Below are 114,462 nucleotides of genomic sequence, written 5' to 3' on the forward strand. Positions count from 1 at the left end.
GGGTGGCGCGGTCGATCGCCTGCTTGAGCGCGGCCGAATCGTGCACGCAGTAGTCGTCGGCGGCGGCGAACGGCGCGGCGGCGAGGCCGCACAAGGCGAGCAGGGATCGTGCACGGAACAGGTTCATGGCGGCCTCGCGGTGACGTGGGTCGCCGATGTCAACGCGGCCGCGCGGACGAAACGCACCGTGCGCTCAGTCGAAGCCGTCCTGGAAGATGCGGTCAGGATCGGCTTCGTAGGCGCCGATGTCCGGCGCGGCGCCTTCGATGCGGCGGTACGGTGCGCCGCGCTGGTCGGTGGCGAGCGCGAACGGATTGGCGCCGGCATCGATGGCCGGGCTGTCGGCGTCGGCGAACGGCAGCAGGAAGGCCAGTCCGTGGTGCGTGCGTACCGGAGAGAGCATGGGAACGAGCCTGGGGTCGCCGCGCAAGGTGTCCGGCGGCAGCGGCACGCTGGAGGTGCCGATCAGGTTGTGGCTGCCGACGACCGTCGTCTGGGTTCCGCCGAGGTCGGACAGGACCGGCGCCTGCGCGGCGGGCGTGACGGCGTTGCGCGAGACGATCGAGCTGTCGATCCGCGCCTGGCCGGCGAGGCTCAGGCCGGCGGCGGCACCGGGAATCGGCGCGGGATCGACGGCGAGGAAGTTGCCGGCGATCGTGCTGTTGGACAATGCCAGTTCGGCGCCGGCGAGCAGCCCGGCCGTGGCGGACAGCCTGCCCGACTGGTTGAGGAAGATCGTGGTGTTGCGCACGACCAGCGGCGTGGTCGCGCCGCTGCCGAGCAGGGCCAGTCCGCCGACATCGTCGGCGGTGTTGAGGACGATGCCGGAACCGGCGACGAAGGCGTCGCCGCGCACCACCGCCGCGCCGAACGAGCCGCGGCCGCCGCCGTCCGATCCGCTCGCCTCATTGCCGGCGAAGACGCTGTACTTCGAGCGCAGCGCGCCGCCGACCGAGGCGCCGCCGCCGAACGCGACGGACTGGTCGGCGATGGCCGTGTTGCCGGAGATCACGCTGTCGACCAGCACGAGATCGCCGGCGACGAACAGGCCGCCGCCTTCGGCCGCATCGCTGCCGGCGCTGCGCGCCGTGCAGTCGCTGACCGTGGCGCGTTCGAGCACGACGCTGCCCTGCGAGTAGAGGCAGCCGCCGGGAGCGCGGTCGGTCGCCGAATACTTGTAACCCTCGGTCACGCCGACGCCGCTGAGGCGCAGCGTGCCGGCGCCGACGTGGGCGAACACCGGAAACGCGCCACCGCCGCTGATCGACAGCGTGCGCCCGGCGCTCTGCGCGTAGGCCGCGAACAGCGGGCTGCCGGGGCCGACGATGTCGAGGTCGTCGAGGCCGGTGGCGATCGCGCCGCTGGTCAGGGTGATCGTGCTGCAGGAGAGGAAGCGCAGGTCGATGGTGTCGCCGCTGACGGCCAGGTCGCGCACCGCTTCGCGCAGGCTGCCGGTACCGTCGTCGTCGCAGTTCTGCACGACGACGATGCCGCCGGCCGGTGGCGCGCCCGTCGCGGCGACGGCGCCCGAGGCGGCCACCCAGCCGAAGGCCAGGGCGACAGCGTGCGCGAGCGCGCGCGGAGCGATGCGCAGCGGAGGCCGGGGAAGGATCGAACGGATGCGCATGGATGGGCTCGCGGCGGTGTCGTCCAGCAACAACGCGGCGAGCCGCACCGATCGCACGCGGCGCTCAGCCGTCGACGTCGAAGCCGTCGGCGAAGATCGTGTCGTGATCGAGCTCGACGGCCCCGATGTCGGCTGCTGGTCCGGACACGCGTACGTTCGGTGCGCCGCGCTGGTCGTAGACGAGGCCGAGCGGATTGCTGCCGGCGTCGATCGCCGGGCTGTCCTCGCGCGGCGCGCGCACGTAGGCGGTCGGGCGTCCGCCGGGGAAGACCGCGACCGCGCGCAGGCGCGGATCGGCGTCCAGCGTGTCCGGCGGAAGGGGCAGGGTCGAGGCGCGGATCAGGTTGTGGCTGCCGGCGACGCTCGCTCCCGGCCCGCCGGCGAGGTCGGCCGGCTGCGCGCCGCTGTCGGAGGCGTTGCCGGCGACGATCGAGCTTTCGATGCTGGCGCCGGTGCGCGCGTAGAGGCCGACGCCGTCGCCGGCGGCGGCCTGCAGATTGTGCGCGATGGTGCTGTTGGAGACGGTCAGCGCGCCGCGCGCGTCGAGGCCGGTGCCGCCGGTCGACGGCGCCGTTCCGCGCGAGAGGTTGTCGGCGATGGTGCTGTTGCTCACGCGCAGCGGCGCGCTCGCGTTGGCGTCTTCAGCGCACAAGCCGCCGAAGTAGGCGGCGCTGTTGCCGACGATGCTCGAGCCGACCAGGGTCGCGTTGGCCGCCGCCGCCGCGCCGCAGGTGGAGACGCCGGATGCCTCCGTCGCGCCGGTGCTGTTGTAGGTGAAGGCGCTGTACTTGGCGGTCAGATGGCCGCCGACGCGGGCGCCGCCGCCGCTCGCGCCGCCGCTGCCGGTGATCGCCTGCGCGCCGGTGACGACGCTGTTCAACAGGACCAGGTCGCCGGCGACGAACAGGCCGCCGCCGGCGGCAGCCTGCGGGCTCCCGGCCACGCAGTCGCTCAGGGTGACGTCGTCGAGCAGCACGTCGCCCTGCGAGTAGAGGCAGCCGCCGCGGGCGGGAGCGTCTTCGACGTACCGGCGTCCGGCGGTGATCGCCACGTCGTGGAAGGCGAGCGTGCCGTGGCCGAGATGGACGACCACCGGCGACTGCCGGTGGCCGCTGACCGCGATGCGCCTGGGCGGTCCGAGCACGGTGAGATCGTCGAGATCGACGGCGATCGCGCCGCTGGTCAGCGTGATCGTGCTGCAGGAGAGCGAGCGCAGGTCGATGGTGTCGCCGCTGACGGCGAGGTCGCGCACCGCTTCGCGCAGGCTGCCGCTGCCGTCGTCGTCGCAGTTCTGCACGACGATGTTCGCGCCGCCGTGCGGCTCGGGCGTCGCGGCGAGCGCGTTTGCCGTGCAGGCCAGGCCGCAGGCGAGCGCGAGGCTTCGGGCAAGAGGCGTCGTTCGGGGATGGACCGGGTTGACTCTTCGCGCAAGCATGGAAAACCTCATTGCCGGCATTCGACACGACGGCTTCTGCGTTTCGCGCGACACGGCCCGCGCGCGGCCCGATACAAGCCCGCCGTCTATTCGAAGTCGTCGAAGAAGATGCGGTCCGGATCGAATTCGTACGCGCCGATGTCGGGGCCGGCGCCGACGACGCGCCGGAACGGATCGCCGCGCTGGTCGAACGGCAGGAAGCGGGGATTGCTGCCGGCGTCGATCGCCGGACTGCCGGGCAGCAGCGGGTACGTCATCGCCGTGCCGCGCCGGATCGGCGCGCCGAGCCTGGGGTCCGCGGCGGAAGTATCCGGCGGCACGGCCAGTCGCGACACGCCGATCAGATTGCGGCTTCCGCCGATCGTCGCCGTGTCGGCGCCGCCGAGATCGCGTGCGGCGCCGTTGTTGCTGGACACGTTGCCCGCGACGATCGAGCTTTCGATCGTCGCCGTCGTGCCGACGAACACGCCGGCGCCGCCGAGGTCGGCTGCGCCGAAGAAATAGGTCCGGTTGCCGGTGACCGTGCTGTTGGAAAGCGTGAACGCTGCGCCGACGGCGAGTCCCGCGCCCCTGCGCGACTGGTTGGCGGAGATCGTGCTGTTGGAAATGGTCACTTCCGCGCCATTGCCGCCGCGGATGGCCAGGCCGCCGGAACTCATGGCGCTGTTGCCGTGAAAGCTCGAGCCGACCACGAGTGCGCCACCTTCGACGCCGACGCCGCCGGCGCTGTCGTAGCCGGCATCGGCATGGGTCGCGTTGTCGAGGAAGCCGCTGTACTTGGCCACGAAATTGCCGCGAACGAAGGCGCCGCCACCGAACATCGCGCCGGTGCCGTGGCCGGACGCGGCCAGGTTGCCGGAAATCGTGCTGCGTACGACGACCAGGCCCGCTTCCGCGAACACGCCGCCGCCCTGGGCGACGTCGACGGTGTCGCCGCCCGCGCGTGTCGTGCAGTTCGCGACGGTGCTGTCGGTGAGGTCGAGGTTTCCGCGCGAGTAGATGCCGCCACCGCGCGCGCCGCTGCCGCTCGCCAGGCAGTCGTGAACGGAGACCTCGTACAGCGCGACGTCGCCGCGCGAGTAGATGCAGCCGCCGCGCACGACCGCCTGCGCCGCGTATTTCCCGTTGGCGATCTCCAGGCCGCGCAGATCGAGCGTGCCGCTGCCGTCGTGCGCGAAGGCGCGGCCGAGATGGGCGGCGTCGATCGTGATGCGGTCGCGACCGGCGCCGAGCACGGTGAGATCGTCGAGATCGACGGCGATCGCGCCGCTGGTGAGGGTGATCGTACTGCAGGAGAGGAAGCGCAGGTCGACGGTGTCGCCGCTGACGGCGGAGTCGCGCACGATCTGGCGCAGGCTGCCGACACCGTCGTCATCGCAATGGGTGACGACCCAGGTGACGCCGCCGGCCGGAATGGACGGTGCCGCCGCCGCGGCCGGCGCACAGATGGCCGCCGCCGGCCCGGCCAGCACGCCGGCGAGCACGGCGCGCGCCAGCGCACGGAGGCGGGGCGCGCGCGCCACGGTGGCGGAAGACGGCAATCGCTCGGACATCGGACGTCTCGTGATCGGCAGTGCTGCAGTCAACGCGATACGGCACGTGAAGCGCACGCGGGACCGGCAAGGCCGCCGGAGGCAGGCAACCGGGGCGAACGACAGGGGCCGCGGGGCCGTGATCCCGGCCGCGCCTGGACGTCAGTCGAAATCGTCCTCGAAGAGCACGTCGAAGGCCGGCGAGAACTCGCTCGAGTAGCCGTTCGCGTCGGTCGCGACGGCGACCAGCGGAATCGCCTTCGCGCCGGTCGGCAGGGTCAGCGTGACGGTGCGTGGCTGCTGCGCCGACGCGGCCGGGTAGCTGTCCTGGCCGAGCAGGGCGCCGCTGCCGCCCTGCACGTTCTCGTAGAAGTCGATGCGCAGCGGATACGCCGAGGCGCTGGGGCTCGAATCGACGCGATAGCCGAGGCTGAGCTGGTCGCCGGAGACGCTGGCGGAGAGGAGTTCGGGCCAGTTCTGCAACGGGTTTTCGCCGGGTTCGCCGTCGGCATCGCCGGCATCGTTCGGCGTGGGGCCTGCCGGTGCGATGTCGACATTCGCGCGGGCCTTGCCGTGGTTGTGGTGGATCACGTTGCCGCGGTTGTCGAAGCTCTCGCCGCTGCGGCCGTCGCGGCTGAGGATGCCGGGGCCGTGGTTGAAGGCGATCAGGTTCGCCTGGCCGGGGCCGAAGCCGCCGATCGGCGCCGGTGCGTTGTCGGCGCTGACGCGGGACAGCACGATGCCGCCGCCGAATTGCGCAAAGCCCTCGATCCCGTTCGGGATCGCGCGCGTGCCGCTCCAGTCGGTGCCGATGAAGTTGCCCTGGATCTCGAAGCTGAGGTAGGCATCGAAACCGGTGTTGCCGCCGAGCGCGATGCCGGCGTTGCGATGGCCGGAGATCACGTTGCGCGATGCCGGGGTGGGGCCGCCGATGCGCAGGCGCGGTGTCGAACCGCCTCCGCCGGAGATCACGATGCCGGCATTGCCGCTGGCCATGCCCGGCAAGGCGCGTTCGCCGCTGGCGTCGGTGCCGATCAGGTTGCCCTCGATGACCGTGTTGCCGTTGCCGACCGCGATGGCGCTGTTGCCGCAGTTGGCGATCAGGTTGCGCCGCTCCGGCAGCGTGCCGCCGACGCGCAGGGTGCCGCCGATCGCGAAACAGGTCTGCGAGCCGCTCGCCACCGCAGCAGAGCCGTCCAGCGTCGTGCCGATGTAGCAGCCCTCGATCGCCAGCCGGCTCTGGTTGTTGGAGGCGCCCAGATGCGGCGAGTAGTGGTGGATCGCCAGGCCGCGCAGGGTGACGTCGGCGACCGGCGTACCGCTGTCGAGCACCAGGCCGTAGCCGCTGCCGGGGCCTTCGAGCTCGATCATCAGCTGCGTATCGAGGCCGCCTTCATCCGGGGCTCGCGTGTTCGGCCGGCTGCCGGGCTGGGTGTAGCCGTCGATCGTCAGCTTGCCGCGCAGATTGGGCAGGCGCGGCTGCGACGGGGTCCGGATCGTGAACGGCCCGGTGCCGGGAATCGCGAAGGCGATCGTGTTGGCTTCCGCCGGAACCGCGACGGCATGCGCGTTGGCGTCGAGGATCGCCTGGCGCAGCGATCCTGCGCCGCTGTCGGCGGTGTTGACGACCTCGAAGGTGGCGCCGGCGGCGATGCCCGGCAGCACGGCGGCGAGCAGCGCGGCGGCGAAGCGGAAACGGCAGGTGGTCACGGCCGCCTCACTCGAAGCCGTCGCGGAAGATCACGTCGGTCTCGAACGCGCCGATGTCGACGTGTGCGCCGACGCGGCGCGGTCCGCGGCCGCCGTCGAGTTCGCCGATGCCTCCCGCGGGTTCGTCGAAACCGGCGTTGACGAGCGGCGACTCCGGGCGCAGGTGCATGCCGTCGGCGGCGAACATCGGATCGACGCTGAGATCGCCGCTGCTGCCGCTGCCGAGCGGATTGCCGCCGACGCCGATCCGCCCGATGTCGTTGTTGCGATGGATCGGATCGGTCGCGTTGACGAACACGTCGTCGCCGGCGTTGCCCCAGACGAGGTTGTTGGCCAGCGTGTAGGCGGAGCTGCCGCCGTAGTTCAGCGCGCTGCACGGACAGGCGGCGTCGTTGGTGTTGGCCGTGATGGTGTTGCCGACGACGTGGGCCTCGCCCTGGTTCGCCTGCAGGTACACGCCGATCTCGTGGCTGCCGAGGTTGTCGAAGACCAGGTTGTTGCGCACCTGCAGGCGGCTGCCCGCACCGGCGGACTGCACGCTCAGCGCCGGCTCGCCGTTGGCCATCGCGTTGTCGTAGAACTGGCTGCGCTCGATCGTGACGTCGCGCCCGCCGGCGATGTCGACCACGCCGCCGGAGCGGTTGAAGGCGGCGAAGCCGGAGACGAAGGCGAGGTCGGTGATCGCCACGTCGGTGCCGCCGCCGAGCGACAGCGCCAGGATCTGCCGCTCGTCCTGGCCGCTCAGCGTGCTGGCGCCGCCGGCCGATGGCTGCGAGCAGTCGGCGTTCCAGCGTCCGGAGAAGGCCAGCGCGAACGCCTCGGTCTCGCTGTTGCCCAGGCGCAGCACGTCGTCGAGCGGATAGAAGCCGGCGACGATGCGGATCTCGTCGTCCTCGCCGTTGGCCTTGGCGACGGCCATCGCGTCGGCGATCTGCCCCGGCGTGTCGGCGCAGAAGACGGCTGCGCGGCTCGGCGACGCCGCGCACAGCGCGCCGAGACCGCAATGGAGGGCGGCGCGGAGGATCGGTGACATGGCTTGGCTCCCGGGCGATGAGTGTCGTGACTTCCGACCTCAACGCGGAACGGGAGCGAATCCGCACGTAACGCGATGGGTGATCCGGGACGTCGCCGGCGGCGACGTGCGGGCACCGTGGTGTCTGGCGGCAGCGCCGCGCCGCGATCAGCGCGGCGTGCGCGGTCCGCGGCGACGGTTGCCGCCGCCGGGGCGGCGCTCGTTGGACGAGTTGCCGTCGTAGATCGAATTGCCGGGAGAGGGGTTGCCCTGCTGCGGGCGGCGCGGCCCGTTCGGTCGCGGCGGACGCGCCGAATAGGGGCTGCCCGGCTGGGCGTTGCCGTCGCGCAGCGAATTGCCCGGCGAGCCTCCGCGCGGCTGCAGCGAATTGCCCGGCGAGCCTCCGCGCGGCTTGCGCGGTCCGCGCGGTGCGTTCGGGTTGGCCGGGCGCGGCTGGAACTGGCCGGCCTGGAACGAGACTTCGGCGCCGGGGCGCGCGCCGCGGCGCTTGCGGCCGGGCTGGCCGGCGCTGTCGGGGAACCAGCTGCGCAGCACGGCCGGGCTGAGGCCCGGTTCGCTGTAGGCATTCTGGCGCTGTCCCTGTCCCTGGCCCTGCTGCGACTGTCCCTGGCGGCGGTTCTTGCCGCCGCCCGGCGCGCCGCCGGGGCCGCGCGCGGGACGCGCCTGTCCGCCGCCGGGCTTGCGCGGACCGCTGCGCTGCTTGCGGCCGGGCTTGCCGGCGCCGGGGCGCCAGCCGTCGTCGCGCACGCGATCGAACGCGGCGAATTCGCGTGCTTCCTCGCTGCGCGTGCCGGTCCAGGCCTGCTGCGTCTTCGGGTTCGGCCGGAACTCGGTCGGCGCGGCGCGGCGCTGGCCGATCACCGGCGCCAGGGTCAGGCGCGGCTCCGGATCCGGCGAGCCGCTGCGCTGGCGCAGTTCGGCGACCTGCGGCGCGTCGAGTTCCTGGTAGCGGCCGCGCAGCAGGCCGCGCGGCAGCTCGATGCTGCCGTAGCGGATGCGCTTGAGGCGGCTGACCATCAGGCCCTGCGATTCCCACATGCGGCGCACTTCGCGGTTGCGGCCTTCGCGCAGCGTGACGCGGAACCACGAATGGCTGGCGCCGCGGCTGATCACGACGAGCTCGTCGAAACGCGCGGGGCCGTCTTCCAGCTCGATGCCGCTGCGCAGGCGCTCGATCGTCTCGTCCGGCACCTCGCCGTGCACGCGGCAGATGTATTCGCGCTCGATCTCCGAGCGCGGGTGCATCAGGGTGTTGGCGAGGTCGCCGTCGGTGGTCAGCAGCAGCAGGCCGGTGGTGTTGATGTCCAGGCGGCCGACCGCGATCCAGCGCGCGCCCTTCAGCGGCGGCAGCTGCTCGAACACGGTCGGGCGACCCTCGGGATCGTCGCGCGTTGCGACCACGCCTTCGGGCTTGTTGTAGATCAGCACCTGGGCGTGTTCGGCGTTGTCGGCGATCACGACGAAGCGCTTGGCGTCCATTTCGACGCGGTCGCCGCTGCGCACGCTCTGGCCGAGCGTGGCGACGCTGCCGTTGAGCTGCACTTCGCCCGATTCGATGCGCTGTTCGAGCAGGCGGCGCGAGCCGAGGCCGGCGTTGGCCAGCACCTTGTGCAGGCGTTCCTCGACGACGACCGCACCTTCGGCGGCGGTCGAGCGCTTGAGTTTCAGGATGGAGCGGGAAGAGGTGGTCATGCGACGGGTTCCGTGGTGTTGCCGGAGGTGGCGCCGGGGGAGGATTCGGCGCGCGCGGTCTGGGTGTCGGCGTCTTCTTCGACGGCGGGGGTTGGGGCATCGGCGCCGTCGGCGCCGGATTCCTCGGCGGAGAGGTCGTCTCCGCGGGAGGGGCTTTCGGTATCGGCTTCGGTTTCGATGCCGGATTCGGATTCGGATTCGGATTCGGCGCCTGCTTCGTCCTGCACCGTCTCGTCGCCGGGCTCGGCATCGGCATCGGCGGCTTCGGCAGCTTCGGACGCGGTTTCCGCTTCGCTGCCGTCTTCGCCGTCTTCGCCGTCTTCGGCGCCAGGCTGCGCCTCGTCCGTGTCGTCGACCTCGACATTGGCGGGGATCGCCTCGCCGTTGTCGCCGAGGGCGAGCTGCGACTCGGGCTCCTCGAGGTCGCGGATCTCGCTCAGCGCCGGCAGCTGGTCCAGCGATTTCAGGCTGAAGTAGTCGAGGAACTGCTTGGTGGTGCCGAACAGCGCCGGCTTGCCGGGCAGGTCGCGGTAGCCGACGACGCGTACCCAGTCGCGCTCCTCGAGCGTGCGGATGATGTTGGTCGAGACGGCGACGCCGCGGATCTGTTCGATCTCGGCGCGCGTGATCGGCTGGCGGTAGGCGATCAGCGCCAGCGTCTCCAGCAGGGCGCGCGAGTAGCGCGTCTGGCGTTCGGTCCACAGCTTGGAGACGAACGCGTGCACGTCCTGGCGGATCTGGTAGCGGAAGCCGGAGGCCACTTCGACCAGTTCGACGCCGCGCCCGTCCGCGTCGGCCTGGAGCTCGGCGACGGCCTGGGCCAGGTCTTCCTGGGACGGCATCGCGAACTCGTCGAACAGGCCGGAGATCTGCGGCAGCGTCAGCGGCTGCGCGGAAGCGAGCAGGGCCGCTTCGATGATGCGTTTGAGTTGATGCAATTCCATCAGTTTTCTGTCAGTTGAGAAGTGCGGCCGCGGAGGGCCGCTTCTTGATCCCGGCGATCGGGGACGATCGCGAAAATTGCCGAGCAGCGCGGCCGCGGATGGCCGCCTTTGGATCTCCGCGATCGTGGGCGATCGCAACGGCCGGCATCACTGCGTGGCCAGCGATTTCACGTAGATCGGAGCCAGGGCTTCTTCCTGCACGATCTCCACCAGCTGCTCCTTGGCCAGCTCGAGCATGGCGAGGAAGGTGACCACCACCCCGTGACGGCCCTCGGAGACGTCGAACAGGTTCTCGAAACGGTGGAACTCGCCGTCGCCGAGCGTGCGCAGCACATCGCTCATGCGGCTGCGCACGTTCAGCGCGTCGCGCTGGATCGCGTGGTGGCCGTACAGCTCGGCCCGCTTCATCACGTCCTTGAGCGCCAGCAGCAGCTCGCGCAGCTCGACCGGCGGCGGCAGGCGGATGACGTTGCGGTCGTCCACCTGCACGTGCGCCGGCGCGAAGTCGCGCTCCTGCCGCGGCATCGCGTCGATGTCCTCGGCCGCCTTGCGGAAGCGCTCGTACTCCTGCAGGCGGCGCACCAGTTCGGCGCGCGGGTCGGCCTCGACGCCGTCCTCGCTCGGCGGTCGCGGCAGCAGCAGGCGCGACTTGATCTCGGCCAGGATCGCGGCCATGACCAGGTATTCGGCCGCGAGTTCGAGCTTCATCTCGTGCATCATCTCGATGTAGTCGACGTATTGCCGGGTGATTTCGGCAATGGGGATGTCGAGGATGTCGAGGTTCTGCCGGCGGATCAGGTACAGCAGCAGGTCGAGCGGCCCCTCGAACGCGTCGAGGATGACTTCCAGCGCGTCCGGCGGGATGTACAGGTCCTGCGGGATCTCCAGCAGCGGCTGGCCGTGCACGACCGCGAGCGGGATTTCCTGCTGCTGCGGTACCTGCGCGAAGGCGCTGCTCGGCGGATCTGCTGGCGTTGGCTGCTCTAGCGTCTGATTCATGCTCGATCCCATGAGCACCGGCCCTGGACGGGCTCCCCACGGCGCGGGTCATGCGAAGATCTGTCGACAGTCGCGGGACGTCGTACGCGGCCGGGCGACAGCCGGCCGGATCGCGGCGTCTGCAACGAGGAATGCCCGGATCCTGCAATCCGGAGCGGCACACATCGTTCCAAAGGTTCGAAAGGCTGCGGCAGGGCGGGCACGTCGCCGCGGCGTCTCGCGCGGGAACTGCGGCCTCTCGATTCGCCCCTAGCGTACGGGCAAACGCGTTCGCGCGCAATCGGGTGGCGGCGGACGCAGCGCGCGACGCATCGGCTACCATTGCGGTTTCGAGCGGCGCGACGAGACCGCTCCGGCACGGCGACGTGCCGCCGCGTGCGGGCGCGGGCCGCCCTGGCGCGAAGACGGGGCGCGAGCGGCCGTCTTCGCGAGCCGCGGCCGCATGCGGATCGCGCAAACGGAATTCTTCAAGGCTTGGCCGAGGGAGCTGTCAACCATGTGGTATGCGATCACCGGCATCGACGAGGCCGATTCGCTGGCGCGACGGATGTCCGCGCGGCCGGCGCACCTGGAGCGCCTGCAGGCGCTGAACCGGGAAGGCCGGCTGCTGCTGGCCGGCCCGTTCCCGGCGATCGACGCCGAGGATCCGGGCCCGGCCGGCTTCAGCGGCAGCCTGATCGTCGCCGAGTTCGACGATCTGGCGGCGGCGCAGGCCTGGGCCGACGCCGATCCTTACCGCGCCGCCGGCGTCTATCGCGAGGTCGTCGTGCGGCCGTTCCGCAGGGTGCTGCCGTGAGCACGCGCGTCGAGCAGATCCGCGCGCGGCTCGGCGCCGCGCTGGCGCCGTCGGTGCTCGACGTGGAAGACGAGAGCCATCGCCACGCCAAGCACCCCGGTGCGCGCGACGGCCGCGGGCATTTCCGCGTGCACGTCGTCAGCGAGACGTTCCGCGGCCAGCCTGCACTGGCCCGGCACCGCGCGGTGTACGCCGCGCTGGGCGAACTGATGCAGACCGACATCCACGCGCTGGCGATCGACGCCCGCGCTCCCGAGGAGGAATGATGAAATCACCCGATGCAGCGACCTCGATCCGTCTTTCGCTGACCGCACTCGCGCTCGCCGTGCTCGCCGGCTGCTCCGGCGGCCAGGGCGGCGGCGCCACGTCGTCGGCCGCGCCGGCCGGCCCGGTCGTCGTCACGGTCAACGGCGAGGCCGTTCCGCAGAAGCTGCTCGACGCGTTCGCGATCGCGCGCGGCCTGGACCTGTCCAATCCGCAGCAGCGCGAGCGCGCGCTCAAGCAGCTGACCGACTTCGTGCTGCTCGAGCAGCTGGCGAAGAAGGAAGGCTATGCCAACGATGCCGACTTCGCCGCGCTGGTCGAGCTCGGCCGCCTGCAGGCGGCCTCGTCGGCGACGATGCGCCAGCTGCAGAAGTCGATCGCCGTCGACGACGCGGCCATCCGCACCGAGTACGACCAGCAGGTCGCCAAGGGCGCCGGCATGGCCTACGACTTCAGCCAGATGATCTACGCCGACCAGGCGGCCGCGCAGAAGGCGGCGGCCGCGATCGCGGCCAAGCCGTTCGACGCGACGCTGGACGGCTACCGCAAGGACGCGCGTTCGGCGCGCAACTTCAACCGCGCCCGTTCCACGCAGATGGCGCCGCCGCTGGCGACCGCGCTGGCCGCACTCAAGCCCGGCGAGACCACCAAGACGCCGGTGCAGCTGCCGCAGGGCTGGGCCGTGCTGCATCTCACCGCCGCCAGCGAGGCGCCGCAGCCGGCGTTCGAGCAGGTCAAGGAAGGCATCCGGCGCACGCTGACCAAGCGCGCCGGCGACGAGCGCATCGCCCAGCTGCGCGAAGGCGCGAAGATCGTGCTGGCCGACCCGCCGCCGCCGGCGGACCCGGCCGCGACCAAGCCGGCCGGAGCGCGGCCGATGCCGATGCGACCGGCGCAGCCGGCTGCGCAGGGCGCCGCGACGCCGCCGGCGCCGCCGCCGGGCGCCAAGGACTGACGGCGCCGCCGTTGCACTTGTTTGGTCCGCCAGCGTTGCGCCGTCGGCGCCGGCTTGCGGACAATCCGCGCGGGAGCCCGTCGGCTCCCGCGCGCCCGATCCGCCGCCCCGATCCGGACCGCCCGCGCGCCGTCGGCGCGCGGCCCGCATTCCGCGCCGCCGCTCCGGCCGCGCCTTTCGAAAACGTCCTCGCATGCGTCTGACTACGATCAAACTGGCGGGCTTCAAGTCCTTCGTCGACCCGACCACCCTGCACCTGCCGACCAACATGACCGGCGTCGTCGGTCCGAACGGATGCGGCAAGTCGAACATCATCGACGCGATCCGCTGGGTCATGGGCGAGAGCGCCGCCAGCCGCCTGCGCGGCGACGCGCTCACCGACGTGATCTTCTCCGGCTCGAGCGGGCGCAAGCCGGTCGGAAGCGCGCAGGTCGAGCTGCTGTTCGACAACTCCGATGGCCTGGTCGGCGGCGAGTACGCCGGCTACAACGAGATCTCGGTCAAGCGCATCGTCACGCGCGACGGCCAGTCGCAGTACTTCCTCAACGGCGTGCGCTGCCGCCGCCGCGACATCACCGACCTGTTCCTGGGCACCGGCCTCGGCCCGCGCAGCTACTCGATCATCGAGCAGGGCATGATCAGCGAGATCGTCGAGGCCGATCCGGAGCAGCTGCGCGGCCACCTCGAGGAGGCGGCCGGCATCTCCAAGTACAAGGAGCGCCGCAAGGAGACCGAAAGCCGCATCAAGACCACGCGCGAGAACCTCGACCGCGTGCGCGACGTGCGCGACGAGGTCGACAAGCAGCTCGAGCACCTCAAGCGGCAGGCGCGCACGGCCGAACGCTGGCAGGCGCTGAAGGAAGAACAGAAGAAGAAGGAAGCCGAGGTCAAGGCGCTGAACCTGCGCGCGGCGCAGGCCGAGCTGGACGGCCATTCGAGCGGGTTGCGCAAGGCGGAGCTGGCGATCGAGCAGCAGCTGGCCGAGCAGCGCCACACCGAGGCCGCGCTGGAGACCGGGCGCGAGAAGCACACCGCCGCGGTCGAGCACATGAACACGGTGCAGGCCGAGGTCTACCGCGTCGGCGCCGAGATCGCGCGCGTCGAACAGCAGATCCAGCACAGCCGCGAACTGGCCGAGCAGCTCGAGCGCGCGCAGCGCGAGACCGAGCGCGCGCACGGCGAACTGGCCGAGCACATCGAGAACGACCGCCTGCGCTTCGAGGAGATCAAGGGTCAGCTGGCCGAATCCGAGCCGCAGCTGGAAACCCTGCGCGAGGCCGACGAGGCCGCGATCGAGGCGCTGCGCACCGCCGAGGCCAGGCTCGGCGAATGGCAGGAGCAGTGGGAGCGCTACACGCAGGATGCCTCGCAGGCCGGCCAGGCGGCCGAGGTCGAGCGCACGCGCCTGGACTACCTGGACAAGCAGGCGCTGCAGTCCGACCAGCGCCGCAGCGCGCTGGAAGGCGAGCGCGCCGCGGCGAACCTCGACGAGCTGGCGCTCGCGCTGGAGACGCTGGACAACGAGCACGGCGTGCTGCGCGAGCAGGTCGAGACGCACACCGAAGCCCTGGACGAGCGCCGGCAGGCGGCCGAGGCGGCGCTGGAGTCCGAGCGCGCAACGCAGGCGGCGCTCAGCCGCAGCCGCGGCGACCTGGAAAACCTGCGCGGCCGGCTCGGCTCGCTCGAAGCGCTGCAGCACGCCGCGCTCGGCGACGCCGGCGGCGCCGTGCAGGAATGGCTGGAACGCCTGGGTTTCGGCGGCGCGCGCCGGCTCGGCGAGGCGCTGCAGGTCGAGGCCGGCTGGGAGCGCGCGGTCGAGACCGTGCTCGACGGCTGGCTCGAGGCGGTGCTGATCGACGACCCGGCCGCACAGGCCGGCGAACTCGGCTCGCTCGGCGAGAACGATCTGGTGCTGATGGGCTCGGCGCAGGGCGCCATCGACGTGCCCGCGCATTCGCTGGCCGCGCGCGTTTCCGGCCCGGCGGCCGCGCGCGCGCTGCTCGCCCGCGTGCACGCCGTCGACTCGCTGCCGGCGGCGCGCGAACGCCTGCCTGCGCTCGGCGCCGGCGAATCGCTGGTCACGGCGCAGGGCGAATGGCTGGGCGCGGGTTTCCTGCGTGTGCAGCGCGGCGCCGGCGCCCAGGTCGGCGTGCTCGCGCGCGAGCGCGAGATCCGCGAGCTGGCCGAGCGCATCGCGCAGTTGGAGGAGGAGATCGCCCAGCACGCCGACTCGCTCGAGCGCGGCAAGCACGAACGCATCGACGCCGAGCGCGTGCGCGACGACGCGCAGCGCGAGCTGTACACGGCGCACCGCCGCTTGGCCGAAGTCGCCGGCCAGCTGCAGAGCCAGCGCGGCCGCATCGACAGCGCGCAGGAGCGCCTGGGCCGCGTCGCGCGCGAGCTGGAGGAAGTCATCACCAAGCTCGACGCCGACCGCACGCTGGCGCACGAGGCGCGCGGACGGCTCGAGGTCGCGGTCGCCGCGATGGGCGATCACGAACAGCGCCGCCAGTTGCTGGAGAGCGAGCGCCGCCAGCTGCTGGAGGCACGCGAGGAGGCGCGCATGAACTCGCGCGAGGCGCGCGAGACGGCGCACCAGCTGGCGCTGTCGATCGAGTCGCGCCGCGCCGCGGTGGTCGCGCTGGAGCAGTCGCTGCAGCGCATGCACGTGCAGCTCGCGCAGTTCGACACCCGCCGCGGCGAGATCGCCGCGCAGCTGGCGACCGGCAACGACCCGCTGGCCGGGCTGGAAGGCGAGCGCCAGACCTATCTCAGCCAGCGCCTGCTGGTCGACAGGCAGATGGTGGAGGCGCGCCAGGCGCAGCAGGAGCAGGACGCCGAGCTGCGCCGCCTCGAGCAGGAGCGCCACCGCTTCGAGCAGAGCCTCAACGAGCACCGCGAACAGGTCGCCGAGCTGCGCCTGCGCGAACAGGAACACCGCCTGCGCGCGCAGTCGCTGACCGCGGCGATCGCCGAGGCCGGCTTCGAGCTGCCGGCGCTGCTGGAATCGCTGCCGGCCGAGGCCGACGCCGTGCAATGGCAGGGCGAGCTCGGCGAGCTCGAACAGAAGATCCGCCGCCTGGAGCCGGTCAATCTCGCCGCGATCCAGGAGTACGAGGAACAGTCGCAGCGCAAGACCTACCTCGACGCGCAGCTGACCGACCTGGGCACCGCGCTGGAAACGCTGGAAGGGGCGATCCGCAAGATCGACAAGGAGACGCGCGCGCGCTTCAAGGAAACCTTCGATCGCGTGAACGTCGGCTTCCAGGAGCTGTTCCCGCGCCTGTTCGGCGGCGGCCACGCGCATCTGGAGCTGACCGGCGACGACCTGCTGTCGACCGGCGTGTCGATCCTGGCGCGTCCGCCGGGCAAGCGGGTCAGCTCGATCTCGCTGCTGTCCGGCGGCGAGAAGGCGATGACCGCGGTGGCGATGGTGTTCGCGATCTTCCGCCTCAATCCGGCGCCGTTCTGCCTGCTCGACGAGGTCGACGCGCCGCTGGACGAGGCCAACGTCGGCCGCTTCTCGTCGATGGTGTCGGAGATGAGCGAGCACGTGCAGTTCATTTTCGTCACGCACAACAAGGCGACGATGGAAGCCGCGCGCCAGCTCTGTGGCGTTACCATGCGCGAGCCGGGCGTGTCGCGACTGGTCCAGGTCGACCTGGCCGAAGCGGCCAAGCTCGCCGGCGCCGCGTAGCACGCATCGTCCGAACCAGCGCGAGGCAAGCAAGATGGATTGGAACCCCTCAGTCGGCATTCCGCTCGTCGTCCTCGGCGCGCTCGCGCTGCTGCTGATCTACCTGTTCGGCCGCCCCAAGCGCCCGGAGCAGGGCGAGCGCCGCGCCGCGAAGGCCCCCGCCGGCAACGGCGGCGAGCGCATCGAGCCGACCTTCGGCGATGCCGATGCCGAGGGCGAGCCGGAGCAGGGCGAACTGGACGTCTCGATGCGCGCCGAACTCGACCGCCTGGGTTCGAGCGCGGCCGCGGACGGCGCCGAGCGGGCACCGCCGGCGCGCTCCCACGTCGGCGCGCGGCCGGCCGACCGCCAGATCGAACGCATCGTCACCCTGTTCGTCGCCGCACGCGCCGGCGAGACGCTGGCCGGTTCCGACGTCGTCGTGGCGGCCGAGAAGGCCGGGCTGGAGTTCGGCGACATGGGCATCTTCCACCGTCTGGTGCTGGGCAAGAACGTCGAAGGCCCGGTGTTCAGCATGGCCAACATGGTCAAGCCGGGCAGCTTCGACATGACCCAGCTCGACGCCGTGCGCACGCCGGGCGTGACGCTGTTCATGACCCTGCCGGGCCCGCTGCCGGCGCTGGACGCCTGGGAAATGCTGCTGCCGACCGCGCAGCGGCTGGCCGAGCTGCTCGATGCGCAGGTGCTGGACGAGGGCCGCAACGCGCTCGGCCGCCAGCGCATCGCGCACCTGCGTGACGAGCTGCGCGCCTGGGACCGCCAGCAGGAACGCAACCAGATCCGCCCCGGTCGCTGATCCGCACCGGCGGCGTCCGGGCAATGACGGACCAATCCGCCGCAGACGAAATCCGGACGCGACGCTGATGCCGTTCTGACGAAATGTGAATGCGCCGCCGCCGGGCGCGGCGCAGGCTCGCCGTCGTTCCATCCGACGGGGAGTGGTTCGATGAATTTCAGATTTCTCGCAATCGCGGCGTCGTGTGCCGCGCTCGCCTGCACGTCCGCCCATGCGCTCGACGGACAGCCCGACCCGGGCTTCGGCGAGGCCGGTGTCGCCTACGTCGTTCCCGACCAGGTCGAGGCGATCTCGTTCACGCCCGGCGCGGTGATCGAACGGCCCGACGGCAAGCTGCTGGTCGGCGGCTCGCGCTACAAGCGCGGCGAACGGCCGTACGAACCGGAGGTCCGCGGCATGCTCGTGCAGCTCAATGCCGACGGCAGCGTGGATGCCGGCTTCGGCAACAGCGTCATTCCCGGCCTGTTCGTGCTGCCGAGCGTGGTCGCCGACCAGCGCATGCAGGAGGTGCAGGCGATCCGGCGTCTGGACGACGGCTCGGTGCTGATGGTCGGCAATGCCTTCGGCAACTACACCCCGCGCGGCTTCGTCGCCAAGGTCGGGGCCGACGGGGAACTGGACGCCGGCTTCGGCATGGGCGGCGTTGCCGCGATGCCGGACCTGCTGCGCCTGCATTCGATCGGCGTCGACAGCAGGGGCCGCATCCTTGCCGCCGGCGAGCAGGTCGAGGGCACGATGGTGACCGGCACGGTCGTGCGCCTGGATCCGGACGGCGCTTTCGACACCGGCTTCGGCGACGGCGGCGTGACCGGCATTCCTTGGTCCGGCGGCGACGGCCTGTGGGGCGAACTCAACGCGCTGGCGGTGACGCCCGACGACGGCGTCGTCGTCGCCGGCTACTACGAGATTCCCGGCGAGTGGGAGCACTACGGCTTCGACTACGCCGTCGCACGCCTCGACGCCGACGGCCAGTTCGATCCGAGCTTCGCGGGTACCGGCTGGCGCGTGTTCCGCGATCCGACCGATGCGTCGGACGTCAACGCGATCCATCGCATCGCCCTGTTGCCGGACGGGCGCATCGCGTTCGCCGGCTACCACACCGCAGACTGGAACCAGACCGGCCTCGTGCTCGGCATGCTCGCCGCCGACGGCAGCACCGACGAGAGCTTCGGCGATCCCGCCACGCCCGGCTACTTCAAGCCGCAGCGCGCGCCGGACGCGCAGACGATGACGCCGACCTCGCTGGTCGTGCAGGGCGACGGCAAGCTGCTCGTCGGCGCGACGTACTACGTGGAGGCCGACCACAAGCAGCTGTACTACGCGCTGCGCGCCACTCCGGACGGGCGCCTGGACGCCGGCTTCGCCGACGGCGGCGTGCTGCTGGCCGACGTCGCGCCCGGCGGCGTGAACAGCGATCTGGGCGCGATCGGACTGCAGGCGGACGGACGCATCCTGCTCGCCGGCCGCAGCCTGCGCACGCCGGACTGGAGCATCGGCGATCTCGCCGTCATGCGCCTGCTCAACGAGGTTCCGCCGGCGGACCGCGTCTTCGCCGACGGATTCGAACTTCAATAGGCCCGCGCGGTGTCAGGCCGAATAGGCCTGCGCCAGCGCGTTGAGGTGCGCGCGCTCGGCCTCGCGCAGGAACGGCGCGATCAGCATCATGACCTGATGGATGCCGCGGTTGAGGTCGGCGTCGCCGGCCTCGGCGCGGCCGCCGCGCACCGCGACGAAGCTCATCCAGAACGTCGCGGTCAGCAGCACGTTCTCCGACAGCGCGCGGATCTCGGCCGGGCTGGCGCGCACGACGCCGGTCTCGACCAGACCGCGCAGCAGCGCGGTCGTGCTCGCGCCGGCGCGGTCCATGATGCGGGCGAAGCGCAGCTTCAGCTTGCGGTTGCGCGCCAGGATGTCGACGAGGTCGCGGTAGACGAAACGGTACTGGCGCAGCGACTCGAACACGAGATGCAGCTGCAGCCAGATGTCTTCCAGATCGGGAGCGCGGCCCTCGGGCAGCAGCAGTGCCTCGTCCAGGCGCGCCTCATAGCGCGCGAACAGGTGCTCGACGATGTCGTCCTTGTTGCGGAAGTGGTAGTACAGGTTGCCGGGGCTGATGCCCAGTTCGTCGGCGATGTGGTTGGTGCTGACGTTCGGCTCGCCCTGCGCGTTGAACATCGCCAGGCTGGTGTCGAGAATGCGATCGCGCGTCTGCCGGGCCATGCGCGGCGGAGGGAGCGAGGCGGTCGGCGGAGGCGTCGGGGCGAACGGGCACCGGAGCGCCCGGTCAGCCTCCGAGCTTGCTCACGAGGTCGACGTATTTCTGCTGCGCGTCCTCGGTCTTCGTGCCCTTGAGCTTGGCCCAGGCCTCGTACTTGGCCGTGCCGACGAAATCGAAGAAGCCGGGCTTCGGACCCGAGACGTCGCCTTCCGATCCCTGCTTGTAGAGCGCGTACAGCTTGAGCAGGGTGTCGTTGTCGGGGCGCTCGGAAAGCTTCTTGACGTCTTCAGCGGCTTTTTCGAAACGGGCATTGAGATCGGACATGGACGCTCACCGGCGCTGCACGCGTTGTGGACCCCGAGCTTACAACACGTCGCGGCGCCGTGCTCAGGCGTGCGCCGTGCCTTCGCACGCGAGTGGACGACGGCGCACCGCCGGCCCGGCGTAGCCAGCATCGGCGATCCGGGTCTATGCTTGTTCGGACGACAACAGCGACACGGGAGGGTGCGGCTCATGACCTACTTCGTCACCGGGGCGACCGGTTTCATCGGACGGCATCTGCTCGAGCGGCTGGTCGAGCGCAAGGGCACGATCCACTGCCTCGTACGGAAGGAGTCTTTGGCGAAGCTCGACGAATTGCGCGAACGGCTCGGCGTCGACGACAAGCGCCTGGTGGCGGTGGTCGGCGACCTGTCCAAGCCGAAGCTCGGCGTGACGCCGGCGATGCAGCGTGCGCTCGCGGGCAAGGTCAAGCACTTCTTCCATCTCGCCGCGCTGTACGACCTGGCCGCCGACGAGGAGAGCCAGGTCGTCGCCAACGTCGAGGGCACGCGCCACGCGCTCGAACTGGCCGATGCGCTGAAGGCCGGATGCTTCCACCACGTCAGCTCGATCGCCGCGGCGGGCCTGTATTCGGGCGTGTTCCGCGAGGACATGTTCGACGAGGCGGAGGAACTGGACCACCCGTACTTCCGCACCAAGCACGATTCCGAAGGCCTGGTGCGCAAGCAGTACGCGCGCGCCTACCGCGTCTACCGGCCGGGCATCGTCATCGGCGACTCGCGCACCGGCGTGATCGACAAGATCGACGGGCCGTACTACTTCTTCCGCCTGATCAAGAAAATGCGCGAGACGCTGCCGCCGTGGATGCCGACGATCGGCCTGGAGGGCGGGCGCATCAACCTGGTGCCGGTCGACTGGGTCGCCGCCGCGCTCGACCACATCGCGCACAAGCCGTCGCTGGACGGGCACACCTTCCACCTGACCGATCCGGCGCCACGCCGCATCGGCGAGGTGCTGAACCTGTTCGCGCGCGCCGGCCACGCGCCGCAGATGACGATGCGCCTGGACGCGCGCATGTTCGGCTTCATCCCCGGCAGCGTGCGCGCGGCGATCGGCAGTCTGCCGCCGGTCCGGCGAGTGGTCAACGTCCTGCTGCGCGACCTCGGCATTCCCGCGTCGGTGATGAAGTTCATCAACTATCCCACGCGCTTCGACGCGCGCGAGACCGAGCGCGCCCTGAAGGGCTCGAAGATCCGCCTGCCCAAGCTCGACGACTACGCCTGGCGGCTGTGGGACTACTGGGAGCGCCACCTCGATCCGGACCTGTTCGTCGACCACTCGCTCGGCGGCAAGGTGAAGAACAAGGTCGTGGTGATCACCGGCGGTTCGTCGGGCATCGGCAAGGCGGTCGCCGCGAAGGTCGCCGCGGCCGGCGCCAAGCTGGTGATCTGCGCGCGCGGCGCCGAAGAACTGGCCGAGACGAAGAAGGAGATCGAGGCCGCCGGCGGCGTCTGCCACACCTACCAGGTCGACCTGTCCGAACTCGCCTCGTGCGACAAGTTCGTCGCCGACGTGCTCGCCGATCACGGCCACGTCGACGTGCTGGTCAACAACGCCGGGCGCTCGATCCGCCGCGCGATCAGCGCGAGCTACGACCGCTTCCACGACTTCGAGCGCACGATGCAGCTGAACTACTTCGGCGCGCTGCGACTGATCATGGGCTTCCTGCCGAAGATGACCGAGCGCCACCGCGGCCACATCGTCAACATCTCCTCGATCGGCGTGCTGACCAATTCGCCGCGCTTCTCCGCCTACGTCGCCTCGAAGGCCGCGCTCGACGCGTTCTCGCGCTGCGCGCAGGCGGAGTATTCCGACAACGGCGTCAACTTCACCACGATCAACATGCCGCTGGTGAAGACGCCGATGATCGCGCCGACCAAGATGTACGAATCGGTGCCGACGCTGTCGCCCGACGAGGCCGCGGACATCGTCGTCGAGGCGATCATCGAGAAGCCGGTGCGCATCGCCACGCGCCTGGGCATCTTCGCCCAGGTGTTCTACGCGCTGGCGCCGCGCGTATACGAGATCGTCATGAACACCGCCTTCCGCCTGTTCCCCGATTCCTCCGCGTCGAAGGGAATGAAGGGCAGGGGAGAGATCGAACAACCGACCAGCGAACAGATCGCCTTCGCCGCCCTAATGCGAGGAGTCCATTGGTAGAAAAAGCGCGCTCATGCGATGCCCTCAGGCATCGCATGCGCTTTTTCTGGCGAGGCAGGGATGCCGAGCGGGAGAGCGCCAAGGACGGCTTGTCACGCGCCCTCGAACGAAGCCAGCATTTCTGACAAGCCATGGATGCCGAGCGGTCGAGGCCGCCCTCCGGCGGCCGAGGGTGAGGCAGGATGCCGAACGGGAGAGCGCCAGGGACGGCTTGTCACGCGCCCTCGAACGAAGTGGGCGCTCATGCGCTTTTTCCGACGCCACGCACCCGCCCCCGGCCCGCCGACGAGAAGACCTTCGCCGACGGCTTCGATCCTTCCTAGGCCGCAGCCTTCGCGCCCACCGCCCCGCCGGCGAGCACGGCGTCGTCCCAGCCCGGCCGTGGCTTGAAGCGCTCGCCGTACTTCTGCGCCAGCGCTTCGAGCTTCGCCTTCAGCACGTCGGGGCCGGTGTCGCGCACGTGCTGGATCGGGCCGCCGCGGAACGGGGCGAAGCCGGTGCCGAAGATGACGCCGGCGTCGAGCAGGTCGGCGTCGTCGACGACGCGGTCGTGCAGGCAGGCGACGGCCTCGTTCAACATCGGCAGCAGCAGGCGGTCCTCGAGGTCGTCCGGGGCGACGTAGTTCGGATCGACCTCGGGCTTCTGCGGCTTGCCGTCCTTCCAGACGTAGAGTCCTTCGCCGTCCTTCTTGCCGCGCTTGCCGTTTTCGACGCGCTCGGCGAGGGTCGGCGGGATGTCCAGGCCGAGGAACGGCCCGAGTTCCTTGCCGACTGAGGCGGCGACGTCGAGGCCGACCGTGTCGATCAGTTCGATCGGCCCCATCGGCATGCCGAACTTCTTCGCCGCCTTGTCGATGACCGGGCCGGGAATGCCTTCGCCGTAGGCGCGCGCGGCTTCCAGCATGTACGGCATCAGGATGCGGTTGACGAGGAAGCCCGGCGTGCCCTTGACCGGCACCGGCAGCTTGTCCAGCGCCTTGCAGAAGGCGAGTGCGCGCTTCTCGTTGGCCGCATCGAGGTCGTCGTGGCGCACGATCTCGATCAGCGGCATCAGCGCCACCGGATTGAAGTAGTGCAGGCCGAGGAAACGGCCGGGCGCGGCGACCGCCCGGCGCAGCTCGTCGAGCGGAATGCTCGAGGTGTTGGTCGCCAGCAGGGCGTCGGCCTTCAGCTTCGGCTCGTCGGCGCGGTACAGCGCCTCCTTCGCCTCGGCGTTCTCGAAGATCGCCTCGATCAGGAGGTCGGCGGAGGCGATGCCGCCGCCTTCGACGTCGGCCTTCAGCCGCGCCAGCGCCGGGTCGATGCGCTCGGGCGTCTTCAGCTTCTTCGCGAACAGCTCCTTGGCGCGATCCAGCGCCGGCTGCACGTATTTCATCTCGCGATCCTGCAAGGTCACGTCGAAGCCGCGCAGCGCGCACCAGGCGGCGATGTCGCCGCCCATCACGCCGGCGCCGACGACATGCACGTGCTTGACGCCGTGCTCGGCGCCGCCGGCGAGGCTCTTCAAGCGCTCCTGCAGGAAGAACACGCGGATCAGGTTGCGTGCGGTCGGCGTCGTGGCGAGCTTGGCCACGCCGCGCGCCTCCAGCTTCAGCCGCTGCGTCACGCTCGAACCGCCGCGGCGCCAGGTCTCGATCAGCGCAAACGGGGCCGGGTAGTGTTCCTTGCGCACCTTCGCCGCGGTCTGCTTGACCAGCATCGGCGCCAGGATCTGCTGTGCCGGCCAGGTGTTGGTCGCCCAGGCAGTCGCGCGCTGCGCGAACGGGCGCGTGCGCGGATGGCGGATCAGTTCCTTCGCCGTCTCCACCAGCAGTTCCGGCGAGCTGAGTGCGTCGACCAGGCCGATCGCCTTGGCGTTTTCGGCCGAGGCGGCGCGGCCGGTCAGCATCAGTTCCAGCGCGGCCGGCGCGCCGATCAGGCGCGGCAGGCGCGCGCTGCCGCCCCAGCCGGGGAAGATGCCGAGCTTGACCTCGGGCAGGCCGATGCGCGTGGACGGATCGCGCGAAGCGACGCGATAGCGGCAGGCCAGCGCCATTTCGGTGCCGCCGCCCATGCAGGCGCCGTGGATCGCGGCCACCGTCGGGCACGGCAGGCGTGCCAGTCTCTGCAACACGCGCTGGCCGTTCTCGATCGCGTCGAGCACGCCGCCGCTGGCCTCGTAGCCGGCGAACTCCTTCAGGTCGGCGCCGACGACGAAGCCAGCCGACTTGCTCGAGCGGATGACGACGCCCTTGGGCGGCTCGAACGTCAGGCGCTCGACGATCTCGGAGAGCTCGTCGAGTACGGCGCGCGACAGGGCGTTGACCGAACTGCCGGCGCGGTTCAGTGCGAGCACCACGATGCCGTCGTCGTCGCGTGCGGGGTGCCAGTGCTGGAAACGCAGGCCTTCGAACATGACCGGCTCCGGGAAGCGGCGAGGGGATGGCTATAATCCCGGCTAGCCGTGCGCCGGGTCAATGCGTGCGCCGGCGGCGGTCGGGAAGCCGCTGCCGGCGCAATACGGCACGAAATCATTCACCGGGCGGCGGCGCGAGCCGCCGTGCCGGCGACGGTGGGCGCGTCGCGGGCTCGCCGGGCCGCAGGAAGGTGGGAAGGCCTTTCCGCGGGGAACGCTGCCAGGGGAACGCAGGTGCTCGACAAGCAGGCCGAATCGCCGGTGGCCCAGAAGCTGCTCGACCGCATCGTGCGGTCGCCGCAGCATCTGATCGCGCTGGACACTCCCAACGTCGCCGAGATGCTGGCGCAGATGCGCGTGCTGGCGATGCGCGGCGGCACCTCGATCTACGTCTGGGACCCGGACGGCGGCATCGATTCGCTGCGCGAGAGCGGCCTGCACGTGCCCGGCTCCAAGCGCATCGCCGACGCTCTGCGCTACGTGCTGCAGAGCATGCATTTCGGCGTCTACCTGTTCGTCGACTTCGCCGAGCACCTGCGTCCGGCCGATACCGTGCTGCTGCGACGCATTTCGCGCATGCAGACCGTCAACGAGCGCAAACTGGTCTTCGTCGGCAGCGACTTCGAGCTGCCCGAGGAACTGGACGGGATGTTCGAGCGGATCACGGCCGCGAACCGCGAGCAGCCCCGGCTCAAGCTGCGCGACGGACGCTGGGTCGAGTGACGGTCGCCGACGACAGCGGCGCCGTGCTGGTGGTCGCGAGCGACCGCGAGGACCGCCGCCTCCTGTTCGACGCGCTCGACGCGCAGGGCTTCGACGCGATCTACTCGGCGCGCGACCTCGCCCAGGCGCGCGGCTTCCTCGAGCAGGACCCGCAGATCGACCTGGTCCTGCTCGAATTCCGCGGCGAGGCGATCGACTCGCTCGCGTTCTGCGGCGAACTGCGCCAGTACCGGCCGGGCGCGCCGGTGCCGGTCATCGGCCTGATCGGCGGACCGCCCGGAACCCTGCGCTGGCGCCGCGGCGGCGAACCCCCGGGCGTGGTGGACTGGATCGCCCTGCCGGCGGTGGCCGACGACGCGCGCCACCGCATCCGCGTGGCGATGACCGGACGCGGCAAGCGCGCGCCGGCCGGCACGCCCGGTACGGTCGACCGCTACCAGTTCGCCTTCGACGGCAGTCTGGACGAACTCGCCGTCGTCGATCCGGCCAGCGGCCGCATCCTCGACGTCAATACCGTCTTCGTGCAGCGCTCGGGTTATCCGCGTGCGCAACTGCTCGCCGGCGGCATCGACAGCTTCGACGTCGCGCTGTCGACGGAGCGCCGTGCCGAAACCAGCGCCGCGCTGGCGCGCGAGGGCGTCTTGCAGCTGCGCGGCCGCAAGCCGCGCGCGGACGGCACCACCTATGCGGTCGAGCTGCACGCGCGCCTGGCGGTGCAGGACGGCCGCCTCGTGCACTTCTACCTGTTCCGCGAACTCGGCGAACTGGGCCGCTACCAGCAGGCGCTGCACGCGCTCGGCCGGCTCGCGTCCAGCGAAGATGCCGATCCGGACGCCGCGGCGCAGGCGATCATCGACTGGCTGGCGCTGGACTTCCTGGTCCTGGTCGAGGCCCTGCCCGAGCACGTCGGCGAGATCCAGCCGCTGATGACCTTCCACCGCTTCGGCCTCGCCGAGGGCACGCCCGATCCGCTGCTGCAGCCGAGTCTGCGGCGCGTGCTCGCCGGCCGCGAGCTGGTCCAGATCGCCGACGCGTGGCGCGGCGCCGCCGACGACGCCTTTGTGCACGAGCGGCGCTTCGAGTGCCTGATCGGGCTGCCCCTGATCGGCGAACGCCGCACCGTGCTCGGCGCACTGGTGGTCGCGCGGCGCGAGGCGCTGGAAGCGGACGACGCGGCGGTCGAGGGTCTGCGCGTGTTCGCGCACGCGCTGGCGGTCGGGCTGGAGCTGCGCCGCGCGCGCGAGCAGGGCCGCGTAACCGGCCTGATGGATCCACTGACCGGGCTGCCGAACCGGCTGCTGTTCAACGACCGCCTGAGTTCGGCGATCAACGAGGCGCACCGCAGCAGCGAGATGTTCGCGGTGGTCTTCGTCGACCTGGACCGCTTCAAGACGATCAACGACTCGCTCGGCCATCCGGTCGGCGACCAGGTGCTGGTCGCGGTGGCCAAGCGCCTGCGCGCGAGCGTGCGCGCGTCGGACACCGTCGCGCGCTATGCCGGCGACGAGTTCACCCTGATCCTGCGTCACATCGTGCAGCGCGAGGACGTCGAGCGCATCGCCGAGAAGATCGTGCGCGCGATGGAGGCGCCGCTCTCGCTGGCCGGCGGTCTGGAGCTGAGCATCACGGCCTCGCTCGGCCTCAGTTTCTATCCGGACGATGCCACCGACGTGGAGCGGCTGCTGAAGTACGCCGACATCGCGATGTATTCGGCCAAGGGAATGGGGCGCAACAACTTCCAGGCCTACGTGGCGGTGCCGGAGGAGTCGCACCAGCAGCGCCTCGCCCTCGAGGCGAAGCTGCGCCAGGCCGAGAAGAACGGCGAGCTGCGCGTGTTCTACCAGCCGCAGATCGACGGGCACACGGAGGACATCGTCGGCATGGAGGCGCTGATCCGCTGGGAGCATCCCGAGCTGGGCATGATCAGCCCGGGCTTCTTCGTGCCGCTGGCGGAGGAATCGGGCCTGATCATCACGATCGGCGAATGGGTGCTGCGCGCGGCCTGCCGCGACGCGCGCCGCTGGCAGCAGCGCTTCGACCTTCCGCTGCGCGTCAGCGTGAACCTGTCCGCGCTGCAGCTGCGCCAGCCGAATCTGGTGAGCCTGGTCGAGGCGGTGCTCGAGGAAACCGGCCTGGATCCGCGCCTGCTCGATCTCGAGGTGACCGAGAGCATCAGCATGAAGACGATCCCGCGCCTGCTGGAGACCCTGCACGCGCTGCGCGAGCTCGGCTGCGCGATCTCGATCGACGATTTCGGCACCGGGCAATCCTCGCTCGACTATATCCGGCGCTTTCCCGCCGACCGCATCAAGATCGACCAGGCCTTCGTGCGCAACATCGGCATCGACCCGGACGACGAGGCGATCGTGCAGGCGACGATCGTGATGGCGCACAATCTCAACCGCGAGGTCGTTGCGGAAGGCGTCGAGATCGAGCAGCATCTGGATTTCCTGCGCGAGCAGGGCTGCGAGGTGGTGCAGGGGTTCCTGTTCTGCCGGCCGATTCCGGCGGTCAGCTTCGAGAACCTCCTGCAGGAACGCGAGCGGCTGCTCGGGGGACGGGCCCGGGCGCCCTCGGCGCCCGGTTGAGCCGGGCCGGCCGCGACCTCATCTCGGGGCGGTCGAAGAAACTATTTGCTCCGGCCGCGGTCAAGCAGGCATGCCTGACCGAGTCGGCACCGAAGGAGAACGGCCCGGATGGGCGAAAGCGACGTGGATCAGGCGCTGGTCGAGCGCGTTCAGAACGGCGACAAGCGCGCGTTCGACCTCTTGGTCAGGAAGTACCAGCACAAATTGGTCAGCGTCATCTCCCGCTACGTCAACGACTGGAGCGAGTGCCAGGACGTCGCCCAGGAGGCGTTCGTGCGCGCGTATCGCGCGATCGGCTCGTTCCGCGGAGACGCCCAGTTCTACACCTGGATGTACAAGATCGCGATCAACACGGCCAAGAACTACCTGGTCTCGCAGGGCCGTCGCCCGCCGACCGAGGACGTGGCGATCGAGGACGCGGTCCTGTTCGACGGCGCCACGCGCCTGCACGAGTCCGCCACCCCCGAGCGCGAACTCATGCGTCAGGAAATTGAACGAACCGTGTTCGCCACGGTCGAAGCCCTGCCGGAAGAGCTGAAAACCGCCATCACCCTGCGCGAAGTGGACGGATTGAGCTACGAAGAAATCGCGGAAACGATGAACTGCCCGATCGGAACGGTCAGGTCTCGCATCTTCCGCGCCCGCGAGGCGATCGACGAGCAGTTGCGCCCGCTGTTGTCGGAAGGAAAGAAGACGCCATGAACCAGACGATCAACGAACAACTGTCGGCTCTGATGGACGGCGAGCTGGAGCGCGACCAGACGCGCTTCCTGCTCAAGCGCGTGCTGACCGACGCAGACCTCCCGCAGCGCTGGTCGCGCTACCACGTTGCGCGCCAGACCCTGCGCCGCCAGGAGGTCTTCGTGCTTCCGGCCGACTTCGCCGACCGCGTGATGAGCCGGATCGAGGTCGAACCCGCCGCGCAGGCGCGCTCGCAGCCGGTCTGGCTGCGCTGGGGTGCCGGCGGTGCGATCGCGGCGTCGGTCGCGGTCGCCGCACTGATGGTGACGCAGCCGCAGACCGCGGGGCCCGACCGGCCGGCTGTGGCTTCGCGCGGCACGGCGCCTGCCGTATCGCAGCCGGGCGGTGCGGCACCGATCGCCGTCGCGCCCGTCGCGGCGAACGCGGTGCAGCCTTCCGCCGGCTTCCGGCCGCCGCTGCTGGCACCGAACGCGCCGATCGAGACCGCACCGGTCAGCTTCGGCAGCGACCTGACGCAGCCGATCGCGGTCGACCCGCGCATGCAGTCCTACCTGATCCGCCACTACCAGACCGCCGGAGCGTCCGGACAGACGGCCCTGGTGCCGTACGTCCTGCTCGCCGCGCCGCAGCGCGAGGCGGCGCAGCCCGCGACGACCGAACCGGTTCCGCAGAATCGCTGATTCGATGCGCCAGACCTTCGGCGGCAACGCGCAATCTCGTCTCGAAGATCCGGCGGCCGGGCAGCGCTCGCAGCGCGCCTCCGCACCCGCATCGCCCCGCGCCCGATTCGCGCGGGCCGTCCGCCGGCTCGCGCTGATCGTCGCCGCCGGCACGGCGGCCGCGTCGGCGCAGGCGCAGGACGACGTCGCCGGAAACCTGCTGCGCTCGATGTCGACGTCCTTGCGCACGCTCGACTACCAGGGATCCTTCGTCTACGAGCACAACGGTGAAATCGACGCGCTGCGCCTGTTCCACGAAGGCGGCGCGCGCGAACGCGAGCGGCTGGTCAGCCTGAGCGGCCCGCGCAGCGAAGTGGTGCGCGACGGCAACCTGATCACCTGCGTGCAGGCCGACCGGCCGGCCGTGCTGTTCCCGAACCGGATCGGCTCGCGCCTGCTGCCGCTGGTCCCGGATACCGGTGGCAGCGGTTTCTCCAAGCTCTACGCCGTCCAGTTCGCCGGCGAGGAACGCGTGGCCGGCTATCGCGCGCGCGTCGTCGACATCCTTCCGCGCGACGGCTACCGCTACGGCTACCGTCTGTGGCTGGAAGCCGATTCCAGCCTGCCGCTGCGTTCGGCGGTGATCGACTCGAGTCGACGCATGCTCGAGCAGTTCATGTTCGTCTCGCTGGACATCAACGCCAAGCCCAAGTCCAGCGATCTCGCGCCGAGCGCGAACGTCGGCGTCGGCAGCGCGCCCGACGAGGTGCCGTTGTCCGCGCCGCCGCGCTGGCGCGTCGCCGATGCGCCACCGGGGTTCGCCTATCTGCGCGGTCAGCGGCCGACGCTGGCGCCGACCCAGGCCGAGCATCACGTCTACAGTGACGGCGTCGCCAACGTGTCGGTCTACGTCGAGCCGCGCGATCCGCGCCAGCCGGACGGGCCGGACGGCGTCCTGACCCGCGGCGTGCTCAACATCTATTCGCGCATCGACGGCGACTGGAAGATCACCGTGCTCGGCGACGTGCCGCGCGCGACGGTGCAGCGCATCGCCCGCTCGGTGCAGCCGGCGGCGTCGTAATCCGCCTGAAGCCTGCCTGAAATGACGCAGAATGCGCCCGGGCATTGCCGGAACTTTGCGCGACGGGCATTCATCAAAGCGCGCAATCGGATCGCCGCCTTCGTGCGGCGGCCGCTTCATCCAACCAGGGAAACAAGAGGTAGTGTCATGACGTATGTGAGGAGCGGGGCGCTCTCCCGCTGGTTCTGTGCGGCGCTGGCGGTGTGTGTGATCGCCGCGCCGGCCACCGCCGCGGATCTGCCGGACTTCACCGGCCTGGTCGAGAAGTACGGTCCGGCGGTCGTCAACGTCCAGGCGAGCGGCAATCCGGACGCCCAGTCCGACCAGGACCAGGGCCCCGATGCGCAGGAGGTGCCGGAAATCTTCCGCCGTTTCTTCGGCCCGATGCCGCGGCCGCGCGGCGGCGAACGCCTGTCGATGGGTTCGGGATTCATCATCTCGCCCGACGGCTACGTGCTGACCAACAACCACGTCGTCGACGGCGCCGACAACGTGACGGTGCGCCTGTCGGACCGTCGCGAGCTGGACGCCAAGGTCGTCGGCGCCGACGCGCAGTACGACATCGCCCTGCTGAAGATCGAGGCCAGCGGCCTGCCGGCGGTCAGCATCGGTGACTCGAAGGCGGTGAAGGCGGGCCAGTGGATGGTCGCGATCGGTTCGCCGTTCGGCTTCGATCATTCGGTCACTGCCGGCATCGTCAGCGCGGTCGGACGCAATTTCGGCGGCGCGGATCAGCAGTACGTGCCCTTCATCCAGACCGACGTGCCGATCAACCGCGGCAATTCCGGCGGTCCGCTGTTCAACCTGGCCGGTCAAGTCGTCGGCGTCAATTCGCAGATCTTCTCCAACACCGGCGGCTTCATGGGCGTGTCGTTCGCCATTCCGATCGACATCGCGATGACCGCGGTCGAGCAGATCAAGACGCATGGCCGCGTCACGCGCGGCATGATCGGCGTGCAGATCCAGAACGTCGACCGCGACCAGGCCAAGGCGCTCGGCTTGCCGCGCAGCGGCGGCGCGCTGGTCAATCAGGTCACGCCGGGAAGTGCTGCGGACAAGGGCGGCGTGCAGCTGGGCGACGTGATCCTCTCCTTCGCCGGTCACGACATCGTGACCTCGGCCGACCTGCCGCCGCTGGTCGGGTCGACCAAGCCGGGCACGAAGGCCGATCTGAGCATCTGGCGCGACGGCAAGACGCTGGCGATTCCGGTCACGGTCGGCGAGCAGCCGGCTGACGGCAAGGCGCTGGCGAGCGCGCGCGGCGAAGGTGCCGCCGCCAGCAATCCGCTCGGCATCGTCGTCGAGGAGCTCAGCGCCGAGCAGCGCAAGCAGCTGGGCATGAGCAGCGACGAGGGCGTCGTCGTCACGCGCATCACCGGCGCCGGCGCGCGCCGCTCCGGCCTCGCGCCGGGGGACGTGGTCCTGATGGTCGGCCGCAAGGCGGTGAAGTCCGTCGCCGATTTCAATGCGGCGACGAAGGATGCCAAGCCCGGCGATTCGGTCATGCTGCTGGCCCGGCGCGGCGAGCAGACGCAGTTCCTGGCGGTGACGGTGCCCAAGCCGAAGGCCGAGTGATCCGGCATCCGCAACGGTAGGCGAGAACGGGGCCGCAAGGCCCCGTTTTCCTTGGGCGGGCACAGACGCCGGCATCGGGTCGGGCAGGGAATGGGCGTGTGCGGCGTGCCGGAGAGCGGTCGTGAGCGGCCTTCCGCGGCCGCGCCTCCCGTGCTCTCCCGGTCCGGACGCCTATCGGGCGCCGATTCTGCGATAATCCTCCGATTGTGCCGACCGCTCGTCCCTGGGCCCCGCAGACCCGATGCTTCACATCCGCAATTTCTCGATCATCGCCCACGTCGATCACGGCAAATCCACGCTTGCCGACCGCATCATCCAGCTCTGCGGAGGCTTGACCGCGCGCGAAATGGAAGCGCAGGTGCTCGACAACAATCCGATCGAGCGCGAACGCGGCATCACGATCAAGGCGCAGTCGGTGTCGTTGCCGTACACCGCGCGCGACGGTCAGACCTACCAGCTCAACTTCATCGACACGCCCGGTCACGTCGACTTTTCCTACGAGGTCAGCCGTTCGCTCGCCGCCTGCGAGGGAGCGCTGCTGGTCGTCGATGCGGCGCAGGGCGTCGAGGCGCAGTCGGTGGCGAACTGCTACACGGCCGTCGAGATGGGCCTGGAAGTGGTTCCGGTGCTGAACAAGATCGACCTGCCGACCGCGGACGTGGACAAGGTCAAGGAAGAGATCGAGGCGGTCATCGGCATCGACGCCACCGACGCCGTCGCGATCAGCGCCAAGACCGGCCTCAACGTGGTCGAGGTGCTCGAGGCGATCGTCGCGCGCATTCCGCCGCCCAAGCCGCGCGACACCGACCGCCTGCAGGCGCTGATCATCGATTCGTGGTTCGACAACTACCTCGGCGTGGTGTCGCTGGTGCGCGTGATGCAGGGCGAGATCAAGCCGCGCGACAAGCTGCTGGTGATGTCGACCGGCCGCACGCACGAGGTCGATTCGGTCGGCGTGTTCACGCCCAAGCGCCTGGTCAAGGACGCGCTGCGCGCCGGCGAGGTCGGCTGGGTCACCGCGTCGATCAAGGACGTTCACGGCGCCCCGGTCGGCGACACGCTGACCCAGGCCGGCAAGCCGGCCGACAAGCCGCTGCCGGGTTTCCAGCAGATGCAGCCGCGCGTGTTCGCCGGCCTGTTCCCGGTCGAGGCCGACGACTATCCGAACCTGCGCGAGGCGCTGGAGAAGCTGCGCCTGAACGACGCCGCGCTCGCCTTCGAGCCGGAATCGTCCGAAGCGATGGGCTTCGGCTTTCGCTGCGGCTTCCTCGGCCTGCTGCACATGGAGATCATCCAGGAGCGGCTCGAGCGCGAGTACGACCTGGACCTCGTCACCACCGCGCCGACGGTGATCTACGAGGTCCTGAAGACCGACGGCACGGTCATGCCGCTGGACAACCCGGCCAAGCTGCCGGCGAGCCCGATGGTGGAAGAGATCCGCGAGCCGATCATCGTCGCCAACATCCTGACGCCGCCGGACCACATCGGCGCGGTGATCAAGCTGTGCGAGGAAAAACGCGGCGTGCAGCGCTCGATCCACTACCTGGCCAGCCAGGTGCAGATCAGCTACGAGCTGCCGCTGGCCGAGGTCGTGCTCGACTTCTTCGACAAGCTGAAGTCGGTGTCGCGCGGCTACGCCTCGATGGACTACCACTTCGAGCGCTTCCAGGCCGCGCCGCTGGTGCGCGTGGACGTGCTCGTCAACGGTGACCGCGTCGACGCCCTGAGCCTGATCCTGCATCGCTCCAGCGCCGACCGGCGTGGCCGCGAGCTGGTCGAGAAGATGAAGGAACTGATTCCGCGCCAGCAGTTCGACGTCGCGATCCAGGCGGCGATCGGCGCGCAGGTCATCGCGCGCTCGACGGTCAAGGCGCTGCGCAAGAACGTGCTGGCGAAATGCTACGGCGGCGACATCACGCGCAAGCGCAAGCTGCTGGAGAAGCAGAAGGAAGGCAAGAAGCGCATGAAGCAGGTCGGCAGCGTGGAGATTCCGCAGGAAGCGTTCCTGGCCGTGTTGCAGATGGACAAATAGAAAAGCCGGGATTCGGGATTCGGGATTGGGGATTGGACAGGGAGCGAGCCCGCTCTGCCCAATCCCCAATCCCGAATCTCCAATTCCGGCTCCGAAGGAGCCCCGATGGATTTTGATTTTGCATTGCTGCTGGTGGTGCTGACCGCCGTTTCCGGCGTGATCTGGCTGCTCGACCGCCTGTTCCTGGCGAAGGCGCGCGCGCAGCGCGCGCAGGCGTTCGAGACGATGACGGCGCTGTCGCAGGAGGAGCGCGAGGCGCGTTCGCGCAACGCGCTGCGCGAGCCGGTCGCGGTCGAGTACGCGCGCTCGTTCTTTCCCGTGCTGTTCGTGATCCTGCTGTTCCGCTCGTTCATCGCCGAGCCGTTCAAGATCCCGTCCGGTTCGATGATGCCGACCCTGCTGGTCGGCGATTTCATCCTCGTCAACAAGTTCTCCTATGGCCTGCGCCTGCCGGTGCTGAACAAGAAGGTCCTCGACGTCGGCGAGCCGAAGCGCGGCGACGTGTTCGTCTTCCGCTATCCGGAAAATCCGAAGGAGGACTACATCAAGCGCGTCATCGGCCTGCCCGGCGACGAGATCACCTACCGCAACAAGGTGCTGTACGTGAACGGCGAGGAGATCGCCGAGACCGGGCTCGGTCCCTACGTCGGCCCGGGTGAGTCCGGCCGCAGCATGGCCGGCGCGCAGGTCAAGCTGGAGAAGCTCGGCGCGGTGGAGCACCGCATCATGGAGCTCCCGCAGGCCTTCATCGGGCACGAGGGAACCTGGAAGGTGCCGCCGGGGCATTACTTCGCCATGGGCGACAATCGCGACAACAGCCAGGACAGCCGCTTCTGGGGCTTCGTGCCGGAGCAGAACCTGGTCGGCCGCGCCTTCGTGATCTGGATGAATTTCGATAACGGCATCGACTTCAGCCGCATCGGGACGCTGATAAAGTAGCGCCCGGTCAACTCAGCTGGGGGAACGGCGCATGGTCGGTCGGCAAAGGGTCAAGGGCATCACGCTCATCGGATTCGTCATCATGCTCGGCGTGCTGGGCTTCTTCGCCTATCTCGCGATGCGGCTGATACCCATGTACGTGGAGTACTACGGCGTGGTCAAGGCGATGGAGCAGGTGCGCGGCGAACCGGGTTCGGCGCAGAAGTCGGTGGAGGAGATCCGCCGCAACCTGAGCCTGAAGTTCGACACGCAGTACGTCGACACCGCCAGCGTGCCGCCGTCCGCGATCCAGCTCGTGCGCGAGAGCGGCGGTGCGACGCTGCGCATCGCCTACGAGAAGCGCGTGGAGTTCCTCTACAACATCGATCTGGTCGGCAAGTTCGACAAGTCGGTCAATCTGCGCGGTGCCGGTGACGACTAAGCGAGTCCTGGGTCATGCGTTCGCGGACGCGGCGCTGCTCGATCGCGCACTGACGCATCGCAGCGTCGGCCACGCGAACAACGAGCGCCTGGAGTTCCTCGGCGACGCGCTGCTCAACCTGTTCGTCGCCGAACTCGTCTACGAACGCTATCCGCGTGCCGACGAGGGCGAGATGACGCGCCTGCGCGCCGCGCTGGTCAATGGCGGGGCGCTGGCCGAGCTGGCGCGCGCGGAGGAGATCGGCGAGCGCCTGCGCCTGGGCCCGGGCGAACTCAAGAGCGGCGGTTTTCGCCGCGAATCGATCCTCGCCGACGCGTTCGAGGCGCTGGTCGCCGCGATCTACGTCGACGCCGGCTGGGCGGTCTGCCGCGACACCGTGCGACGGCTGTTCGCCGAGCGCGTCGCCGCCGGGGCGAACACGCCCAAGGACGCCAAGACGCGCCTGCAGGAGCTGCTGCAGTCACGCAACCTGCCGCTGCCGGTCTACGAGCTGGCCGGCAGCACGGGCGAAGAACACGCGCGCACTTTCGAGGCGGTCTGCCGCATCGAGAGTGCGAACATCCTCACGCGCGGCAGCGGATCGAGCCGCCGCGCCGCCGAACAACTCGCGGCCGAGCAGGCGCTGGTCGAACTGGAGCGGAACCTTGCCGATGAATGACGCCGTCAATCCGCACCGTTTCGGCCGCGTGGCCCTGATCGGCCGCCCCAACGTGGGCAAGTCGACCCTGCTGAACGCGCTGCTCGGCACGCGCCTGAGCATCGTCACGCCCAAGCCGCAGACGACGCGGCACCGCATCCTCGGCGTGGTCACGCGCGCGGACGCGCAGGTGGCGTTCCTCGATACGCCCGGTCTGCATCAGGGCGGCAAGCGCGGGCTGAATCGCCAGCTCAACCGCGTCGCGCGCCAGGTGCCCGAGGAAGCCGACCTGCTCGTCCACGTCGTCGACGGCGTGAAATGGCGCGAGGAGGATGAGGACGTCTGGCAGCTGGTGGCGCCGCGCGCGGCGTCGAGCCTGCTCGTGATCAACAAGGTCGACAAGCTCGCCGACAAGACCTCGCTGCTGCCGTTTGCCGCCGAGGTCACGCGCGAGCGCGCCTATGCCGGCGTGCATTTCGTCGCGGCGCGTCGCGGCGACGGTGTGGCGGCGCTGCTCGACGATCTCGTCGCGCGCCTGCCGGAAGGCGAGGCGGAATACGCCGAGGACGAATACACCGACCGCAGCGAACGCTTCCTCGTCGGCGAGCTGATCCGCGAACAGCTGATGCTCCAGCTCGCCGCCGAGTTGCCGTATGCGACCACGGTGGAGATCGAGCGCTTCGAGGACGGCGCCGACCTGACCCGCATCGGCGCGGTGATCTGGGTCGAGCGCGACGGCCAGAAGGGCATCGTGATCGGCGCCGGCGGCGCGCAGCTGAAGAAGATCGGCAGTGCCGCGCGCCGCGCGATCGAACAGGTGCTCGACCGTCGCGTGTTCCTCGAACTGTGGGTGCGCGTGCGCGAATCGTGGAGCGACGACGCGGCCGCGCTGAAGCAGTTCGGCTACTCGGAATGACGCAGGCCCGAGGCTGAAAGACGGCGCGCGCGAGCGCGTACGCTTCCAGCCCTCAGCCCTCAGCCCTCAGCCCTCCAAGTGCAGATCGACCAGCAGCCGGCCTACCTCCTGCACGCGCGGCCGTATCGCGAGACGTCGCTGATGATCGAGGCCTACACGCGCGACCACGGCCGCGTCGGCCTGGTCGCGCGCGGCGTGCGGCGCGAGCGCAGCCGCCTGCCGCGCGGCCTGCTGCAGCCGCTGCAGCCTCTGTTGCTGAGCTGGTTCGCGCGCGGCGAACTGGGCACGTTGACCGCCGCCGAAGCGGCCGGCGCGCCGATCGCTCTGGGTGGTGACGCCCTGTTCGCGGCGATCTACGTCAATGAACTGGTGCTGCGCCTGAGCGGGCGCAACGATGCGCATGCGGAAGGGTTTGCCAGCTACGCGCTGTGCCTGGCACGGCTCGCCGAGGAACCCGCTGCCGCCTGGACGCTGCGCCGCTTCGAGCGCGACTTTCTCGCCGACCTCGGTTACGCCTTGGCGCTGACGCAGGCGGCCGACGGGCGGCCGGTCGAAGCCGGTGCCGACTACGCCTACGATCCGGATTCCGGCGCCCTGGCCTGGCGCGAGGGCACTCGCTGGCCGGCGGTGAGGGGCGCCGCGCTGCTCGCGCTGGCGCGCGACGAAATCCCGGCCGCCGAGCAGCTGGCGCAGCTGCGCCGCGTCGTGCGCGCCACGGTGCGGCATCTGCTCGGCGGCGAACTGAACGCCTGGTCGATGGCGATGCGGCCGGCTTCGAACGAGCCGCGCGGCTGAATCAGGCCAGCAGGGCGCGCACTTCGCCGCAGCGGCGCAGGAACCGGGCGATTTCCGAATGCGGCCATTCCCCGGCCGCGAGCGCGGTGCGCAGCCGCGAACCGGTGTCGCGCAGGGCCGGCACACCGCAGAAACCCGCCGACGCGTCCAGGCGATGCAGGCGCTCGCGCAGCGCGGCGGCGTCGCGCGCGGCGTCGATCGCCGCGATTTCCGACGGCAGTGCGTCGAGCTCGGCGGCGAGCAGGCCGCGCAGCGCGGCCACGATCGCCGCATCGCCGCCGGCCGCGGCCAGCGCCTGAGCGTCGTCGAGCGCAGGCGCGACGTGGTCCGCCGCCGGGAGAGGCAGATGGCGCGTCAGTGCCTGCTGCAACCCGGCCAGATCGACCGGCTTGTGCAGGATCTGCGCGAAACCGGCGGCGAGCAGGCCGGCGGGCGGTTCCGTTGCGGCCGTGGTCGCGATCGCGACTGCTGCCTGCGAAGGACCGGGCTCCGCGCGCAGGAGCGCCAGCGCCTCGGCACCGCCGAGGTCGGGCATGCGCACGTCGAGCAGCAGCAGATCGAACGCCGCTGCGCGCGCGAGCGCAAGCGCCTGGGCGCCGTCCGCCGCGGATTCGCAGGTGCAACCCAGCGTCTGCAGCGCTTGCGCGAAGAAGGTCAGGCTGAGCGGATTGTCGTCGGCGACGAGAATGCGCGGTCGGGACATGGCGAGCAGGGAAGGCGCGATGGCTGGCAGAATGGCCGTCGATGCGAGCCTCGTCAACGCGCCAATCCGTGATGTTCGCCGCGCTCGGCACGCTCGTGCTGGCCACGACGACGGCGGGTGCGCGCACCCTGACGCTCGCCGCGACGCAGGTCAGCAACCCGGAAGCGACGCTGCGCGAACTGCGCGTGGATGTCGAGGAGCGCGGCGCTTCCGCATCGCTGCGGCTCGCCGCCGCCGAGTTCGCCGCGCCGCGGCTGGCGCTGGCCGGCCGCCTGAACTGGACCTGCGAGATTCGTCGCGACGCGCAGGCGCGCCGCTGCGCGGGACCGGTCGTGCTCGCCGGCAAGGATGGCGAGCAGACCGCGGACCTCGAGCTGCGGCTGGGCGACGACGACCTCGTGCTCGGCCTGCGGCGCGACGGTGCGCAGGTCGAGGTCACGGTGCCGTTCGCCGGCGGGCAACCGTATTCGGCTTCCCTCCGACAGGTGCCGGCCGCCTGGCTGAAGGCGCCACTGGCGCGCAGCTGGCGCAACGGCGATCTGCGCGAGGGCCTGTTCGATGCGGTCGCGAACGTGCAAGCAGACGGCCGCATCGAGGCGACATACGAGGTCTCGCACCTGTCGTTCAACAGCGGCGACGGCACCGTGGCCGGCAGCGGTCTTGCCGCCGCCGGACGCCTGCAGGCTACGCCGGGCGGAGCGGACCTGCACTGGCTCGGCAACGCCGATCTGCGCGGCGGCAGCCTGAGTCTGGGTGCGCTGCGCCTCGTCCTGCCCGAAACCCCGGTCGCGGCGAGCCTGGATGCGGTGATGCGCGAGAGCGGTCGCTGGGACGTGGCGAAGTTCGGCTGGAGCGATGCGGAGGCTTTGGTCTTCGAGGCCGAGGGCGTGCTCGAGCCGGCCGAACTGGCGCCGTTGCAGTCGCTGCAGGTGCATCTGCAGCAGGCGAGGTTTCCGCTCGCGCTGCAGCGCTATGCGCGCGGGCCGCTGGCGGCGCAGGGATATCCGAAGCTCGCATTGAAGGGCGAGCTGGCCGGCGAGTTCGCGCTCGACCGTGACGGTCTGCAGCACGTCGCCCTGACCACGCCCGGCCTCGACGTCGACGACGGTACCGGCCGTGCCGCGCGCGGCATTCGCGGCGGCATCGACTGGGCTCGCGCCGGCGAGCGTGCGCCGGCCGCCCTGGCCTGGAAGTCGCTGCGTTTGGGCGACTGGTCCGTTGCGGCGACGAATTCACGCTGGCAGTCGCGCGACGGCGTCCTGCGGCTGGTCGGCGAGCTGCGCACCCAGCTGCTGGGCGGCGAGCTGACGCTGGCGCAGACGGTGCTGCATCCGCTGGCGAGCGACGGCGAGCGCGTCGCGTCGCGGTTTTCGCTGCGCGGGCTGGGTTACGACAGCGCCGACGGTTCGCTCGGCGCGGCGCACGTCGGTGTCGACGGAAACCTGCGCGTTTCCGGCACCAACGACGCGCCGCGCGCGCAGCTCGAGGCGAAGCTGCTCGGCGGCGAGGCGCTGGCCGGCGCGGTCTACGTCAAGCTGCCGCAGACGCCGGTCGAGGTGCGCGCGGACGCGAGCTGGGACGGCGGGGTGTTGAACCTGCAGGCGTTCGACTGGAACGATGCCGGCACGCTCGAGTTCAGCGCTCGCGGCCGCATCGCGCCGGCCGATGCCAAGCCGCTGCGCGCTCTGCAGGTCGACCTGCGCGAAGCGCGGCTCGACCGCGCGCTGGACCGCTACGCGCGCAGCTGGCTCGCCTCGAAGGGGTACGCCGAACTCGCCGCCAGCGGCCGCCTTTCCGGCGCGCTGCACTTCGACGACGACGGCCTGCAGCGGTTCGGCTTCGACGCGCAGGGCGTGTCCGTGCGCGACGGCGGCGGCCGCTTCGCCTTCGAGCGGATCGACGGCGGCGTCGACTGGGAATACCGCGGAGACGCGCCGGCGTCCACCCTGGCCTGGCAGTCCGCCGAGCTGTTCAAGATTCCGTTCGGGCCGGCGAGTGCGCGCCTGGATTCGCAGCGCGGTGCGATCGTGCTGGCGCAGCCGCTGGAGGTGGAGGTGCTCGGCGGCAAGCTGCGCCTGGAGAAGCTCAGCCTGCTGCCGCGCTCGCCGCGCGGCGAGCGCTACGCCGGCTCGTTCGCGATCGCCGGCCTGGACATGCCGCAGATTTCGGCCGCGTTCGGATGGCCGAAATTCCCGGGCAACCTGTCGGGCGGTATTCCGGAAATCGTGTTCGCCGGCGACACGATCGAATTCCGCGGCGGCCTGGACCTGTACGTGTTCGACGGCCACCTCGGCGTCAGCGGCCTCACGCTGGAGCGACCGTTCGGGGTCGCGCCGTCGCTCGGCGCCAACATCCATTTCGAGAACTTCGACCTGGAGCAGTTCACCAGCGCGTTCTCGCTCGGCGGCATGAGCGGCCGGCTGTTCGGCACGATCGACGGCTTGCGCCTGGTCGACTGGAGCCCGGTGGCGCTCGACGCCTGGCTGCGCACGAACGGCGGCGGGCGCCTGAGCTACAAGGCCGTCAACGACATCACCGCGCTCGGCGGGGGCGGCGGCCTGTCGAGCAACCTGCAGACCATGGCGCTGAAAGTCTTCGACACGTTCGGCTACAGCCGCTTCGGCCTGCGCTGCCGGCTGACCAAGGAAGTCTGCCTGCTGGGCGGCATCGATCCGTTGCCGGTGCAAGCGGTGGCGCCGGAATCGGCGGCCGATCGCTACACTATGATCGAAGGCTCGGGCGTGCCGCGCCTCGACGTCGTCGGCCACCGCCGCCGCGTCGACTGGCCGACCCTGGTGCGCCGCGTGCGCGAGTCGATGCAGGGCGACGGACCCATAGTGAAGTAAGCCGGCAAAGAAGGCAGGCCGTTAGTTGAAAAGTGCGGCCATGGATGGCCGCTTCTTGACTCTCGCGTTCAGGGACGAACGCACAGGAACAACCCAAGTGCGGTCACGGATGGCCGCTTCTTGATCCTCGCGTTCAAGGACGAACGCACAAGCCCAGGAGCGGTCATGAGAAAGCTTTTCGCCGGAGTCGCCACCTTCACCGCGCTGGCCTTGCTCGCCGCCTGCGTGACGATCAACGTCTACTTTCCCGAGGCCGCCGCGGACAAGGCGGCCGAACAGTTCGTCGACAAGGTGCTCGACACGCCCGCGCAGGGCACGCCGCCGGCGAACGAGCCGCAGCAACCGCCGCCGGGCAAGTCGCCGGGCGCGATGCTGCTCGACTTCCTCGTGCCCAGCGCGTACGCGCAGCAGCAGGCCAACATCAACGTGCAGACGCCGCAGATCCAGGCGATCCAGGCGCGCATGCAGCAGCGTTTCGGTTCGGTGCTGTCGAAGTACTTCGACAGCGGCGCGATCGGCTTCACCCGCGACGGCCTCGTGGCGGTGCGCGACGCGGCCGCGGTGCCGCTGCCGGAGCGTCCGGCGCTGAACACTGCCGTCGCCGACGAGAACCGCGACCGCCAGGCCGTGTACCGCGAGATCGCGGTCGCCAACGGCCAGCCCGGCTGGGAGCCGCAGATCCGCGCCAGCTTCGCCAAGCAGTGGGTGCAGCAGGCCAGGCCGGGCTGGTACTACCAGGACGCCGGCGGGGCGTGGAAGCAGAAGTAGGAATGTAGAGAAGATTTCTCGCAGAGGCGCGGAGACGCGGAGACGCGGAGAAAAGAAAGCAATACGGCTTTTTCCTCTGCGTTCTCTGCGCCTCTGCGAGAAAAAATGCTTTCCGGCAGACCCTCGCGATCGCAGTCGTCGTCCGAGCACGCGTCGGCCGCGAACGGTAAACTCGCCCCCCTTCAAGCCAATCACGGACACCTGCGCGCCCGCCGCCACGGCGGGCGCGGCGTTTTCAGCATGCAGACCACCGAAGTCGACATCACCGATCTCTCCCACGACGGCCGCGGCGTGGCGCGCGTCGACGGCAAGGCCGTCTTCGTCGCCGGTGCCCTGCCGGGCGAGCGAGCGCGCATCCGCACCGTCAAGCGCAGCCGCAGCTTCGACGAAGCCAAAGTCGAGGAGCTGCTGACCCGCTCGCCGTTGCGCGTCGAGCCGCGCTGCGTGCATTTCGGCACCTGCAGCGGCTGCTCGCTGCAGCACCTCGCGCCGGCCGAGCAGATCGCCGCCAAGCAGCGCGTGCTGGCCGAGAACTTCGAACGCATCGGCAAGGTGGCGCCGTCGCGCTGGTTCGATCCGCTGACCGACGAACCCTGGGGCTATCGCCGCAAGGGCCGCCTGTCGGTCAAGTGGGTCGCCAAGAAGGACAAGGTCCTGGTGGGATTTCGCGAGGACAATCCGCGCTTCGTGGCCGATCTGTCGGTCTGCCACACCTTGCTGCCGCAGGTCGGCGAGCGGCTCGCCTTGCTGGGCGCACTGGTCGGCTCGCTCGAGGCGAAGGCGCAGATCGCGCAGATCGAGATCGCTGCCGGCGACGACACCGTCGCGCTGACATTCCGCAACCTGCAGCCGCTGTCGGAAAGCGACCGTGCGGCACTGACCGCGTTCGGCCAGGCCCATGCGATCGCGATCCTGCTGCAACCCGGCGGGCCGGACAGCGTGACACCGCTGTGGCCGGAACAGGTGCCGCTGTCGTTCCGCATTCCCGAATCGGACGTCGACATCGCCTTCCGCCCGCTCGATTTCATCCAGGTCAACGCCGGCATGAACCGGCGCATGATCGCGCGTGCGCTAGACCTGCTCGATCCGCAGCCGGAAGACAGCGTGCTCGACCTGTTCTGCGGGCTCGGCAACTTCACCCTGCCGATCGCGCGCCGTGCCGGCCGCGTGGTCGGTGTCGAAGGCGAGGCGGCCCTGGTGGCGCGTTCGCGCGAGAACGCCGCACGCAACGGACTGGAAAAGAACACCGAATTCTTCGCCGCCGATCTCGCCGTGGACCAGCGCGCCGCGCCATGGGCGATGCACGGTTACAGCAAGCTGCTGCTCGATCCGCCGCGCTCGGGCGCGGCCGCCGTGCTCGACTACCTGCCGCGCAAGGAGACCCGCCGCATCGTCTACGTCTCCTGCCATCCCGGTTCGCTGGCGCGCGACGCCGGCACGCTGGTGGAGCGCCACGGTTTCCGGCTGGAAGCGGCCGGCGTGATGGACATGTTCCCGCACACGGCGCACGTCGAATCGATCGCGCTGTTCGAGCGCTGAGGTCAGAAACAGCGGTTTCTCGCGGAGACGCAGAGGAACGCAGAGAAAGGCAAAGATTCGTTCTCTCATTTTTTCTCCGCGTGTCTCTGCGTCTCTGCGAGAGACGCTTTCCAATCACCCATCGACGAAACCCACATGCCCATTGAAATCGAGCGCAAGTTCCTCGTCGTCGGCGACGCCTGGCGTGCCACGGCCTCGCGCAGCGAGCGGATGGTGCAGGGCTACCTGGCCGGTCCGCCGGCGGCGCGCTGCTCGGTCCGCGTGCGCATCGCCGCAGCGGCGGCGTTCCTGAACATCAAGTCGGCCACGCCCGGCGTGCAGCGCGACGAGTACGAGTACGCGATTCCGCTCGAGGACGCGCAGCGCCTGCTGGCGACGCTGGCCGGCGACGTGGTCGAGAAGACCCGCCACTACGTCGAGGTCGACGGGCACGAGTTCGAAGTGGACGAATTCGGCGGCGACAATGCCGGCCTGGTCGTGGCCGAGCTGGAGCTGGACCGCGTCGACGCGCCGTTCCCGCGGCCGGCCTGGCTGGGACGCGAAGTCAGCGAGCTCGTGCGCTATTACAATCTCAACCTCGCCGCGCATCCGTACTCGCTCTGGAGCGCCGCGGAACGTAACGCGGATGACGCGCACTGAGGTCACCCTGAAGACATGTTGATCATCGGAATTCCCGGCAAGACCCTCGGCGATGCCGAGCGCGCGCAGATCGCCGCGCCGCACGTCAGCGGCGTGATCCTGTTCGCCCGCAACTTCGACAGCCGCGAGCAGGTCACCGCGCTGATCGACGACATCCGCAATGCGCGTCCCGATCCGTTCCTGCTCTGCGTCGACCAGGAAGGCGGCACCGTGCAGCGCTTCCGCGAAGGCTTCACGCGGCTGCCGCCGCTGCTGCGCATCGGCGAGCTGTACGCGCGCGATCCGGCGGCGGCGATCCGCCGCGCCGAGGAGCACGCCTGGCTGATGGCCAGCGAGATGCGCGCGATCGGCATCGACCTCAGCTTCGCGCCGGTCACCGACCTCGCGCGCGGCAACCGCGCAATCGGCACGCGCGCCTTCGACGCCGATCCGCAGATCGCCTCCGAACTGGTGCAGGCGTACCTGCGCGGCATGCACCTGGGCGGCATGGCGGCTACGCTGAAGCATTTTCCCGGCCACGGCTCGATCGCCGAGGACACCCATTTCGATGCCGCGGTCGATCCGCGGACGCTGGAACAGCTGCGCGAGACCGACCTGATCCCGTTCGCCGACGGCATCGCCGCCGGCGCCGAGGCGGTCATGATGGCGCACGTGACGTATCCGGCCGTCGACGCGCTCGCCGCCGGCTATTCGCGCGTCTGGATCCAGGACGTGCTGCGCGGCCAACTCGGTTTCCGCGGCCTGGTCATCGGCGACGACATCGGCATGGCTGCGGCGGAGTCGGTGGGCGGGATCCGCGAGCGCATCGAGGCGCATCTGGCGGCCGGCTGCGACCTGCTGCTGGCCTGCGGCCCGGGTGTCGCCGCCGAGGCGGTCGAGGTCACCCGCGGCGTCATGCCCTGCGATCCGGAACGTCTCGCGACGCTGCAGGGCGCAGTCGCGCAGACCTGGAACGCGCTCGTCAGCAACCCGCAGCGCGACGAATTCATCGCGAGCGTCACCGCGCTCGACACCACCGCGGAGCCCGCATGACCCCCGACCTTTCCGCCGCGCTGGCACACGCCGACTGCATCCACGAGGAGCCGGCCCTGAAGGCGGCGATCGCGCGCCTGGGCGACGAGATCGACGTCGCGCTGGACGGCGGCCCGGCCGTCTTCGTCACCGTCATGCAGGGCGCGCTGCCGTTCGCCGGGCAGCTGGCGACGGCGATCCGCTCGCCGCTCGTATTCGACTACGTGCACGCCACGCGCTATCGCGGCGCGACCAGCGGCGGCGAGCTGGCCTGGATCAAGCGTCCGGCGACGCCGCTGGCCGGCACCACGGTGCTGCTGGTCGACGACATCCTCGACGAAGGGCACACCCTGAAGGCGATCCGCGACTTCTGCCTCGCGCAAGGCGCCGCGCGCGTGCTGCTGGCGGTGCTGTGCGAGAAGCGCCACGGCCGCTGCGTGCCGGACCTGGCGGCCGATTTCGTCGGCGTCGAGGTGCCGGACCGCTACGTGTTCGGCTACGGCATGGATTATCACGAACAGGCCCGCAACCTGCCGGCGATCTACGCCATGCGGGACGAGTAGGGCGATCCAGGCGCCTGTATTGCAAGAAGCTGCTTGCTCGCAGAGGCGCAGAGAATTAGAGAGCAGAACAGGCACGGCTTTTCCTCTGCGACCTCCGCGTCTGTGCGAGAAAAGCTCTTTCACGGCGGCCCGAGCCGCTTGAGATCGAGTGCCGAGGGCGCGCAACGACGGAACCTTCCACACAGGCAGACACCATGAGCATTGACCTGGCCCTGATCGGCGGCACCGGCCTGTACCGGTTTCCCGGCCTCAAGGACGTCGAACGCTACGCCACCGACACGCCGTACGGACATCCGTCGGACGCGATCGTGCTCGGCCGCGTCGGCGGACGCCGCATCGCCTTCCTGGCCCGCCACGGCGAAGGCCACACGATCCCGCCGCATCGGGTGAACTACCGCGCGAACCTGTGGGCGCTGCACGACCTGGGCGTGCGCCGCGTGGTCGGCGTCAACGCGGTCGGCGGCATCCGCGACGACATGGGCCCGCGCGTGCTGGCGGTGCCCGACCAGATCATCGACTACACGCACGACCGCCTGACCAGCTTTTCCGACGTCGCCGGCGCGCAGGTGAAGCACATCGACTTCAGCGAGCCGTACTCGGCGACGCTGCGCCGCGACCTGCTGGCCGCGGCCGCCCGTGCCGGCGTCGCCGTGGTCGACGGCGGCTGCTACGGCGCGACGCAGGGCCCTCGGCTGGAGACGCGCGCCGAGATCGCGCGCCTGCGCCGCGACGGCTGCGACCTGGTCGGCATGACCGGCATGCCGGAGGCGGCCCTGGCCCGGGAGCTCGAACTGGAGTACGCCTGCATCGCGCTGGTGGCGAACTGGGCCGCCGGCTGCGGCGACGAGGCCGAAATCAGCCTGCCGGAAATCTACGCCAATCTGGAAGCGGCGACGAAGCAGGTACCGGTTCTGGTCGGCGCCTTGCTGGGCGGGTAGGCGGGCCGGAACAAGCGGGGTTTTTTGCGAGCAGCGACGTGTATCACGGCGCCGCATTCTGCCGCTTGATTTTTATTGTTAAGTAATAGTTATATTGGAGCGTGCCGCGTATCTGGCCTGCGACTGTCGCATTGGAAGGCCCTCCGCTGCACGCTAATCCACAGCAAGAGGCGTCATCGATGCTAACCGGAACAGTGAAATGGTTTAACGATGCCAAGGGGTTCGGGTTCATTGCACCCGAAAATGGCGGGGAGGACGTATTCGTTCACTACTCGGCCATCAATTCACAGGGATTCCGCACGCTGCAGCAAGGGCAGCTCGTCAATTTCGAGATCGTGCAAGGGCCCAAGGGCCAGCAGGCGTCGGGCGTCCAGCCGGTCAAGTGAGGCGGTCCCGCAGGTTTCCAGCGTAGCCCCGCGTTCGCGGGGCTTTTTTTTGCGTGCAAACGGCGCTTCCGGCCGCGCGCATCGAGCGCGAACCGCGCCGTTACCACTCCGTTACTGCCGCGTTTCCGCTCCGTGCCGACTACGGAAGTTCTCGTAGTTATCATCGCGCCTTCTCGCCATTTCCCGGAGTTCCACTCGGTGCGCCACACGAGCCTTTCCCGATCCATCCTGCTGACCGCGATGCTGGCCGCGCCTCTCGCGGGAGCCGCCGAATGGCGTGCCGTGCTGAATGCGCGCAATCCCGGGATCGTCCTGCCGCAGCTGCCGCCGGTCAACGAGAACTACTCCATCGAAAGCACGACGATGGCCGACCGCGGGCCGCCGCTGCTGAGCTTCGCGCGCACGCGGCCGAGCCTGCCGAACGAGCACTGGGCGGAGAAGGGCGGGCAGCTGCTGCCGATCGCGCGCACCGACGTCACCGACGCGACCGGTCCCGGCCGCACCGGCGCGGAGGCCGGCGACGTGTTCCGCAACGTGCAGGCCGACCGCGACGGCTTCGGCACCAACCACCGCGTGTTCGCCGCGATCGCCGGCGCGCCGGGCTCGTCCGGCGGCCCGCAGAGCGTGTGGCGCTGGGACGGCACGCGCAACATCGAGATCGCGCGCAACGGCGTCGGCTCGGAAAGCCCGCTCGGCCCGGGCCTGCCGCCGGGCTGGATGTTCTACACGCTCAAGCCGTTCGGCTCGTTCCGCGACATCGACGCGCGCGCGCTGCCGAACGGCGAAGCCGTGATGAGCGTGCAGATCAACGGCAACGGTGCCGGCAACCTGCGCGACGCGGTCATCCATCATCGTCCGGGTTCGGGCAACCGCGCCTGCTTCTTCACCTACGACGTCGGACCGGACTGGTCGCCCGACATTGGCGGCATCGGCACGTTCGCGAGCGGCGCCGGTCCCGACATGCTGGCGATCAGCCCGCGCGGCGAGATCTACTCGGTCGCCGGCACGACCGGTGTCGAGAACGTTCCGGGCAGTGCGCGCGGCGGCATCTGGCGCCTGTGCGACGGCTCGCCGCGGGCGCTGGCACTGACCGGCGACAGCGGCGCGCTCGGTCCGGGCATGGGCGCGTCGGCCACGTTCAGCACCATCTATGCGCTGCTGGCGACCGGCCGGCCCGGCGAGGTGCTGTTCACCGCCAAGGGACAGGCCGACTCCGGCGCGTTCTTCGGCCTGTTCCGCCATGCGCCGGACGGCAGCCATTCGCCGGTGCTGGTGCGCGGCGCCGAGGGTGCCCTGGGGCCGAAGATCGCCGGCCAGGTGTTCCAGGACGGCGACTTCCAGTACCAGGTACGCGCGGCCGGCCGCTACGCCGCGCTGAAGGCGACGATGGCGCCGGTCGGCAATCCGCAGCAGACGACCACCGGCCTGTGGCACATCACGCCCGAGGCAGGCGCGACGCCGCTCGCCCTGCTCGGCGACACCGGCACCTATGCGCCGGCGCCGGGGCGCACGTGGATGGAGTTTTACCGCTTCGCGGTGTTCGACAACGGTGACGTCGCGGTCTTCGCCGAGGTCAGCAATCCGGGCGAAAGCTCGATCTGGCGCCTGCGTCCGGGCCAGGCGCCGCAGAAGGTCCTCGGCTACGGCACGATGGTCGACGTGCCGACCGCGGCCGGCGTCGTGCCGACGCCGGTCAGCATGATCTATTCGATGTCGCCCCGCAGCGTCGCCTCGCCGGGCGACGACGGCGTGTTCAACGCGTCCGGCTTCGCCGTGCAGAGCGTCGAACTGCAGGGCTACGGCTCCACGGTGATCGTGCGCGGCAACGTCACCGACCGTCTCTTCGCGGACGGCTTCGGCTACGAGTAGGCGCCACGCGGCGCAAGGGCACCGGCGATACAGGAACGTGTCGCTCTCGACCGGGAGGCGAGCACCCGGTCGACACAGCGGGACCCGGATCCGTTCGGGTTCCGCGGCTCGAAGGATCGCCAGGACGGCGGTCCTTCGTTTTTTTCTATCCTTCCGCCCGGCGTTCGCGCAGCAGTTCGCGCAGCGCTGCGGCGAAATCCCGTGCCTGGGCCTGCGCGTCGCACAGCCTTTCCTGCACCGCCGCGCGCAGGGCCGGGCGACCCGCACGCAGTGCGGCGACGTCGCCGGCAAGGCCGACGGCGCGCTCGACGTAGTCCGCGCGGTCGTGCGCGATCCAGTCCTCGCGTCCGAGGCGCTGCAGCAGGCTGGCGCTCTGCCGGCTGACGAAGGTTTCTGCCGGCAGCGTGACCGCGGCGGCGCCCATCCACAGCGCATCGCAGGTGGTGGTGCAGCCGGAGAACGGGAACGGATCGAGCGCGACGTCGATGCGCCGGTACGCGTCGAGCAGGTCGGCGTACGGGCGCCGGCCGTGCAGTTCCACGCGCTCGCGTGCGATGCCGTGCGCGGCGAAGCGCGCCAGCGTGTGTTCGCGCGTCGCCGCGTCGTCGAGCAGGCGCGTGCCGAGTTCGAGCTGCGCCTGCGGCACGCGGTGCAGGATGTGCGCCCACGTGGCGACGACGTTGTCGTTGAGCTTGGCCAGCCGGTTGAACGAGGCGAAGCGCACGGGTCCGTCGCCCGCGTGGTCCGGCGGCGGCGGCGGTCGCGGCGGCGTGTAGCAGAAGCGCCCGGCCGGCAGGCGCAGCAGGCGTTCGCTGTAGCGCTGGCCGGAACCTTCCGGCGTCAGCCAGGCGTCGCTGATCCAGGCGTCCATCGCGGGCACGCCCGTCGTGTCGAACCAGTCGAGCCAGCACACCTGCAGCGGCGCCACGCGCTGCGCGATCACGCGCATGCGGTTCCAGGTGGAGTGACCGGCGAGGTCGACGAGCACGTCGAGGTCGAGATCGCGCAGTCGGTGCAGCAGCGCCGCGTCGTCCAGGCCGCTGGCATCGATCCATTCGTCGGCCAGCGCGCGCAGAGGCGTGGCGTCCGCGCGAGCGGGTTGCAGCGCGATCAGCAGGTGCCGGTGACGCGTGCGGTCGAAGGCCTCGAGCAGGCCGCCCAGGAAGGTCGCCACCGGCCCTTGGCCGAAACGCGGCGACAGCCAGCCGATGCGCAGCGGGCCGTCGGCGGAGGGCGCGCGGCGCGAAGCGAACGGAGGGCCGAAGCGCGGCAGATGCCGCTGCGCGAAATCACGATGCGCGGCGTACAGGGTTTCGTTGTCCTGTCGCGGGTCGTAGTGCATCAGCACCAGCTGCCGCGCCGCGGTGTCGGCATCGGCTTCGTGCAGCAGTTCGCGATGGCGGGCGAGGCCGGGCTCGACGTCGCCGCGGTCGATCAGCGCCGTCGCCAGCACCGCGCGCGGCGCGCGTGCCTGCGGCCGCAGCGCGAGTGCCCGCTCGCTCCAGTGCAGCGTCTCGCCGAGCGCTCCCTGTCCGTGCAGGGCCTGGGCGAGGGCCAGCACGCTGGCGTAGTCCTGCGGGTGGCGCTGCGCGCGCGAACGCAGCAGTTCCGTGCGCTGCCGCTGCGCATCGGCGGCGGCGAAATCGCCGAGCGCGCCGCCGAATTCGCGGCCGGCGTCGAGCAGGACCGGATCGAGCGCGACGGCGAGTGCCTCGTCCGGCTTGCCTTGCTGCAGCAGGGCGCGGACCAGTGCGCAGCGCGCGAGCAGTTGCTGCGGTTCGCGCCGGAGCACGTCGGCGAGTTCACTCGCCGCTTCGGCGGAGCGCTCGCAGAAGAGCAGGGCGAGGCCGAGCAGCAGGCGTGCTGGCACGTTCGACGGATCCAGCACCAGCGCCTCGTTCGCCACCGCGAGCGCGTCGTCGGCGCGGCCGGCGGCGAGCAGGCCCTCGCAGCGCCGGAGCGCGTCGGAGACGCCGGACTGCACAGAGGGAGAGGGCGGTGATTCGACCACGCGCGGAAGATAGCGCAATGGCGGGGCGTTCCCTCTCCCGCAAGCGGGAAAGGGAGAAAAGCCGCCGTCTCAGGCAGCGAACTGCAGCCGCGCCAGCTCCGCGTACAGGCCGTCTTCGCGCACGAGCTGCGCGTGCGTGCCCTGCGCGACGATGCGCCCGCCGTCCATCACCACGATGCGGTCGGCGCGCTGCACGGTGGCCAGGCGATGCGCGATGACCAGCGTGGTGCGGCCGCGCATCAGCCTTTCCAGGGCCTGCTGCACGAGGTGCTCGGACTGCGCGTCCAGGCTCGAGGTCGCTTCGTCGAGCAGCAGCACCGGCGCGTCGCGCAGCAGGGCGCGCGCGATCGCGATGCGCTGCTGCTGGCCGCCGGACAGGCGCACGCCGCGCTCGCCGAGATAGGTGTCGTAGCCTTCCGGCAGCGCGTCGAGGAAGTCGTGCGCCTCGGCGGCGCGGGCGGCGGCGACGATCTGCTCGCGCGTCGCGTCCGAGCGGCCGAAGCCGATGTTGTCGGCCGCGCTGGCGCCGAACAGCACCGGGTCCTGCGGCACCAGCGCGAATGCGCCGCGCAGGTCGGGAAGGGCGAGTGCGGGAAGCCCGATGCCGTCGAGCGTGATCCGTCCGGACTGCGGTTCGTGGAATCGCTGCAGCAGCTGGAACACGGTGCTCTTGCCGGCGCCGGACGGGCCGACCAGGGCGACCGTGCGGCCGGGCTCGACCTCCAGCGTGAAGTCGTGCAGCGCGGCGCGGTCCGGCCGCGACGGGTAGCGGAATTCGACGTGCTCGAAGCGGATCGCGCCGCGCACGGGCTGCGGCAGCGCCCTGGGTTCGGCCGGCGAGCGGATCGCCGGCACGGTGTCGAACAGCTCGCCGATGCGCCCGAGCGCGCCGGCCGCACGCAGCACCTCGCCCCACACCTCGGTCAGCGCGCCGACGGAACCTGCGGCGAGCACCGCGTAGAGCACGAACTGGCTGAGCACGCCGGCCGCCATCGTGCCGGCGATGACCGCCTGCGCGCCGGCCCACAGCACCGCGGTGATCGCGCCGAAGGTGAGCAGGATCACCAGCGCGGTCAGCGTGCCGGTCATCGCGATGCGCCGGCGCGCGGTCGCCAGCGCGCGCGCGACCGCGCCCGCGTAGCGCGCCGATTCCTGCGGTTCGCGCGTGTAGGCTTGCACCGTGTGCATGGCGTTCAGCGCCTCGCTGGCGGTGGCCGAGGTGTCGGCGATGCGGTCCTGGCTTTCGCGCGACAGCTTGGCCACGCGGCGGCCGAACACCACGATCGGCAGGACCACGGCCGGGATCACCAGCGCGGTGAAGCCGGCCAGGCGCGGACTCGTCGCGACCATCGCGACGGCGCCGCCGACCAGGGTGACCACGCTGCGCACGGCGACCGACAGGGTCGAGCCGACCACCGTCTGCACCAGTTCGGTGTCGGCCGCCAGCCGCGAGACCAGCTCGCCGCTGCGCGTGCGCTCGAAGAACGCCTGGTCCAGGGTCAGCAGGTGGTCGTACAGGCGCTTGCGCAGGTCGGCGGCGACGCGTTCGCCGAGCAGGCTGATGAAGAAGAAGCGCGCCGCGGTGGCGATCGCCAGCACCGCCGCGACGACGAACAGGCCGGCGAAGCTGGCGTTGATCGCGGCCGCGTTCGCCGGCGTGAAGCCGTGGTCGATCATCACGCGCACCGCCTGCGGCAGCGTCAGCGTGGCGGTCGAGGACAGCGCGAGAAAGCCCAGCCAGCCGGCGATCAGGCCGCGGTACGGCTTCAGATAGGGCAGCAGGCGGGTCAGGGAGCGCAGACGGCGCGGTGCTTCGGCGGGCTGGTCGGTCATCGGCGAGGGCAGGCGGGCGTCGGAACGAGATGCGGATGCGCGCGGGGCGCTTCAAGGAGCTTGCACGATCGCGCGGCCGCGCGACAGGTCGCGCAGGAATGCGGTGAGCGCCGCGACGCGTTCGAGCGGCAGTTCGAGCTCCAGCTCGACGCCCTCGGCAGAAGCGCGTTCGTCGCGCTTGGCCGCCTCGAAGTCGCGCAGGCGCGCATGCAGGTTCGCCGCAGTGGAGAAGTCGCAGTGCACGCGCAGCGTCGTGCGTTCGACCAGCACGCGCCTGGGTGCCAGGCGCAGGCATTCCGCGGCGCAGCCGCCGTAGGCGCGCACGAGCCCGCCGACGCCGAGCTTGATCCCGCCGAACCAGCGCGTGACGACCACCGCGACGCGGTCCAGTCCCTGGCCCTCGATCGCGGCGAGGATCGGCCGGCCGGCACTGCCGCCCGGTTCGCCGTCGTCGTTGAAGCGGTAGTTCGCGCCGATGCGGTACGCCCAGCAGTTGTGGGTGGCGTCGCGCGCGCTCACGCGCGCGACGAAGGCGAGCGCCTCGTCGGCGTCGTCGACCGGCGCGGCCTGCGCGAGGAAGCGGCTTTTCTTGATCTCCTGCGGCAGGCTCGCTGCGTCGGCCAAGGTGGTGATCGGCGGGCTCATGCGGCTGCGCTAGGGTCCTTCGTCGTCCCACGCGCGTGTCGCGCGCAGCCAGCCGACGATCTGCGACAGCAGCATCAGAACACCGGTGCCGATCCACCACCAGCCGACGGTTTCGCTCGGACGCATGAAGTGGTCCCAGTACGCCGAGAACGCGCCGGCCAGCAGGACCAGCGCGCCGATCGCGACGACCAGCACGAAGAGCACCATGCGCAGCCAGGACGAATCTCGAATCAGCAAGGTCGCCCAGCTGCCGAGGATCAGCAATCCGAACAGCGCCAGCGGCGGCGACGTGGCAGGTGCGGCGTCGAGCGGGGCGGCGTCCTCGAGGCGCGGCGGCGACGCGTCGAACATCGCGAAGCCGATCAGGCAGGCCAGCGCGAGTCCGATCAGCAGGAACAGCAGGCTGCGCATCGGTCCGTCTCAGTCGTCCAGTTCGCGCAGGGATTCGGGCAGCTGCCAGTCCGGATGCGCGCGGCGGAACAGCTGCAGGCTTTCGATCGCCTGCTGGCGGCGGCCCTGGCGCACCAGCTGCTCGATGCGCGCGAGCCAGACTTCCGGCGCGAGCTGGGTGTCGCGGCGCAGTTCGACCGAGCTCGACGGCGCCGACATGCCGGCGGAGCGTTCGCGTTTTTTCGGCGCGGTGTCCGCGGCCTGCTTTGACAGCGCTTCGCTCTCGTTGGCGGAGTAGGCGGAAGTCGTATTGGCGCCGGCCGGCGCCGCGGCTTCCTGCTGCGCTTCGACCGGCGGCGATGCGACCGCGGCCGGAGCGGGAGGCTCCGGCGCCGCCGCCGGCGGTGGCGGCGCACTGCGCGGCGCGGGCGCGGCCTGTTCGAGCGCCGGGCGGGCGGCGCGCGTCGCCTTGGCTTCGTCCGCGATTGCCGGCTTCGACGGCGCCGAGGCGGCCGGTGCCGGCGCCGGTGCCGCGAGGCCGGAGGGGGAGGGTGGCGCGGCTTCGTGCCGGCGCGCCGGTGCGTCGATCGGCTGCACCGGCACGTAAGTGGGTGCGCCGTGCGCGGGCTCATGCGGCGGCTGGCGCAGCGGTTCGTGGCCGACGTGCCAGGCGACCCCGGCGGCGAGCACCAGGCCGGCGGCGGAACCGAAGCCGATCAGCCAGCGCTGCCGTCGCGGCCGCGTGCCGTGCACCGCGCGCGCCGCTTCGCCGAGCACGCTGCGGTCCAGCCGCCGCGGCGGCTCGATGCGCGGCAGGCGCCGGTACAGCGCGCCCAGCTCGCCGCCGTCGTCGGCGAGCAGCCGCTCGAGCTCGTCGTCGGGCCGGCGCGGCGTGTTCATGTGGCGAACCTCGCGCGGATGCGCGCCAGCGCGTAGCGCAGGCGCGACTTCACCGTCTCGCGTCCGGCGCCGGTGATCTCGCCGATTTCCTCCAGGCCGAGACCGCCTTCGATGCGCAGCAGGAAGGCCAGGCGCTGCTCCTCCGGCAGGTCCTCCAGGGCGAGCTGCAGGCGGCGGCGCTGCTCGAACTCGCTCAGGGCGCGTTCGGGCTGTTCGGATTCGGGGGCGTCGAGCGTGCGCAGCACGGCCTCGGTTTCGTCGGCGGAGGCCTGCGGACGCTGGCGCCGGAAGCGGTCGATGACGAGGTTGTGCGCGATCTGCAGCAGCCAGGTGGTGAACTTCGCTTCGGGCCGGTAACGCTCGCGCGCGGCGATCAGACGGCTCCAGGTCTCCTGGAACAGTTCGTCGGCATCGGCGCGCTGGCGCAGGTTGCGCAGCAGGAAGCGGTACAACATGCCGCGGTGGCGCCGGTAGAGCATCTCGAAAGCGAGCAGGTCGCCTCCGGCGTAAGCGAGCATCAGTTCCTCGTCGGTCTTTTCGGCCCCCATATCCGCCAGAGGGTACGGCAAAGGGGCGAGTGGCGTCACGGGCGTCACCGCGGATGGAACGTCGCAGCCGGCGTTTCGGGGTTCGCCCTTCGTACAATGGCCGGATGGACAGGAAACGGGCGGACGCATTGATCCTCGGCGGCGGCGTGATCGGCCTCGCCTGCGCGCACTACCTGCTCGCTGCCGGGCGCAGCGTGACGGTGCTCGAGCAGGGGCGGGTCGGCGGCGGCAGCTCGCACGGCAACTGCGGCACGCTGACGCCGAGCCACGCCTCGCCGCTGGCGCAGCCGGGCATGATCGGCACCGCGCTGCGCTGGCTGCTGCGGCCCGACGCACCGCTGCGCATCAAGCCGAGCCTGGACCCGGCGCTGCTGCGCTGGCTGCTCGGCTTCGCCGCGCGCTGCAATCCGCGCGACTTCGAGCGCGCGACCGCGGCGAAGGCGCCGCTGCTGCTGCGCTCGCGCGAGCTGATCGAGGAACTGGTGCGCCGCCACGGGCTGGATTGCGAATTCGAGGCGCTGGGCACGATGAACGTGTTCCGCGATGAGCGGAACTTCGAACACGCGCGAGCGCCGCTGCGCCTGCTCGCCGACCTGGGCGTGCGCGTGGAAGTGCTCGATGCGCAGGCCGCGCTCGCGCGCGAGCCGGCGCTCAGGCCCGGCGTGGCCGGCGCACTGTTCAATCCCGGCGACGCGCAGCTGCGGCCGGACCGCTACGTCGCCGAGCTGGCGCGCCTGGTGCGCGCGGCCGGCGGCACGATCGTCGAGGGCGCGCGCATCGACGGCATCGTGCGCGAGGGCGGCCGCGTGGCGAAGGTGGCGACCACGCAAGGTGAGTTCGAAGGCGGCGAAGTGGTGTTCGCGCTCGGCGCCTGGTCGCCGGCGTTCGCGCGCCAGCTCGGCCTGCGCATCCCGATCCAGCCCGGCAAGGGCTACTCGATCACCTACACGCGTCCGGCCTCGTGCCCGCGCATTCCGATGACCTTGAAGGAGCCGAGTGTGTGCGTGACCGCGTGGAATTCCGGCTACCGCCTCGGCAGCACGATGGAATTCGCCGGCTACGACACGCGCCTGAACCGCACGCGCCTGGATGCGCTGCGTCGCGGCGCGGCGCAGTTCCTGCACCAGCCCGAGGGACCGGCGGTGGTCGAGGAATGGTACGGCTGGCGGCCGATGACGCCGGACGACCTGCCCCTGCTCGGACGCGTGCCCGGATGCGCGAACCTGACCCTGGCCACCGGGCACGGCATGCTCGGCGTCAGCCTCTCCGCGGTGACCGGTCTCCTCGTCAGCGAGGTGATCGCGGGCACGCCGCCGTCGTTCGACCTCGCCCCGTTCGACCCGGCGCGGTTCGGCTGAGTCCGCGCGCGGGTGCATCCTCGCGGCTTGCTTCGGCCGCACCGCTGCCGGCAAAGTAGCCCGGCGCCGGGGGCGGCGCGTTCAGAGGGGATGGCATGCGATACGAGGGGATCGTCCGGCTGGCGCGCGTGGCGCTGTTTCTCGGCGCGGCGGCAGCGGCGGGCGCCGCCGCGGCGGCCGAAGTGCAGTTCCAGTGGGGCGTGCGCATTCCGCTGCGCGACGGCGTCGAGCTCAACGCGACGCTGTACCAGCCGCGCGAGCAGCCGCAGCCGCTGCCGTGCGTGTTCACGCTGACGCCGTACATCGCGCAGAGCTACCACGATCGCGGCATGTACTTCGCCGCCAACGGCTACGTCTTCCTCGGCGTCGACGTGCGCGGACGCGGCAACTCGCAGGGCGAGTTCACGCCGATGCTGCAGGAGGCCCGGGACGGTCACGACGTGGTCGAATGGCTGGCGCGGCAGCCGTACTGCAACGGCAAGATCACGATGTGGGGCGGCTCCTACGCCGGCTACGACCAGTGGGCCAGCGCGAAGGAGTTCCCGCCGCATCTGGCCACCATCGTGCCGGTCGCCTCGCCCAAGCCGGGCCTCGACTATCCGATGTCGCGCAACATGTTCTATTCCTACGACACGCAGTGGCTGACCCTGGTCGCCGGGCGCGCCGGCCAGGAGAAGATCTTCGGCGACGGCGCGTTCTGGGGCGCGCAGTTCCGCCGCTGGTACGAGGCGCACGCGCCGTTCAAGGAGCTGGACCGCTACGTCGGCAATCCGTCGCCGCACTTCCAGACCTGGATCGCGCATCCCGCGCAGGACGCCTACTGGGACAGCTTCAATCCGACACCCGAGCAGTACGCCGCGCTGTCGCTGCCGATCCTCAGCATCACCGGGCAGTACGACGGCGACCAGCCCGGAGCGCTCGCGCTGTACCGCGAGCACATGCAGTACGGCTCGGAGGCGGCGAAGGCCAGGCACTACCTGATCGTCGGCCCGTGGGACCATGCCGGCACGCGCACGCCGAAGGCCGAGGTGGCCGGCTTGAAGTTCGGCCAGGCCTCGCTGCTGGACATGAACGCGCTGCACAGGGACTGGTACGACTGGACCCTGAAGAGCGGCGCCAAGCCGGAGTTCCTCAAGGACAAGGTCGCCTTCTACGTGACCGGCGAGGAAGCCTGGCGCTACGCGCCGACGCTCGATGCGGTGACCGCGCGCCGCGAGGCCTGGCATCTGGATTCGGTCGCCGCGCGCGCGAACGACGTGTTCGCCTCCGGCGACCTCCGGCGCGACCAGCCCGGCCGCGGCAAGCCGGATCGCTACGTCTACGACCCGCTCGACACCAGCTCGGCGCAGTGGGAGATGGAAGACTACGAGAACGCGCTGACCGACCAGCGCGGCGCGATGCGCGCGGGCGGCGACGCCTTGTTCTACCACACGCCGCCGTTCGCGGCGGACACCGACATCGCCGGCTTCTTCAAGTTGTCGGCGTGGATCGAGCTGGACCAGCCCGACACCGACATCGCCGTCTCCGTGCACGAGGTGAAGGCGGACGGCACGGTGGTCTTCCTCGCCGGCGACGCGATCCGCGCGCGCTACCGCCAGAGCCTGCGCGAGGCGCGTCCGGTCCGCCCGGGCGCGATCGAGCGCTACGACTTCGACCGCTTCAGCTTCGTCGCACGCCGCATCGCCAAGGACAGCCGCCTGCGCCTGGCGATCGGGCCGGTCAATTCGATGTACGCGGAGAAGAACTACAACACCGGCGGCACGATCGCGGAGGAGTCGGGCAAGGACGCGCGCACGGTCACGGTCAAGCTCTACCACGACGCCGCGCATCCGAGCGCGCTGTCGCTGCCGCTGGCGGCGGCGTCTTCGGTGGCGGCGAAGAAATAACGCAGTCCGCCGCGGCCGGCCTCGTTCGAGGCCGGCCTGCGAGGTCCCTCACTCGGCGTCCTGCGTCAGCTCCACCGCCAGCGCGAACGTGCGCGATTCGCCGGGGCGCACAGCGCCGACGCCGACCAGCTTGCGCTCGATTTCCTCGCCGCGTTCGTTGCGGATCGACAGCACCATCGAATACTCGGAGAAGCCGCCCGTGCGCGGCTGCTCCAGGGTGCCCTCGACGCGCAGCGCGCACGAGGTGCGGCGCTGCGCGGTGGCCGAGGAGTTGAAGCGAAGGTGGTGCCGGCACGACGGGCACACGTCGGCGCTGGCGAGGATCGTCGCCTTGCAATGCGGGCAAACGCGCGTGACGCGCGCTCGGTGCGCATTCACGATGCGGCGCCGTTCTCCGCGCCGTTGCGGCCGGCCTTCGACGCGTGCTTGTCGTCCCAGCCGAATTCGACCTGTCCGCGCATGCGCGAACCGGCGGCGACGGTCAGCGAGCCGGCCTTGAGATCGCCGACGAGCACGCCGCCCTGCAGCAGTTCGACCTGCGCCGCCGCGTCGATGTTGCCTTCCAGTTCGCCGGCGAGGGTGACCTTCTTCGCGCGCACGCCGCCGGCCACCTTGGCGTCCTTCTCGATGCTGAGGTCGCCCTGCACGTTGACGTCGCCCTTGAAGCGCCCGGCGATGCGCACGTGGCCGCTGCCTTCGATCTTGCCCTCGATGGTGATGTCGGAAGCGATCAGCGATTCCTTCGTCTCGCTGCGTTCGGCGCGGTAGGCGGGAGCGGGCACGTAGTCCACGGCCGGTGCGGTTTCCTTCGGCGCGGCCGGAACCGGTTCCGGAACGAAGCTGGGCGCGTCCTTTTTCGCCGAGGGTTGCTGGTTGAAGATGGCCATGGTGCTGCGTACTCCGCTTCAGGGGGATCGGCAGGGTATTCGCCAAGCCGTTCCGCGTCCTGTGAACTTACTCACGAAATCCATATTAACTATTTGATGAGTAACGAAATATTTGCACGGTTAACAAGTCCGGCAGAGATCCCTCGGCAGCGTGCGAGACGCGCTTGCACGCCATTGCCGGCGTGGCTTCCGAAGCGATCGCAGCGCGGCCGGGTACGCTACAGTCGGCCGGTTCCCTTCCTGACAATCGCCGGACCCGCGACGTGAAAAACAACGCATTCGACCTGATCGTGATCGGCGCCGGTTCCGGCGGCATCGCCACCGCGGTGCGTGCGGCCAGGCATGGCGCGCGGGTCGTGGTGATCGAGACCGGCACGCTCGGCGGCACCTGCGTCAACGTCGGCTGCGTGCCGAAGAAGGCCATGTGGTTCGCCGCCGAACTGGCCGAGGCGCAGCGCATCGCCCGCGACGTCGGCTTCGCCTCGACGCCCGGCGCGCTGGACTGGCACGAATTCGTCGGGCGCCGCCAGCGCTACATCGACAACATCCACGCCAGCTATCGGCAGCGCTTCGCCGCGTCCGGCATCGAGCTGGTGAACGCGCGCGGGCGCCTGCTCGCCGCCGGCCGCGTCGTCGCCGGAGCGGAGGAATTCACCGCGCCGCACGTGCTGGTCGCGACCGGCGCGCGACCGTTGCGTCCGGACGTGCCGGGAGGGGATCTGGGCATCGATTCGGACGGATTCTTCGCGCTGCGCGCGGCGCCGCGCCGCGTGGCGATCGTCGGCGGCGGCTACATCGCGGCGGAGCTGTCCGGCGTGCTGCACGCGCTCGGCTCCGACACCACGCTGTTCGTGCGCCGGCGCCTGCTGCGCGAATTCGACGAGGAGGCGACCCACGTGCTGACGGAATCGATGCGCGCGCGCGGCGTCGACGTGCAGACCGGCCGTCACGTGGTGGCGGCGCGGCGCGAGCACGACGGCTATGCGCTCGAGTTCGAGGCAGGCGAGGTCGCGCGCGGCTTCGACGAGCTGATCTGGGCCACCGGCCGGCAGCCGAACAGCGCCGGGCTGGGCCTGGCGGAAGCCGGCGTCGGACTCGACGCGCAGGGCTACGTCGTGGTCGACGACCGGCAGGACACGCCGGTCGCCGGCGTGCACGCGCTCGGCGACGTCACCGGCCGGCTGGCGCTGACGCCGGTGGCGATTGCCGCCGGCCGCAAGCTGGCCGACCGGCTGTTCGGCGGCGAGCCGGATGCCCGGCTCGACTACGACGGCGTGCCCAGCGTGGTGTTCGCGCATCCGCCGCTGGCGACCGTGGGCCTGAGCGAGCACGAGGCACGCCGGCGCCACGGCGATTCGGTGCGCGTCTACCGCGTGCGTTTCCGTCCGATGCTCGATGCGCTGGCCGGCCTGGAGCACCGCACCCTCATGAAGCTGGTCTGCGCCGGCAGCGACGAGCGCGTGGTCGGCATCCACCTGGTCGGTGCCGGTGTCGACGAGATGCTGCAGGGTTTCGCGGTGGCACTGAAGGCCGGTGCGCGCAAGGCGGATTTCGACGCGACGGTGGCGATCCACCCGACCGGATCGGAAGAACTCGTACTGATGAGCGAGCCGGGCCACGCCTTCGTCGGCGCGGCCAACTGAACCGCGCCCGTGCCCTAAAAGCGAAACTCCCGCGCGAGGCGGGAGTTCCGTGTCTTGCGGTCGGTGACGAAGCGGCTTACTGCGCGCCGCCCACCGCCGCCTGGCCGATCTTGAACATGACTTCGGTGTTGTCGAACACGCCGGTGAACAGGCTCGAACCGCGGCCGTAGGCCGACAGCGGGATGTCGGTGCCGGTGTGCACGGCCTGGTCGCCGGCGACCTGGCCGACCACGAGGAAGCCGACGCCTTCGTTGCGCACGCTCGGGTTGGCCGGCGATTCGGACGGCGGGAACGGCTGCTGCGTGTCCTTGGTCGGGAACGCGTTCGGCAGCCAGGTCTCGTAGCGGTCCGCATTCGCGCCGTAGCCGATCAGCATCTTGTGGTCGATGTTGGTCGTGGTCGGATAACCGTCCTCGGCGATCGTGTACTTGGGGAACTTGGCGGCTTCGTAGACGCCGACCGCGTCCTTGCCCAGCGCCGGGTTGGCCTCGAGGTCGGCGGCGGTCTTCGTCGACGCGCCGATGATCGCCGCGCCCGAGCACTCGTGATCGGCGGTGACGAGGACCAGCGTGTCCGGGTTCTTCTGCGCGAATTCCTTCGCCACCGCGATGGCGCGGTCGAACTCGATGACTTCCAGCGGCCAGCGGTCGCTGTCCATCAGGTGCGCCTGCTTGTCGATCGAGGCGCCCTCGATCATCGCGACGAAACCGTTCGGGTTCTTCGCCAGCACCTTCAGTGCGGCGTCGGTCATCTCGTCGAGCATCGGCTGGTCGGGGAAGCCGAACGCGTCGACCACGGTGCCGTCGCCGCGGCGGCCGGCGATCTTGTCGTAGGCGACGTTCATGTTCGAGTAGGCGAACAGGCCGAGCAGCTGCGACGGCGTGCCGTTCTTGAACGCGTCGTCCAGCCCGGCCTTGTCCGGCGCGTACTTGAAGCCGGCGGCCTGGAAGTCGGCGATCAGGTCACGCTCGGGATCGAGCTGGCCGGGCGTGGCGTTCCAGCCGGCGATGATGTCGGCCGGCAGCACGTAGTCGTTGGCCTTGCGGCGCTGCGAGCCGTTGGCCGGCTGCGGGCTGGTGCTGTTGGACGGGTTGGGCAGGAACCACTTGCGGCCGCCGCCCATCAGCACGCTCAGGCCGGTCAGGTGGCGGTCGTCGAGGAACTGGTCGACGATGCCGGTGCCGTTGCCGCGCGCGGACGTGTGCACGCCGTTGGAGGCGGGCGTGGCGTCGAACACGTCGGCGGTGGTGACCACGCCGAGCGCCTTGCCCTGCAGGTTGTGCAGGTATTCGGACAGGTATTCCACGCGCGGATTGTCGAACGCGTCGAGCGTGTCGTCCGGGAACACGCCTTCCTCGTTGTTGTTGGCCTTGTTGCCGGTCACGTAGTTCTGCATGCCCGGCGCGGAGTCGGTGACGATCGAGTTCAGCGAGGCGGTCATCACCATGCCCGTGTACGGGAAGGTGTCCATCGTCAGCTTGCCCTTCGCCTTGCCCTGCGCATAGCCCTTGGCCATGATGCGGCCGGCGGTACGGTGCGCCGCGCCCATGCCGTCGCCGAGGAAGACGATGATGTTCTTCGCCGCCTTGCCGCCTTCGGCGTCGATGCCGACGACTTCGAAGTTGCCGACGGCGGTGATCTGCTGGCCATCGGCCTGCCAGGCGATCACTTTCAGCTCGTGCACGCCGGGCGTGCCCTTGGAGTAGCCGCGCAGCGAGAGGATCGCCGTATTGGCGGGCAGGCCGGCGACCAGCTTGCAGCCCGAAGCGCCCTTGGTCTTGCCGGTCGCCGGATCCACGCAGGTGGCGGCCGGGCCATTCTCGGTGATGACGCTGGTGCGGCCTTCTTCGCGGCCGCGCACGTAGGCGCCGTCGACGTAGAACGCGAAGCTGCTGATCGTCTGGCCGGCGTCCGGCTGCACGGTCGCCTGCAGGTCGAACATCTGGCCGGGCAGGAAGCGCGCGATCACCGGCGCAGCTTCGCCGGAGGAGAACAGCTCGCTCGGCGGCGTCAGCCGCGAGACGGTGGCAGCGGAGGCGTCGACCGCGGCGCTGGCGAGCGTCGCGAGGATCAGCGCGGTTAGGGTCTTGCGCACGGTGGCGGGGATTCGCATCGGGAAGTACTCCTGCAGGTGAGGCCGGAAAACGAAAAGGGGTTCAGCGTGCCTTGGCGGACGATTTCGGCTTCGCCTTCGCGTGGCGCAGCAGCGCGCGTTCGGGTTCGCGGTCGAGTTCGAGCACTGCGGGCGCGACGCGGCCGGCGCCGGGCATCTCGTGGGCGCCCACGCGCAGCGTGCCGGTGAGCTGGATCAGTCCGGCCAGCGGCGGCACGACGGTGTCGGCCGACTTCGGCAGCACGACGAAGATCGCGCTGGCCGGAATGTCGTCGGCGAACGAATCGTCGGCGTCGCCGGCCACGACCGGCAGCGGCGAAAGGATGAAGCTGCCGGCCAGCGGCGGCTCCTGCTGCACCATGTAGCCGACGATGCGCACGCGCTTGCCGTCGAGACCGGCGAGCTTGTCCGTCGGTTCCAGGCCCTTTGGCCCGACCGGCAGCTTGAACAGGTCGCGGAACTTCAGATCGGCCACGCCGGCGGGAGGCGCGCCGAGCTGTCGCGTCACCGCAATGGAGGCGGGCGGCTTGGCCGCATTCGGAGTGCCGGCCGACAGCGGCGCCGGGACGAGGAAAGGCGCAGCGACCAGGGCTGCACCGAGCGCGAGAACGCGTGCGAGGGAAGGCGAGAGAGGTGACATCCGGTGGCCTGTCGAAGCGCGCGGCTGGGACGCTGCGCGCGAACGGCGTCACACTAGACAGGCTGCATGAAACTTAATTGACGCGGCGATGACAGATCGGAGCGGACGTCAGTACCCGTGCGGCGGGGTCCCCAGCAGCGACGGGCGCAGTTCGGCGCGCTGGCGCCACAGGTCGGCGGACCAGAATCCGAACGCGAGCGCCGCGGCGACTTCCACGTGCACGAAGATCGCGGCGAGGAGCAGCAGCAGAGCCTTCAGCGCCGGAATGATCAGGATCAGCCGCCAGCCGGACAGCCAGCGGAAAGCACCCTCGCCGCTGCGGCGGCGGTAGCGCAGGAAGGCCAGCAGGGCGGCGACGCAGGCCATGCCGACCGCGACGCCCGCCACCGGCGTCGTCCGGTCCGGCGCGTCGGGTGCAAGCACGTGGCGCAGCGCCACCGCGAGCAGGGCCAGCAGCGGAATGAAGCCCAGCCGCCACCACGCCGCAGGACCGGGCCGGTCGTCCGCCTGCGCGGCGCCCTGCCAGTGCATGAGCGCGGTCCAGACGTAGTAGACGGCGCAGCCGGCGCAGAGCATGGCGGCCAGCCGCAGCATCACCGGCGCCTCGCCGGAAGCGAGCAGCGCGCCGTCGATCAGGGCGGCCAGCAGCAGCAAGGCGGTCAGGCGCACCGCGGTGACGGCGACGCGCAGCGGACCGACGCGCCGGCGGTCACCGGCTCCTCGCCAGAACACCAGGCGCTGCCGGTCGAACGTCGGCGGCAGCGATTCGACTCGGGCCTCGTCGAGCAGGCGCACGAAGCCGGCGGCTTCGGTCGGCCGGTACGGCGGCAGCGCCTGCCACAGCACGTGAAGCCAGCGGAACGGGCCGGACAGCAGCGCGAGCGCGCGCCTGGCATCCAGGTTGACCGGCGGTTTCACCGCGCGCAGTTCCGCGTCCAGCTCGCGCGGATCGGCTTGCCGCAGCAGCCATTCCACGTGCAGGCGCCGGCGCAGTACGCCCAGTTGCAGGGCATTGTGTCCCGCCAGCACGTGGTCGAGATCGAAGAAGGCGAGGATCGCGTCGAGGCAGCGGTCCGGCATCGGCGGCGCGGTCGCATGCAGCGCCGGTATCAGCGCGCGCGCGGCTTCGGCCTTGGCGGTGAGCGGCCACAGCTGCGGCTGGCGATGCAGCCAGTCGCGCAGGGCGTCGGCGTCGCCGCGGGACGCCTCTTGCATGAGCGCGCGGAAGAAACCGTCGAAGTCGAGCACGGCGCGTTCCGCGACACGCGGCTGCGGCGCCGGCGCGATGTCCGCATCGCGCTTCGCGTCGGCGTCCCAGCGGATTTCCACCGGTTCGGTTCGCGCCCGCGGTTCGGCGACAGATTCCGGCAGCGACAGCCAGGACACCTGCAAGGCCGGGCCGTCCGGCGCGGCGAACGAAACGGGCGTCGCTTCCGCGGGAGGACCGGATGGTTCCTCGCTGGCGGCGATGTCGACGTGCAGGTCGGCGATCCGGTACGCGACGACCGGTGGCGGCCCTTCGGCGTCGCGCCGCCGCACCCATTCCAGGGCCTGCCGGTAGAGCTCGTTGAGCGCCTGGAAGCCGACCGGATCGACGTCCGGGCGCACCGTGCGCAGGCGCGCGGCATAGGCGCGCTTGACGCTGCGCTCGTCGGCGTCGTGCGCGAGGCCCAGTTCGAGCAGGGGCGTGGTCACGTCAGACGCCGGCTTCCAGGCGTTCCAGTGCCGCTTCCAGGCCGCGGCGGTGCTCGCCGATGCGTTCCTCGTCCTGGCTGGCGAGCACGGCCTGGAAGTCGCCGATCCACTGCTGCAGCGTGGAGCGTTCGTGCAGGTGCTCCTCGTACAGGCGCTCGGCGCGCGCGAGCAGGGCGATGTTCTCCTGCTTGTCGCGCGGATGGATCTTCAGGTTCGCCAGCGCGGCGAGGCGCGTGCGGATCTCCTGCTCGCTCAGCAGGCCCGGATTCTGTTCGAGCAGCAGTTCATGCGTCCTGTCGCTGGCGAGCACGGTCGCCTCGACCTGCAGCACACCGTTGACGTCGTAGGTGAAGCGCACCCGGACGCCGTTGTCGTGCCGCGGCGTGCGCGGCGGCAGGTCGAGCAGCAGTTCGCCCAGCTTGACGTTGCGCGCGACCATCGGGCTTTCGCCCTGGTACACGTCGATCGACAGCCGTGCCTGGTTGTCGTGGACCGGATAGAACGTGTCCTCGCGGCTGACCGGCACCGTGCTGTTGCGCTGGATGATCGGATGGAAGAACCCGGCCTGGTGGCTGCCGTCCTCGTGCTGGCGCGACACTTCCGTGCCGAGCGTGTACGGGCAGACGTCGGTCAGGATCACTTCTTCCAGCCGTGCGTCGCGCGACTTCAGCCCGGCCGCGATCGCCGCGCCGCGCGCGATCGCCTCGTCCGGATTGACGTGGCGCAGCGGCAGCCGGCCGAACATGCGCGAGACCATGCGCGCGACCAGCGGCATGCGGATGGCGCCGCCGACGAGCACGATCTCGTCCAGCTGCGCCGGCTGCAGGCGCGCATCGCGCATCGCCCGTTCCAGCGGAGCGCGCATGCGCTGGATCAGCGGCTCGGCGAGCCGTTCGAAACGCGACTCGTCGATCTCCCACGGCGCCTCCCGGCCGCCGGCGCGCACCTCCAGGCGCACGCGTGCGTTGGCGCTCAGCTCGCGCTTGACGCGCTCGAGCCGGTTGCGCAGCTGGGCGAGCTCGGCGGCGGAAAGCGTGCGCGCATCGATGCCCAGGTCCTGGCAGCAGGTGGCGGAAAGCAGCTCGAGGAAATCCTCGCCGCCGAGGAAGTTGTCGCCGGCGCTGGCGTGCACTTCGACGACGCCGTCGAACATTTCCAGAATCGACACGTCGAAGGTGCCGCCGCCCAGATCGAGCACGAGGAAGCGGCTGCCTTCGCGCCGCTCCTGCAGTCCGTAGGCGAGCGCGGCCGCGGTCGGTTCGTTGATCAGCCGTTCGACGCGGATACCGGCCAGCTCGCCGGCGGCGCGCGTGGCCTTGCGCTGCGCGTCGGAGAAATACGCCGGCACGCTGATCACCGCTTCCTCGACCTTCGCGCCGAGCGCGGCCTCGGCGTCGGCCAGCAGCGAACGCAGCAGCAGCGCCGACAGTTCCTCCGGGCGGAAGCCGCGCTCGCCCAGGCGCGTTTCGCGCGCGCTGCCCATCCAGCGCTTGAACGTCGCCACGCTGCGGTCCGGATGCGTCGCCAGGCGATCGCGCGCGGCCTGGCCGAGGATGAAGTCGCCGTGGTCGTCGATGCTCACCGCCGACGGCGTCAGCAGATCGCCGAGCGCATTCGGGAACAGGCGCGGCTCGCCGTCGATGAAGGCGCCGATCAGGGAATTGGTGGTACCAAGGTCGATGCCGACGATCATGATCCGTCCCTGGTTTTTTGCCTTTTGTGAGAAGTGCGGCCATGGATGGCCGCGGTTGGACGTTCCGAAGTCGCCGTTCTTGCGGCAGAGCAATCGCCGCCAAGATCGCAGCGATCAAGGATGATCGCAATACATATCTGGAGAAGTGCGGCCATGGATGGCCGCGGTTGAACCTTCCGAAGTCGCCGTTCCTGCCGGTGGAGCAATTGCTGGCAAGATCGCAGCGATCAAGGACGATCGCACTACATGCGAAACACGCCGAAGCGTCCCGGCTCGACCGGCGCGTTCAACGAGGCCGAGAGCGCCAGACCCAGCACGCGGCGCGTGTCGGCCGGATCGATGATGCCGTCGTCCCACAGGCGCGCGCTGGCGTAGTAGGGATGGCCCTGGCGTTCGTACTGCTCGCGGATCGGCGCCTTGAAGGTTTCTTCCTCGTCCTTCGACCAGTTCTTGCCGGCCGCTTCCAGACCGTCGCGGCGCACCGTGGCGAGCACGCTGGCGGCCTGCTCGCCGCCCATCACGCTGATGCGCGCGTTCGGCCACATCCACAGGAACCTCGGCTGGTAGCCGCGGCCGCACATCGCATAGTTGCCGGCGCCGAAGCTGCCGCCGATGACGACGGTGAACTTGGGCACGTGCGAGCAGGCCACCGCGGTGACCATCTTGGCGCCGTCCTTGGCGATGCCGGCCTGCTCGTACTTCTTGCCGACCATGAAGCCGGTGATGTTCTGCAGAAATACCAGCGGCACGTTGCGCTGGTTGCACAGCTCGATGAAGTGCGCGCCCTTGAGCGCGCTTTCGGCGAACAGGATGCCGTTGTTGGCGACGATGCCGACCGGATAGCCGTGGATGTGCGCGAAGCCGGTGACCAGGGTCTTGCCGTAACGCGCCTTGAACTCCTGCAGCTCGGAACCGTCGACGATGCGCGCGATGATCTCGCGGATGTCGAAGGGCTTGCGCGTGTCGGCCGGCACGCAGCCATAGAGTTCCTCGGCCGGGTACTTCGGTTCGGCCGGCTCGCGCAGCGCCAGCGCGACCGCCTTGCGGCGGTTGAGGCTGGCGACGACGCTGCGCGCGATGTCGAGCGCGTGCGCGTCGTTCTCGGCGAAGTGGTCGGCGACGCCGGAGATCGAGGTGTGCACGTCGGCGCCGCCGAGCGTTTCCGCGTCGACGACTTCGCCGGTGGCCGCCTTCACCAGCGGCGGGCCGCCGAGGAAGATCGTGCCTTGTTCCCTGACGATGATCGTCTCGTCGCTCATCGCCGGCACGTAGGCGCCGCCGGCGGTGCACGAGCCCATCACCACCGCGATCTGCGCGATGCCCAGCGCGCTCATGCGCGCCTGGTTGTAGAAGATGCGGCCGAAGTGGTCGCGGTCGGGGAACACCTCGTCCTGCAGCGGCAGGAAGGCGCCGCCGGAATCGACCAGGTAGATGCAGGGCAGGCGGTTCTCCAGCGCGACTTCCTGTGCGCGCAGGTGCTTCTTCACCGTCATCGGGAAGTACGTGCCGCCCTTGACCGTGGCGTCGTTGGCGATGACCAGCACCTCGCCGCCGTGCACGCGGCCGATGCCGGTGATCACGCCGGCGCAGGGCGCGGCGTCCTCATACATGCCGTGCGCGGCCAGCGGCGACAGTTCGAGGAACGGCGAGCCCGGATCGAGCAGGGCGCGGATGCGCTCGCGCGGCAGCAGCTTGCCGCGCTCGGTGTGCTTGGCGCGCGCCTTTTCGCCGCCGCCTTGCGCGACTTTCGCCATCTCGCGCTGCAGGTCGTCGACGGCGAGCTGCAGGTGGGCGGCGTTGCTCTGGAAGTCCGCCGAGCGCGGATTGATCTGCGAGGAAAGAATGGTCACGTCAGTCGTCCACAGGGCCGGATTCGTTCGCGCTCGGCAGGAGCACGAGGGTCACCGCGGCGACTTTTCCCTGATGGACGACGACGCTGAGCTCGCTGCGGCGGCTCACGCGGTACTTCAGGGCATGCATCGGTTCGCCGCTGATTTCGTTGTTCGACATTTCGCTGCGCCGGTCGGGCGGACCGAGCGATTCGAGCACGTGCGCTTCGGTACTGCCGTCGATCCCGCTCTGCCAGGCGAGCAGGGTCCGGATCGCTGCATCGGCGTCCGGCGGCAGGCGCTTGCGCACCGGCGTATCGGCGGCCGTGGCGAGGTTGGCGACGGCGAATGCGGTGGCCGCCAAGGCAGCCAGGAGAGAGGCGGGAGGGAATTTCCGAATCGGCATGTCGATTCCATGAGCAGGTTGCGACGCCGGACATCCGGTCGCGGTCGGCGAGGAAACGATGGCGGCGCAGCCGCGCCACGCGTCCCTCATCGGACGCTAGCACGCTCGGCCCGGCAGCACATCCCGGTGCCGGAAGGGTGCGCAGGCCACGCCCCATGACACACCGGCCGCTGGAGGCGGCCGGTGCGTGGGTGAAGCGTGTTGCGGCAGGACCTCAGTGCTTGTCCTTGTCCTCGGCCGCGTCCTTCGCCGCGTCCTTCGCGTCGCGCGCGGTGTCGGCGATGTCGTGGCCGACTTCCTTGGCGCCTTCCTTGATCTCGCGGCCGGCGGCCTTGGTCGCTTCCCAGCCGCTCTTGGCGGTTTCGGAAACGGCCTGACCGGCGGCGCTGGCGCCTTCCTTGATCGCCGTGCCGGCGTGACCGGCGGCTTCCTTGGTCGCGTCCAGCGCGTCGCCGGCCGCTTCCTTGGCCTTGTCGCCCGCGCTCTGCGCGGCTTCGCCGGTCTTGTCGGCGGCCTCGCCGACGGCCTGGCCGGCGTCGCTGGCGGCCTGCTTGGTCGCTTCCGCCGCCTTGCGCGCGGCTTCGGCGGTGGCGTCCGCGGCCTGCTGGGTGACGGCCTTCGCATCCTCGGCGGCCTGCTTGGTCGCCGCGGCGGCCTTGTCGGCGGCTTCCTTCGCCTGCTGCTGCGAGTTGTCGCTGCACGCACCGAGCGCCAGCGTCAGCGCGGCGCCGAGCAGGAGCGGTTTCAGGTTCGTCTTCATGGCTTGCTCTACTCCCCGTTGTGGTTGCACGAATGAAAAGCGGTCGGACGTGGATCAGGGCGGATCAAGAGCCGATAAGGCCGACAAGAGCGAATTCGTTCCGAATCGTCTCGTGGTATCCCGAGGAATCTCGTCATCCCCGCGAACGCGGGGATCCATTTCGATTTTTCTCCGGCTCGATCAAGAGCAAGATAGATTCCCGCGTTCGCGGGAATGACGACACTCGAGATTGTCTTAAGGTCCCTCTGTCCGCGTTCATCCGCGTCGAACGGTTTTACACCAACTCCACCGCGATCGCGGTGGCTTCGCCGCCGCCGATGCACAGCGAGGCGACGCCGCGCTTGCCGCCGCGCGCCTGCAGCGCGTGCAGCAGGGTCACGACCAGGCGCGCGCCGGAGGCGCCGATCGGGTGGCCGAGCGCGCAGGCGCCGCCGTTGACGTTGATCTTCTCGTGCGCGATGCCCAGATCCTTGATCGGCGCCATCGCGACGACGGCGAACGCCTCGTTGACCTCGAACAGGTCGACGTCGGCGACGTTCCAGCCGGCCTTCTTCAGCACGTTCTGGATCGCGCTCACCGGCGCGGTGGTGAACCACTGCGGTTCCTGCGAATGCGTGGCGTGCGCGACGATGCGCGCGATCGGCTTGACGCCGCGCTTCTTCGCCTCGTCGGCGCTCATCAGCACCGTCGCGGCGGCGCCGTCGGAGATGCTCGACGAGCTGGCCGCGGTGACGGTGCCGTCCTTCTTGAACGCGCCCTTGAGCGTGGGGATCTTGGCGACGTCGGACTTGCCCGGCTGTTCGTCGGTGGCGAACTCGACCTCACCCTTGCGCGTGGCGACCTTGACCGGAACGATCTCGGCGGCGAACGCGCCGGAGGCGATCGCCGCCTGCGCGCGCTTGACCGACTCGATCGTGTAGGCGTCCTGCTGCTCGCGCGTGAAGCCGTACTTCTCGGCCGTCGCCTCGGCGAACACGCCCATCGACTGGCCGTCGTAGGGATTGGTCAGGCCGTCCCAGGCCATGTGGTCGACGAGCTTTGCGTCGCCGTAGCGCAGACCGGGGCGCGCGTTGACCATGTGCGGCGCGTTGGTCATCGATTCCATGCCGCCGGCGACGACGACGTCGGCCGAGCCGGCCTTGATCAGGTCGTGGCCGAGCATGATCGCCTTCATACCCGAGCCGCAGACCTTGTTGATCGTCGTGCAGCCGGCGGACTTGGGCAGTCCGGCGGCGAGCGAGGCCTGCCGCGCCGGGGCCTGGCCCAGGTTCGCCGGCAGCACGCAGCCCATGATGACCTCGGAAACGTCGTCGGCAGCGACGCCGCCCTGCTCGAGTGCGGCCTTGATCGCGGTCGCGCCGAGCGTCGGCGTCGGCACGCCGGTGAACTGGCCGAGCATGGAACCGATCGCGGTGCGCTTGGCGCCGACGATGACGATATCGGACATGGAAAAACCTCTTGGGATGGCGGGCGCGGGAAGCGCCGATGGGATCGCCCGATTATCGCGCCGTCGCTGCGCTGCGGCAAACCCGTGCCTGGCTACAGCAGGAGTTCGCCGTGGATGGCGATCGGTTCGCGCGATACGGGCGGCAGGCCGAAGGCTTCGGCGAGCAGCAGGATGTCGTTCAGTGCTGCCAGGCGCTGCGCGGGCGAGAGCGAACGTGCATAGGCCAGATCGTGCCGCGCGGCGGCGTCGAGATCGGAAAAACGGCCGGGCCCGGCTTCGGCCAGGGTGCGCAGCGCGAGCTCAGTCAAGGGCGCGAAGGCGGCGATCGAACGTGCGTTCCCCGCCACCGGCGTCACGACTTGCCGTGGAACAGCTCGCGCCCGATCAGCATGCGGCGGATCTCGTTGGTGCCGGCGCCGATCTCGTAAAGTTTTGCGTCACGCAGGATGCGGCCGGTCGGATACTCGTTGATGTAGCCGTTGCCGCCGAGCGCCTGGATCGCGTCGAGCGCGACCTGCACCGCGCTCTGCGAGGCATGCAGCAGGCACGAGGCCGGATCGATGCGCGACTTCACGCCGGCGTCGTAGTTCTGCGCCACCAGATAGGCGTAGCCGCGCGAGGACTGCAGCGCGGTGTACATGTCGGCGATCTTGCCCTGCATCAGGCCGAAGGTGCCGATCGGCGCGTTGAACTGCTTGCGCTCGCGCACGTAGGGCAGGGCGATGTCGAGCGCGGCCTGCATCAGGCCGATCGGACCGCCGCTGAGCACCAGGCGCTCGGTGTCCAGGCCGCTCATCAGCACGCGCACGCCTTCGTTGACCTCGCCGACGCGGTTGGCGTCGGGGATCTCGCAGTTGTCGAACACCAGCTCGCAGGTGTTGGAGCCGCGCATGCCGAGCTTGTCGAGCTTCTGCGCGGTCGAAAAACCCTTCATGCCCTTCTCGACGATGAAGGCGGTCATGCAGCGCGAGCCGGCCGGGCGGTGCGCGGTGCGCAGGTAGACCAGCAGCACGTCGGCGTCGGGGCCGTTGGTGATCCACATCTTCGAGCCGTTGGCGATCCAGGTGTCGCCCTTCTGCTCGGCGCGGCAGGTCATCGAGCCGACCACGTCCGATCCGGCGCCCGGTTCGCTCATCGCCAGCGCACCGACGTACTCGCCGCTGCACAGCTTGGGCAGGTACTTCTGCTTCTGCGTCTGGCTGGCGTTGTGGAAGATGTTGTTGACGCACAGGTTCGAGTGCGCGCCGTACGAAAGGCCGACCGAACCCGAGGCGCGCGAGATTTCTTCCATCGCGACCAGGTGGGCGAGGTAGCCCAGTTCCGAACCACCGTATTCGCCGGACACCGTCACGCCGAGCAGGCCCATGTCGCCGAGCTTGCGCCACAGGTCGGCCGGAAAGGCGTTCTCGCGGTCGATCAGGTCGGCCCTCGGCGCGATCTCCTTCTCGGCGAATGCGCGCACGCTCTCGCGCAGCAGGTCGAGTTCTTCACCGAGGGGAAAGGGGCGCATGCATCCGTCCGTCGTCAGGGGCGAGCCGAAATGATATCGCCCGCCGGGCGTTTGCGCGCGTGGAACGCCGCCACGCACCGCGGCGGCGCAGGCCGGCGCGCCGGAACCGCAGCTCCGGCGCGCCGTTCCGTACGAGGCCTCAGGCCGCCTTGTCGGACTTGGCCTGTGCCAGCTGGCTGCGGATCGGCAGCTCGCGGATGCGCTTGCCGGTCGCCGCGAAGATCGCGTTGACCAGGGCCGGCGCGACCGGCGGCAGGCCCGGTTCGCCGACGCCGCCGAGCGGCTGCGAGAAGTCGTCGTGGGCGACCAGGTGCACGCGGATCTCCTGCGGAGCCTCGTTCATGCGCAGGATCTGGAACTGGTGGAAGTTGGTCTGCTCGGCGCGCCCGTCCTTGAAGCTGATCTCGCCGTAGCGCGCCAGACCCAGGCCCTGGATCACCGCGCCTTCCATCTGCGAGCGCACGCGCTCGGGATTGACCTGCGGGCCGCAGTCGACCGCGATGTCCACGCGCGGAATCGCGATGGCGCCGTCTTCGGCGACCTCGACCTCGCACACCACCGCGGTGTAGGTGACGAAGCTGCGATGCGCGGCGAGGCCCAGACCGCGACCCTTGGCCGGCTTGCGGCCCCAGCCGGCTTCCTTCGCCGCCGTCTCGATCACGCGGCGCCAGCGCGCCGTGTCGATCGGATGCAGCGCCGGGTCCTCGCCGTAGTTCCACCAGACCGCGTCGGACGCCAGCTGCGGCGTCACCTTGCGGTCGCCGCCGAGCAGTTCGAGCAGGAAATCCTTGTGGTCGCGCCCGGCGGCGTGCGCCAGTTCGGCGACGAAGCTCTGGATCGCGAACGCATGCGGAATGTTGTAGACCGAGCGGAACCAGCCGATGCGCGTGTGCGCGGGCGCCTCGGGATTCTCGATGCGCACGTTGGGGATCGCGAAGGGCAGGTCGGCGATGCCCTGGCCGAGCTCGATCGGGCTCTCGTGCTTGGGATCGGGGCCGAAGGTCGAGGAGATCGACGGCGCGGCGATGCGGTGCAGCCAGCCGCTGACCTTGCCGGACTTGTCCAGCGCGGCCTCGAAGTGCGAGTGCGCGACGGCGTGGAAGTAGTCGTTGACGAGGTCGTCCTCGCGCGTCCAGGTGACCTTGACCGGCTTGCCGAGCTGCTTGGACAGCAGCGCGGCCTCGACGATGAAGTCGGGCTTGGACTTGCGCCCGAAGCCGCCGCCGAGCAGGGTCACGTGGATGGTGACCTTGTCGGCGTCGAAGCCGAGCGCCCTAGCCAATTCCTCGCGTGCGGCCTGCGGCGCCTGCGTGCAGGCCCACACCTCGCAGCGTCCGTCCTTGACCTGCGCCAGCGCCGCCGGCGGTTCCATCGTGGCGTGCGCCAGATGCGGCACGTAGTAGTCGGCGCTGACCTTCTTCGCCGCGGCGGCGAACGCCTTGTCGACGTCGCCCTCGTCGCGCACGCGCTTGCCGGGCGCGCGATTGGCCGCTTCCAGCTGCTTACGGTAGGCGGTCGAGTCGTAGCCGGCGTTGGCGCCGGCGTCCCACTGGATCTTCAGCTGCGCGCGCGCCTTGATCGCGCTGCCGGTGTTGTCGGCGACCACCGCGATGCCGCCGAGCGGCTGGAAGCCGGACGGCGCCGGCGTCGTGTCTAGCGGCACGATCTTGACCACGCCCGGCAGCTTGTCCGCGCCGGCCGCGTCGAACGAGGCGACCTTGCCGCCGTACACCGGCGGGCGCGCGACCACCGCGAACAGCATGCCGGGCAGGCGCGCGTCGATGCCGTACTGCGCGCGGCCGCTGACGATGTCGGCGCCGTCGATGAGGTTGGTCTTGCCCTTGCCGATGTAGCGGAACTCGGCCGGCGCCTTCAGCTTCAGCGCGTCGGCGGCGGGCACCGGCAGCGCCGCGGCCTTCGCGGCCAGCTCGCCGAAGGGGAGCTTGCGTCCGGACTTCGCGTGCACGACCTCGTGCACGCCGGCCTTCACCTCGGCGGCGTCGACGCCCCAGGCCGCGGCTGCGGCGGCTTCGAGCATGGTGCGCGCGGCGGCGCCGGCGCGGCGCAGCGCGGCGAAGCTCTGGCGCAGGCTGCGCGAGCCGTCGGTGTTCTGGTTGCCGTACTTCGGCTCGTCGCCGGGCGCCTGCTTCACCTTGACGCGGTCCCAGTCGGCGCCGAGCTCGTCGGCGATCACCATGGCGACGCTGGTGCGCACGCCCTGGCCCATCTCCGAACGGATGCAGACGATGCTCACCGTGCCGTCGGCGGCGATCTCGACGAACAGGCGCGGATCGTCGCGCAGGCCGTGCGGCATGCCGTCGCCGCCGTACTTCGGAGCGTCGTCCTTCTTCTCCTGCGCCTGCGCCAGGCGCAGCAGCGCACTGCCGCCGAAGGCGAGCACCAGGCTGCCGGCGCCGAAGCCGAGCAGGAAGCCGCGGCGGCTCTCGTTGGCGATGGTCAGCGGTGCGGGAGACTCGCGGTTCATTTCGCACCTCCCTGCGCGGCGGCCTGCTTGATCGCGGCGCGGATGCGCGGGTAGGTGCCGCAGCGGCACAGGTTGCCGGCCATCATCTGGTCGATGTCGGCGTCGCTCGGATTGGGCTTGGTCTTCAGCAGCGAAGCCGCCTGCATGATCTGGCCCGGCTGGCAGTAGCCGCACTGGGCGACGTTGAGTTCCTGCCAGGCCTTCTGCAGCGGGTGCTGCACGTCCGGCGACAGGCCTTCGATGGTCGTCACCTGCTTGCCGGCGGCCGCGGCTACCGGGGTGACGCACGAGCGCGTCGCCGCGCCGTCGATGTGCACCGTGCACGCGCCGCACAAGGCCATGCCGCAGCCGAACTTGGTGCCGGTCTGGCCCAGGACGTCGCGCAGATACCAGAGCAGCGGCAGGGTCGGGTCGCCGTCGAACCGCTGTTCGCTTCCGTTCACCGTGAGCGTGATCATCGTCCACCTCGTGGGTTGACCATGCGGCCGGACGCCGCGCGGTCTGCCTGCGTCGCGGTTCGCGCCGGCGATAAGCCGCGCCGAACCGGCTGCGCCCATGCGCAGCCGGCATAGCCTAAGGGATATCGGCCGCGGTTGTCGTAAGGAGAAAGTGATGATCGCCGCGGCGCGGAATCCAGCCTCGAGTGCCGCCAGCCGGGACGCTGGCGAAGAAGCGTCTCTCGCAGAGGCGCAGAGGTGAAGAGCCTTTCGCCGGAATGCTTTTCTCTGCGTCTCTGCGAGAAAAGCTCTCTCGGCCCCCCCCGAAGGAAGGCGCGGCGCTGCCGATCAGCAGCGCCGCACCGGCGAAGCGTGCGACCCGGCCGGGTCGCAGGCGCGCCCGGCCGTCGGTCCGGCACGGCGGGCGCCGTTGCCGTGTGCGGGCGAATCGCCCCGCGCTTACTGCCCGCGCATGCGGCCGAGGAAGCGCGGCGTGCTGTTGCCCATGGTCGGCAGCTTGATGCGGCCGATCGAGGCGATGCGCTCTTCCGCCATGCGGTCGGCGGCGAGGTAGGTCGGGATGCCGTCGCGCTTGGCGATTTCGAAGATGCGGCCGACGTTGTAGTAGATCGTGCGCATCATGCGCATCGCGCGCTCGCGGTTGTAGCCGTCGATCTCCAGCGAGACGTTCATCACGCCGCCGGCGTTCACCGCGTAGTCCGGCGCGTACAGGATGCCGCGCTTCTCCACCTCGACGCCGATCGCGTTGTCGGCGAGCTGGTTGTTGGCGGCGCCGCAGACGATCTTGCATTTCAGGCGCGGCAGGGTCGCGGCGTTGATCGTGCCGCCGAGCGCGCAGGGGCTGTAGACGTCGGCGTCGGTGTCGTAGATCTCGTCCAGGCCGACCGCGGTGCAGCCGTGCTCGTCCACGGCTTCCTGCACGAGCGCCTTGTTGATGTCGGTGACGAACACCTTCGCGCCCTGTTCGCGCAGCAGCTTGACGAACTCCATGCCGACGTGGCCAAGGCCCTGCACGGCGTAGCTGTACTTGCCCACTTCCTCGTTGCCGAACTTGTGGTTCAGCGCGGCCATCAGGCCCTGCAGCGTGCCGTAGGCGGTGAACGGCGAGGGATCGCCCGAACCGCCGTGCACCTGGTGCACGCCGGTGACGAACTCGGTTTCGCGGAACACCCATTCCATGTCGTTGACGTCGATGCCGACGTCCTCGGCCGTGATGTAGCGGCCGTTGAGCGAGCCGACGAAGCGGCCGAAGGCGCGGAACAGCGCTTCGGACTTGTCCTTGGACGGGTCGCCGATGATGACCGCCTTGCCGCCACCGAGATTGAGGCCGGCCACCGCGTTCTTGTAGGTCATGCCGCGCGACAGGCGCAGCACGTCGTTGAGCGCTTCGGCCTCGCTCTTGTACGGCCACATGCGCAGACCGCCGAGGGCCGGGCCGAGCACGCTGTTGTGCACGGCGATGATGGCCTTCAGGCCGGCGTCCTTGCTGTGGCAGAACACGACCTGCTCGTGGGCGGTCTCGGCGATGGTTTCGAAAATCATGATGACTCCGGGTGTGGCGCTGGGCGGGAGCGGGGGCGACGATGCTGCGCCGTGAGGGGAACCGACACGAAGAATGCGCTCCAACGCGCTGATTCTTCTGATCTTGGTTCCTTGTTTGTCGTCGGCCGCGGTGAAAATGGCGCGTAGTGTAGTCCTCCGGCGCTGCGACACAACACCCGGACGGCACGCCGGCCGCGGATGCTGCGCCGCGCGTTGTCGCGCACCGGTCGCGCGGCGCAAGATGCCGCTTCGTCCGCATCCGCCGAGGAAACCGTCCATGCTCCATCGCCGTCTGTCCATCGCTCTCGCCGCCTGCCTCGCGCTGGCTCCGCTGGTCTGCGCCGCCGCGGACGATCCGCAGACCGAGGCCGAGCGCAAGGTGGCCGGCGCGGTGTTCACCGCCTACAACAAGATGCTGGAGTCGCGCTTCGCGGTCGACGTCCAGTCGACCGACGACAAGGGCAACCAGGCCAAGGCGCTGGCCGAATACGAGGGGGTGTCGCGCTTCCACGTGAAGACCGACCGCATGGAGATCGTCGCCACGCCGGAGGGCAGCTGGGTCAAGGCCGACGAGGCCGGCTGGACGCGCTCGCCGGCCGAGATGGCCGGCATGGTCAAGCAGTTCGTGCCCAAGTCCGCGGCCGAGCTGCAGTCCAGCTCGAGCAACCTCAAGGACGAGGGGCCGACCACCTGGAACGGCCAGCCGGCGCACGCCTACAGCTACGACACGCGCCTGCAGGTCATGGGCGCCGACGTGAAGGCGCACAACAAGGTCGTCATCAACCAGGCCGGCCAGCTGGTGCGCTCGGAGAGCGACGGCGAGGCGATGGGCATCAAGTCGCATTCGGTGCAGGACATCCGCTACGACGACGCGATCCGCATCACGCCGCCGAAGGGCTGACGCGGCGGGCCGGCGCACGGTCGTTGGATTTCCAGAACGATCGTGCTATTTTCTGCCGATGCAAGCCGATCATCGAGCCGCCACCGCGAAAGGTGCCGCCACGCGCGGCCACATCGTCGACCGCGCCCTGGAGATGGTGCGCGTCGGCGGCTTCGACGGCCTGTCGATCGGCAGCGTCGCGCAGACCGCGGCGATGTCCAAGAGCGGGGTGTTCGCGCATTTCGGCTCGCGTGAGGAGCTGCAGCTGGCGGTGCTCGACGCCGCGGCGGAGCGCTTCACGCGCGAGGTGTTCGTGCCGGCCTTGCGCGCGCCGCGCGGTCTCGCACGTCTGCGCGCGATCGTCGCGCACTGGCTGGAATGGCTGCGCCTGAGCGAGGGCGGCTGCCCGATGGTCGGCGCCGCGGTCGAGTTCGACGACCGCCCCGGGCCGGTGCGCGAGCGCGTCGTGTTCTACGAGGAACGCCTGCGCGCCGAACTGGTGCGCGCCGTGCGCATGGCGGTCGAAAGCGGCGAATTGCGCGCCGACACCGACGCCGAGCAGGTCGCCTTCGAACTGTTCGCGATCGCGCTGGCCTCGCACCACGATTTCCGCCTGCTCGGCGACGCCAGTCCGCGCGGCGCGCGTGCGCTCGAACGCCTGATCGACTCCCACCGCGTCTGAAATCCGCAGAGGTCCGCCATGGCCACGCCTTCGACCAGAAAAAGCACGATCGTTCTAAAAAATGCCACCTTCGCGGCCCTGCGCGCGCAGTACGCGCTCGGCGCGCGGCTGTCGCCGGAGCGCACCGCACGCCGTGCCCTGCGCCTGTTCGGCACGCCGCTGGCGTCCAGCCGCCAGCGCGCGGGCCGCGCCGACGACGGCGGCGCGATCGTCTCGATCGTGCACAGCCACGGCGTCGCGCTGACGCAGTACGTCTGGGGCAATCCGGGCGCCACGCCTTATGTGCTGCTCGCGCACGGCTGGTCCGACCACGCGCTGCGGATGCTGCCGTGGGCGCGTGCTTTGCAGGCCGCCGGCTATGCGGTGGTTGCGTTCGACCAGCCCGGCCACGGCCGCAGCGCGCCGGGCCGCGGCTACCTGGTCGACTTCGCCGCGCACATCGCCGCCGCCGTGGAGCGCTTCGGACCGGCGCAGGCGGTGGTCGGGCATTCCTTCGGTGCGGCCGCGGCGGCGCTGGCGATGTCCGAAGGCGCGCGCATCGGTCGCGCGGTGCTGGTCGCGCCGCCGGCCGACGTGGTCGCCGCGACGCATCGTTTCGCGCGCGCCTTGTGGATGTCGGCCTCGATCGCGCGGCGCATGTGCGCCCTGGTGGAATCGGAGATCGGCCGCGAGCTGGAATCGTTCCAGATCCAGCGCCGCGCGCCGGCACTGGCGCCGCCCGCGCTGGTCGTGCACGACCTCGACGACCGCGAAGTGCCGTGGGAGGAGGGCGAGCGCTACGCGCGCTACTGGCCCGGCGCGCGCCTGCTCAATACCAGCGGACTCGGCCACCAGCGCATCCTCGCCGATGCCGGCGTGATCGAGGCCGCGCTGCGCTTCCTCGATGGTGCCGAAGTCGGCGAGCGCGTGGTGTCGACGTTCGAGTTGCCGTTCGGGGTGGCTTGAAGGGCTCGCGACGCCGCGAAAATACCTCCCTGCCGTCATCCCCGCGAAGGCGGGGATCCATCGTGCTTTTGCTGATGACCGAGCAAGAGAAAAATCAAAGTGGATCCCCGCTTTCGCGGGGATGACGGTGTGTGTGCGTTCGCGTAAGTGACGTGTCCTAGAAACTGCATCCGAGTGGCGGCCGTCGATCTTTCGACACTCCCTGGAAATCCGTCCAAAAGGCGCGCGCGACTCAGGGCGCGCCATCGAAGCCGTCGATGAAGATCCGGTCCGCGTCGTCCGCCTCGAAGGCGCCGACGTCGCAGGCCGCCGTGCCGTCGCCGTCGCCGTCCTGCGGCCGCAGATGGCCGCGCTGGTCGAGGTTGCCGACCGGCGCCGCGGCGCAGGCGCTGTCGTCGCCGCTGTCGATCGCCGCGCTGCCGGGAAGCAGTGCGTGCGTCCACGTCGATCCGCCGTTGTCGGCCAGCGGCGCCAGGGCCAGGGCCGCGGCGGCGACCGGCGTGCCGCCGACCAGCGCGTCGCCGCCGCAGCTGGCGTCGGTGGCGAGGTTGTGCGTGCTGGCCGCGACGTCGAGCGGCTTGCTGCACAGCGCCGCACCTCCCTCCGTGGTCGAAGCGATCACGCTGTTGGTCGCCTTGATTAGGCCGGTGCCGGGATTGGCGGCGATGGCGATGGCGACACCGCCGGCCGAGACCGAACGGTTGTCGACCACCGAGCTGTTGCTCAGCGTGATGTTGCCGGTGACGCTCATCGCCGCGCCGTCGATGAAGCCGCCGCCGGCGTTGTCGCCGAGCGTGCGGTTGCCCGAGACGGTGGTGTTGGTCAGGAACGCGTTGCCACCGACGGCGAGGCCGGCGGCCTGGCTGGCGTTGCCGCGTGTCTCGTTGCCGGAGATCGTGCTGTTGACGAAGGTCGCGTCGAACCAGGCCCAGAACACGACGATGCCACCGCCGCCGGAGGTTTCGCCCTCGGTCCAGTTGTCGGCGACGGTGCTGTCGACCACCTCGGCGGTGCCGAACGCGACCATCACGCCGCCGGCCAGGCTGCCGTAGCCCTCGGTCCAGTTGCGCGTGATCCGGCTGCGCAGCAGCTGGGTGGTGGTCGCCGTGAACAGGCCGCCGCCGACCGAGTTCGGCCCCGCCGTGGAATTGCCGGTGACCACCGAATCGACCAGGTGAAAGGCGGACAGGCTGCGCACCGCGCCGCCGTTGTCGCCGTCGGCGGTGGTGCGGCCACCGGTGAGCGTGAGGCCGGACAGGGTCGTCTCGTAGGAGGTTTCCTGGTCGCCTTCGATGTCGAAGACGCGCGACTGGCCCTGCGCATCGATGGTCAATGCGTCGGCGCCGGGGCCGCTGAGGGTGAGCTTGTCGCTGATCGTCAGCTGGCCTTCGGTCAGCGCGATGGTACCGGTCACCTCCGGCGCGAACGCGATCTCGTCGTTGCCGACGTCACCGCCGGTGCAGCCGGCGACGGCCGCGTTGGTATTGGCGGCGGCGATCGCGTCGCGCAGCGTGCATTGATCCGGTATCGAGCCGTCGGCGGTGGTGGTGACGGTGATCGTGGCCGCGCCGGCGCCGGCCGGAAGCAGGGCGAGGGCGACGGCGAGGGAGCGGCGTCGGCAGGAGCGGATGAGCATGAGCGGGACCCGTTCGAGGGGCGCCGGAACATCCGCCGGCGCATCGGCGCGGCGCCGTCGGCCCCGCAGCCGTCGACGCTAGCCGCGGCATGCGTGGAAGTCGTTCCGGATGCATTCGAATCCGTCTGCAAAGCCTTTCAGATTGCGGATTCGAAAGGGGTTTGTGAATGACTTGGGCGCTCGTCGGGCGGCTGACCACCCAAGTACCCGGGCAATCGCAACTGTCGTCATTCCCGCGGAGGGGTCTTCAACAGCCGAAGGGCGGGTCAAGCGCGAATCCGACTGGCTTCCGGTTGCCCTGCCGAACATCAACGTGGATCCGCGCTTTCGCGGGGATGACGACAGCAAAGGGGAGGGCCGGACTCGTTCGCCCTTGCCGGAATGACGAAGGTCGAGGGTTTTTCGACGTTTCCTCAGCGGCCGGCACCCGCCACGGGCGGCTCCAGCAAGGCCGCCGGGATCGCACGTTCGCCGGCCAGCTCGCGCGCCTGCCGCAGCGCCCGCGTCCAGGCCTCCGTCTCGCCGCCGGCATGGAAGACCGCGGCCTGCAGCAATGCACTGTCGAAGTCGCGCTCGGCCCAGACGCCGGCGCGTCCGCTGCGCGCCGCCGCATCGGCCACGCGGCCGTGCGCGAGCAGCCAGGGCACGCAGGCACCGGTCGCCAGCACGATCGTATCGGGCACGCCCTGCGCTTCGGCGAGGTCGGCGGCTTCGCGCAGTAGCGCGTCGGCGTCCGCGTCGTGGCCGTGGGCGGCGGCCCATTCGGCACGCGCGACGCGGTCGGGCACGGCGAAACCGGGATCGTCGTGCGGTTCGAGGGCGCCGATGCGCGCCTGGACCGGTGCGCCGACGGCGATCGAGGCGCGCTGGCGCAGCAGCGCGGCGCGTGCGCGCTCCTCGGCGTCGGTCTGCGCCTGCGGCGGCCAGACCTCGATCGCGCGCGTGGTGGCGGCCAGCGCTTCGCGAAATTGCCCGCGCCGCATGGCCAGCTCGGCGCGCGCGAGCAGGGCGTAGCGCAGGTATTCGGCGGGGAACTCCGGGTGTGCGTCGGCCGGATACGGCGCCAGCACGCGCTCGGCCTCGGCCAGGCGGCCGTTGCCGACCAGGGCGAGCGCGTAGTAGCCCTCGCTGGCCGCGCGCAGACCGGGGTTCTCCAGCCGTTCGCGCAGCGCCCACAGGCGCTCGCCGGTGGCCAGCGCGTCGGACCATTGCAGCAGGCGCATCTGCGACTGCAGCAGCGCGGTGAGGTTGTAGCGCAGCGAATCGATCGAGCCGAACGACTCGGCGATCTCGGCCGCGGTGCGGAAGTAGGGCAGCGCCTCGCCGACGCGCAGGCGCGCCAGTTCGAGATGACCGAGGTAGTTGTTCATCTCGCCGAGCGTGTGGCGGTCGCCGGCGATCTCCAGCTGCGCGCGCGCCTGGCCCAGATCCAGCGCGGCTTCGTCGAAATGGCGCAGCATCACGTGCGCGACGCCGCGCTCGGCCAGCGCCATGCCGAGCGCACCCGGCGCGCGCACGCCGTCCAGCGCGCGCACGGAGGCGTCGAACGACGGCGCCGCCGCGGTCCAGCCGCGGTCCTTGCCGATCGCGATCCAGCCGCGCATGCGCAGCGCCCGCGCGCGCAGCTGCGGCAGCGCGGCGGCGGCCGGGTCGGCCAGCACGCGCTCGACGATCGCTTCGGCGCGGTCGAGCTGCCCGGCGTGGAACTCGACGCGTGCCAGTTCATAGCGCAGTTCCGGCGTCTGGCGCATCGCATCGGGTGCGCTCTCGATCGCCGCGCGCGCCGCATCGAGCTGGTTCGCCAGCAGCGCGGCGCGGGCGCGTTGCAGGCGTTCCTCCAGCGGGGTGTCGGTGGTGGCTTCGTCGCTCGCCTGGCGGCCAAGCGCGGCCAGCAGCAGGTCGCAGGCGCGTCGCGCGGAATCGACCAGGTCGTGGCGGCCGGATTCGACCCTGCGGCGCGCATCGTCGGCCGCCTCGGCGCTCAGCTCGACGGTCCAGCCGTCCTTCGCGTGCGTGGCGACGCCGTGCACGAGCAGGCCGGCGCCGAGCGTGCGGCGCAGCGCGGCCTCGCGTTCCGCCTCGGGCAGCGCGGCGCTGGCGTGCACCGCGGCGACCACCGCATCGCTCGGCGGCACCGGCAGGCCGGCGCGGCGCAGGCGGCCGGCCACCTGGTCCATCACGCCGAGCCGCGCCCAGCTGGCGTCGACGTCTTCCGGCGCGTCGACCTCGAACGGCAGCACCACCACCGCGCCGCCCGCGGCGTTCGGCAGCGGGTGCGATGCGAACAGTCGCCAGCCCGCCGCGAGCACGGCGGCGAGGGCGAGCAGGGCCAGCACAATCGCGCCGATGCGACGGTGCGTGGGCGGCGGAGCGGCGTGGCCGGTCGATGCCGCGGCCTTGGCCTCGGCGATCGCCGCTTCGGCGGCCGGCGCGGCGGGCAGCGGTTCCGGCAGCGCTTCGTCCGCGTCGATCGCCTCGGTCGGCACCACCCAGCGATAGCCGAAGCCGGCGATCGTGCGCACGCTGTGCTGCGCCTGGCTGTCGTCGCCGACGGCGCGGCGCACCTGCATGATTAGCTGGCTGAGCTGCGCGTTGGCCACGTCGACGCGGCCCCACAGCGCGGCGATCAGCTCGTCGTGGCCGACCGCGCGCTCGCGCTGCTCGACCAGATACGCCAGGCCGTCGAACACGCGCCGCGGCAGCGACAGCAGCTCGCCGCCGCGGTGCAGCTCGCGTGCGGCGGGATCGATGCGGTACTCGCCGAAACGGTACGCGCGCAGCGTCGGGGCGCGGGCTGCCACGGGGCGGGAGATGTCCGGGTCCGAAAGAAGCGGAATCGTAACGGTTGCGCTGCGCGCGCGGCAGGCGCCGCCCGCCGCGTAGAATAGGCGCCTGTTTTCAGCAAGCCGGATCGCGCGCCATGAGTACACCCGCCAAGCACGTCGCCCCCGAAAGCGCCGCCGAGCAGAAGCCGCTGCGGTTCGTCACCGCCGCCAGCCTGTTCGACGGCCACGACGCCGCCATCAACATCATGCGGCGCCTGATCCAGGCGCAGGGCGCGGAGGTGATCCACCTCGGCCACAACCGCTCGGTCGAGGACGTGGTGCGCGCCGCGCTGCAGGAAGACGCCGACGCGATCGCGCTGTCGAGCTACCAGGGCGGCCACGTCGAGTACTTCAAGTACATGGTCGACATGCTGAAAGAGCGCGGCGCCGGCCACATCCGCGTGTTCGGCGGCGGCGGCGGCACCATCACGCCGGAGGAGATCCGCGAACTGGAAGCCTACGGCGTCGAACGCATCTACCACCCCAACGACGGCATGAAGATGGGGCTGGTCGAGATGATCGAGGACGTGGTCAAGCGCGCCCGCGCCGCGTCCGACGCGCACTCGGCCGGCGAGCCGGGCACCGACGTGCCGCCGGCCAAGGTCGCGATCGACGACGAGATCGCCGTCGGCCACGCGCTGACCGCGATCGAGGAGGGCGCGCACGACGAGCACACGCTCGAACGCCTGCGCAAGGAATGGCAGCTCGCCGGCGGCAAGACGCCCGTCGTCGGCATCACCGGCACCGGCGGTGCCGGCAAGTCCTCGGTCGTCGACGAGCTGCTGCTGCGCTTCCTGCACGCCTTCCCGCAGATGCACATCGCCGTGCTCGCCGTCGACCCGACCCGCCGCCGCTCCGGCGGCGCGCTGCTCGGCGACCGCATCCGCATGAATTCGCTGCGCAGCCATCGCGTGTTCATGCGCTCGATGGCCACGCGCCGCCAGCACGCAGCCACCAGCATCGTGCTGAAGGACTGCATCGCGTTCCTGAAGGGGCAGGGCTACGACCTCGTCATCGTCGAGACCGCCGGCATCGGCCAGAGCGATTCGGAGATCGTCGACCTGGTCGACTTCCCGATGTACGTGATGACCAGCGACTACGGCGCCGCCAGCCAGCTCGAGAAGATCGACATGCTCGATTTCGCCGAGCTGGTCGTCTTGAACAAGTTCGACAAGCGCGGCGCCGAGGACGCGCTGCGCGACGTGCGCAAGCAGTGGAAGCGCAACCGCGTCGCGTTCAAGCTGAAGGACGAGGACCTGCCGGTCTATCCGTCCATCGCCAGCCAGTTCAATGATCCGGGCGTGACCTGGATGTTCACCAACCTGTGCCGCCTGCTGCGCGAGAAGCTCTCGCTGGCCGGCACCGCGCACGTCGACTGGCAGCCGCAGCTCGACACTTCGCTGAAGGAGCCGCGTGCGACCGTGCTGATCCCGGGCAGCCGCGTGCGTTACCTGGCCGAGATTGCGGAGCAGGGGCGGGCGATCAATGCGCGGATCGAGTCGCAGGCGGAGGTTGCGGATCGGGCGCAGGCGTACTGGCAGTCGTTGCGTGATCTCGAAGATCCGAAGCTGCCGAAGGCGCTCGATCTCTACGACGCCAACGCTTTGCTTTCCCTTCTCCCGGGAACGGGAGAAGGTGCCCGAAGGGCGGATGAGGGCAGCTCGCAAAAGACCCCTCACCCCAACCCTCTCCCGCAAGCGGGAGAGGGGGAAAAGCCGGCGGACCGCAGCCTCCTCACCCTGCGCCAGCGCTACAACGACGCCATCCAGTCCCTCGACTCCGACGCGCTGCGCGGCTTGCGCGAATGGCCGGCGCGCCTGAAGTCGATCACCGACGAGGTCAACGAATACGAAGTCCGCGGCAAGGCGATCCGCGTGGAGAACTACCGCGAATCGCTCTCGCACCAGAAGATTCCGAAGATCGCCGCGCCCACCTACAAGAGCTGGGGCGAATTGCTGGTCTTCCTGCAGAAGGAAAACCTGCCCGGCTACTACCCCTACACCGGCGGCGTTTACCCGTACCGGCGCACCGGCGAGGACCCGATCCGCATGTTCGCCGGCGAGGGCACGCCCGAGCGCACCAACCGGCGCTTCCACTACCTCAGCCAGGGCTTGCCCGCCGCGCGCCTGTCCACCGCCTTCGACAGCGTCACGCTCTACGGCGAAGACCCGGCGCCGCGCCCGGACATCTACGGCAAGATCGGCAACTCCGGCGTCAACATCCCGACGCTGGACGACATGAAGAAGCTGTACTCCGGCTTCGATCTCTGCGCGCCGACCACCTCGGTGTCGATGACGATCAACGGCCCCGCGCCGATCATCCTCGCGATGTTCATGAACACCGCGATCGACCAGCAGGTGGAGAAGTACCTGAAGGAAGATCCCGCGCGCTGGGCGGAAGCCGAATCGAGGATCGCCAAATTGTTCGAAGGCCGCCAGCGCCCGCTTTACCACGGCGACCTGCCGGCGACCAACAACGGCCTCGGCCTCGGCCTGCTCGGCGTCACCGGCAACCAGGTCGTCGACGCCGACACCTACGAGAAGATCAAGGCCGCCACGCTCTCCACCGTGCGCGGCACCGTGCAGGCCGACATCCTCAAGGAAGACCAGGCGCAGAACACCTGCATCTTCAGCACCGAATTCGCACTGCGCATGATGGGCGACATCCAGCAGTACTTCGTCGACCGCAAGGTGCGCAACTTCTATTCGGTGTCGATCTCCGGCTACCACATTGCCGAAGCCGGCGCGAACCCGATCAGCCAGCTCGCCTTCACGCTGTCCAACGGCCTCACGATCGTGGAGTACTACCTGGCGCGCGGAATGCGCATCGACGACTTCGCACCGAACCTGTCGTTCTTCTTCTCCAACGGCATGGACCCGGAATACACCGTCATCGGCCGCGTCGCCCGCCGCATCTGGGCGCGCGCCATGCGCGAGCGCTACGGCGCCAACGAGCGCAGCCAGATGATGAAGTACCACATCCAGACCTCCGGCCGCTCCCTGCACGCGCAGGAGATCCAGTTCAACGACATCCGCACCACGCTGCAGGCGCTGTACGCGCTGTTCGACAACTGCAATTCCCTGCACACGAACGCCTACGACGAGGCCATCACCACGCCGACCGAGGAAAGCGTGCGCCGCGCCGTCGCCATCCAGATGATCATCAACAAGGAACTCGGCCTCAACTTCAACGAGAATCCCTGGCAGGGCAGCTTCATCGTGGACAAGCTCACCGACATCGTCGAGGAAGCCGTCTACAAGGAATTCGAGGCGATCAGCGAGCGCGGCGGCGTGCTCGGCGCGATGGACACCATGTACCAGCGCGGCAAGATCCAGGAAGAGAGCCTCTACTACGAACACAAGAAGCACGACGGCAGCCTGCCGCTGATCGGCGTCAACACCTTCCTGCCGAAGGAGCACGCCGGCGAAGTCGTCACCGAGATCGAGCTGATCCGCTCGACCGAGGAGGAGAAGGGGCAGCAGATCGAGAACGTGCGTGCGTATCAGAACAACCGCAATCGCCTTGCGCCGGCGGGCGAGACCTCACGCGAGCATGGGACTGACGTCGACGAGGCCGATGCCGGCACGCACGACGGGCATGGGCTGCGCTATCTGCAGGATACGGCGCGCAACCGGCAGAACGTGTTCGCGGCGCTGATGGAGGCGGTGAAGACGCATTCGTTGGGGCAGATCAGTCATGCGCTTTACGATGTGGGTGGTGAATATCGTAGGAACATGTAACCGATGTCGCGGCTCGTCGATCAGATCAGGCAGGCGCTGGCCGGGTTCGCCGGCTGTCGCACGCCGCCGGCGCTGATCGGCGGGCTGGCGCTCGCCGCGCACCGCGTGGTCCGCGCCACGCAAGACGTGGATTTCCTCGTCGATGCCGAGGATGCCGAGCGCATCCATGCGATGCTGATCGGTCTCGGCTATGCCTGCGTCTATCGCAGCGACGACGCGGCGAACTACCGGCGCGGCGACGAAGGCCTCGACCTGCTCTATGCACGACGTCCGCATGCCCGCCGTCTGCTGGCGAATGCCGAAGTGCGTGACACTCCGATGGGACGCTTGCACGTAGTCAGCGTCGAGGGGCTGATCGGCTTCAAGCTGCAGGGATACGTCAACAATCCGCGGCGTACGCGCGACCTGGACGACATCCGCAGCCTGCTGCGAGCCAATCGCGGGAATCTCGACATCGCCGAAGTGCGGCAGTACTTCGAGTTGTTCGGAAAGGCGGAGTTGCTCGATGCCTTGCTAAAGGAGGGCGACGATGACGCGATCCCGTAACGAGCCGGAGATCGCCGGCTTGGCAGCCGAAGCCGGAGTTCCTTATGTTCCGAGACATCCGGACGATCCCATCGGCGACTGGATCGGCCTGATGGAAGCCGTCGAGGCGCTGTGTCCTCGGTGGCCGCAGCGCGAGCCGACGATCGGCGAGCGCTTCGAGCTGTAGCCGTCTGAAACCGGGGTCAGAATGGACTGTCACGAAGCCGGGGCTGGGGCATGCCAGACCGCTTCCATCGAAACTAAACCCGCCCCGTTCCGATGGCTCACCGGTAACGTCCCGGCCCGTCCCAGACCATGACGCCGCGCTGATAAACGCGCTGTATGCCGATGACCTCGCGCGCATCGCCGATGGACTTCAGTTCCGGTGAATCCATTTCGATCATGCGGCACGCGCCGGAACCGCGTCGCAGCGCGACCTCCAGCGGGCAGACCATGAGGCGCCGCGTGCCGGGCATCGGAAGAAAGAGTTCGGTCATGCCTTGATCGCGCCAGGCGCGCAAGCGGGTTTCGTCGACCAGGTTGTAGTACACCTCGAAGCCGTCCACGCCCATGTTGGGTCCGACCGGGGGCGCATCGTCGCTCTGCCCGCGGTTGCTGCTGAGCTTGGCGGCCAGCGCCGCGTTCGCTTGGGCGGCGTCATCGGGGCGCGTGCGCATCGGGAAACCGACTTCTGCGGTGTCGCGCCGGGTCTCCGGCGGCTCGGGCGCCGTGGCGGGCGGTAGGGTGGGGGCGTCGGCTGCCTCGGGCGGCATGGGGACGACGCCCTGCACGACCGGCGTGGACGGCGGGCGCTGGATCGCGCGCGGTGCCTTGGGCTTGGCGGGTGCCGGCGGGCGAACCGTCAACGCGGGATCGTGCGGCGGCGGAGGACGCGTCTGGTCGAGGAGCGTCACGTCCATTCGGCTGCCGCCCCCGCCGCGCGGCGTGGCCGTGGTGATCGGATCAGGAGGCCGCGTCACCAGCAGTACGAGCAGCACGTGCAGCAGCGCCGTCACCAGCGCGGCCGTCCAGCGATGCATGCGCTCGGTCCGGTCCTGACGCCCTTCGACCGGCGGGCGCGACGTACGGCTCATGCCGCCCGCGGGGGATGGACGTGGCGGGCCTTCATGGGGCTTCTGCAGTGTGCGGTTCTGGGGGCAGGCATCGTAGCGTGGATGAAACGGGATCGGGCTCGAGTTCGCGGTGCACGCAGACGGGCCGTGGGTCGGACGCGAAATCGGGGGCGGAGTTCATTTTCCGATGATGCCGACGAGCAGGGCGAATGCCTGCGAAGCGACTCCGACCGGGTCTACCCCGTTTCGCATGACCAATCGGCCTGCACGCCACTCGTGCGTTACTGATAGAACGAGACCCTGGTCCACGTTTGCAGGAGCGCACCCTTTGAAGGCCAAACGACTACGTCTACGTGCGCTGGCAGCGCTCGTCTTCGCGACACTGCTGACGTGGAACGCCTGCTTCGCGGCCGCCACGCAGGCTCCCTCGTGCCGGGCGCTCGCGGCGCGTGCCGATCCGGTGGCGACCGTCGAGACGACGCTGGCCGGCGTGCCGGCCCTGCTGCGCGTTCCGAAGTCGGTGACCCGGCCACCGATCGTCCTCTGGCATGGCTTCGGTCCGCCGGCGAGCGAGCAGGCGTTGATGGAGATGTTGCCGCTGGACGACGTGCCGGCGGTGAAGGTCTATCTGGGACTGCCGCTGTTCGGCAAGCGCGCCGAGGCGGGCGGGGTCGAGGCGCTGAAGCGGCGGCAGGCGAGTGACTTCGCCTCGCGGATCTTCGCGCCCGTGGTGGTCGGCGCGACGGACGAGCTGCCGGCCGCCGTGAAGGCGCTGCGTGCGATGGACTGCCTGGCACGCGATGAGAAGATTGGCCTGTTCGGTTTCTCGGGCGGCGGCGCGGCGGCCCTGCTGGCGCTGGCCGAGCACGAGGTTCCGGTCGGCAGCGCGGTCGTCCTGAACGCCTCCACCGGCCTCAGTGCGTCGATCGGCGCGTTCGAGAAGGCGACCGGAAAGCCGTATCCGTGGAGCGATGCGGCACGTGAGCTCGCGCGTCGTACCGATGCCGCCGGCCGCGCCGGCGAGATCGCCGCCGGGCATCCGCCCGTCGCGCTGCTGATCGTGCAAGGCACGGCAGACGCGATGCTCAACCCGCAGCTCGCCGTCGACCTGCATGCCGCGCTGAAGCCGAAGTACGCAGCGCGCGACGCGCAGCGGCTGCAGCTGATCCTGGCGGACGACATGCCGCACAACGTGACCGACGCCGGTCGCATCGGCCAGCTGAGGAAGTGGGCCGGAGACTGGTTCAACCGCTGAGGGTGTCGGGAACGCCGGAACCGGAAGGGCTTCTGCCGACCCGTATCCGTCCCGCCCGCGACTGGGTACGATCCCCGGCCACCATCACGAACAAGAAACAGGGGAGAACATCATGCGTCCGATCGTCCTGGCGATGCTTGGCCTGGCAGCGACCTGTGCCGCTCCGGCGTGGGGGCTGGACATCAACGGCAACACCATCGGCATGCCGATCGACCAGGTGGCCAAACACTACGGCAAGCGCTGGACCTGCGACACGGCGAAAGACGCGCGCGCGGGCGACCAGATCTGCCGCAAGAGCAAGGCCGTGGACGAGTTCCCGCGTATGCAGAACGAATATTTCGCGCGCAACCACGTCGCCATCTTCTATCGCTTCCACGACGACCGGCTGGTGCAGATCCGCGTCTCCGGCATCGCCAAGAGCCGCTTCGACGACATCCTCGACACGCTGAAGAAGTCGTATGGCGAACCCCGGCCCGACACGGCCAGCGCGCAGGACGCATCGGGGAAATTGCCCGCGCACCCCAGCGCGCGCTGGGAGAGCGACGGCGCCGTCCTCGACCTCTCCGGCAACGCGCCGAAATCCTCCGAGCTGAGCCTGTCGCTCTACGATGCGGCGTACTGGAAGACCGACAGCGCAGCGCCGAAGACCGACGGCGGCTGAGGCAGGAACCCGGTGGCCTCGCGGGTGAACCCCGGCGAGGCCCGAGCGAGCCAATTTCCTTCTTCTCCCTCTCCCGCTCGCGGGAGAGGGCCGGGTGAGGGAAGGCAGAGCGCCGCGCCGCAGTTTTCGCCGCCGGAGCCGCGCCAAATCCAGCTCTTCGACGTCGCGCGACGCGCTCGAAACCGCAGCACGAGCGACTCCCGCCAGCAGCTAGCCCCGAGTTGCAGCGCAACTTGAACGGCCGCGATTTTTGTTGCTTACTTCTCAAATCGACGCTTCAGGGGGCGGAGATTCGGGATGGATTCCTCGGCTGGATGCCGGTGTCGGGAAGCACCGAGCAGTCGTTTTCTTCGTTTCGCGCTGATCGGCGCCGTCGCCGTCTGCGCCATTGCCTGCCAGCGCCGGGCCGCCGATACCGCGGCTGAGAAGCCTCGCCCGCAGCAGGCCGGGCAACCCGTCAATCCCTACGCCACGGCCGGCCATATCGCCGGCGCCCGCGCGGCGCTCCTCACCGGCAATCAACAAGCCGCCCGGCAGTACGTCGAGGCGATGGCGCGCGACATCTCGCGCTCGGCACGCCTGCGCGATGCCAGCCGTCCCATCAACCACGAAGCCGCGCGCACCGCGGTGCGTCCGATGCCGGGCGTGCGCTCGGCCATCTGGCTCGACGCCGACAACTTGGCCGTGATGGTCGACGGCCAGCCGTATCGCGACGTGGACATGATCGACCGCATCTGCGTGGCGCTGGAGCCGCTCGGCGACACCTTGGGCGTGGTCGTGAATCTGCAGGATGCGAAGGCGAGGAATGGTGATGAGGCGACGACGTTGTCGCGCAATTGTCAGTTGCCGGAAGGGCAGAGGGCGTTCATGCAGGCGAAGCGGCAGGTGGATGTGGTGGCGCCGGAGGTAAGGGAGCAGTTCAAGAAGATGCAGCGAAAGTAGGGGTAATGAAGAAGTGAATCTGACCCCGTCCAGCTAGAAACATTCGAATAGGGAGGGCTAAAGGATGCAAGGCTACAAAAGTCAGATTCGTACCAGCACCATCAACAGTCTGAAAGAGAAGGTCTCTCGAAAAAATTATGGTAAGTATCTCCTGAAGTTGAACATAGCTAATGTGCGTGCATTGCGTGAACAAATTATTACCTTTGACTTTCCTGTCAGTGCGCTAATTGGGCCGAATGGGGGCGGTAAGACAACAATTCTAGGTGCTGCAGCGACCGCGTACGCATCGGTAAAGCCGCGTCAATTCTTTGCTAAGAGCGGTAAGTTCGACGAGAGTATGACGAACTGGAAAGTTGAATATGAATTGATCGATCGAAGTATTAATCGGACTGATACAGTTCGTCGCACCGCTGCATTTCATAAGAGTAAATGGTCGCGCGATGCTGTTGATCGATTTGCGGTGATACTTGGCGTCTCCCGAACTGTCCCTGCAAATGAGCGTAAAGAATTACAGAGGTGCGCATCTGGAACTTTTGAAGTGGCGGATGGTAATGTTGGCGCAATTCGACAGTCCGTGGCGGACGCGGTTCAGAAGATTCTTGGGAAAAGCATAGCTGATTACTCGCATATAAAGATCGATACAGCCGGTAGGGTTTCACTATTGACCGGTTCAACGGGTGAGGGAACGAGATACTCGGAATTTCATTTCGGTGCCGGTGAATCCAGTATCATTCGCATGATAATGGAGATTGAGGCGGCTCCTGAGAATAGTCTTATTCTTATAGAGGAGATCGAAAACGGCCTCCATCCTGTCGCAACAGTTAGATTGGTCGAATATTTGATTGAGGCGGCAGATCGCAAGGCGATCCAGGCAATCTTTACAACTCATTCCAATGATGCCTTGCTTCCACTCCCTCCGGAGGCAATCTGGGCTTCAATAAATGGAAAAGTATTTCAGGGAAAGCTAGACATTTCTTCTCTGCGCGCCATTACTGGACAGATTAATGCTTCGCTTGCTATTTTTTGTGAAGATGAGTTCGCTGCGGCGTGGGTTAGATCGATGCTGAGGGCGCGTAGGGAGCTTGAATTGGATGGGGTCGAGGTTCATGCCATGGCTGGGGATGGAACTGCTGTCACAATCAACCGCCATCATAATTTAAGCCCGGCAAAACGATTCCCATCATCCTGCGTCATAGACGGTGATTCGAAGCAATTGACGAGCGACCAAGATCATGTATATCGACTTCCTGGTGAGTGCCCTGAGGCCTACGTTTTCGACCGCGTGCTAGAGGCTGCAGATGCGAGCGGCCGACTCACGATTCGATTGAGTCAGCCATTCGCTGAAGCCGCGCGGCTGATAGAGCGTCTACGTGAAATACGCAGGACCAACCGCGATCCGCATTTGCTATTCAGTCAAGTGGGTGAGGCATTAGGGTTTATTCCCGTTGAGGCGGTGCAGGAGGCGTTCTTTACGACCTGGGCAGAGGCGTATCCCACAGAAGTGGATGAGCTTATTGAGAAAATTCGGGCGCTCTTGCCCGCTGGCCGAGTAGCTTTAGCCAATGCGTAACAGCAGAGCATGCGTGAGCGTCGAAGCCCCTTCCCGTGGCTTGACGTTAGCCTAGATAACTGGCAAGCTAATTTTGCTGCGTTAAGTCCCGCAGCCGGATTTGACAGTCCGAAATCACAAGGCGCATCAGCGCCCATCGATCGATGACCGGCGCTTTTCTTTTGTCCGGTCGTCGAGGTGGGATGCCGTGCCCTCCTTATGGCGGGCGGTGTGCGGAGGCCGGAAGGCCTGCCGGTTTCTTGTGGCCGGTCTGTCAACCGTGCACCGTCCGTCACCTTGATTGACAGCTCGGTGGCGGATTCCTCAATCACACAAGGAGTCCGACATGACCCGTCCCAGAAGAGCCTCTTCCCGTCCCGCCGCTTTTATTGTGTTGCCCAGGCGCTTCGTGTTGCCCAAGCGCTCGATGCGCTCACTTCCCGTCGCTGCGAATACGCCACAAGCGGTTCCCTCGAAACCTGCGGCTCGCCCCGACGATTCGCCTCCGCCACCTAAGCGCTTCCGCACTCCCGCCCGCTGCACGATGGGCTACCTGCACTACGACGAGCGCCGCGGCAGGCTGCGGGTCGGACGCGCCGTGCCGCGCCTGCGGCTTGGCGGTCGCTGGCTGGAGCAGTTCGGGTTCTCGGTGGGGGACGATCTGCAGGTGACCGCAGGGCAGGGCTTCCTGCTGATCAGCCGCCGGCACGGCAAGGGTTGATCGCTCGCTCGTCTTTCTTGCCGTGGAACAGGGCGGCCAGGGGCCGCCCTGTTTCGATGCGAGGCTTCCGTTTCCTCATTGTTGAGGCGTGCGGGTTCGGCGGGGATGCCGCCTTCGCGAGCGGGCCGGCGACGTGCGGCGGCGGCGGCGGCGGGGACGCCCGATGGCATCGCGGCTCCGCCGCTTCCGCGGCAGAGGGTGGCGCTCAGCGAGACGCGGAATCGAAGCCATCGGCGAAGATGGCGTCCGGAGGGATCGGCACGAGCACGAAGGACTGGATCGCGAAAGGAACGATGCTGACGCCGATCGCCGCGATCGAGCCGCCGGCATTGATCGCGACGGTATTGCTCGGCGTCAGGCTGCCCGGGTCGTCGGTGGCGGCGAGCAGGTCGAGCACTTCGCCGCCCTCGTCGACCCACAGGGTGTTCGTTGCGTCTTGGGCATAGCCGATGATGGTGCCGCTGCCGTTGATGCCGGCAGCGCTGGAGAAGCCGCTGCCGAACGATGCGGCTGCCGGCAGCGGGGTCACCGTGCCGTCGGGGGCGAACGTCACGGGCACCAGCGTGCCGGTGCCGGCGATGTCCATGTGGCCGACGGCGAGGTCATTCGCGTTGATGGCATTGATCATGCTGTTCGCCGCGGCCGTTTGCGCGCTGTAGTCGCTCACGGCCGGCGTGCCAGCCTGGGCGACGAGCGCGTGCGCTGCACCCGTCGGATCGCCGGGGTCCGACCACGCTCCGACGATGCGTCCGCTCGCGCTGATGGCGGAGAACTGGCACTGATACTCGGGGTGAGCGGGATCGACGCAGCCGTAGTCGACGATGCCGTCCGCCGCCGTCCAGACGAATCCGGTGACACGGGTCGCGGCGGTGTCGCCCCAGTAGCCGACGATCGTGCCGTCTTCGCCGATCGCGCGCGGAATGACGGTCGTATCGCTGCTGCTGTAGAGCACTTCGAAGGCATCGGGTGTGTCCAGGTTCCAGCGCAGCAGCTGGATGTTTCCGGCATCGTCCGAACCGATGCCGAAGACCTCGCCGGCGTTGTTGATGCCCATGGCCGATGCGCCGCCCGCGGGCGCGCCCAGCGTGTGCAGCGTCCCGTCGGCATCCCAGTACGTCGGCTGCGAGGCGCCTCCGCTGTTGTAGAAGCCGACCGCAGTCCCGGCGTCGTTGAGGCCTCCGACAAAGCTGTAGATCGAATCCGGAACGGCGAGCGAAACGTAGCGGTACCGTGGCGGGACGGTGCCGGAAGGCCGGGGCGCAGTCGCCGGCGTGGTGGCCGTGCGCAGCCGTGAGGCCAAGGTCAGTGCCGGTTGTGTCGGGTCCTGGAGCGCGCGCGCCGGTGCGGCGGCCGCCGCGGCGGGCAACGTCAGGCATGCGGCGGCGAGGCCGATCACGCTCGCTTCGAAGAGGTTCGCTGTAGTCATCGGGCAATTTCTCTGGAATGCGGCAGGGCCGCACGCGGCCGTTTGGCGCGCATGCGGATCGGGGGCAGTTTCGTTACAGTTCCGCGCAGTCGCCTGTAGAACGGGTCGAATTCAAGTGGAATCGGCGTTGAACGCCTTGCACATGCACGCTTCCGACGAACAGGCCGCCGGTCGCGCCCCCCTTGCCTACGCATTCGGTCCGTTCACCGTGGACGTGCGCGAGCGCCGGCTGAGGCGCGACGGCGTCGACGTTGCGTTGACCAACAAGGCCTTCGACGTGCTGCTGGCGCTGCTCGAGGGCTCCGGGCGCCTGCAGACGCGCGAGGCACTGATCCGCTCGATCTGGCAGGGCGTGATCGTCGAGGAGCATGGCCTGACCGGCTACCTCAGCATGGTGCGCAAGGCGCTGGGCGATACCGGACCCTCGCCGGTGTACATCGAGACGGTGCGCCGTCACGGCTACCGGTTCATCGCGCCGGTGCGGATTTTTGAATCCGCCTCCGCCGTCGACGCAGCGGATCAGGACGTTCCGCCGGCCCCGGCAGCGGAGCCGCCGCCGGTTTCATCCCGCCGCCGCCGCGTGATGACGGGATCGGTGATCGCCCTGATTGCGCTCGCCGCTGCCGTCTGGGGATGGCAGGTGTCGCGCACGCGCGGAGCATCTCCGTCGCCGCGTTCGCTGGCGATCCTGCCGTTCGAGAACCTCGGGCCCGACAAGGACGTCGCGTACTTCGTCAGCGGCGTCCAGAACATGGTGGCCGTGAAACTGACCGGCATAGCCAACCTGCGCGTCGTATCGCGATCGTCGACCGAAGGTTACGCGAGCCGGCCGCAGGACCTGGTCAGGACGGCGGACGAGCTCGGCGTCGCGACCCTGCTCGAAGGCAGCGTGCAGAAGGCCGGCGAGCAGGTTCGCATCAGCGTGCAGCTGGTCGATGCGCGCAGCGGCACGACGGTGTGGGCGCAGGCCTACACGCGGACGCTCGACGACGCTTTCCGCGTCGAAAGCGACATCGCCGAGCAGGTCGCGCTGGCGCTCAAGGCCGACGTGCAGCCGTCCGAGGCGACGCGCGTGGCCAGTATTCCGACCTCGGACGCGCAGGCCTACACGCGGTTCCTGCAGGCCGACTACCTCAGCTGGCAGCTGCAGAACTGGGGCGTGTGGGGCGCCGGCGACATGTCCGAGGCGCTGGCGCGCGCGACGGACCTCTACCGGCAGGCGCTCGCGCGCGATCCGGACTTCGCGCTCGCCTACGCGAGGCTGTCGTACATGGAGAGCTACGCCTACTGGATATTCATCGACCATTCTGCGGCGCGCATCGCCGACGCCGAAGCGGCGGCGCGTCGAGCGCTGGCGCTCGCCCCGGATCTGCCGCAGTCGCAACTGGCGATGGGTTACGTGAACTACTACGGCTATCGCGATTATGCCGCCGCCCTGGTGCAGTTCGAACGGGCACGCCGCCTCCTGCCGAACGATCCCGAGGTCGTCGGCGCCATTGCGCACATCCACCGCCGCCAGGGGCGCCTTGCCGAGGCGATGGCGGGTTATGCCGAGGCCGCCGCGCTCGATCCGCGCCAGGCGAACTGGCTCAATCTCATCGCCGACACGCAGGCCATGCAGCGCGACTACGTGCAGGCCGCCGAGACCTACGACCGCGCTCAGGCCGTGGACCCGCGCAACCACTACGCCGCCGTCAACCGCGCGCAGATGCACCTCTTCAATGCCGCGTCCGGGCAGGCGCTGCTGGCGCTGCAGGACATTCCCAGCGGCGTTGGACCTTCGGGGGTTTCGCAATCGATGCGCTTCCAGATCGCGTGGCTCGAACACAAGCCGCGTCAGGCCCTGGCCGAACTGCAAGGCGCCCCCGACTGGGTCGACAACCCCTGGATGCTCGGTTCGACGCCGACCGCGCTCCTGCGCGCCGTAGCCGGCGACAGTGGCGGCGAGGAAGCGGCGGCGAGACGCGACTATGAAACGGCTCGTGCGCAATTGCAGACGGTGCTGCGCGAGGACCCGGACAACCCGATGTGGTTGAGCCTGCTCGGAATCGTCGAAGCCGGACTGGGCGATGCCGAAGCGGCAGTGCGGTTAGCGACGCGTGCGATCGAAAACCTGTCCGTGGAGAAGGATGCCTACGACGGGCCGTTCTACCTGATGAATCTCGCGCAGATTCATGCCCGCAACGGCGACATGGCCAAGTCGCAGGAACTGGTGCAACGATTGCTCGCGATGCCTGCGGGACTGGCGATTTCCGCGCCGCTCGCACGGCGCGATCCGCGCTTCCATGCCGGCTGGAAAGCCGAGAACGGGGCTGCGTCGCTCACCGGATTCCCGGGCGGGACGAAAGACAGGGCAGGCACCCGTGAAGCATCGAGTTCCGGCCTCGACGATCGTGCGGACGTCGCAAGCAGGCCGGCCCCGCACGCCACGCCGTCTCCGACAAAGCGCGTGTGACGGAGTTGGAACCCTTCAGCGCACGGCCTGGCGATCCATTGCCGCCGCATCGTCCAGCCAGTTCGCGCCCCGGTTCTTCAGAAAGAACACGTACACGACCAGCGACACCGCGATCACCGCGGTGGCGTACACCGCGAACAGCCTCACCTGGTCCGTGCGCAGCGCGGCCTGGTACAGCAGCGGCGCGGTGCCGCCGAATGCGGAGTTGGCCAGCGCATAACCCAGGCCGACGCCGAGCGCGCGCACGTGGGTGGGGAACAGCTCGGCCTTCACCACGGCGTTGATCGAGGTGTAGCCGGTCAGGATCACGAAGGCGAGGGCGAGCATCGCGAACGCGGGCAGCCAGCCGCTCTGCTGCGGCAGTGCCAGCACCAGGAATCCGGTGTAGAGCACGCCGCCGACGCCGAAGAACACCAGCAGGCTCTTGCGGCCGACGAGGTCCGACAGCCAGCCGCCGATCGGCTGCAGCAGCATCAGCACGATCAGCGCGATCAGGTTGATGACGACGCCGGTCATCATGTCGTCGCCGGCGAACCGGCTCTGGATCATCTTCGGGCCCACCACCGAATAGGTGTAGAACGCGACGGTGCCGCCGGCGGTGATCAGGAAGCACAGCAGCAGCGGACGCCATTGATGCACGAACAGCTCGTGCAGGGAGCCCGAGGCGCGCGCCTGGCCGCGGCGCGCGGCCTGGATGGAGTCGGAGCCGAGCGATTCGTCCATCGTCCGTCGCATCCAGAACACCACGATGGCCGCGAGGCCGCCGATGGCGAAGGCGACGCGCCAGCCCCAGTGCGAGATCTGCGCGGCGTCGAACCCTTGCAGCATCGCCAGCAGGGTGAGCTGCGCCAGCACGTGGCCGCCGACCAGGGTGACGTAGTGGAAAGAGGACAGGAAACCGCGCCGGCCGGGCAGGGCCGCTTCGGAGAGGTACGTGGCGCTGGCGCCGTACTCGCCGCCGGTGGCGAAACCCTGAATCAAGCGCGCCAGCAGCAGGATCAGCGGCGCCGCCATGCCGATGCTGTTTTCAGTCGGCGTGATCGCGATGGCGAACGAGCAGCCGGCCATGATCGTGACCGACACCGTCAGCGACAGGCGGCGGCCGTAGCGATCGGCGAAACGGCCGAAGAACCACGCGCCGATCGGCCGCATCAGGAAGGTCATCGCGAAGATCGCCCAGATGAACAAGGTGGCGTTCTTGTCCTCGGGCGAGAAGAACTGCGATTCGAAGTAGCCGGCGAAGACCGAATAGACGTAGACGTCGTACCACTCGACCAGGTTGCCTGCCGAGCCCTTGAGCGTGTTGGAGACCGAGCGGCGCAGGCGGGCGCGCGGGTCGGCTTCGGGTCCGGCGGTCGTCTGGGATGGTGCGGATGCAGTCATGCGGCGGGCCGGCGGCTGAGGGGAGGGCGGGCGCAATGGGCGAAGTGGAAATCGTACGGTCGATGAGCTCGTTGATGGGGTCGCGCGTGTTCAGGCGGCTGCAGCGATAGTCCGAGCTGGAGTGTACTTCCGGACATCGGGATGGATGGGCATCGTCGCCTCGTGTCGCCGGTTATCGCATTCGTTTTGGCTCGGTTGCAGCAACCGTCGAGGCGGCGGCATGGAATGCCGTCAGGACGCGCGGAATGCGAGGGAACCTTGAATCACTTCGTCATCCGTGCGAAAGCGGGAGGCGCCTTCCAACAGCCGCAGGCCGGTCATCCATCTTGCTCTTGAGAGGAAAGAATCAAAGTGGATCCCCGCTTTACTCGCACTGCGTGCTCGCCCTTCGGGCCGGCTCCGCCGTTCGCTCGCTGCGCTCACAGTCGCGGGGATGACGGCATCTCAAGTTGTCCATACCGCTGACATCCTCATGACCACCGCCATCTTCCCCAACACAACGCCCATCCTGCGCATCGGCTGCGCCGGATGGTCCTTGCCCGCGCCGCCAGAGCACCTCCGCGCGCAGGCGCGCAGCCAGCTGCAGCGTTACGCCGACCAGTTCGACACGGTGGAGATCAACTCCTCGTTCTACCGCCCGCATCGCCCGGCGACCTATGCGCGCTGGGCGCAGTCGGTTCCGGACGATTTCCGTTTCTCGGCCAAGCTGCCGCGCACGATCAGCCATCAACGCCGCCTGAAGGAGTGCGCGGCGGAGCTGGAGGCTTTCCTGGCCGGCGTGACCGAGCTGGGCGAGAAGCTCGGCATGCTGCTCCTGCAGCTGCCGCCCACCTTGGCGTTCGATGCGTCGGTGGCCGAGCGGTTCTTCGCGGATCTGCGCGAACGTCATGCGGGCGCGGTGGCGTGCGAGCCGCGCCATGTCTCGTGGTTCACGCTGGAGGCGGAACGCCTGCTGCGCGCGTTTTCGATCGCGCGCGTCGGTGCCGATCCGGCGCGCGTGCCTCGCGCCGCGGTTCCGGGCGGCGACCACCGCATCGAGTACCTGCGCCTGCACGGCTCGCCGCGCATGTACTACGACGCCTACGACGAGGCCGCACTGGAGCGGGTGGCGCGCCGCCTGTCGCGCTGCACGACGGTCACGCGCGAGCGCTGGTGCCTGTTCGACAACACCGCGCTTGGCGCCGCGCAGGTGGACGCCGTGAGGCTGCAGCGTCTGCTGGGTTTGAATCGTTGAACTCTGTGCGTGTCTTGCGTTGAGAGCGGTCGATTGGTCTGCCGGAGCAAATCGGGTCGAGGTCAAGGTACCGGGCGCTGCCCACGCATTCGCTCGTGCGCAGCCTTGAAATCCATGACGGGTTGCGTCATATGACGAGTCGCGTTATGGTCATTCCGTGATCCGGAACTTTGCCGACAAGGAAGCGGAGAAGATCTGGGCGGGTACTCCGTCCCGGCGCCTGCCTGCGGACATCCAGGCCGTCGCTCGCCGCAAGCTGCGCATGCTCAACAACGCCGCTACCCTGGACGACTTGCGAATTCCTCCGGCCAATCGGCTGGAAGCGCTGAAAGGCGATCGAAAAGGTCAGCGCAGCATCCGGATCAACGATCAATGGCGCATCTGCTTTCGCTGGAACGATGGCGATGCGCAGGACGTGGAAATCGTCGACTACCACTGAACCGCCGAGCTGTCCTATGAAGACCCTGCCCAACATCCATCCAGGCGAAGTGCTGCTGGAAGAGTTCCTCAACCCGCTGGGCATCAGCCAGAACGCGCTCGCGCGTGCGGCCGGTGTTCCGCCGCGCCGCATCAACGAGATCGTGCTCGGCAAGCGCGGCGTGACCGCCGATACCGCTGTCCGCCTTGCGGCCGCCCTGGGCACCAGCGAGAGGTTCTGGCTGGGACTGCAAGCGGACTACGATCTGGAAGAAGCGCATCGTGTGCTCGGGGATGCGGTCAAGCGCATCGAAAAGATCGCCGCCTGACGCGCGGAGCGGAGTACGATGCCGCCCCAAGGGGCGATTCCGCACGGTAGTGGGCTGAATCGGGGGGCATCATGCGTCGTTCGTTCGTCGTTCTGTCCGTGGCCGCGGCGTTCGCGTGGGGAGCCGTCGTGCGCGCGGGAACGCTCGACGCGATCTTCGCCGACGGTTTCGAGTTCCGCGATTTTCCGGCCCAACCGATCATCGACGCCGGCGCGCCGGCGGATTCGCCGGCGCTGTTCGGCGGCGCGGCCGGTGCGCCGAGCGGCGGACCTTGCCTGGCGGAGCCGCAGGTCGGCACGCTGTTCCCCAGCAACTGGCTGCGCCCGCGGTTCGCATGGATTCCGACGGGCAGCGAGAACCTGTTCGAGCTGCGCCTCACCGCGCAGAACCAGGGCAACGCGCTGGTGGTGTACACCACGGCTTCGTCGTGGACGATGCCTGCCAATGTCTGGGCTGCGCTGTCGCAGCACACCGTCGATGCGCCGATCACGGTGACGGTGCGTGGCGCGACCTATGCGTCCGGAAGCCTGACCAGCGGGCCGGAACTCGGCTCCAGCGGCGCCGTGCGGGTGGCGCCGGTGTCCGCGCCGGGCGCGATCGTGTACTGGACGAGCGCGGGCAACGGCGTATTGCGCGGGTTCCGCATCGGCGACGAGGACCTGAAGGACATCCTCGCTCCGGCCGACGCGGGAGCCGGCTGCGTCGGCTGCCACACGGCGACGCCCGACGGCGCCTGGGTCGGGTTCTCGGCAGGCGAGGGCGGCGGAGCCGGGCTGGGCCTGCTGTCCGCCGACGGCCAGCATCTCACGCCTTCCTTCGTCAGCAGCAGCGCGCAGATGCTGATGGCGCGTCAGGATCAGGACGCGCCGTCCTTCTCTCCGCTGCACTGGACCGGCGGCGACCGCGTCGCGCTGACGATGTACCAGAACCACATCATCTGGACCGACCTCGAAGCGGCTTCGGCGGCGCAGGGTGATGGATGGGGCATTCTCGCGCGCAACGGCGAGAGCACGAATGCGGCGTCGGCCTCGTTCGCGCACGCCAGCGACAACGTGGTGTACGTGTCGACGCCCGATCCGGTTTCCACGGGCGTGACGGTGACCAACGGCGATATCCACGTCGTGCCGTACAACAACCGCGCGGGCGGCACGCCGGTCACGGTCGCGGCGAGCGGCGACAACGAGTTCTACCCGGCGTTCTCGCCCGACGACCGCTACATCGCCTACAACCGCGCTCCGGCCGGCGCGAGCAGCTACAACAACGCGCAGGCCGAGGTGTACGTCGTGCCCGCGACCGGCGGCCAGCCGGTGCGCATCGCCGCCAACGATCCCGCCTCGTGCAGCGGTCACAGCAGCCCGGGCATCACCAACAGCTGGCCGCAATGGTCGCCCGCCGCGGGCGACGCCGGCGGCCGGCGCTTCTATTGGTTGACCTTCTCCTCCACGCGCAGCGGCAGCGTGCCGCAGATCTATGTCGCGCCGGTGGTCGACGACGGCACAACTCTGATCACCTATCCCGCGCTGTATCCGTGGAACCAGGCCGCCGGCGACGCCAGCCATACGCCGGCGTGGGGCGACTTCGCGATTCCGTTCTGAGCGATCGGCTTCGATCGGGAGTCGTCCCGGCACCCTGCGTGTTGCCGTCTGAACCCGGCGCGATTCATCGCGCCGATCGTTCAGACGCCGCTGATGCGTGCCTTGCCAGGTTGGGCGAGAACCCGCGGAGCCGCCCAGGCACAACGAACAGGCCATTCACGTCGCGATTCGCCGGGCGCCGCATCGGCTTGTCCGCGGCGACGCCCGGCCCGCAGTCTCGTGCGGCGAATGCCCTCGTTGCTTTCCCGTCTAGCCTTGCGAGGGCTTCCATCCCGCCGCCGGCACGGTGTTGACCATCCACGGCACGCCGAAGCGGTCGATCAGCGAACCGTATCCGGGCGACCAGAAGGTTTCCGCGAACGGCATGATCTGGCGGCCGCCCTCTGACAGCTGCTCGAACCAGCGCCTGGCCTGGGCGATGTCGTCGCTGTGCAGGGTGACGTCGAAGCCGTTCTTGGGCTTTTCGATGTTGGGCGCCCAGGCCACGTCCATGTCCGCGCCCATCAGCGACTGGTCGCCGACCTCGAGCCAGCAGTGCATGAGCCAGCTCCTGTATTTCTCGTCGGTGATCGGCATTCCCGGCGGGCCGTCGCCGTAGGGAAAGGCGGCGGTGATCTTGCCGCCGAGGACCTTGGCGTAGAACTCGAACGCTTCGCGGCATTGCCCCTGGAAGCTCAGGCTGGTGACGATCTTCATGGGCCACCCGATGGTCGGTTGCGGTGATCGATACCTAGCACATCGAGGGTTAAGCGGGCGTCGCCGGGCTCAACTGCTGTCGTTGCGGACACGCTGCACGCGCGTGCGATACGCCCGCACGTTGTCGCCGCGGATGCGCGTCTCGCGCGTGCCCTTCACCTCGTCGACCTTGCGCTCCGAGCCGGTCACCGGCTTGGCTTCGACGGCGGTTTCGCGCTCGAAGGCGTGCGACTTGTCGGTGTTGCGGTAGTACCGGTACAGGGCCCAGTACAGCGCCGTCGCGCCGGCCGGGCCGAGGGCGAGCAGCCAGAGTCCGCCGTCGTCGCTCATGAGGAGTTCCCGATGATCCAGAGGGCGATGCCTTCGAGGAAAGTGCCGACGGTGATCGCGGTCATCAGCAGCTTCCACTGCTGCACCGGCACGCTGCCCATCGTCTCGCCGGTGCGGCCGTTCACCGCGATGTAGTGCAGCAGGCCGCCGTTGCGGCCGGGCTGGTGATACGAATACAGCCACACCGGCAGGTACATCGACACCCAGCGCGTGCCGTGCACGTCGAGGCGCTCCTGCTCCCAGCGCACGCCGCGGCCGTAGCGGTTGACGGAGGACTCGACCTGGGCGCGCGCGATCGACAGCAGCTGGTCCTCCACGCGCGGGCGCAGCTGCTCCACGTCGCTGTCGCGCTTCTCCGAGGTGAAGCCCGACAGGTACGACGCGTTCCACTTCACTGCGTTCTTGGTGTCGAACGGCAGGATCGTGTTGATGATGTTGTTGGTGTTGACGCGCGTGTCGAGGTTGCCGCGTTCGGTGGAGGATTCCAGCGGCAGGTCGTCGACGGTGAAGTCCACGTGGCGTTCCACCTGGTACACGTCGGCGTCATAGTAGGTCTTCTTGTCGTTGCCGCTGCCGCGCGTGTAGCGGCGCGTCTCGATCTCGCCCTTGCCGGCCACGTCGGCGCTCGCGTTGGCGTCGATGATCATGTAGGGCAGGTAGACGCCGACGACGTTCTCGGGCGTGAACTGTTCCTTGAACGCCTTCAGCGCGAACAGCCGCCGCTTGTCGACGAACTGGCGGATGCGTGCGACGGCGTCGTCCTTCTGGATGTGGAAGGGCAGCACCGCGTCGGGCACCGCGCCATTGGCGATCTGCTCGTTGACGCCGAGCACGTGGCGGCACCAGTGGCAGCGCGCCGTCATCGCGTTCTCGGTGTTGATCGTCACCTCGGCGCCGCAGCCGCCGCACTTGAAGGTCATCAGGCTGGCGGCGTCGGCCGCGATGTCGCGCGCGCCGGAGGCGATGACCGTGCCCTGCAACTGGTCGATGCCTTCGCCGAGGCCGAATTCCTCCTCCACGCGCGCGCCGTGCCACTGGTGGCGGCAGTACAGGCACACCAGAAGATCGCTGCCGGGTTTCTGGCGGATCTCGGTCGAACCGCACTTGGGGCAGCGGTTGACGCCGTCCTTGAGTTCCTCCGCGGAGGTGTCGATGGCGACCGGGTCGGGCGCCAGCACTTCGTCGCGGATCGGCTCGGGCAGCGTCGCCGGGTCGATCGGGAAGCTGCCCGGCAGCGGCGGCACGTCCTGCGGCGATCCCGGCCCGGCGGGAGGCGCCGCCGGGGGCTTGGTGGCGTTCGACATAGGTCTTCGCGCGATCCGTCGTTTACAGGCCCAGCGCCTTGGCCTTGAGCGAATCGTAGTCGGCCTGGGTGATCAGCCCGAGGTCGAGCATCTCCTTGGCCTTCTTCAGCCTGGCCACCGGATCGTCGGCCGCCGGTGCGGCCGGTGCCACCGGCTGCTGCAGGCCGCCGATGCCGCCCATCATGCCCGAGGCCATGCCGATGCCCATCATGCCCGCCGCGCCGCCGTTCTCGCCGGCCGACTGGATGCCCGCCGCGACGCTGGCCTGCAGGTTGGAATTGCCGCGTGCGCCGGACAGCGCGTCGGCGCGCTGCACGTTCTTGAGCAGCTCGCGCGTGTTCGCGTCGTACTCGATCGAGACGATGGCGGTCTTGACGATGGCCAGGCCGCGATCGGACTTCCACTGGTAAGCCTGCTCCACCGCATCCGAGAGGCTCTTGGCGAAGCCGACCGAATCCTGCTGCAGCTTGGTGATGCGATTGCCCTTGCCGGGATCGTTCGTGTACAGGCTGAAGGCCGGTGCGAGCGAGCCGACCACTTCGTTGAACAGCTGGCTGGCGGCGGCGTTGTCCATGTCGGTGAAATCGAACACCTGGCCGGCCTGCAGATACGTGGCCGGCACGAAGTTCTTCACGAACAGGATCGGGTCGACGATCTTCAGCGTGTACGAGCCGCGCGTCACCGCGCCGACCTGGGTGTTGAGGAAGCCGTCGTCCCAGTAGATTTCCGACTGGGTGCCGAAGCGGTTGTCCGGCAGCTCCTTCAGCGAGACGAAGAACGCGGCCTGCTGCGAGCCCGGCTGGCCGCCGAACTTGAAGCGCTCCCAGCTCTGCTTGATCAGCGAATCGACCAGGCCGCCGCCGGTGAAGATCGACTGCGAATTGATGTCGTCCGAGCGCCATTCGTAACCGCCCGGCTCGGCGGCGAAGCCGGTGATCTTGCCGTCCTGGAACAGCAGCAGCCCGTAGCCTTCGGGCACGACGATCTTCGAACCATTCGTGATGATGTTCGACGAGCCCTTGGTGTTCGAGCCGCGTCCGGCGTTGGTGCCCTGCGGCACCGCGGCGAACAGCGCCGCCGTCGCCGGCAAGCCGCCGGGAACCGTGTAGAAGTCCTTCCACTGGTCGGCGAGCGTGCCGCCGATCGAACCCACCACTGCCTGCACAAGACCCATGACATCTCCCTGCGATTCGCGGCCGGGCACGGTACCCGCCATGCATGACGAACTATACGATCCCGGGGGTCGGAGGAGGGGGCGGGAAGGTAAAAAAGTTGGGTGGCAGGGCGACGGAACCTTCGCGGTCCGGCTTGGGGCTGCCGTCAACGAGTCTTGGACAGATCCCGGTTTCCGAAGTCCGCGTCGTATCCGACGCCACCTGGCTTCCCATCCTTGCCGAGGCAAATGAGATCGAAGGCGCCATGAGCGCCACCGGGGACGTAAACGAGGGAGTGGCCGTACGGATCGATCAGGTCTTTCTCCTGCAGACGTGGCCATTCGTCACCGGGCGACTGAGTCAGCTCGAGCAAAGTCGCCGGCAGTCGTCCATGGTCCTGGGCATGTCGCTGCAGGCGGTCGCTCAAGAGTTTGACCTGGGCCTTTGCCGCTCCACGTCGCGCCCTATCGAGCGATGGCAGGAGGCCGGCGACATGGACAAGAAAGGTCAGGCCTACGAATACCCCCAACGGTACCGAGATCCAGGTGGACAGCTCGCGGGTCGGAGTCATCCGCGTTCGATCGCCGTATCGAGAGGCAAGTTCACCGGCGCAGCCAACTCCAGTGGTGTCGAAAGCTTGCGCAACGCAGCGATCGAGTTCGGCGGCAGGTTCACACTTGAAGAGACAGGGCCTGCGCAAGGCCGACGAGCGCTGCGGATGCTGCAGACGTGAGCACAGCCGGGCTTCCATGAGGCGCGCGCCGTAGGCGTATTCTTCTCCCGAATACTGCTCCCGGAGTGCGCGCCCATGGATGTCCAGTCGCTGCCGCTCACCTCGAAGCCTTGCCCGGCGAGGCGACGAGGTATCAGGAGCCGCTGCAAGCCACGGTGAGGCGGATATCGAGTACTGCCGGATGCTGAAGGCTTCGGTCGGTGCCGCCTCGCCTGAACATTGATTCGTGTTCGTGCAGGCGGCTTGGTCGAATCGCGAAATCCGGCGAATATTTCGTTCCGCCATCCGTCGATGAATTCTGTAGATCACGGTATGTTCGCCCCGTCATGCGCCTCGACGCTCACGCGGTGCGATTTCCATGAGCAATGAGGCCTGCGGGTATGGACATGGCGAGCCGAAAGAAAATCGCATACGCAATCCTGGTCGCGCTTCTTTTGATATTGGTCGTGTACGTCCTTGTTTCCCGCACTCCGGGATGGGAGGGCGGTGTCGATCCGGCTGAAGGAGAGGTTCAGCGCTCGTCTTCAGGTTCAGGCCATGACCGGGATGACGTTGACGTGGGGCGTTCCCCTGTCGAGGTGACCGGCAACGAAGCTCCTCGCCGCGGCGCCTCTCCAGGAGGGGCACCGCGGATTCGATCCATTCTCCCGACGGACCATTCCATCAAAGACGGTCTGGAAGCCATGAAGGCGAAGGCGACGGCGGGAGACGACGAAGCGGCCGTGCAGTTGTACGTGGACTTGCGCACGTGCAGCGACGTCCTGACGCGAGGCGAGGAATTCGTCCGGTCGAACGGCGCCAACGTTCCGGACGAGGTGCGCAATCCGACGCGACAGACCCTCGAGAAGGAATTCGAGAACTGCAAGGGGATAAGTCAGGAGGACATGCGGAATTTCGTCGAGTGGCTGGACATGGCCGCGAAGCGCGGCGACTACCAGGCAAGAATCATGTGGGTGGACAGCTTCTTCGACGACAAGGATTCGACCTGGATGATCCAGCACCCGGACGAGGTGAAGGAATACAAGGGCCGGGCCATGGACTATCTGAACCAGCTCGCCGGCGAGTGCAGCCCGGACGCGCTTTCGATGCTCATCGGCCAGTACTACAGGAAGGGAATACTGACGGAAAAGGATCCGTACAAGGCTTACCAGTATTCCCTGATCTATGACCAGGTTTCGCCCGGAAACGTAAACAGCAGCAACCTCCCGGACATGGAGCGATCGCTGTCGAGCAGCCAGATGGAGCAGGCGCGTGCCACCGCCGGGAAGTTCTATGATCGCCACTGCAGATAGGGGACATATGCGCGTCAAATCCGTGGTGCTCGCCTCGATCACATTTTCCCTGATTCCGATTTTCTCGATAGCCGGTTCCTGGGAGGTTCCGCCGAGCAGATACTGTGTCGCCGGCGCTCCGCGATGCAACCTGACGACCCCCACGCCCGATACGAATACCCGGGACAATCTGGACAATTTCGTCAACGACATGCGGAACAACAATCCCAACGGCGGGCCGAAGCCAGGAGACACCATCACCATCTGCAACGGCTATGGCTGCTCGACCTACACCTATACCGAAAACGGTGGCTACAACAACGGCAAGTGGGAGTTGCAGGAAGACCACGACAATCCGAACCATGACCACGGGAGCAGCGGTAGCGGCAGCGGTGGCGGAGGAGGCGGCGGTGGTGGCGGTCGCGGCGGCGCGAATCCGCCGGGCGGTTGTTACGGCAGCGGCTGCGGTACGGTCACGGTGGGAGAGATCGAGAATCCGTGAGGACCAGCCGCGTGCAGACGAGACGGCCGATGTCATCGTGTCGCGCCAGCGGGGGCTGGGCGCGAAGGTACGAGATGAGCGCCGGCTTTCAGCGAGCTCTCGCTCCCTACTGAAAACGCTCCGGAATCTCGTCGGTGCGCGCACCATATAGGCTCTCGGCCTTGCAGGGAAGAAGTCTCCGATAGAGTTCAACAAGCCTGCCAGTTATTCAACTTTAAAGCTAAAAATTCCGGCGCTCGTTCGCCCCGTGCGCAGGCAGGCCGCGCCGGTTTTCGGTATCGTCCCTCCCACGTCCCTGGGAGGGGAATCACGATGATCCGTCGATCCTTGCTTCTGTCGCTGCCCGCGGCCCTGCTGGCAGTCTTGTTGGCGAGCTGCGACACCACGCGAAAGGCGACCAGCGAAACCGCCACCGCCCCCGCATCCACCGCGTTGCCGCTGTTCGACACGTTCGGCGACCTGCATCGCGACGTGGGCACGTGCGTTCCCGCGGCGCAGCGCTATTTCGACCAGGGCCTGCGCATGGCCTACGGCTTCAACCACGAAGCGGCCGGGCGCGCTTTCGCCGAGGCGGCGCGGCTGGACCCGCAATGTGCGATGTGCTTCTGGGGGCAGGCCCTGGTGCTGGGGCCGAACATCAACCTGCCGATGGACGCGGCGCTGGCGAAGGACGCCACTGCCTTGGCCGCGCGAGCGGCGAGCCTGGCCGGGGCGGCGAAGCCGGCCGACCGCGCGCTGATCCAGGCGCTGCAGGCACGCTACGCAGATCCCGCGCCGGAAGATCGCAAGCCGCTGGACCGCGCCTACGCGGACGCGATGGCGCGCGTAGTCGAGCAGTACCCCGGCGACGACGATGCCGCGACCTTGTACGCGGAAGCGCTGATGGATCTCTCGCCCTGGGCGTACTGGGAAAAGGACGGCGCGCCGGCGCAGTTCACGCCGCGCCTGCTCGGCGAACTCGAACGCGTGCTGGCGCGCAACCCGCGCCACATCGGCGCGATGCACTACTACATCCACGCCACCGAGGCCTCGCCCGAACCGCAGCGCGCCGAACGCTACGCCGACGCGCTGGCGGCGCTGGCGCCCGGTTCGGGCCACCTGGTGCACATGCCCGCGCACACCTACATCCGCCTCGGCCGCTACCACGACGCGACGCTGACCAATTTCGCCGCCAGCACCGCGGACAAGGATTTCCTGGCGGTGTGCCGCGGCAGCAACGGTGTCTATCCGCTCGGCTACGTGCCGCACAACTGGCACTTCGCCACGATGACGACGGGCCTCACCGGCTCGCGCGCGATGGCGCTGCTGGCGGCGAAGCAGACGGCCAGCCGCGCCGACCGCGCCGCGATGGGGCAGGCGCCGCTGGAATTCATGCAGCAGTTCGTCGTCGCGCCGCTGCTCACGCAGGTCCGCTTCGGCGACTGGGAGGCGATCTTGTCCGATTCCTCCCTGTCCGACTCCGCCGCGCAGTCCGAGCCGCCGTACCCGACCGCGATCCGCCACTTCGCCCGCGGCATGGCGCAGGTGCGCAGGGGCGCTCTGGCGGAGGCCGCGCGCGAGGCCGAGGCCTTGCACGCGATCGCGCTAGATCCGGCGATGGCCAAGGTGAGCTTCTTCGACATCAACCAAGCCGATGCCGTGCTGCGCGTCGCCGATGCGATGCTGCGCGGCGAGCTGCTGCGCGCGCGCGGCGAGCGCGCGCAGGGCATCGCCGCCTTGCGCGAGGCGGCTGCGGCCGAGGACATGCTGGCCTACAACGAGCCGGCCGACTGGCCGCTGCCGGTGCGCCCGTATCTGGGCGCCGCGCTGCTCGAGGCGGGCGACGCGCGCGGCGCGGCGGAAGCCTTCGGCCAGGACCTCAGGACCTATCCGCGCAACGGCTGGTCGCTGTTCGGCCTGGCGCAGGCGCAGCGGGACCTCGGGCAGGGCGACGCCGCGCGCGAAACCTCGCGTCTGCAGGCGGCCGCATGGCAGTGGGCCGATGCGCCGTTGACCGCGGCGCGCTACTGACGACGCTCGGTTTCCGTCATCCCCGCGAACGCGGGGATCCACTTTGATCTTGCTTCGGCTCGATCAAAAGCAGATGGATGACCAGCCCTTCGGCTGTTGAAAAGCACCTCCCGCGTTCGCGGGGATGACGGCAGCCGGAAGCATGTGGCGTTCGATCGCCGGTTTCGGAGCGAGTTCTAGGGCAGCTTCGATGCTTTGGCAGAATCATCGAAGGTCCCTCACGCCTTCGCCGAAATCGCACTCAGTTCCTCGAGATCGAGATCGCGCTCCAGCTCGTACAAGGTCTCGTCGTCGATCTCGCCGCTGCGGTGCAGGCGGATGAGTTCCTCGCGTGCGGTGGCGATGGCTTCGAGGATGACGTCGAAGTGCGCGTGGAAGATCGGCGAGTAGTGTTCCGGGCGTTCGGCGTAGTCGCCGATCATCGAGGCCTTGCGCCGGTAGCGGTCGAGCAGCTTGGGGTGGATGAGATTGCCGTCGCCGTCGTAGGCGCAGCGCTCGACCGTGACCAGTTGCACGCGTGCCATCGCCGCCTCCGCCTGGCTCATCGTCACGCGTGCCTTGTCGACGGGCGCCTCGGCCAGCTTCGCCCAGCGGATGACGCGCTCCAGCGTCGTCGCCTGCAGCAGCACGGTGCCGAGGATCACCACGAATGCCATCACCAGGATGAAGTCGCGGCCCGGAAAGCCTTCCGGCACGCTCAGCGCCAGGGCCAGGGTCACCACGCCGCGGATGCCGGCCCAGCCGAGCACGCTGGTGGCGCGCGCGCCGAGCGGCGTGTGCGAGGTCACGCCGAGCCGCGCGCAGGCGCCGATCAGCAGGTCGGAACCGAACATCCACACGAAGCGCGCGAGGATCAGCACGGCGAGCAGGACGAGGCTCGGCACGCCCATCGTCTCGATCACCGCGCCGAAGCCGCCGGCGCGCTCGATCACGCCACGCAGGGAGAGGCCGATCAGCATGAAGATCGCCGCCTCGATCAGGAACACCATCACCTCCCAGAACGAGGAGCCGCGCATGCGCGTCGAGGCCGGCAGCACCGTGTGTGCGTGCCAGCTCGCGATCAGGCCGGTGGTGACGGTGGCGATGACGCCGGACACGTGCGCCGATTCCGCCAGCAGGTAGGCGATCCAGGACAGCAGCGAGGTGGCGGCGATCATCAGGTACTCGTCGCCGAGGCGGCGCACCAGCTTGACCCAGACCGTGCCGACGACGATGCCGACCAGGGCACCGCCGACGGCCAGCAGCAGGAAGCGGCCGCTTGCGTCGACGGCGCTGAAGCCGCCGCCGGCCAGGCCCGCCGCGACGGCGAAGCGGAACAGCACCAGTCCGGTCGCGTCGTTGAGCAGGCTTTCGCCCTCGAGCAGGATGCGCAGCCGCCGCGGCAGCTTGACGCGCTCCAGCACGGCGCGCGCGGAGACCGCGTCGGGCGGCGCCACGATCGCGCCGAGCGCAGCGCAGGCCGCCCACGGCCACGACGGAAACAGCAGGTGCGTCACGATCGCCACCACGATCGTCGTGAACAGCACCGCGCCGATCGCCAGCGAGGCGATGCCGATCTTGTGCCGCCGCAGCTGGCCCAGCGCGATCGTCCACGCGCTGTCCATCAGCAGCGGCGGCAGGAACAGCACCAGCACCAGCTCGGGATCGATCGTGACCGTCGGCACGCCGGGCACGAAGGCGAGCGCCGCTCCGCCTGCGATCAGCGCCACCGGCGGCGGCAGGCCGACGCGATGCGCGAGGTAGTGCAGCACGATGATGGCGAGAACCATCGCGATCGCGAGTTCGAACATGTGAACGATGTCCATCGCTGCCCCCGAGATGGTCCGGCCGTTTGTGCAGGTCGACCCGCATGCGGGTCGAAAGGCGATGCTAAGCAGCGGACTCGTCGTGCGGCAAGAGAGGGGGTCGGATGTGCGTCGGCGACTTGCCGCCGGCGTCCGCGTTGCGGGGAAGGCAGGCGCCTCGTACGGCGACGCCGTCAGGGCAGGCCGATTGCCTTGGGTATGCGGATGCGACACGTCCGTGTGTCGCGGTTGCCGTGAAAAAACTCCCGGCTCATCCGTGGGATGAGAAGAACGTCGCGATCAATTGAAGGTCTGGAACGGCGTGATGTACAGGTCGAACAACACTTCGCACGTCGCGCCGGTCTGCGAGGATTGACCGAACCACCGGTAGCCATTGGTGGTGAGGCGGCTCGCCGGCGCGCCGGGCGTGCCGTTGTTCTTCCAGGACAAGGCCATTTCGCGGGGCGTGTCGCAGTTCACGCCCCACAGCGGGCCGTCCCCTCCCATCTGGGACAGCGTGGCAGTCAGGTACACGGGAAGCGCGAGCGCCCCGCTGGAGTTCACGCTCTTCGCAGGACCCGACCAGGGCAGGCCGATGTCGGCGGCTACCGGGCGGTCGACGGCAATCTGGCCGCACGGCGTGGCGAACGTCGCCGAGGTGATCGTGAAGGACCCATTCGACGGATCGAGCGTACCCGCCATGGACACGTCGCAGATTCCCTCGAAGAACACGCCGCCGGAAAGCCTGAAACGCGCTTCCCCCGATGCCGTGAAGCTGCCGCCGGGCGATACCGTGACCGC

96 protein-coding genes (2 of these 96 running past the window's edge) are annotated in these 114,462 nt (G+C 69.3%); 50 read left to right on the top strand and 46 right to left on the bottom strand.

What is annotated here, in order from left to right; genetic code table 11:
- The 9 genes from ACFO6Q_RS14250 to ACFO6Q_RS14290 all read right to left on the bottom strand — a co-directional run.
- Positions 1-127, bottom strand: partial view of a choice-of-anchor Q domain-containing protein gene (locus tag ACFO6Q_RS14250; protein ID WP_380021770.1) — the start only. It extends 2,342 nt beyond the left edge of the window; 127 of the gene's 2,469 nt are visible here — the first part of the coding sequence; the start codon lies at positions 125-127; the stop codon falls past the left edge of the window.
- 66 nt (positions 128-193) lie between these two features.
- Positions 194-1,627, bottom strand: a complete 1,434-nt coding sequence (locus tag ACFO6Q_RS14255; RefSeq protein WP_380021771.1) for a choice-of-anchor Q domain-containing protein — start codon at positions 1,625-1,627, stop codon at positions 194-196.
- 64 nt (positions 1,628-1,691) lie between these two features.
- On the bottom strand, positions 1,692-3,062 hold the full coding sequence (locus ACFO6Q_RS14260) for a choice-of-anchor Q domain-containing protein (RefSeq protein WP_380021772.1): 1,371 nt from the start codon (positions 3,060-3,062) through the stop codon (positions 1,692-1,694).
- An 86-nt stretch (positions 3,063-3,148) separates the two neighbouring features.
- The gene (locus ACFO6Q_RS14265; protein WP_380021773.1) at positions 3,149-4,615 is read right to left on the bottom strand and encodes a choice-of-anchor Q domain-containing protein; all 1,467 of its coding nucleotides are present in this window, start codon (positions 4,613-4,615) and stop codon (positions 3,149-3,151) included.
- 141 nt (positions 4,616-4,756) lie between these two features.
- Positions 4,757-6,304 (bottom strand): hypothetical protein, encoded by a 1,548-nt coding sequence (locus ACFO6Q_RS14270; RefSeq protein ID WP_380021774.1) that lies wholly within the window; start codon positions 6,302-6,304, stop codon positions 4,757-4,759.
- A 7-nt stretch (positions 6,305-6,311) separates the two neighbouring features.
- Complete coding sequence (locus ACFO6Q_RS14275) at positions 6,312-7,337, bottom strand: right-handed parallel beta-helix repeat-containing protein (RefSeq protein WP_380021775.1); 1,026 nt, start codon at positions 7,335-7,337, stop codon at positions 6,312-6,314.
- Positions 7,338-7,484: 147 nt separating this feature from the next.
- Positions 7,485-9,029 carry a pseudouridine synthase gene (locus ACFO6Q_RS14280; protein WP_380021776.1) on the bottom strand — a complete coding sequence of 515 codons (1,545 nt, stop codon included), beginning with the start codon at positions 9,027-9,029 and terminating at the stop codon, positions 7,485-7,487.
- Positions 9,026-9,973, bottom strand: coding sequence for an SMC-Scp complex subunit ScpB (scpB, locus tag ACFO6Q_RS14285; RefSeq protein WP_380021777.1), 948 nt, complete (start codon positions 9,971-9,973; stop codon positions 9,026-9,028). Before scpB ends, ACFO6Q_RS14280 begins: the two co-directional genes overlap by 4 nt.
- 147 nt (positions 9,974-10,120) lie before the next feature.
- Positions 10,121-10,972 carry a segregation and condensation protein A gene (locus tag ACFO6Q_RS14290; RefSeq protein ID WP_380021778.1) on the bottom strand — a complete coding sequence of 284 codons (852 nt, stop codon included), beginning with the start codon at positions 10,970-10,972 and terminating at the stop codon, positions 10,121-10,123.
- Positions 10,973-11,468: 496 nt separating this feature from the next.
- Between ACFO6Q_RS14290 and ACFO6Q_RS14295 the strand changes: the two genes are divergently transcribed.
- From ACFO6Q_RS14295 to ACFO6Q_RS14320, 6 genes are all read left to right on the top strand, one after another.
- The gene (locus ACFO6Q_RS14295) at positions 11,469-11,768 is read left to right on the top strand and encodes a YciI family protein (protein ID WP_380021779.1); all 300 of its coding nucleotides are present in this window, start codon (positions 11,469-11,471) and stop codon (positions 11,766-11,768) included.
- Positions 11,765-12,034, top strand: coding sequence for a BolA family protein (locus ACFO6Q_RS14300; protein ID WP_380021780.1), 270 nt, complete (start codon positions 11,765-11,767; stop codon positions 12,032-12,034). The genes ACFO6Q_RS14295 and ACFO6Q_RS14300 overlap by 4 nt, the downstream gene beginning before the upstream one ends.
- Positions 12,034-12,987 (top strand): peptidylprolyl isomerase, encoded by a 954-nt coding sequence (locus tag ACFO6Q_RS14305; RefSeq protein WP_380021781.1) that lies wholly within the window; start codon positions 12,034-12,036, stop codon positions 12,985-12,987. The genes ACFO6Q_RS14300 and ACFO6Q_RS14305 overlap by 1 nt, the downstream gene beginning before the upstream one ends.
- Positions 12,988-13,180: 193 nt before the next feature.
- Positions 13,181-16,684: a chromosome segregation protein SMC gene (gene smc, locus ACFO6Q_RS14310; protein WP_380021782.1), complete on the top strand. Its 3,504-nt coding sequence runs from the start codon at positions 13,181-13,183 to the stop codon at positions 16,682-16,684.
- A gap of 34 nt (positions 16,685-16,718) precedes the next feature.
- Positions 16,719-17,480: a cell division protein ZipA gene (gene zipA, locus ACFO6Q_RS14315; RefSeq protein WP_380021783.1), complete on the top strand. Its 762-nt coding sequence runs from the start codon at positions 16,719-16,721 to the stop codon at positions 17,478-17,480.
- Between the two features lie 150 nt (positions 17,481-17,630).
- Entirely contained in the window at positions 17,631-19,055 is a 1,425-nt protein-coding gene (locus tag ACFO6Q_RS14320; protein ID WP_380021784.1) for a hypothetical protein, read from the top strand.
- 12 nt (positions 19,056-19,067) lie between these two features.
- On the opposite strand, the gene ACFO6Q_RS14325 is transcribed toward ACFO6Q_RS14320, so the two are convergent.
- A complete protein-coding gene (locus tag ACFO6Q_RS14325) occupies positions 19,068-19,700 on the bottom strand; it encodes a TetR/AcrR family transcriptional regulator (RefSeq protein ID WP_380021785.1) in 633 nt (210 codons plus the stop codon).
- 64 nt (positions 19,701-19,764) lie between these two features.
- On the bottom strand, positions 19,765-20,022 hold the full coding sequence (locus ACFO6Q_RS14330; protein WP_380021786.1) for an acyl-CoA-binding protein: 258 nt from the start codon (positions 20,020-20,022) through the stop codon (positions 19,765-19,767).
- A 189-nt stretch (positions 20,023-20,211) separates the two neighbouring features.
- Here ACFO6Q_RS14330 and ACFO6Q_RS14335 point away from each other — a divergent pair, with 189 nt between their 5' ends.
- Positions 20,212-22,200 (top strand): SDR family oxidoreductase, encoded by a 1,989-nt coding sequence (locus tag ACFO6Q_RS14335; RefSeq protein WP_380021787.1) that lies wholly within the window; start codon positions 20,212-20,214, stop codon positions 22,198-22,200.
- Positions 22,201-22,519: 319 nt separating this feature from the next.
- Here the strand turns inward: ACFO6Q_RS14335 and ACFO6Q_RS14340 are convergent, their stop codons facing one another.
- A complete protein-coding gene (locus ACFO6Q_RS14340) occupies positions 22,520-24,595 on the bottom strand; it encodes a 3-hydroxyacyl-CoA dehydrogenase NAD-binding domain-containing protein (RefSeq protein ID WP_380021788.1) in 2,076 nt (691 codons plus the stop codon).
- 234 nt (positions 24,596-24,829) lie between these two features.
- On the opposite strand from ACFO6Q_RS14340, the gene ACFO6Q_RS14345 reads away from it, so the two are divergent.
- From ACFO6Q_RS14345 to recO, 12 genes are all read left to right on the top strand, one after another.
- Positions 24,830-25,318, top strand: coding sequence for a hypothetical protein (locus ACFO6Q_RS14345; RefSeq protein ID WP_380021789.1), 489 nt, complete (start codon positions 24,830-24,832; stop codon positions 25,316-25,318).
- Positions 25,315-27,906 carry an EAL domain-containing protein gene (locus ACFO6Q_RS14350; RefSeq protein WP_380021790.1) on the top strand — a complete coding sequence of 864 codons (2,592 nt, stop codon included), beginning with the start codon at positions 25,315-25,317 and terminating at the stop codon, positions 27,904-27,906. Before ACFO6Q_RS14345 ends, ACFO6Q_RS14350 begins: the two co-directional genes overlap by 4 nt.
- A 108-nt stretch (positions 27,907-28,014) precedes the next feature.
- The gene (gene rpoE / locus ACFO6Q_RS14355) at positions 28,015-28,608 is read left to right on the top strand and encodes an RNA polymerase sigma factor RpoE (protein WP_380021791.1); all 594 of its coding nucleotides are present in this window, start codon (positions 28,015-28,017) and stop codon (positions 28,606-28,608) included.
- On the top strand, positions 28,605-29,288 hold the full coding sequence (locus ACFO6Q_RS14360) for a sigma-E factor negative regulatory protein (RefSeq protein ID WP_380021792.1): 684 nt from the start codon (positions 28,605-28,607) through the stop codon (positions 29,286-29,288). Before rpoE ends, ACFO6Q_RS14360 begins: the two co-directional genes overlap by 4 nt.
- A gap of 4 nt (positions 29,289-29,292) precedes the next feature.
- The gene (locus ACFO6Q_RS14365; protein WP_380021793.1) at positions 29,293-30,348 is read left to right on the top strand and encodes a MucB/RseB C-terminal domain-containing protein; all 1,056 of its coding nucleotides are present in this window, start codon (positions 29,293-29,295) and stop codon (positions 30,346-30,348) included.
- A gap of 147 nt (positions 30,349-30,495) precedes the next feature.
- Positions 30,496-31,923: a DegQ family serine endoprotease gene (locus tag ACFO6Q_RS14370; RefSeq protein WP_380021794.1), complete on the top strand. Its 1,428-nt coding sequence runs from the start codon at positions 30,496-30,498 to the stop codon at positions 31,921-31,923.
- Positions 31,924-32,164: 241 nt separating this feature from the next.
- A complete protein-coding gene (gene lepA, locus ACFO6Q_RS14375) occupies positions 32,165-33,955 on the top strand; it encodes a translation elongation factor 4 (RefSeq protein WP_380021795.1) in 1,791 nt (596 codons plus the stop codon).
- A gap of 105 nt (positions 33,956-34,060) precedes the next feature.
- Entirely contained in the window at positions 34,061-34,894 is an 834-nt protein-coding gene (gene lepB, locus ACFO6Q_RS14380; RefSeq protein ID WP_380021796.1) for a signal peptidase I, read from the top strand.
- A gap of 31 nt (positions 34,895-34,925) precedes the next feature.
- On the top strand, positions 34,926-35,315 hold the full coding sequence (locus ACFO6Q_RS14385; protein ID WP_380021797.1) for a DUF4845 domain-containing protein: 390 nt from the start codon (positions 34,926-34,928) through the stop codon (positions 35,313-35,315).
- Entirely contained in the window at positions 35,305-35,973 is a 669-nt protein-coding gene (rnc, locus tag ACFO6Q_RS14390) for a ribonuclease III (protein WP_380021798.1), read from the top strand. The genes ACFO6Q_RS14385 and rnc overlap by 11 nt, the downstream gene beginning before the upstream one ends.
- The gene (era, locus tag ACFO6Q_RS14395) at positions 35,966-36,868 is read left to right on the top strand and encodes a GTPase Era (protein WP_380021799.1); all 903 of its coding nucleotides are present in this window, start codon (positions 35,966-35,968) and stop codon (positions 36,866-36,868) included. Before rnc ends, era begins: the two co-directional genes overlap by 8 nt.
- Positions 36,869-36,946: 78 nt before the next feature.
- Positions 36,947-37,663: a DNA repair protein RecO gene (recO, locus tag ACFO6Q_RS14400; RefSeq protein WP_380021800.1), complete on the top strand. Its 717-nt coding sequence runs from the start codon at positions 36,947-36,949 to the stop codon at positions 37,661-37,663.
- Between the two features lies 1 nt (position 37,664).
- On the opposite strand, the gene ACFO6Q_RS14405 is transcribed toward recO, so the two are convergent.
- On the bottom strand, positions 37,665-38,366 hold the full coding sequence (locus ACFO6Q_RS14405; RefSeq protein WP_380021801.1) for a response regulator: 702 nt from the start codon (positions 38,364-38,366) through the stop codon (positions 37,665-37,667).
- Between the two features lie 41 nt (positions 38,367-38,407).
- On the opposite strand from ACFO6Q_RS14405, the gene ACFO6Q_RS14410 reads away from it, so the two are divergent.
- The 9 genes from ACFO6Q_RS14410 (at position 38,408) to ACFO6Q_RS14450 (ending at position 48,925) form a co-directional block, all read left to right on the top strand.
- Positions 38,408-41,212, top strand: coding sequence for a translocation/assembly module TamB domain-containing protein (locus ACFO6Q_RS14410; RefSeq protein ID WP_380021802.1), 2,805 nt, complete (start codon positions 38,408-38,410; stop codon positions 41,210-41,212).
- A gap of 165 nt (positions 41,213-41,377) precedes the next feature.
- Positions 41,378-41,980, top strand: coding sequence for a YdbL family probable chaperone protein (locus tag ACFO6Q_RS14415; protein ID WP_380021803.1), 603 nt, complete (start codon positions 41,378-41,380; stop codon positions 41,978-41,980).
- A 240-nt stretch (positions 41,981-42,220) separates the two neighbouring features.
- Positions 42,221-43,519: a 23S rRNA (uracil(1939)-C(5))-methyltransferase RlmD gene (rlmD, locus tag ACFO6Q_RS14420; protein WP_380021804.1), complete on the top strand. Its 1,299-nt coding sequence runs from the start codon at positions 42,221-42,223 to the stop codon at positions 43,517-43,519.
- Positions 43,520-43,654: 135 nt separating this feature from the next.
- On the top strand, positions 43,655-44,158 hold the full coding sequence (locus ACFO6Q_RS14425; RefSeq protein WP_380021805.1) for a CYTH domain-containing protein: 504 nt from the start codon (positions 43,655-43,657) through the stop codon (positions 44,156-44,158).
- 15 nt (positions 44,159-44,173) lie between these two features.
- Entirely contained in the window at positions 44,174-45,190 is a 1,017-nt protein-coding gene (nagZ, locus tag ACFO6Q_RS14430) for a beta-N-acetylhexosaminidase (RefSeq protein WP_380021806.1), read from the top strand.
- Entirely contained in the window at positions 45,187-45,732 is a 546-nt protein-coding gene (locus ACFO6Q_RS14435) for a hypoxanthine-guanine phosphoribosyltransferase (RefSeq protein WP_380021807.1), read from the top strand. Before nagZ ends, ACFO6Q_RS14435 begins: the two co-directional genes overlap by 4 nt.
- Before the next feature lie 194 nt (positions 45,733-45,926).
- The gene (locus ACFO6Q_RS14440; protein ID WP_380021808.1) at positions 45,927-46,670 is read left to right on the top strand and encodes an S-methyl-5'-thioinosine phosphorylase; all 744 of its coding nucleotides are present in this window, start codon (positions 45,927-45,929) and stop codon (positions 46,668-46,670) included.
- A gap of 179 nt (positions 46,671-46,849) precedes the next feature.
- Positions 46,850-47,056 (top strand): cold-shock protein, encoded by a 207-nt coding sequence (locus tag ACFO6Q_RS14445; protein WP_380021809.1) that lies wholly within the window; start codon positions 46,850-46,852, stop codon positions 47,054-47,056.
- A 198-nt stretch (positions 47,057-47,254) separates the two neighbouring features.
- Entirely contained in the window at positions 47,255-48,925 is a 1,671-nt protein-coding gene (locus tag ACFO6Q_RS14450; RefSeq protein ID WP_380021810.1) for a DUF7453 family protein, read from the top strand.
- 145 nt (positions 48,926-49,070) lie between these two features.
- On the opposite strand, the gene ACFO6Q_RS14455 is transcribed toward ACFO6Q_RS14450, so the two are convergent.
- The 6 genes from ACFO6Q_RS14455 to ACFO6Q_RS14480 are packed head-to-tail and all read right to left on the bottom strand — an operon-like array spanning position 49,071 to position 55,252.
- A complete protein-coding gene (locus ACFO6Q_RS14455) occupies positions 49,071-50,954 on the bottom strand; it encodes an O-linked N-acetylglucosamine transferase, SPINDLY family protein (protein ID WP_380021811.1) in 1,884 nt (627 codons plus the stop codon).
- Positions 50,955-51,005: 51 nt separating this feature from the next.
- Positions 51,006-52,769: an ABC transporter transmembrane domain-containing protein gene (locus ACFO6Q_RS14460; RefSeq protein ID WP_380021812.1), complete on the bottom strand. Its 1,764-nt coding sequence runs from the start codon at positions 52,767-52,769 to the stop codon at positions 51,006-51,008.
- A 51-nt stretch (positions 52,770-52,820) separates the two neighbouring features.
- Entirely contained in the window at positions 52,821-53,414 is a 594-nt protein-coding gene (locus ACFO6Q_RS14465) for an IMPACT family protein (protein ID WP_380021813.1), read from the bottom strand.
- Positions 53,415-53,423: 9 nt separating this feature from the next.
- Positions 53,424-53,825 (bottom strand): hypothetical protein, encoded by a 402-nt coding sequence (locus tag ACFO6Q_RS14470; RefSeq protein WP_380021814.1) that lies wholly within the window; start codon positions 53,823-53,825, stop codon positions 53,424-53,426.
- 9 nt (positions 53,826-53,834) lie between these two features.
- Positions 53,835-54,704, bottom strand: a complete 870-nt coding sequence (locus ACFO6Q_RS14475) for a hypothetical protein (RefSeq protein ID WP_380021815.1) — start codon at positions 54,702-54,704, stop codon at positions 53,835-53,837.
- Entirely contained in the window at positions 54,701-55,252 is a 552-nt protein-coding gene (locus ACFO6Q_RS14480) for an RNA polymerase sigma factor (protein ID WP_380021816.1), read from the bottom strand. Before ACFO6Q_RS14480 ends, ACFO6Q_RS14475 begins: the two co-directional genes overlap by 4 nt.
- 104 nt (positions 55,253-55,356) lie before the next feature.
- On the opposite strand from ACFO6Q_RS14480, the gene ACFO6Q_RS14485 reads away from it, so the two are divergent.
- Together ACFO6Q_RS14485 and ACFO6Q_RS14490 are read left to right on the top strand one after the other, a co-directional pair.
- Complete coding sequence (locus ACFO6Q_RS14485; protein ID WP_380021817.1) at positions 55,357-56,610, top strand: NAD(P)/FAD-dependent oxidoreductase; 1,254 nt, start codon at positions 55,357-55,359, stop codon at positions 56,608-56,610.
- Between the two features lie 95 nt (positions 56,611-56,705).
- Complete coding sequence (locus ACFO6Q_RS14490) at positions 56,706-58,496, top strand: CocE/NonD family hydrolase (RefSeq protein WP_380021818.1); 1,791 nt, start codon at positions 56,706-56,708, stop codon at positions 58,494-58,496.
- Positions 58,497-58,544: 48 nt separating this feature from the next.
- On the opposite strand, the gene ACFO6Q_RS14495 is transcribed toward ACFO6Q_RS14490, so the two are convergent.
- Together ACFO6Q_RS14495 and ACFO6Q_RS14500 are read right to left on the bottom strand one after the other, a co-directional pair.
- Complete coding sequence (locus ACFO6Q_RS14495; protein WP_380021819.1) at positions 58,545-58,874, bottom strand: hypothetical protein; 330 nt, start codon at positions 58,872-58,874, stop codon at positions 58,545-58,547.
- Positions 58,871-59,383, bottom strand: a complete 513-nt coding sequence (locus ACFO6Q_RS14500) for a bactofilin family protein (protein WP_380021820.1) — start codon at positions 59,381-59,383, stop codon at positions 58,871-58,873. Before ACFO6Q_RS14500 ends, ACFO6Q_RS14495 begins: the two co-directional genes overlap by 4 nt.
- 263 nt (positions 59,384-59,646) lie before the next feature.
- On the opposite strand from ACFO6Q_RS14500, the gene gorA reads away from it, so the two are divergent.
- Positions 59,647-61,026 (top strand): glutathione-disulfide reductase, encoded by a 1,380-nt coding sequence (gorA, locus tag ACFO6Q_RS14505; RefSeq protein WP_380021821.1) that lies wholly within the window; start codon positions 59,647-59,649, stop codon positions 61,024-61,026.
- Positions 61,027-61,102: 76 nt separating this feature from the next.
- Here the strand turns inward: gorA and ACFO6Q_RS14510 are convergent, their stop codons facing one another.
- The 13 genes from ACFO6Q_RS14510 to ACFO6Q_RS14570 form a co-directional block, all read right to left on the bottom strand.
- Positions 61,103-63,139 (bottom strand): alkaline phosphatase, encoded by a 2,037-nt coding sequence (locus tag ACFO6Q_RS14510; protein ID WP_380021822.1) that lies wholly within the window; start codon positions 63,137-63,139, stop codon positions 61,103-61,105.
- Between the two features lie 43 nt (positions 63,140-63,182).
- Positions 63,183-63,779, bottom strand: coding sequence for a hypothetical protein (locus ACFO6Q_RS14515; protein ID WP_380021823.1), 597 nt, complete (start codon positions 63,777-63,779; stop codon positions 63,183-63,185).
- Between the two features lie 108 nt (positions 63,780-63,887).
- Positions 63,888-65,474 (bottom strand): hypothetical protein, encoded by a 1,587-nt coding sequence (locus ACFO6Q_RS14520; protein WP_380021824.1) that lies wholly within the window; start codon positions 65,472-65,474, stop codon positions 63,888-63,890.
- Position 65,475: 1 nt separating this feature from the next.
- Entirely contained in the window at positions 65,476-67,167 is a 1,692-nt protein-coding gene (locus tag ACFO6Q_RS14525) for an Hsp70 family protein (protein ID WP_380021825.1), read from the bottom strand.
- A gap of 242 nt (positions 67,168-67,409) precedes the next feature.
- Positions 67,410-69,017 carry a carboxyl transferase domain-containing protein gene (locus ACFO6Q_RS14530; protein WP_380021826.1) on the bottom strand — a complete coding sequence of 536 codons (1,608 nt, stop codon included), beginning with the start codon at positions 69,015-69,017 and terminating at the stop codon, positions 67,410-67,412.
- Position 69,018: 1 nt separating this feature from the next.
- Positions 69,019-69,402, bottom strand: a complete 384-nt coding sequence (locus tag ACFO6Q_RS14535) for a hypothetical protein (RefSeq protein WP_380021827.1) — start codon at positions 69,400-69,402, stop codon at positions 69,019-69,021.
- Positions 69,403-69,616: 214 nt separating this feature from the next.
- The gene (locus tag ACFO6Q_RS14540; RefSeq protein WP_380021828.1) at positions 69,617-70,162 is read right to left on the bottom strand and encodes a hypothetical protein; all 546 of its coding nucleotides are present in this window, start codon (positions 70,160-70,162) and stop codon (positions 69,617-69,619) included.
- A gap of 274 nt (positions 70,163-70,436) precedes the next feature.
- Positions 70,437-71,609 (bottom strand): thiolase family protein, encoded by a 1,173-nt coding sequence (locus tag ACFO6Q_RS14545; RefSeq protein ID WP_380021829.1) that lies wholly within the window; start codon positions 71,607-71,609, stop codon positions 70,437-70,439.
- 92 nt (positions 71,610-71,701) lie between these two features.
- Entirely contained in the window at positions 71,702-71,965 is a 264-nt protein-coding gene (locus ACFO6Q_RS14550) for a hypothetical protein (RefSeq protein WP_380021830.1), read from the bottom strand.
- Positions 71,962-73,119: an isovaleryl-CoA dehydrogenase gene (locus ACFO6Q_RS14555; RefSeq protein ID WP_380021831.1), complete on the bottom strand. Its 1,158-nt coding sequence runs from the start codon at positions 73,117-73,119 to the stop codon at positions 71,962-71,964. The genes ACFO6Q_RS14550 and ACFO6Q_RS14555 overlap by 4 nt, the downstream gene beginning before the upstream one ends.
- A 139-nt stretch (positions 73,120-73,258) precedes the next feature.
- A complete protein-coding gene (locus tag ACFO6Q_RS14560; protein WP_380021832.1) occupies positions 73,259-75,604 on the bottom strand; it encodes a xanthine dehydrogenase family protein molybdopterin-binding subunit in 2,346 nt (781 codons plus the stop codon).
- Positions 75,601-76,062 carry a (2Fe-2S)-binding protein gene (locus ACFO6Q_RS14565; protein WP_380021833.1) on the bottom strand — a complete coding sequence of 154 codons (462 nt, stop codon included), beginning with the start codon at positions 76,060-76,062 and terminating at the stop codon, positions 75,601-75,603. The genes ACFO6Q_RS14560 and ACFO6Q_RS14565 overlap by 4 nt, the downstream gene beginning before the upstream one ends.
- 438 nt (positions 76,063-76,500) lie before the next feature.
- The gene (locus ACFO6Q_RS14570) at positions 76,501-77,604 is read right to left on the bottom strand and encodes a Glu/Leu/Phe/Val dehydrogenase dimerization domain-containing protein (protein ID WP_380021834.1); all 1,104 of its coding nucleotides are present in this window, start codon (positions 77,602-77,604) and stop codon (positions 76,501-76,503) included.
- Between the two features lie 277 nt (positions 77,605-77,881).
- Here ACFO6Q_RS14570 and ACFO6Q_RS14575 point away from each other — a divergent pair, with 277 nt between their 5' ends.
- From ACFO6Q_RS14575 to ACFO6Q_RS14585, 3 genes are read left to right on the top strand one after another with little or no spacing between them, the layout of a single operon-like run.
- Positions 77,882-78,505 (top strand): hypothetical protein, encoded by a 624-nt coding sequence (locus ACFO6Q_RS14575; protein WP_380021835.1) that lies wholly within the window; start codon positions 77,882-77,884, stop codon positions 78,503-78,505.
- A gap of 58 nt (positions 78,506-78,563) precedes the next feature.
- Positions 78,564-79,166 carry a TetR/AcrR family transcriptional regulator gene (locus tag ACFO6Q_RS14580; protein WP_380021836.1) on the top strand — a complete coding sequence of 201 codons (603 nt, stop codon included), beginning with the start codon at positions 78,564-78,566 and terminating at the stop codon, positions 79,164-79,166.
- Positions 79,167-79,184: 18 nt separating this feature from the next.
- Positions 79,185-80,111 (top strand): alpha/beta hydrolase, encoded by a 927-nt coding sequence (locus ACFO6Q_RS14585; protein WP_380021837.1) that lies wholly within the window; start codon positions 79,185-79,187, stop codon positions 80,109-80,111.
- Positions 80,112-80,343: 232 nt separating this feature from the next.
- Here the strand turns inward: ACFO6Q_RS14585 and ACFO6Q_RS14590 are convergent, their stop codons facing one another.
- Together ACFO6Q_RS14590 and ACFO6Q_RS14595 are read right to left on the bottom strand one after the other, a co-directional pair.
- Positions 80,344-81,747: a choice-of-anchor Q domain-containing protein gene (locus tag ACFO6Q_RS14590; protein WP_380021838.1), complete on the bottom strand. Its 1,404-nt coding sequence runs from the start codon at positions 81,745-81,747 to the stop codon at positions 80,344-80,346.
- A gap of 413 nt (positions 81,748-82,160) precedes the next feature.
- The gene (locus tag ACFO6Q_RS14595; protein WP_380021839.1) at positions 82,161-84,548 is read right to left on the bottom strand and encodes a winged helix-turn-helix domain-containing protein; all 2,388 of its coding nucleotides are present in this window, start codon (positions 84,546-84,548) and stop codon (positions 82,161-82,163) included.
- Positions 84,549-84,667: 119 nt separating this feature from the next.
- On the opposite strand from ACFO6Q_RS14595, the gene ACFO6Q_RS14600 reads away from it, so the two are divergent.
- From ACFO6Q_RS14600 to ACFO6Q_RS14610, 3 genes are read left to right on the top strand one after another with little or no spacing between them, the layout of a single operon-like run.
- The gene (locus ACFO6Q_RS14600; protein WP_380021840.1) at positions 84,668-88,312 is read left to right on the top strand and encodes a methylmalonyl-CoA mutase family protein; all 3,645 of its coding nucleotides are present in this window, start codon (positions 84,668-84,670) and stop codon (positions 88,310-88,312) included.
- Positions 88,313-88,315: 3 nt separating this feature from the next.
- Positions 88,316-88,858 carry a nucleotidyltransferase family protein gene (locus ACFO6Q_RS14605; protein ID WP_380021841.1) on the top strand — a complete coding sequence of 181 codons (543 nt, stop codon included), beginning with the start codon at positions 88,316-88,318 and terminating at the stop codon, positions 88,856-88,858.
- Positions 88,842-89,024, top strand: coding sequence for a hypothetical protein (locus ACFO6Q_RS14610; protein ID WP_380021842.1), 183 nt, complete (start codon positions 88,842-88,844; stop codon positions 89,022-89,024). Before ACFO6Q_RS14605 ends, ACFO6Q_RS14610 begins: the two co-directional genes overlap by 17 nt.
- 97 nt (positions 89,025-89,121) lie before the next feature.
- On the opposite strand, the gene ACFO6Q_RS14615 is transcribed toward ACFO6Q_RS14610, so the two are convergent.
- Positions 89,122-89,931: a type II toxin-antitoxin system RelE/ParE family toxin gene (locus ACFO6Q_RS14615; RefSeq protein WP_380021843.1), complete on the bottom strand. Its 810-nt coding sequence runs from the start codon at positions 89,929-89,931 to the stop codon at positions 89,122-89,124.
- Between the two features lie 166 nt (positions 89,932-90,097).
- Here ACFO6Q_RS14615 and ACFO6Q_RS14620 point away from each other — a divergent pair, with 166 nt between their 5' ends.
- The 5 genes from ACFO6Q_RS14620 (at position 90,098) to ACFO6Q_RS14640 (ending at position 95,038) form a co-directional block, all read left to right on the top strand.
- Positions 90,098-91,165: an alpha/beta hydrolase family protein gene (locus tag ACFO6Q_RS14620; RefSeq protein ID WP_380021844.1), complete on the top strand. Its 1,068-nt coding sequence runs from the start codon at positions 90,098-90,100 to the stop codon at positions 91,163-91,165.
- A gap of 112 nt (positions 91,166-91,277) precedes the next feature.
- Positions 91,278-91,826 carry a hypothetical protein gene (locus ACFO6Q_RS14625; RefSeq protein ID WP_380021845.1) on the top strand — a complete coding sequence of 183 codons (549 nt, stop codon included), beginning with the start codon at positions 91,278-91,280 and terminating at the stop codon, positions 91,824-91,826.
- 297 nt (positions 91,827-92,123) lie between these two features.
- Positions 92,124-92,768, top strand: a complete 645-nt coding sequence (locus ACFO6Q_RS14630) for a hypothetical protein (RefSeq protein WP_380021846.1) — start codon at positions 92,124-92,126, stop codon at positions 92,766-92,768.
- A 64-nt stretch (positions 92,769-92,832) separates the two neighbouring features.
- A complete protein-coding gene (locus ACFO6Q_RS14635; protein WP_380021847.1) occupies positions 92,833-94,338 on the top strand; it encodes an ATP-dependent nuclease in 1,506 nt (501 codons plus the stop codon).
- 523 nt (positions 94,339-94,861) lie between these two features.
- Positions 94,862-95,038: a SymE family type I addiction module toxin gene (locus ACFO6Q_RS14640; RefSeq protein ID WP_380021848.1), complete on the top strand. Its 177-nt coding sequence runs from the start codon at positions 94,862-94,864 to the stop codon at positions 95,036-95,038.
- Between the two features lie 205 nt (positions 95,039-95,243).
- On the opposite strand, the gene ACFO6Q_RS14645 is transcribed toward ACFO6Q_RS14640, so the two are convergent.
- A complete protein-coding gene (locus ACFO6Q_RS14645) occupies positions 95,244-96,464 on the bottom strand; it encodes a hypothetical protein (RefSeq protein WP_380021849.1) in 1,221 nt (406 codons plus the stop codon).
- Between the two features lie 127 nt (positions 96,465-96,591).
- Between ACFO6Q_RS14645 and ACFO6Q_RS14650 the strand changes: the two genes are divergently transcribed.
- Positions 96,592-98,919 (top strand): winged helix-turn-helix domain-containing protein, encoded by a 2,328-nt coding sequence (locus tag ACFO6Q_RS14650; RefSeq protein ID WP_380021850.1) that lies wholly within the window; start codon positions 96,592-96,594, stop codon positions 98,917-98,919.
- A gap of 15 nt (positions 98,920-98,934) precedes the next feature.
- Here ACFO6Q_RS14650 and ACFO6Q_RS14655 read toward each other — a convergent pair whose 3' ends face one another.
- The gene (locus ACFO6Q_RS14655) at positions 98,935-100,302 is read right to left on the bottom strand and encodes an MFS transporter (RefSeq protein WP_380021851.1); all 1,368 of its coding nucleotides are present in this window, start codon (positions 100,300-100,302) and stop codon (positions 98,935-98,937) included.
- 472 nt (positions 100,303-100,774) lie between these two features.
- On the opposite strand from ACFO6Q_RS14655, the gene ACFO6Q_RS14660 reads away from it, so the two are divergent.
- The 4 genes from ACFO6Q_RS14660 to ACFO6Q_RS14675 all read left to right on the top strand — a co-directional run bounded on the left by ACFO6Q_RS14660 (position 100,775) and on the right by ACFO6Q_RS14675 (position 103,877).
- The gene (locus ACFO6Q_RS14660; protein WP_380021852.1) at positions 100,775-101,536 is read left to right on the top strand and encodes a DUF72 domain-containing protein; all 762 of its coding nucleotides are present in this window, start codon (positions 100,775-100,777) and stop codon (positions 101,534-101,536) included.
- 157 nt (positions 101,537-101,693) lie between these two features.
- On the top strand, positions 101,694-101,975 hold the full coding sequence (locus tag ACFO6Q_RS14665) for a type II toxin-antitoxin system RelE/ParE family toxin (RefSeq protein ID WP_380021853.1): 282 nt from the start codon (positions 101,694-101,696) through the stop codon (positions 101,973-101,975).
- A gap of 16 nt (positions 101,976-101,991) precedes the next feature.
- Positions 101,992-102,282 carry a HigA family addiction module antitoxin gene (locus ACFO6Q_RS14670; RefSeq protein ID WP_380021854.1) on the top strand — a complete coding sequence of 97 codons (291 nt, stop codon included), beginning with the start codon at positions 101,992-101,994 and terminating at the stop codon, positions 102,280-102,282.
- Between the two features lie 71 nt (positions 102,283-102,353).
- Positions 102,354-103,877: a TolB family protein gene (locus ACFO6Q_RS14675; RefSeq protein ID WP_380021855.1), complete on the top strand. Its 1,524-nt coding sequence runs from the start codon at positions 102,354-102,356 to the stop codon at positions 103,875-103,877.
- A gap of 249 nt (positions 103,878-104,126) precedes the next feature.
- On the opposite strand, the gene ACFO6Q_RS14680 is transcribed toward ACFO6Q_RS14675, so the two are convergent.
- From ACFO6Q_RS14680 to ACFO6Q_RS14700, 5 genes are all read right to left on the bottom strand, one after another.
- The gene (locus tag ACFO6Q_RS14680; protein ID WP_380021856.1) at positions 104,127-104,573 is read right to left on the bottom strand and encodes a VOC family protein; all 447 of its coding nucleotides are present in this window, start codon (positions 104,571-104,573) and stop codon (positions 104,127-104,129) included.
- 69 nt (positions 104,574-104,642) lie between these two features.
- Positions 104,643-104,903: a hypothetical protein gene (locus ACFO6Q_RS14685; RefSeq protein WP_380021857.1), complete on the bottom strand. Its 261-nt coding sequence runs from the start codon at positions 104,901-104,903 to the stop codon at positions 104,643-104,645.
- Complete coding sequence (locus ACFO6Q_RS14690) at positions 104,900-106,207, bottom strand: TFIIB-type zinc ribbon-containing protein (protein WP_380021858.1); 1,308 nt, start codon at positions 106,205-106,207, stop codon at positions 104,900-104,902. Before ACFO6Q_RS14690 ends, ACFO6Q_RS14685 begins: the two co-directional genes overlap by 4 nt.
- Before the next feature lie 22 nt (positions 106,208-106,229).
- Positions 106,230-107,381: an SPFH domain-containing protein gene (locus ACFO6Q_RS14695; protein ID WP_380021859.1), complete on the bottom strand. Its 1,152-nt coding sequence runs from the start codon at positions 107,379-107,381 to the stop codon at positions 106,230-106,232.
- 146 nt (positions 107,382-107,527) lie between these two features.
- Positions 107,528-108,379 carry a type II secretion system protein GspG gene (locus ACFO6Q_RS14700; protein ID WP_380022212.1) on the bottom strand — a complete coding sequence of 284 codons (852 nt, stop codon included), beginning with the start codon at positions 108,377-108,379 and terminating at the stop codon, positions 107,528-107,530.
- 101 nt (positions 108,380-108,480) lie between these two features.
- On the opposite strand from ACFO6Q_RS14700, the gene ACFO6Q_RS14705 reads away from it, so the two are divergent.
- The 3 genes from ACFO6Q_RS14705 (at position 108,481) to ACFO6Q_RS14715 (ending at position 111,877) form a co-directional block, all read left to right on the top strand.
- Positions 108,481-109,386 carry a hypothetical protein gene (locus ACFO6Q_RS14705; RefSeq protein WP_380021860.1) on the top strand — a complete coding sequence of 302 codons (906 nt, stop codon included), beginning with the start codon at positions 108,481-108,483 and terminating at the stop codon, positions 109,384-109,386.
- The gene (locus tag ACFO6Q_RS14710) at positions 109,367-109,867 is read left to right on the top strand and encodes a hypothetical protein (RefSeq protein ID WP_380021861.1); all 501 of its coding nucleotides are present in this window, start codon (positions 109,367-109,369) and stop codon (positions 109,865-109,867) included. Before ACFO6Q_RS14705 ends, ACFO6Q_RS14710 begins: the two co-directional genes overlap by 20 nt.
- A gap of 312 nt (positions 109,868-110,179) precedes the next feature.
- Positions 110,180-111,877 (top strand): tetratricopeptide repeat protein, encoded by a 1,698-nt coding sequence (locus ACFO6Q_RS14715; RefSeq protein ID WP_380021862.1) that lies wholly within the window; start codon positions 110,180-110,182, stop codon positions 111,875-111,877.
- A 218-nt stretch (positions 111,878-112,095) separates the two neighbouring features.
- Here the strand turns inward: ACFO6Q_RS14715 and ACFO6Q_RS14720 are convergent, their stop codons facing one another.
- Together ACFO6Q_RS14720 and ACFO6Q_RS14725 are read right to left on the bottom strand one after the other, a co-directional pair.
- The gene (locus tag ACFO6Q_RS14720) at positions 112,096-113,682 is read right to left on the bottom strand and encodes a Na+/H+ antiporter (protein WP_380021863.1); all 1,587 of its coding nucleotides are present in this window, start codon (positions 113,680-113,682) and stop codon (positions 112,096-112,098) included.
- Positions 113,683-113,961: 279 nt separating this feature from the next.
- Positions 113,962-114,462, bottom strand: the 3' portion of a protein-coding gene (locus tag ACFO6Q_RS14725; RefSeq protein WP_380021864.1) for a hypothetical protein. The gene runs 69 nt beyond the window's last position; the window shows 501 of its 570 coding nt (coding positions 70-570); its start codon lies beyond the right edge, outside the window — the gene reads right to left on this strand; its stop codon occupies positions 113,962-113,964.

The sequence above is a fragment of the Dokdonella ginsengisoli genome (assembly GCF_042652785.1).
Lineage (GTDB): Bacteria > Pseudomonadota > Gammaproteobacteria > Xanthomonadales > Rhodanobacteraceae > Dokdonella_A > Dokdonella_A ginsengisoli.

Bases quoted from the DNA above. Each gene is read 5' to 3' on its own strand.
- ACFO6Q_RS14255 (WP_380021771.1), bottom strand. From the start codon at position 1,627: ATGCGCATCCGTTCGATCCTTCCCCGGCCTCCGCTGCGCATCGCTCCG.
- ACFO6Q_RS14260 (WP_380021772.1), bottom strand. From the start codon at position 3,062: ATGCTTGCGCGAAGAGTCAACCCGGTCCATCCCCGAACGACGCCTCTT.
- ACFO6Q_RS14265 (WP_380021773.1), bottom strand. From the start codon at position 4,615: ATGTCCGAGCGATTGCCGTCTTCCGCCACCGTGGCGCGCGCGCCCCGC.
- ACFO6Q_RS14275 (WP_380021775.1), bottom strand. From the start codon at position 7,337: ATGTCACCGATCCTCCGCGCCGCCCTCCATTGCGGTCTCGGCGCGCTG.
- ACFO6Q_RS14280 (WP_380021776.1), bottom strand. From the start codon at position 9,029: ATGACCACCTCTTCCCGCTCCATCCTGAAACTCAAGCGCTCGACCGCC.
- scpB (WP_380021777.1), bottom strand. From the start codon at position 9,973: ATGGAATTGCATCAACTCAAACGCATCATCGAAGCGGCCCTGCTCGCT.
- ACFO6Q_RS14290 (WP_380021778.1), bottom strand. From the start codon at position 10,972: ATGAATCAGACGCTAGAGCAGCCAACGCCAGCAGATCCGCCGAGCAGC.
- ACFO6Q_RS14295 (WP_380021779.1), top strand. From the start codon at position 11,469: ATGTGGTATGCGATCACCGGCATCGACGAGGCCGATTCGCTGGCGCGA.
- ACFO6Q_RS14305 (WP_380021781.1), top strand. From the start codon at position 12,034: ATGAAATCACCCGATGCAGCGACCTCGATCCGTCTTTCGCTGACCGCA.
- smc (WP_380021782.1), top strand. From the start codon at position 13,181: ATGCGTCTGACTACGATCAAACTGGCGGGCTTCAAGTCCTTCGTCGAC.
- zipA (WP_380021783.1), top strand. From the start codon at position 16,719: ATGGATTGGAACCCCTCAGTCGGCATTCCGCTCGTCGTCCTCGGCGCG.
- ACFO6Q_RS14320 (WP_380021784.1), top strand. From the start codon at position 17,631: ATGAATTTCAGATTTCTCGCAATCGCGGCGTCGTGTGCCGCGCTCGCC.
- ACFO6Q_RS14325 (WP_380021785.1), bottom strand. From the start codon at position 19,700: ATGGCCCGGCAGACGCGCGATCGCATTCTCGACACCAGCCTGGCGATG.
- ACFO6Q_RS14330 (WP_380021786.1), bottom strand. From the start codon at position 20,022: ATGTCCGATCTCAATGCCCGTTTCGAAAAAGCCGCTGAAGACGTCAAG.
- ACFO6Q_RS14335 (WP_380021787.1), top strand. From the start codon at position 20,212: ATGACCTACTTCGTCACCGGGGCGACCGGTTTCATCGGACGGCATCTG.
- ACFO6Q_RS14340 (WP_380021788.1), bottom strand. From the start codon at position 24,595: ATGTTCGAAGGCCTGCGTTTCCAGCACTGGCACCCCGCACGCGACGAC.
- rpoE (WP_380021791.1), top strand. From the start codon at position 28,015: ATGGGCGAAAGCGACGTGGATCAGGCGCTGGTCGAGCGCGTTCAGAAC.
- ACFO6Q_RS14360 (WP_380021792.1), top strand. From the start codon at position 28,605: ATGAACCAGACGATCAACGAACAACTGTCGGCTCTGATGGACGGCGAG.
- ACFO6Q_RS14365 (WP_380021793.1), top strand. From the start codon at position 29,293: ATGCGCCAGACCTTCGGCGGCAACGCGCAATCTCGTCTCGAAGATCCG.
- ACFO6Q_RS14370 (WP_380021794.1), top strand. From the start codon at position 30,496: ATGACGTATGTGAGGAGCGGGGCGCTCTCCCGCTGGTTCTGTGCGGCG.
- lepA (WP_380021795.1), top strand. From the start codon at position 32,165: ATGCTTCACATCCGCAATTTCTCGATCATCGCCCACGTCGATCACGGC.
- lepB (WP_380021796.1), top strand. From the start codon at position 34,061: ATGGATTTTGATTTTGCATTGCTGCTGGTGGTGCTGACCGCCGTTTCC.
- ACFO6Q_RS14385 (WP_380021797.1), top strand. From the start codon at position 34,926: ATGGTCGGTCGGCAAAGGGTCAAGGGCATCACGCTCATCGGATTCGTC.
- era (WP_380021799.1), top strand. From the start codon at position 35,966: ATGAATGACGCCGTCAATCCGCACCGTTTCGGCCGCGTGGCCCTGATC.
- ACFO6Q_RS14405 (WP_380021801.1), bottom strand. From the start codon at position 38,366: ATGTCCCGACCGCGCATTCTCGTCGCCGACGACAATCCGCTCAGCCTG.
- ACFO6Q_RS14410 (WP_380021802.1), top strand. From the start codon at position 38,408: ATGCGAGCCTCGTCAACGCGCCAATCCGTGATGTTCGCCGCGCTCGGC.
- ACFO6Q_RS14415 (WP_380021803.1), top strand. From the start codon at position 41,378: ATGAGAAAGCTTTTCGCCGGAGTCGCCACCTTCACCGCGCTGGCCTTG.
- rlmD (WP_380021804.1), top strand. From the start codon at position 42,221: ATGCAGACCACCGAAGTCGACATCACCGATCTCTCCCACGACGGCCGC.
- ACFO6Q_RS14425 (WP_380021805.1), top strand. From the start codon at position 43,655: ATGCCCATTGAAATCGAGCGCAAGTTCCTCGTCGTCGGCGACGCCTGG.
- nagZ (WP_380021806.1), top strand. From the start codon at position 44,174: ATGTTGATCATCGGAATTCCCGGCAAGACCCTCGGCGATGCCGAGCGC.
- ACFO6Q_RS14435 (WP_380021807.1), top strand. From the start codon at position 45,187: ATGACCCCCGACCTTTCCGCCGCGCTGGCACACGCCGACTGCATCCAC.
- ACFO6Q_RS14440 (WP_380021808.1), top strand. From the start codon at position 45,927: ATGAGCATTGACCTGGCCCTGATCGGCGGCACCGGCCTGTACCGGTTT.
- ACFO6Q_RS14445 (WP_380021809.1), top strand. From the start codon at position 46,850: ATGCTAACCGGAACAGTGAAATGGTTTAACGATGCCAAGGGGTTCGGG.
- ACFO6Q_RS14460 (WP_380021812.1), bottom strand. From the start codon at position 52,769: ATGACCGACCAGCCCGCCGAAGCACCGCGCCGTCTGCGCTCCCTGACC.
- ACFO6Q_RS14465 (WP_380021813.1), bottom strand. From the start codon at position 53,414: ATGAGCCCGCCGATCACCACCTTGGCCGACGCAGCGAGCCTGCCGCAG.
- ACFO6Q_RS14470 (WP_380021814.1), bottom strand. From the start codon at position 53,825: ATGCGCAGCCTGCTGTTCCTGCTGATCGGACTCGCGCTGGCCTGCCTG.
- ACFO6Q_RS14475 (WP_380021815.1), bottom strand. From the start codon at position 54,704: ATGAACACGCCGCGCCGGCCCGACGACGAGCTCGAGCGGCTGCTCGCC.
- ACFO6Q_RS14480 (WP_380021816.1), bottom strand. From the start codon at position 55,252: ATGGGGGCCGAAAAGACCGACGAGGAACTGATGCTCGCTTACGCCGGA.
- ACFO6Q_RS14485 (WP_380021817.1), top strand. From the start codon at position 55,357: ATGGACAGGAAACGGGCGGACGCATTGATCCTCGGCGGCGGCGTGATC.
- ACFO6Q_RS14490 (WP_380021818.1), top strand. From the start codon at position 56,706: ATGCGATACGAGGGGATCGTCCGGCTGGCGCGCGTGGCGCTGTTTCTC.
- ACFO6Q_RS14500 (WP_380021820.1), bottom strand. From the start codon at position 59,383: ATGGCCATCTTCAACCAGCAACCCTCGGCGAAAAAGGACGCGCCCAGC.
- ACFO6Q_RS14510 (WP_380021822.1), bottom strand. From the start codon at position 63,139: ATGCGAATCCCCGCCACCGTGCGCAAGACCCTAACCGCGCTGATCCTC.
- ACFO6Q_RS14515 (WP_380021823.1), bottom strand. From the start codon at position 63,779: ATGTCACCTCTCTCGCCTTCCCTCGCACGCGTTCTCGCGCTCGGTGCA.
- ACFO6Q_RS14525 (WP_380021825.1), bottom strand. From the start codon at position 67,167: ATGATCGTCGGCATCGACCTTGGTACCACCAATTCCCTGATCGGCGCC.
- ACFO6Q_RS14535 (WP_380021827.1), bottom strand. From the start codon at position 69,402: ATGCCGATTCGGAAATTCCCTCCCGCCTCTCTCCTGGCTGCCTTGGCG.
- ACFO6Q_RS14540 (WP_380021828.1), bottom strand. From the start codon at position 70,162: ATGAAGACGAACCTGAAACCGCTCCTGCTCGGCGCCGCGCTGACGCTG.
- ACFO6Q_RS14545 (WP_380021829.1), bottom strand. From the start codon at position 71,609: ATGTCCGATATCGTCATCGTCGGCGCCAAGCGCACCGCGATCGGTTCC.
- ACFO6Q_RS14555 (WP_380021831.1), bottom strand. From the start codon at position 73,119: ATGCGCCCCTTTCCCCTCGGTGAAGAACTCGACCTGCTGCGCGAGAGC.
- ACFO6Q_RS14560 (WP_380021832.1), bottom strand. From the start codon at position 75,604: ATGAACCGCGAGTCTCCCGCACCGCTGACCATCGCCAACGAGAGCCGC.
- ACFO6Q_RS14565 (WP_380021833.1), bottom strand. From the start codon at position 76,062: ATGATCACGCTCACGGTGAACGGAAGCGAACAGCGGTTCGACGGCGAC.
- ACFO6Q_RS14570 (WP_380021834.1), bottom strand. From the start codon at position 77,604: ATGATTTTCGAAACCATCGCCGAGACCGCCCACGAGCAGGTCGTGTTC.
- ACFO6Q_RS14575 (WP_380021835.1), top strand. From the start codon at position 77,882: ATGCTCCATCGCCGTCTGTCCATCGCTCTCGCCGCCTGCCTCGCGCTG.
- ACFO6Q_RS14580 (WP_380021836.1), top strand. From the start codon at position 78,564: ATGCAAGCCGATCATCGAGCCGCCACCGCGAAAGGTGCCGCCACGCGC.
- ACFO6Q_RS14585 (WP_380021837.1), top strand. From the start codon at position 79,185: ATGGCCACGCCTTCGACCAGAAAAAGCACGATCGTTCTAAAAAATGCC.
- ACFO6Q_RS14590 (WP_380021838.1), bottom strand. From the start codon at position 81,747: ATGCTCATCCGCTCCTGCCGACGCCGCTCCCTCGCCGTCGCCCTCGCC.
- ACFO6Q_RS14600 (WP_380021840.1), top strand. From the start codon at position 84,668: ATGAGTACACCCGCCAAGCACGTCGCCCCCGAAAGCGCCGCCGAGCAG.
- ACFO6Q_RS14605 (WP_380021841.1), top strand. From the start codon at position 88,316: ATGTCGCGGCTCGTCGATCAGATCAGGCAGGCGCTGGCCGGGTTCGCC.
- ACFO6Q_RS14610 (WP_380021842.1), top strand. From the start codon at position 88,842: ATGACGCGATCCCGTAACGAGCCGGAGATCGCCGGCTTGGCAGCCGAA.
- ACFO6Q_RS14615 (WP_380021843.1), bottom strand. From the start codon at position 89,931: ATGAGCCGTACGTCGCGCCCGCCGGTCGAAGGGCGTCAGGACCGGACC.
- ACFO6Q_RS14620 (WP_380021844.1), top strand. From the start codon at position 90,098: ATGATGCCGACGAGCAGGGCGAATGCCTGCGAAGCGACTCCGACCGGG.
- ACFO6Q_RS14625 (WP_380021845.1), top strand. From the start codon at position 91,278: ATGCGTCCGATCGTCCTGGCGATGCTTGGCCTGGCAGCGACCTGTGCC.
- ACFO6Q_RS14630 (WP_380021846.1), top strand. From the start codon at position 92,124: ATGGATTCCTCGGCTGGATGCCGGTGTCGGGAAGCACCGAGCAGTCGT.
- ACFO6Q_RS14635 (WP_380021847.1), top strand. From the start codon at position 92,833: ATGCAAGGCTACAAAAGTCAGATTCGTACCAGCACCATCAACAGTCTG.
- ACFO6Q_RS14640 (WP_380021848.1), top strand. From the start codon at position 94,862: ATGGGCTACCTGCACTACGACGAGCGCCGCGGCAGGCTGCGGGTCGGA.
- ACFO6Q_RS14645 (WP_380021849.1), bottom strand. From the start codon at position 96,464: ATGACTACAGCGAACCTCTTCGAAGCGAGCGTGATCGGCCTCGCCGCC.
- ACFO6Q_RS14655 (WP_380021851.1), bottom strand. From the start codon at position 100,302: ATGACTGCATCCGCACCATCCCAGACGACCGCCGGACCCGAAGCCGAC.
- ACFO6Q_RS14660 (WP_380021852.1), top strand. From the start codon at position 100,775: ATGACCACCGCCATCTTCCCCAACACAACGCCCATCCTGCGCATCGGC.
- ACFO6Q_RS14670 (WP_380021854.1), top strand. From the start codon at position 101,992: ATGAAGACCCTGCCCAACATCCATCCAGGCGAAGTGCTGCTGGAAGAG.
- ACFO6Q_RS14675 (WP_380021855.1), top strand. From the start codon at position 102,354: ATGCGTCGTTCGTTCGTCGTTCTGTCCGTGGCCGCGGCGTTCGCGTGG.
- ACFO6Q_RS14680 (WP_380021856.1), bottom strand. From the start codon at position 104,573: ATGAAGATCGTCACCAGCCTGAGCTTCCAGGGGCAATGCCGCGAAGCG.
- ACFO6Q_RS14685 (WP_380021857.1), bottom strand. From the start codon at position 104,903: ATGAGCGACGACGGCGGACTCTGGCTGCTCGCCCTCGGCCCGGCCGGC.
- ACFO6Q_RS14690 (WP_380021858.1), bottom strand. From the start codon at position 106,207: ATGTCGAACGCCACCAAGCCCCCGGCGGCGCCTCCCGCCGGGCCGGGA.
- ACFO6Q_RS14695 (WP_380021859.1), bottom strand. From the start codon at position 107,381: ATGGGTCTTGTGCAGGCAGTGGTGGGTTCGATCGGCGGCACGCTCGCC.
- ACFO6Q_RS14700 (WP_380022212.1), bottom strand. From the start codon at position 108,379: ATGGCGGAACGAAATATTCGCCGGATTTCGCGATTCGACCAAGCCGCC.
- ACFO6Q_RS14705 (WP_380021860.1), top strand. From the start codon at position 108,481: ATGGCGAGCCGAAAGAAAATCGCATACGCAATCCTGGTCGCGCTTCTT.
- ACFO6Q_RS14710 (WP_380021861.1), top strand. From the start codon at position 109,367: ATGATCGCCACTGCAGATAGGGGACATATGCGCGTCAAATCCGTGGTG.
- ACFO6Q_RS14715 (WP_380021862.1), top strand. From the start codon at position 110,180: ATGATCCGTCGATCCTTGCTTCTGTCGCTGCCCGCGGCCCTGCTGGCA.
- ACFO6Q_RS14720 (WP_380021863.1), bottom strand. From the start codon at position 113,682: ATGGACATCGTTCACATGTTCGAACTCGCGATCGCGATGGTTCTCGCC.